This window comes from Pseudomonas sp. RL_105y_Pfl2_101 (assembly GCF_963970585.1).
In the GTDB taxonomy this organism is placed as follows: Bacteria; Pseudomonadota; Gammaproteobacteria; order Pseudomonadales; family Pseudomonadaceae; genus Aquipseudomonas.
The window spans coordinates 1-115,343 of record NZ_CAXAPG010000013.1 but is presented as its reverse complement, the minus strand read 5'-3'; the positions used below and the strand labels follow the sequence as shown (position 1 = coordinate 115,343).

96 protein-coding genes and 3 pseudogenes (1 of these 99 running past the window's edge) are annotated in these 115,343 nt (G+C 61.1%); 44 read left to right on the top strand and 55 right to left on the bottom strand.

The window, feature by feature from the left end:
- The 4 genes in view from AACY31_RS16270 to AACY31_RS16255 are tightly spaced (at most 13 nt apart) and all read right to left on the bottom strand, a layout consistent with a single transcriptional unit that may run on beyond the window.
- A protein-coding gene (locus AACY31_RS16270; protein WP_339491983.1) for an acetyl/propionyl/methylcrotonyl-CoA carboxylase subunit alpha crosses the window boundary here: on the bottom strand, positions 1 to 1,418 show its 5' portion. The gene continues 532 nt to the left of window position 1, outside the view; the window shows 1,418 of its 1,950 coding nt (coding positions 1-1,418); it begins with the start codon at positions 1,416 to 1,418; the stop codon falls past the left edge of the window.
- Entirely contained in the window at positions 1,415 to 2,233 is an 819-nt protein-coding gene (locus AACY31_RS16265; RefSeq protein ID WP_339480018.1) for a gamma-carboxygeranoyl-CoA hydratase, read from the bottom strand. Before AACY31_RS16265 ends, AACY31_RS16270 begins: the two co-directional genes overlap by 4 nt.
- A 13-nt stretch (positions 2,234 to 2,246) precedes the next feature.
- Positions 2,247 to 3,854 carry a carboxyl transferase domain-containing protein gene (locus tag AACY31_RS16260; RefSeq protein WP_339480020.1) on the bottom strand — a complete coding sequence of 536 codons (1,608 nt, stop codon included), beginning with the start codon at positions 3,852 to 3,854 and terminating at the stop codon, positions 2,247 to 2,249.
- A gap of 11 nt (positions 3,855 to 3,865) precedes the next feature.
- Complete coding sequence (locus tag AACY31_RS16255; RefSeq protein ID WP_339480021.1) at positions 3,866 to 5,029, bottom strand: isovaleryl-CoA dehydrogenase; 1,164 nt, start codon at positions 5,027 to 5,029, stop codon at positions 3,866 to 3,868.
- A gap of 209 nt (positions 5,030 to 5,238) precedes the next feature.
- On the opposite strand from AACY31_RS16255, the gene AACY31_RS16250 reads away from it, so the two are divergent.
- Positions 5,239 to 6,942 (top strand): AMP-binding protein, encoded by a 1,704-nt coding sequence (locus tag AACY31_RS16250; protein ID WP_339491986.1) that lies wholly within the window; start codon positions 5,239 to 5,241, stop codon positions 6,940 to 6,942.
- A gap of 723 nt (positions 6,943 to 7,665) precedes the next feature.
- On the opposite strand, the gene AACY31_RS16245 is transcribed toward AACY31_RS16250, so the two are convergent.
- The 3 genes from AACY31_RS16245 to AACY31_RS16235 all read right to left on the bottom strand — a co-directional run bounded on the left by AACY31_RS16245 (position 7,666) and on the right by AACY31_RS16235 (position 10,263).
- Entirely contained in the window at positions 7,666 to 8,565 is a 900-nt protein-coding gene (locus AACY31_RS16245) for a hydroxymethylglutaryl-CoA lyase (RefSeq protein ID WP_339480026.1), read from the bottom strand.
- A 155-nt stretch (positions 8,566 to 8,720) separates the two neighbouring features.
- The gene (locus tag AACY31_RS16240; RefSeq protein WP_003200000.1) at positions 8,721 to 9,122 is read right to left on the bottom strand and encodes a MerR family transcriptional regulator; all 402 of its coding nucleotides are present in this window, start codon (positions 9,120 to 9,122) and stop codon (positions 8,721 to 8,723) included.
- A 208-nt stretch (positions 9,123 to 9,330) separates the two neighbouring features.
- Positions 9,331 to 10,263, bottom strand: coding sequence for a LysR family transcriptional regulator (locus AACY31_RS16235; protein WP_339480030.1), 933 nt, complete (start codon positions 10,261 to 10,263; stop codon positions 9,331 to 9,333).
- Positions 10,264 to 10,440: 177 nt separating this feature from the next.
- Between AACY31_RS16235 and AACY31_RS16230 the strand changes: the two genes are divergently transcribed.
- A complete protein-coding gene (locus AACY31_RS16230) occupies positions 10,441 to 11,670 on the top strand; it encodes an acyl-CoA dehydrogenase (protein ID WP_339480031.1) in 1,230 nt (409 codons plus the stop codon).
- Between the two features lie 78 nt (positions 11,671 to 11,748).
- On the opposite strand, the gene AACY31_RS16225 is transcribed toward AACY31_RS16230, so the two are convergent.
- The 11 genes from AACY31_RS16225 to AACY31_RS16175 form a co-directional block, all read right to left on the bottom strand.
- Positions 11,749 to 12,618 (bottom strand): isocitrate lyase/PEP mutase family protein, encoded by an 870-nt coding sequence (locus tag AACY31_RS16225; RefSeq protein WP_339480033.1) that lies wholly within the window; start codon positions 12,616 to 12,618, stop codon positions 11,749 to 11,751.
- A 184-nt stretch (positions 12,619 to 12,802) separates the two neighbouring features.
- Positions 12,803 to 12,985 carry a hypothetical protein gene (locus tag AACY31_RS16220; RefSeq protein ID WP_339480035.1) on the bottom strand — a complete coding sequence of 61 codons (183 nt, stop codon included), beginning with the start codon at positions 12,983 to 12,985 and terminating at the stop codon, positions 12,803 to 12,805.
- Positions 12,986 to 12,999: 14 nt separating this feature from the next.
- Complete coding sequence (locus tag AACY31_RS16215; protein WP_339480037.1) at positions 13,000 to 13,662, bottom strand: transposase; 663 nt, start codon at positions 13,660 to 13,662, stop codon at positions 13,000 to 13,002.
- Entirely contained in the window at positions 13,659 to 14,432 is a 774-nt protein-coding gene (locus AACY31_RS16210; protein ID WP_339480039.1) for a hypothetical protein, read from the bottom strand. The genes AACY31_RS16215 and AACY31_RS16210 overlap by 4 nt, the downstream gene beginning before the upstream one ends.
- Positions 14,433 to 14,573: 141 nt before the next feature.
- A complete protein-coding gene (gene astA / locus AACY31_RS16205) occupies positions 14,574 to 15,608 on the bottom strand; it encodes an arginine N-succinyltransferase (protein ID WP_339480041.1) in 1,035 nt (344 codons plus the stop codon).
- Between the two features lie 61 nt (positions 15,609 to 15,669).
- A complete protein-coding gene (locus tag AACY31_RS16200) occupies positions 15,670 to 16,686 on the bottom strand; it encodes an arginine N-succinyltransferase (protein WP_339480043.1) in 1,017 nt (338 codons plus the stop codon).
- A 110-nt stretch (positions 16,687 to 16,796) separates the two neighbouring features.
- Positions 16,797 to 18,146, bottom strand: coding sequence for an APC family permease (locus AACY31_RS16195; protein ID WP_339480045.1), 1,350 nt, complete (start codon positions 18,144 to 18,146; stop codon positions 16,797 to 16,799).
- A 73-nt stretch (positions 18,147 to 18,219) separates the two neighbouring features.
- Entirely contained in the window at positions 18,220 to 18,972 is a 753-nt protein-coding gene (locus AACY31_RS16190) for an N-formylglutamate amidohydrolase (protein ID WP_339480047.1), read from the bottom strand.
- Positions 18,956 to 20,308: a glutamine synthetase family protein gene (locus AACY31_RS16185; RefSeq protein WP_339480048.1), complete on the bottom strand. Its 1,353-nt coding sequence runs from the start codon at positions 20,306 to 20,308 to the stop codon at positions 18,956 to 18,958. Before AACY31_RS16185 ends, AACY31_RS16190 begins: the two co-directional genes overlap by 17 nt.
- The gene (locus AACY31_RS16180; RefSeq protein WP_339480050.1) at positions 20,305 to 20,949 is read right to left on the bottom strand and encodes an isochorismatase family cysteine hydrolase; all 645 of its coding nucleotides are present in this window, start codon (positions 20,947 to 20,949) and stop codon (positions 20,305 to 20,307) included. Before AACY31_RS16180 ends, AACY31_RS16185 begins: the two co-directional genes overlap by 4 nt.
- Positions 20,950 to 20,951: 2 nt before the next feature.
- Positions 20,952 to 21,806, bottom strand: a complete 855-nt coding sequence (locus AACY31_RS16175; protein WP_339480052.1) for a MurR/RpiR family transcriptional regulator — start codon at positions 21,804 to 21,806, stop codon at positions 20,952 to 20,954.
- 299 nt (positions 21,807 to 22,105) lie between these two features.
- On the opposite strand from AACY31_RS16175, the gene AACY31_RS16170 reads away from it, so the two are divergent.
- Together AACY31_RS16170 and cobF are read left to right on the top strand one after the other, a co-directional pair.
- Positions 22,106 to 22,684: a histidine phosphatase family protein gene (locus AACY31_RS16170; protein WP_339480054.1), complete on the top strand. Its 579-nt coding sequence runs from the start codon at positions 22,106 to 22,108 to the stop codon at positions 22,682 to 22,684.
- Positions 22,681 to 23,436: a precorrin-6A synthase (deacetylating) gene (gene cobF / locus AACY31_RS16165; protein ID WP_339480055.1), complete on the top strand. Its 756-nt coding sequence runs from the start codon at positions 22,681 to 22,683 to the stop codon at positions 23,434 to 23,436. Before AACY31_RS16170 ends, cobF begins: the two co-directional genes overlap by 4 nt.
- Positions 23,437 to 23,617: 181 nt before the next feature.
- Here cobF and ftrA read toward each other — a convergent pair whose 3' ends face one another.
- Positions 23,618 to 24,577 carry a transcriptional regulator FtrA gene (ftrA, locus tag AACY31_RS16160; RefSeq protein ID WP_339480057.1) on the bottom strand — a complete coding sequence of 320 codons (960 nt, stop codon included), beginning with the start codon at positions 24,575 to 24,577 and terminating at the stop codon, positions 23,618 to 23,620.
- A 101-nt stretch (positions 24,578 to 24,678) separates the two neighbouring features.
- On the opposite strand from ftrA, the gene AACY31_RS16155 reads away from it, so the two are divergent.
- From AACY31_RS16155 to AACY31_RS16145, 3 genes are all read left to right on the top strand, one after another.
- Complete coding sequence (locus tag AACY31_RS16155; protein WP_339480058.1) at positions 24,679 to 25,113, top strand: rhodanese-like domain-containing protein; 435 nt, start codon at positions 24,679 to 24,681, stop codon at positions 25,111 to 25,113.
- A gap of 175 nt (positions 25,114 to 25,288) precedes the next feature.
- Complete coding sequence (locus AACY31_RS16150) at positions 25,289 to 26,401, top strand: M14 family metallopeptidase (RefSeq protein ID WP_339480060.1); 1,113 nt, start codon at positions 25,289 to 25,291, stop codon at positions 26,399 to 26,401.
- A 64-nt stretch (positions 26,402 to 26,465) separates the two neighbouring features.
- Positions 26,466 to 27,182, top strand: coding sequence for an alpha/beta hydrolase (locus tag AACY31_RS16145; RefSeq protein ID WP_339480063.1), 717 nt, complete (start codon positions 26,466 to 26,468; stop codon positions 27,180 to 27,182).
- 72 nt (positions 27,183 to 27,254) lie between these two features.
- On the opposite strand, the gene AACY31_RS16140 is transcribed toward AACY31_RS16145, so the two are convergent.
- The 4 genes from AACY31_RS16140 to AACY31_RS16125 all read right to left on the bottom strand — a co-directional run bounded on the left by AACY31_RS16140 (position 27,255) and on the right by AACY31_RS16125 (position 30,574).
- Positions 27,255 to 27,842: a hypothetical protein gene (locus AACY31_RS16140; RefSeq protein ID WP_339480064.1), complete on the bottom strand. Its 588-nt coding sequence runs from the start codon at positions 27,840 to 27,842 to the stop codon at positions 27,255 to 27,257.
- 266 nt (positions 27,843 to 28,108) lie between these two features.
- Positions 28,109 to 28,390, bottom strand: a complete 282-nt coding sequence (locus tag AACY31_RS16135) for a hypothetical protein (RefSeq protein ID WP_339480066.1) — start codon at positions 28,388 to 28,390, stop codon at positions 28,109 to 28,111.
- A gap of 161 nt (positions 28,391 to 28,551) precedes the next feature.
- Entirely contained in the window at positions 28,552 to 29,577 is a 1,026-nt protein-coding gene (locus AACY31_RS16130) for a purine-nucleoside phosphorylase (protein WP_339480067.1), read from the bottom strand.
- 46 nt (positions 29,578 to 29,623) lie between these two features.
- Positions 29,624 to 30,574, bottom strand: coding sequence for a nucleoside-specific channel-forming protein Tsx (locus tag AACY31_RS16125; protein ID WP_339504769.1), 951 nt, complete (start codon positions 30,572 to 30,574; stop codon positions 29,624 to 29,626).
- A gap of 297 nt (positions 30,575 to 30,871) precedes the next feature.
- Between AACY31_RS16125 and selD the strand changes: the two genes are divergently transcribed.
- Together selD and mnmH are read left to right on the top strand one after the other, a co-directional pair.
- The gene (selD, locus tag AACY31_RS16120; RefSeq protein ID WP_339480070.1) at positions 30,872 to 31,906 is read left to right on the top strand and encodes a selenide, water dikinase SelD; all 1,035 of its coding nucleotides are present in this window, start codon (positions 30,872 to 30,874) and stop codon (positions 31,904 to 31,906) included.
- On the top strand, positions 31,906 to 33,009 hold the full coding sequence (gene mnmH, locus AACY31_RS16115; RefSeq protein WP_339480071.1) for a tRNA 2-selenouridine(34) synthase MnmH: 1,104 nt from the start codon (positions 31,906 to 31,908) through the stop codon (positions 33,007 to 33,009). The genes selD and mnmH overlap by 1 nt, the downstream gene beginning before the upstream one ends.
- A gap of 124 nt (positions 33,010 to 33,133) precedes the next feature.
- On the opposite strand, the gene AACY31_RS16110 is transcribed toward mnmH, so the two are convergent.
- Positions 33,134 to 33,808, bottom strand: coding sequence for a histidine phosphatase family protein (locus AACY31_RS16110; protein WP_339480184.1), 675 nt, complete (start codon positions 33,806 to 33,808; stop codon positions 33,134 to 33,136).
- A gap of 317 nt (positions 33,809 to 34,125) precedes the next feature.
- On the opposite strand from AACY31_RS16110, the gene AACY31_RS16105 reads away from it, so the two are divergent.
- From AACY31_RS16105 to AACY31_RS16090, 4 genes are all read left to right on the top strand, one after another.
- Entirely contained in the window at positions 34,126 to 34,824 is a 699-nt protein-coding gene (locus tag AACY31_RS16105; RefSeq protein WP_339492002.1) for a glutathione S-transferase family protein, read from the top strand.
- On the top strand, positions 34,821 to 35,678 hold the full coding sequence (locus AACY31_RS16100; protein ID WP_339504767.1) for a PhzF family phenazine biosynthesis protein: 858 nt from the start codon (positions 34,821 to 34,823) through the stop codon (positions 35,676 to 35,678). Before AACY31_RS16105 ends, AACY31_RS16100 begins: the two co-directional genes overlap by 4 nt.
- A 116-nt stretch (positions 35,679 to 35,794) precedes the next feature.
- A complete protein-coding gene (gene hemB, locus AACY31_RS16095; protein WP_339480075.1) occupies positions 35,795 to 36,769 on the top strand; it encodes a porphobilinogen synthase in 975 nt (324 codons plus the stop codon).
- A 209-nt stretch (positions 36,770 to 36,978) separates the two neighbouring features.
- Positions 36,979 to 38,073, top strand: a complete 1,095-nt coding sequence (locus AACY31_RS16090) for a DUF1615 domain-containing protein (RefSeq protein ID WP_339480077.1) — start codon at positions 36,979 to 36,981, stop codon at positions 38,071 to 38,073.
- A 118-nt stretch (positions 38,074 to 38,191) separates the two neighbouring features.
- Here the strand turns inward: AACY31_RS16090 and AACY31_RS16085 are convergent.
- Positions 38,192 to 38,539 (bottom strand): annotated as a pseudogene (locus tag AACY31_RS16085) (phage infection protein); the annotation flags it as partial.
- A 193-nt stretch (positions 38,540 to 38,732) separates the two neighbouring features.
- On the opposite strand from AACY31_RS16085, the gene AACY31_RS16080 reads away from it, so the two are divergent.
- On the top strand, positions 38,733 to 39,362 hold the full coding sequence (locus AACY31_RS16080; RefSeq protein ID WP_339480080.1) for a glutathione S-transferase family protein: 630 nt from the start codon (positions 38,733 to 38,735) through the stop codon (positions 39,360 to 39,362).
- Positions 39,363 to 39,469: 107 nt separating this feature from the next.
- On the opposite strand, the gene AACY31_RS16075 is transcribed toward AACY31_RS16080, so the two are convergent.
- The 5 genes from AACY31_RS16075 to AACY31_RS16055 form a co-directional block, all read right to left on the bottom strand.
- Positions 39,470 to 40,006 (bottom strand): PqiC family protein, encoded by a 537-nt coding sequence (locus AACY31_RS16075; protein WP_339504764.1) that lies wholly within the window; start codon positions 40,004 to 40,006, stop codon positions 39,470 to 39,472.
- Between the two features lie 20 nt (positions 40,007 to 40,026).
- Positions 40,027 to 41,682: a PqiB family protein gene (locus AACY31_RS16070; protein WP_339480083.1), complete on the bottom strand. Its 1,656-nt coding sequence runs from the start codon at positions 41,680 to 41,682 to the stop codon at positions 40,027 to 40,029.
- On the bottom strand, positions 41,663 to 42,322 hold the full coding sequence (locus AACY31_RS16065) for a paraquat-inducible protein A (RefSeq protein WP_445261548.1): 660 nt from the start codon (positions 42,320 to 42,322) through the stop codon (positions 41,663 to 41,665). The genes AACY31_RS16070 and AACY31_RS16065 overlap by 20 nt, the downstream gene beginning before the upstream one ends.
- Positions 42,319 to 42,915, bottom strand: a complete 597-nt coding sequence (locus tag AACY31_RS16060; RefSeq protein ID WP_339480086.1) for a paraquat-inducible protein A — start codon at positions 42,913 to 42,915, stop codon at positions 42,319 to 42,321. Before AACY31_RS16060 ends, AACY31_RS16065 begins: the two co-directional genes overlap by 4 nt.
- Before the next feature lie 69 nt (positions 42,916 to 42,984).
- Positions 42,985 to 43,425: a CBS domain-containing protein gene (locus AACY31_RS16055; protein WP_339480087.1), complete on the bottom strand. Its 441-nt coding sequence runs from the start codon at positions 43,423 to 43,425 to the stop codon at positions 42,985 to 42,987.
- Positions 43,426 to 43,687: 262 nt separating this feature from the next.
- On the opposite strand from AACY31_RS16055, the gene AACY31_RS16050 reads away from it, so the two are divergent.
- Complete coding sequence (locus tag AACY31_RS16050) at positions 43,688 to 46,051, top strand: DNA polymerase II (protein WP_339492006.1); 2,364 nt, start codon at positions 43,688 to 43,690, stop codon at positions 46,049 to 46,051.
- A gap of 208 nt (positions 46,052 to 46,259) precedes the next feature.
- Here AACY31_RS16050 and AACY31_RS16045 read toward each other — a convergent pair whose 3' ends face one another.
- Both AACY31_RS16045 and AACY31_RS16040 read right to left on the bottom strand, forming a co-directional pair.
- Positions 46,260 to 47,081 carry an aldo/keto reductase gene (locus AACY31_RS16045; protein WP_339504762.1) on the bottom strand — a complete coding sequence of 274 codons (822 nt, stop codon included), beginning with the start codon at positions 47,079 to 47,081 and terminating at the stop codon, positions 46,260 to 46,262.
- 175 nt (positions 47,082 to 47,256) lie between these two features.
- Complete coding sequence (locus AACY31_RS16040; protein WP_339492008.1) at positions 47,257 to 48,408, bottom strand: aldose epimerase family protein; 1,152 nt, start codon at positions 48,406 to 48,408, stop codon at positions 47,257 to 47,259.
- A 297-nt stretch (positions 48,409 to 48,705) separates the two neighbouring features.
- Between AACY31_RS16040 and AACY31_RS16035 the strand changes: the two genes are divergently transcribed.
- From AACY31_RS16035 to AACY31_RS16025, 3 genes are all read left to right on the top strand, one after another.
- Positions 48,706 to 49,455, top strand: coding sequence for a hypothetical protein (locus AACY31_RS16035; protein ID WP_339480095.1), 750 nt, complete (start codon positions 48,706 to 48,708; stop codon positions 49,453 to 49,455).
- 108 nt (positions 49,456 to 49,563) lie between these two features.
- Positions 49,564 to 50,349, top strand: a complete 786-nt coding sequence (locus AACY31_RS16030; protein WP_339480097.1) for a sulfite exporter TauE/SafE family protein — start codon at positions 49,564 to 49,566, stop codon at positions 50,347 to 50,349.
- Positions 50,350 to 50,638: 289 nt separating this feature from the next.
- The gene (locus AACY31_RS16025; protein ID WP_339480099.1) at positions 50,639 to 51,187 is read left to right on the top strand and encodes a DUF4174 domain-containing protein; all 549 of its coding nucleotides are present in this window, start codon (positions 50,639 to 50,641) and stop codon (positions 51,185 to 51,187) included.
- A 232-nt stretch (positions 51,188 to 51,419) separates the two neighbouring features.
- Here AACY31_RS16025 and ampC read toward each other — a convergent pair whose 3' ends face one another.
- Positions 51,420 to 52,568 (bottom strand): class C beta-lactamase, encoded by a 1,149-nt coding sequence (gene ampC, locus AACY31_RS16020; RefSeq protein ID WP_339480101.1) that lies wholly within the window; start codon positions 52,566 to 52,568, stop codon positions 51,420 to 51,422.
- Between the two features lie 271 nt (positions 52,569 to 52,839).
- Here ampC and AACY31_RS16015 point away from each other — a divergent pair, with 271 nt between their 5' ends.
- Positions 52,840 to 53,718 carry a Dyp-type peroxidase gene (locus AACY31_RS16015; RefSeq protein ID WP_339480104.1) on the top strand — a complete coding sequence of 293 codons (879 nt, stop codon included), beginning with the start codon at positions 52,840 to 52,842 and terminating at the stop codon, positions 53,716 to 53,718.
- A gap of 78 nt (positions 53,719 to 53,796) precedes the next feature.
- Positions 53,797 to 54,543 (top strand): SDR family oxidoreductase, encoded by a 747-nt coding sequence (locus AACY31_RS16010; protein WP_339480105.1) that lies wholly within the window; start codon positions 53,797 to 53,799, stop codon positions 54,541 to 54,543.
- Positions 54,544 to 54,693: 150 nt separating this feature from the next.
- Here AACY31_RS16010 and mapR read toward each other — a convergent pair whose 3' ends face one another.
- The 3 genes from mapR to AACY31_RS15995 form a co-directional block, all read right to left on the bottom strand.
- Positions 54,694 to 56,103 (bottom strand): GntR family transcriptional regulator MpaR, encoded by a 1,410-nt coding sequence (gene mapR / locus AACY31_RS16005; RefSeq protein WP_339480108.1) that lies wholly within the window; start codon positions 56,101 to 56,103, stop codon positions 54,694 to 54,696.
- Positions 56,104 to 56,202: 99 nt separating this feature from the next.
- Positions 56,203 to 57,615: a cytochrome c oxidase accessory protein CcoG gene (gene ccoG / locus AACY31_RS16000; RefSeq protein WP_339480110.1), complete on the bottom strand. Its 1,413-nt coding sequence runs from the start codon at positions 57,613 to 57,615 to the stop codon at positions 56,203 to 56,205.
- Positions 57,616 to 57,934: 319 nt separating this feature from the next.
- Entirely contained in the window at positions 57,935 to 58,171 is a 237-nt protein-coding gene (locus AACY31_RS15995; protein ID WP_339480112.1) for a DUF3203 family protein, read from the bottom strand.
- A 135-nt stretch (positions 58,172 to 58,306) separates the two neighbouring features.
- Here AACY31_RS15995 and AACY31_RS15990 point away from each other — a divergent pair, with 135 nt between their 5' ends.
- Complete coding sequence (locus AACY31_RS15990) at positions 58,307 to 58,807, top strand: MgtC/SapB family protein (protein ID WP_339480113.1); 501 nt, start codon at positions 58,307 to 58,309, stop codon at positions 58,805 to 58,807.
- A 152-nt stretch (positions 58,808 to 58,959) separates the two neighbouring features.
- Here AACY31_RS15990 and AACY31_RS15985 read toward each other — a convergent pair whose 3' ends face one another.
- Positions 58,960 to 59,124, bottom strand: a complete 165-nt coding sequence (locus tag AACY31_RS15985) for a hypothetical protein (RefSeq protein WP_339480114.1) — start codon at positions 59,122 to 59,124, stop codon at positions 58,960 to 58,962.
- 211 nt (positions 59,125 to 59,335) lie between these two features.
- On the opposite strand from AACY31_RS15985, the gene AACY31_RS15980 reads away from it, so the two are divergent.
- From AACY31_RS15980 to glgB, 3 genes are all read left to right on the top strand, one after another.
- Positions 59,336 to 61,333: an alpha-1,4-glucan--maltose-1-phosphate maltosyltransferase gene (locus AACY31_RS15980; protein ID WP_339492013.1), complete on the top strand. Its 1,998-nt coding sequence runs from the start codon at positions 59,336 to 59,338 to the stop codon at positions 61,331 to 61,333.
- Between the two features lie 227 nt (positions 61,334 to 61,560).
- Complete coding sequence (gene treS / locus AACY31_RS15975) at positions 61,561 to 64,905, top strand: maltose alpha-D-glucosyltransferase (RefSeq protein ID WP_339480118.1); 3,345 nt, start codon at positions 61,561 to 61,563, stop codon at positions 64,903 to 64,905.
- A gap of 11 nt (positions 64,906 to 64,916) precedes the next feature.
- Complete coding sequence (glgB, locus tag AACY31_RS15970; RefSeq protein ID WP_339480119.1) at positions 64,917 to 67,151, top strand: 1,4-alpha-glucan branching protein GlgB; 2,235 nt, start codon at positions 64,917 to 64,919, stop codon at positions 67,149 to 67,151.
- 130 nt (positions 67,152 to 67,281) lie between these two features.
- On the opposite strand, the gene gudD is transcribed toward glgB, so the two are convergent.
- Positions 67,282 to 68,625, bottom strand: a complete 1,344-nt coding sequence (gene gudD / locus AACY31_RS15965) for a glucarate dehydratase (RefSeq protein ID WP_339480121.1) — start codon at positions 68,623 to 68,625, stop codon at positions 67,282 to 67,284.
- Between the two features lie 298 nt (positions 68,626 to 68,923).
- On the opposite strand from gudD, the gene AACY31_RS15960 reads away from it, so the two are divergent.
- Complete coding sequence (locus tag AACY31_RS15960) at positions 68,924 to 69,637, top strand: FadR/GntR family transcriptional regulator (protein ID WP_339504759.1); 714 nt, start codon at positions 68,924 to 68,926, stop codon at positions 69,635 to 69,637.
- Between the two features lie 249 nt (positions 69,638 to 69,886).
- On the opposite strand, the gene AACY31_RS15955 is transcribed toward AACY31_RS15960, so the two are convergent.
- From AACY31_RS15955 to AACY31_RS15945, 3 genes are read right to left on the bottom strand one after another with little or no spacing between them, the layout of a single operon-like run.
- A complete protein-coding gene (locus AACY31_RS15955) occupies positions 69,887 to 71,068 on the bottom strand; it encodes an acetyl-CoA C-acetyltransferase (protein ID WP_339480127.1) in 1,182 nt (393 codons plus the stop codon).
- Positions 71,069 to 71,079: 11 nt separating this feature from the next.
- Complete coding sequence (locus AACY31_RS15950; protein WP_003180355.1) at positions 71,080 to 71,745, bottom strand: CoA transferase subunit B; 666 nt, start codon at positions 71,743 to 71,745, stop codon at positions 71,080 to 71,082.
- 35 nt (positions 71,746 to 71,780) lie between these two features.
- Complete coding sequence (locus AACY31_RS15945; RefSeq protein WP_339480130.1) at positions 71,781 to 72,479, bottom strand: CoA transferase subunit A; 699 nt, start codon at positions 72,477 to 72,479, stop codon at positions 71,781 to 71,783.
- A gap of 248 nt (positions 72,480 to 72,727) precedes the next feature.
- On the opposite strand from AACY31_RS15945, the gene AACY31_RS15940 reads away from it, so the two are divergent.
- Positions 72,728 to 73,618 carry a LysR family transcriptional regulator gene (locus AACY31_RS15940; RefSeq protein ID WP_339504757.1) on the top strand — a complete coding sequence of 297 codons (891 nt, stop codon included), beginning with the start codon at positions 72,728 to 72,730 and terminating at the stop codon, positions 73,616 to 73,618.
- A 120-nt stretch (positions 73,619 to 73,738) separates the two neighbouring features.
- Here the strand turns inward: AACY31_RS15940 and AACY31_RS15935 are convergent, their stop codons facing one another.
- Entirely contained in the window at positions 73,739 to 74,578 is an 840-nt protein-coding gene (locus AACY31_RS15935; RefSeq protein ID WP_339492016.1) for an NAD-dependent protein deacetylase, read from the bottom strand.
- A gap of 181 nt (positions 74,579 to 74,759) precedes the next feature.
- Here AACY31_RS15935 and AACY31_RS15930 point away from each other — a divergent pair, with 181 nt between their 5' ends.
- The 5 genes and pseudogenes from AACY31_RS15930 (at position 74,760) to AACY31_RS15905 (ending at position 78,195) form a co-directional block, all read left to right on the top strand.
- Complete coding sequence (locus AACY31_RS15930) at positions 74,760 to 75,032, top strand: hypothetical protein (RefSeq protein WP_339480136.1); 273 nt, start codon at positions 74,760 to 74,762, stop codon at positions 75,030 to 75,032.
- A gap of 275 nt (positions 75,033 to 75,307) precedes the next feature.
- Positions 75,308 to 75,538, top strand: a pseudogene (locus tag AACY31_RS28945) (general stress protein); the annotation flags it as partial.
- Positions 75,539 to 75,685 (top strand): annotated as a pseudogene (locus AACY31_RS28940) (general stress protein); the annotation flags it as partial.
- 428 nt (positions 75,686 to 76,113) lie between these two features.
- Positions 76,114 to 77,043 (top strand): ZIP family metal transporter, encoded by a 930-nt coding sequence (locus AACY31_RS15910; RefSeq protein WP_339480137.1) that lies wholly within the window; start codon positions 76,114 to 76,116, stop codon positions 77,041 to 77,043.
- Between the two features lie 132 nt (positions 77,044 to 77,175).
- Positions 77,176 to 78,195 (top strand): hypothetical protein, encoded by a 1,020-nt coding sequence (locus AACY31_RS15905; protein WP_339480138.1) that lies wholly within the window; start codon positions 77,176 to 77,178, stop codon positions 78,193 to 78,195.
- Positions 78,196 to 78,204: 9 nt separating this feature from the next.
- Here the strand turns inward: AACY31_RS15905 and AACY31_RS15900 are convergent, their stop codons facing one another.
- Positions 78,205 to 78,399, bottom strand: a complete 195-nt coding sequence (locus AACY31_RS15900; protein WP_339480140.1) for a hypothetical protein — start codon at positions 78,397 to 78,399, stop codon at positions 78,205 to 78,207.
- Between the two features lie 301 nt (positions 78,400 to 78,700).
- Between AACY31_RS15900 and glsB the strand changes: the two genes are divergently transcribed.
- Positions 78,701 to 79,609: a glutaminase B gene (gene glsB / locus AACY31_RS15895; RefSeq protein WP_339480142.1), complete on the top strand. Its 909-nt coding sequence runs from the start codon at positions 78,701 to 78,703 to the stop codon at positions 79,607 to 79,609.
- 67 nt (positions 79,610 to 79,676) lie between these two features.
- Here glsB and AACY31_RS15890 read toward each other — a convergent pair whose 3' ends face one another.
- Positions 79,677 to 80,006: a hypothetical protein gene (locus AACY31_RS15890; protein ID WP_003200138.1), complete on the bottom strand. Its 330-nt coding sequence runs from the start codon at positions 80,004 to 80,006 to the stop codon at positions 79,677 to 79,679.
- Between the two features lie 687 nt (positions 80,007 to 80,693).
- Entirely contained in the window at positions 80,694 to 82,640 is a 1,947-nt protein-coding gene (locus AACY31_RS15885; RefSeq protein WP_339480144.1) for a DNA topoisomerase III, read from the bottom strand.
- A 243-nt stretch (positions 82,641 to 82,883) separates the two neighbouring features.
- Here AACY31_RS15885 and AACY31_RS15880 point away from each other — a divergent pair, with 243 nt between their 5' ends.
- Positions 82,884 to 83,291: a response regulator gene (locus AACY31_RS15880; protein ID WP_339504756.1), complete on the top strand. Its 408-nt coding sequence runs from the start codon at positions 82,884 to 82,886 to the stop codon at positions 83,289 to 83,291.
- Positions 83,292 to 83,522: 231 nt separating this feature from the next.
- On the opposite strand, the gene AACY31_RS15875 is transcribed toward AACY31_RS15880, so the two are convergent.
- On the bottom strand, positions 83,523 to 85,145 hold the full coding sequence (locus AACY31_RS15875) for an MFS transporter (protein WP_339480147.1): 1,623 nt from the start codon (positions 85,143 to 85,145) through the stop codon (positions 83,523 to 83,525).
- Positions 85,146 to 85,289: 144 nt separating this feature from the next.
- Positions 85,290 to 86,933 (bottom strand): GMC family oxidoreductase, encoded by a 1,644-nt coding sequence (locus AACY31_RS15870; RefSeq protein ID WP_339480150.1) that lies wholly within the window; start codon positions 86,931 to 86,933, stop codon positions 85,290 to 85,292.
- 131 nt (positions 86,934 to 87,064) lie between these two features.
- Here AACY31_RS15870 and AACY31_RS15865 point away from each other — a divergent pair, with 131 nt between their 5' ends.
- The 7 genes from AACY31_RS15865 (at position 87,065) to AACY31_RS15835 (ending at position 96,772) form a co-directional block, all read left to right on the top strand.
- Positions 87,065 to 87,949, top strand: coding sequence for a LysR family transcriptional regulator (locus AACY31_RS15865; RefSeq protein ID WP_053123328.1), 885 nt, complete (start codon positions 87,065 to 87,067; stop codon positions 87,947 to 87,949).
- Between the two features lie 275 nt (positions 87,950 to 88,224).
- Positions 88,225 to 88,842: a transcriptional repressor LexA gene (gene lexA / locus AACY31_RS15860; protein WP_339480154.1), complete on the top strand. Its 618-nt coding sequence runs from the start codon at positions 88,225 to 88,227 to the stop codon at positions 88,840 to 88,842.
- Positions 88,842 to 89,474 (top strand): translesion DNA synthesis-associated protein ImuA, encoded by a 633-nt coding sequence (gene imuA, locus AACY31_RS15855; protein ID WP_339480155.1) that lies wholly within the window; start codon positions 88,842 to 88,844, stop codon positions 89,472 to 89,474. The genes lexA and imuA overlap by 1 nt, the downstream gene beginning before the upstream one ends.
- 7 nt (positions 89,475 to 89,481) lie before the next feature.
- On the top strand, positions 89,482 to 90,903 hold the full coding sequence (locus AACY31_RS15850) for a Y-family DNA polymerase (RefSeq protein ID WP_339480158.1): 1,422 nt from the start codon (positions 89,482 to 89,484) through the stop codon (positions 90,901 to 90,903).
- Complete coding sequence (locus tag AACY31_RS15845) at positions 90,879 to 93,977, top strand: error-prone DNA polymerase (RefSeq protein ID WP_445261547.1); 3,099 nt, start codon at positions 90,879 to 90,881, stop codon at positions 93,975 to 93,977. Before AACY31_RS15850 ends, AACY31_RS15845 begins: the two co-directional genes overlap by 25 nt.
- Positions 93,978 to 94,281: 304 nt before the next feature.
- Positions 94,282 to 96,393 (top strand): hybrid sensor histidine kinase/response regulator, encoded by a 2,112-nt coding sequence (locus AACY31_RS15840; protein ID WP_339504754.1) that lies wholly within the window; start codon positions 94,282 to 94,284, stop codon positions 96,391 to 96,393.
- A 97-nt stretch (positions 96,394 to 96,490) separates the two neighbouring features.
- Positions 96,491 to 96,772 carry a hypothetical protein gene (locus AACY31_RS15835; protein WP_339480163.1) on the top strand — a complete coding sequence of 94 codons (282 nt, stop codon included), beginning with the start codon at positions 96,491 to 96,493 and terminating at the stop codon, positions 96,770 to 96,772.
- 594 nt (positions 96,773 to 97,366) lie between these two features.
- On the opposite strand, the gene AACY31_RS15830 is transcribed toward AACY31_RS15835, so the two are convergent.
- Complete coding sequence (locus AACY31_RS15830) at positions 97,367 to 97,888, bottom strand: DUF4142 domain-containing protein (RefSeq protein ID WP_339480164.1); 522 nt, start codon at positions 97,886 to 97,888, stop codon at positions 97,367 to 97,369.
- Positions 97,889 to 98,105: 217 nt separating this feature from the next.
- Here AACY31_RS15830 and AACY31_RS15825 point away from each other — a divergent pair, with 217 nt between their 5' ends.
- Positions 98,106 to 98,342 carry a YdcH family protein gene (locus AACY31_RS15825; protein ID WP_339492018.1) on the top strand — a complete coding sequence of 79 codons (237 nt, stop codon included), beginning with the start codon at positions 98,106 to 98,108 and terminating at the stop codon, positions 98,340 to 98,342.
- A gap of 226 nt (positions 98,343 to 98,568) precedes the next feature.
- Here the strand turns inward: AACY31_RS15825 and AACY31_RS15820 are convergent, their stop codons facing one another.
- The 4 genes from AACY31_RS15820 to AACY31_RS15805 form a co-directional block, all read right to left on the bottom strand.
- Entirely contained in the window at positions 98,569 to 99,432 is an 864-nt protein-coding gene (locus tag AACY31_RS15820; protein WP_339504752.1) for a LysR family transcriptional regulator, read from the bottom strand.
- 63 nt (positions 99,433 to 99,495) lie between these two features.
- Positions 99,496 to 101,214 (bottom strand): enoyl-CoA hydratase-related protein, encoded by a 1,719-nt coding sequence (locus tag AACY31_RS15815; RefSeq protein ID WP_339504750.1) that lies wholly within the window; start codon positions 101,212 to 101,214, stop codon positions 99,496 to 99,498.
- 217 nt (positions 101,215 to 101,431) lie between these two features.
- Complete coding sequence (locus AACY31_RS15810; protein WP_339480170.1) at positions 101,432 to 101,746, bottom strand: SCP2 sterol-binding domain-containing protein; 315 nt, start codon at positions 101,744 to 101,746, stop codon at positions 101,432 to 101,434.
- A gap of 51 nt (positions 101,747 to 101,797) precedes the next feature.
- Entirely contained in the window at positions 101,798 to 102,508 is a 711-nt protein-coding gene (locus tag AACY31_RS15805; protein ID WP_339480172.1) for a histidine phosphatase family protein, read from the bottom strand.
- 226 nt (positions 102,509 to 102,734) lie between these two features.
- Here AACY31_RS15805 and sohB point away from each other — a divergent pair, with 226 nt between their 5' ends.
- Complete coding sequence (sohB, locus tag AACY31_RS15800) at positions 102,735 to 103,766, top strand: protease SohB (RefSeq protein WP_339480174.1); 1,032 nt, start codon at positions 102,735 to 102,737, stop codon at positions 103,764 to 103,766.
- A gap of 208 nt (positions 103,767 to 103,974) precedes the next feature.
- Here the strand turns inward: sohB and AACY31_RS15795 are convergent, their stop codons facing one another.
- Together AACY31_RS15795 and AACY31_RS15790 are read right to left on the bottom strand one after the other, a co-directional pair.
- Complete coding sequence (locus tag AACY31_RS15795; RefSeq protein ID WP_339480175.1) at positions 103,975 to 104,469, bottom strand: DUF934 domain-containing protein; 495 nt, start codon at positions 104,467 to 104,469, stop codon at positions 103,975 to 103,977.
- On the bottom strand, positions 104,453 to 106,111 hold the full coding sequence (locus AACY31_RS15790) for a nitrite/sulfite reductase (RefSeq protein WP_339480177.1): 1,659 nt from the start codon (positions 106,109 to 106,111) through the stop codon (positions 104,453 to 104,455). The genes AACY31_RS15795 and AACY31_RS15790 overlap by 17 nt, the downstream gene beginning before the upstream one ends.
- Positions 106,112 to 106,614: 503 nt before the next feature.
- On the opposite strand from AACY31_RS15790, the gene AACY31_RS15785 reads away from it, so the two are divergent.
- On the top strand, positions 106,615 to 107,751 hold the full coding sequence (locus AACY31_RS15785; RefSeq protein ID WP_339492024.1) for an ABC transporter substrate-binding protein: 1,137 nt from the start codon (positions 106,615 to 106,617) through the stop codon (positions 107,749 to 107,751).
- A gap of 75 nt (positions 107,752 to 107,826) precedes the next feature.
- On the opposite strand, the gene AACY31_RS15780 is transcribed toward AACY31_RS15785, so the two are convergent.
- Positions 107,827 to 108,045, bottom strand: coding sequence for a DUF2970 domain-containing protein (locus AACY31_RS15780; RefSeq protein WP_018604755.1), 219 nt, complete (start codon positions 108,043 to 108,045; stop codon positions 107,827 to 107,829).
- A gap of 154 nt (positions 108,046 to 108,199) precedes the next feature.
- Here AACY31_RS15780 and AACY31_RS15775 point away from each other — a divergent pair, with 154 nt between their 5' ends.
- Positions 108,200 to 115,087: an NEL-type E3 ubiquitin ligase domain-containing protein gene (locus AACY31_RS15775; protein ID WP_339504747.1), complete on the top strand. Its 6,888-nt coding sequence runs from the start codon at positions 108,200 to 108,202 to the stop codon at positions 115,085 to 115,087.
- Positions 115,088 to 115,343 lie beyond the last annotated feature (256 nt).

Sequence of the window (115,343 nt, the reverse complement as noted above, 5' to 3'; positions counted from 1 at the left end):
GCGAAGCCCTGGGCGGCTGCGAACCAGAATGCATCATCCAACTCGCCAGGCTCTGGTAGCAATTGCGCCTGGTAACGTGGGATAAATCCGGTGTCCAGTTCTGCCGCCGCAAAGGCGGGGTGGGCCACGATTCGGCGCAGGAACCCGATGTTGGTTTTCAGTCCGCCAATGGCAAATTCGTCGAGCATGCTCAACAGCCGCAAGCGCGCCTGTTCACGGTCTTCACCCCAGGCAATCAGCTTGCCGAGCATCGGGTCGTAGAATGGCGAGATTTCATCGCCTTCTTCAACCCCGCTGTCGACCCGCCGGCCCGGGCCCTCGGCAGATTCGCGATACAACGCCAGGCGGCCGGTGGCCGGCAGGAAATCGTTAACCGGGTCTTCGGCATACAGCCGCACTTCGATGGCGTGACCGAGCAGCGGCACTTGCGCTTGAGTGATCGGCAAGGGTTCGCCTTGGGCGACGCGGATCTGCCAGGCGACCAGGTCCAGTCCGGTGATCGCTTCGGTGACCGGATGCTCAACCTGCAACCGGGTGTTCATTTCCATGAAGAAGAACTCGCCCCGCGCATCCAGCAGGAACTCCACCGTGCCCGCCCCGACGTAACCAATCGCCAACGCTGCGCGCACGGCGGCTTCACCCATGGCCTGGCGCAGTGGCGGGGTCAGGCCGGGGGCGGGGGCTTCTTCCACCACTTTCTGGTGGCGGCGCTGGATTGAGCAATCGCGTTCGTTGAGGTACAGGCAGTTGCCATGTCGGTCGGCAAATACCTGGATTTCCACGTGGCGTGGCTTGAGCAGGTACTTTTCCACCAGCATCCGTGAGTCGCCAAACGAAGACTGCGCTTCACGCTGGGCCGAGGCCAAGGCTTCGGCCAGTTGGTTGACGTCCTCGACGACTTTCATGCCCTTGCCGCCACCGCCGGCCGTGGCCTTGAGCAATACCGGGTAGCCGATGCGCTGGGCGGCGTCGCGAAAGGTCTCCAGGTCTTGGGCTTCGCCGTGATAACCAGGCACCAGGGGCACTCCGGCGGTTTCCATTAAAGCCTTGGCCGCCGATTTGCAGCCCATGGCGTCGATGGCCGAGGCCGGTGGACCGAGGAAGATCAGCCCGGCGTTTTCAATCGCCCGGGCGAACCCGGCGTTCTCGGAAAGAAAACCATAGCCAGGGTGGATGGCTTGGGCGCCGCTGGCTTTCGCTGCGTCGATCAGTTTGTCGATTTGCAGGTAGCTGTCGGCGGCCTTGCTGCCGCCCAAGTCGACGCGGATGTCGGCTTCACGGCTGTGGCGGGCATCGCGGTCGGTGGCGCTGTGGACGGCAACGGTGGTCAGGCCCATGGCCTTGGCGGTGCGCATCACGCGACAGGCGATTTCGCCACGGTTGGCCACCAGCAACGTGGTGAGGGCAGGGGCGCTCATCGACGCGGCTCCTTGTTATTTGATTCGGCTTGCCAATTTGGCGCACGTTTTTGCAGGAAGGCCCGCAGACCTTCCTGGCCCTCCGGGCTGACGCGGATTCGGGCGATGGCGTTTTCGGTGTAGCGCCGCAGCGCCGGAGTAAGGGCGCCGCTGCCGACTTCACGCAGCAGTTCTTTGCTGGCGCGCATCGCCGCCGGGCTGTTGAGCAACAGGTTGTCGATCCATTGTTCGATCTGCTGGTCCAGGGCCTCGGCCGGGTAACTTTCCGACAGCAAACCGATTTCTTTCGCACGTTGCCCGTCGAAGCGTTCCGCCGTCAGGGCATAACGACGCGCGGCACGCTCGCCGATGGCTTGCACCACGAACGGGCTGATCACCGCTGGCGCCAGGCCAATGCGCACTTCCGACAGGCAGAACTGTGCTTCATCGGCGCCAATGGCCATGTCACAAGCGCTGATAAGTCCCAGTGCGCCACCGAATGCCGCACCCTGGACGACAGCCAGCGTAGGCATCTTCAGCTTGGCGAGGTTGTACATCAGCTCCGCCAGTTCCCGGGCGTCATCGAGGTTGGTGTGGTAGTCGAGCTCGGCCGATTGCTGCATCCAGGCCAGGTCGGCGCCGGCGCTGAAATGCTTGCCGCGACCGCGGATCAGCAGGAAGCGCAAGTTTGGATCGCTGCTGACGTGGTCCAGGGCCAGGATCAGTTCGCGGATCATTTCGGCGTTGAACGCGTTGTTTTTCGACTCGCGGCTGAGCCACAAGGTGGCAACGCCCCGTGGGTCAGTGTGCAGTTCGAGGGTGTTGAAGTTATCCATGGACATTCCCCGTTTACATCCGGAACACGCCGAAGCGGCTCGGTTCGATAGGCGCATTCAGTGACGCGGACAAGGCCAGGCCCAGCACATTGCGTGTCTGGGCCGGGTCGATGACGCCGTCGTCCCACAGCCTGGCGCTGGAATAATAGGGGTGACCCTGTTCTTCGTATTGATCGAGGATCGGTTGCTTGATCTCGGCTTCCTGTTCGGCGCTGAAGGGGTGGCCGCTGCGTTCAGCTTGTTCACGCTTGACTTGCACCAGCACGCCGGCCGCCTGTTCGGCGCCCATCACGCCAATTCGCGCATTCGGCCACATCCACAGGAACCGCGGGTCGTAGGCACGACCGCACATGCCGTAGTTGCCCGCACCGAAACTGCCGCCAATGATCACGGTGAATTTCGGCACTTTGGCACAGGCCACGGCCGTCACCAGTTTGGCCCCGTGCTTGGCGATGCCGCCAGCTTCGTACTTCTGCCCGACCATGAAACCGGTGATGTTCTGCAAGAACAGCAACGGGATCCCGCGCTGACAAGCCAATTCGATGAAGTGCGCACCTTTCTGTGCGGCCTCTGCGAAGAGAATGCCATTGTTGGCCAGGATCGCGATCGGGTAGCCGTGCAAATGAGCGAAGCCGCACACCAGCGTCGTTCCGAACAGCGCCTTGAACTCGTCGAACACCGAACCGTCCACCAGGCGCGCGATCACCTCCCGGACATCGAACGGCTGCTTGGCGTCGGCCGAAACCACGCCGTACAGCTCGTCGCCCGAGTAAAGCGGGGCAATCGGCAGGCGATGCTGCAACTGGCCCTGTTTGCGCCAGTTGAGGTTGGCCACGCTGCGCCGGGCCAGGGCCAGGGCATGTTCGTCGCTGTCGGCGTAATGGTCTGCCACGCCAGATATCTTGCAGTGCACATCGGCGCCGCCCAGGTCTTCGGCACTGACCACCTCACCGGTGGCGGCTTTCACCAGTGGCGGGCCGGCGAGGAAAATCGTCGCCTGTTGACGGACCATGATCGCTTCGTCCGCCATGGCCGGCACATAGGCGCCACCGGCGGTGCAGGACCCCATGACCACGGCGATCTGCGGGATGCCCTGGGCACTCATGTTGGCCTGGTTGAAGAAGATCCGCCCGAAGTGCTCGCGGTCCGGGAACACTTCGTCCTGGCGCGGCAGGTTGGCGCCGCCGGAGTCCACCAGGTAAATGCAGGGCAGGCGATTCTGCTGGGCGATGGTCTGGGCGCGCAGGTGTTTTTTCACCGTCAGCGGGTAGTAGGAGCCACCTTTGACTGTCGCGTCGTTGGCGACAATCATGCATTCGACGCCTTCCACGCGGCCGATGCCGGCAATCACGCCGGCCGCCGGCACGTCTTCGCCATAGACTTCGTGGGCTGCCAATGGGCTGATCTCCAAAAACGGCGAACCCAGGTCCAGCAGCCGGTTGATGCGTTCACGGGGCAGCAACTTGCCCCGCGACGTGTGCCGTTCCTGAGCCTTGGGACCGCCGCCTTGGCGAATTTGCGCGAGCAGGGTGCGCAGGGCTTCGACGTGTCCGAGCATCGCATCGCGGTTGGCGATGAATTCCGGCGAGCGCGGGTTGAGCTGAGTGTGCAGCGTGGCCATGGTCAGCTCCGTTAGCGGGTTTCGTTGAACAGTTCGCGGCCGATCAACATCCGACGAATCTCACTGGTGCCAGCACCGATTTCGTACAGCTTGGCGTCACGCAGCAGACGGCCGGCCGGGAATTCATTGATGTAGCCATTGCCGCCGAGGATCTGGATGGCGTCGAGGGCCATTTGTGTGGCGCGTTCGGCGCTGTAGAGGATCACCCCGGCGGCGTCCTTGCGGGTGGTTTCGCCGCGCTCGCAGGCCTGGGCCACGGCATACAGGTAGGCGCGGCTGGCGTTGAGCTGGGTGTACATGTCGGCGACCTTGCCCTGGATCAGTTGGAACTCTCCAATGCTCTGGCCGAACTGCTTGCGGTCGTGGATGTAGGGCACGATCAGGTCCATGCAGGCCTGCATGATCCCGGTCGGGCCGCCGGAGAGCACGACGCGCTCGTAGTCGAGGCCGCTCATCAGCACTCTCACGCCACCGTTGAGTGCGCCGAGGATATTTTCTTCCGGCACTTCGACGTCATCGAAAAACAGCTCGCAGGTGTTGGAGCCGCGCATGCCGAGCTTGTCGAATTTGTTGCTGCGGCTGAAGCCTTTCCAGTCGCGCTCGACGATGAAGGCAGTGATGCCATGGGGGCCTTTTTCCAGGTCGGTCTTGGCGTAGATCACGTAGGTATTGGCATCGGGGCCGTTGGTGATCCAGGTCTTGCTGCCATTGAGCACGTACTTGTCGCCACGCTTGTCGGCGCGCAGTTTCATCGAGACCACGTCGGAGCCGGCGTTTGGCTCGCTCATCGCCAGGGCACCGATGTGTTCGCCGCTGATCAGTTTGGGCAGGTACTTGGTTTTCTGTTCGTGATTGCCGTTGCGGTTGATCTGGTTCACGCAGAGGTTGGAGTGGGCACCGTAGGAGAGGGCGACCGAGGCCGAACCGCGGCTGATTTCTTCCATCGCCACCACGTGGGCCAGGTAGCCCAGGCCAGCGCCGCCGTATTCTTCCGGTACGGTGATGCCCAGCAGGCCCATGTCACCGAACTTGCGCCACATGTCGGCGGGAAACAGGTTATCGATATCGATCTGCGCTGCTCGCGGCGCGAGTTCGGCCTTGACGAAGGCCTGCACTTGGTCGCGCAACATGTCGATGGTTTCGCCGAGGGCAAAGTTCAGGGATGGGTAGCTCATGGGTCACCTTTGGCTTTTTTATCGGGTGCGGAGAGTGGGGGAATCGCTCTAACCTTTACGTTAACGTAAGCCTGCGACGAGAGGCTGTCAATCGCCCTTTACGTTAACGTCAAGTTGAGCCAGAGTAAGTGCGCTTGAATCGCTTTACCTAAGGTATCTGTGCATGAGATTCACCGCTACACCCACTAATAAAGACAAGAGGGGGCGTCATGGATCTGCCCGGTTCACATTCGCATTCGCAGCTCAGCTACACCCGTGGCTCCCAGGCCAAGGCTTTGCTGGCCCAAACCATTGGCGAGGTTTTCGACCAGACCGTGGCCCGCGATCCGGAGGGCGAGGCGCTGGTGGTTCGCCATCAATCGCTGCGTTATACCTGGCAACAGCTGGCCGAAGCCGTCGATCTGCACGCCCGAGCCTTGCTGGCACTGGGCTTGAAAACCGGTGATCGCCTCGGCGTGTGGGCACCCAATTGCGCCCAGTGGTGCATCATCCAGTTCGCCAGCGCCAAGATCGGCGTGATTCTGGTCAACATCAATCCGGCCTATCGCGTTTCTGAACTCGAATACGTGCTTAAACAATCCGGATGCCAATGGCTGGTGTGTGCCGGGGCGTTCAAGACCTCGGATTATCACGCCATGTTGCAAGCGCTGGCACCCGCGCTGGCGGAGCAATCGATCGGCCACTTGCAGAGCGAGCGCTTGCCGGATTTGCGCGGTGTGATCAGCCTCGAATCCCAACCGCCAGCAGGTTTCCTGCCCTGGTCGCAACTGGCCGCCCTGGGGGCGGCGGTGACGCCTGCACAACTGGCCGAACGCCAATCCAGCCTGCACTGCGATCAACCGGTGAATATCCAGTACACCTCCGGCACCACCGGTTTCCCCAAGGGCGCCACCCTCAGTCATCACAACATTCTCAATAACGGTTACATGGTTGGTGAAAGCCTGGGCCTGACGGCGGGCGACCGGCTGGTGATCCCGGTGCCGCTCTACCATTGCTTTGGCATGGTCATGGGTAACCTGGGTTGCATGACCCATGGCAGCACCATGATCTACCCCAACGATGCCTTCGACCCGTTGCTGACGCTAAAGGCCGTGGCCGAGGAAAAAGCCACGGCACTGTATGGCGTGCCCACCATGTTCATCGCCCTGCTGGACCAGCCGCAGCGGGGCGAGTTCGACGTGTCTAGCCTGCGCACTGGCATCATGGCCGGGGCCACATGCCCCATCGAAGTGATGCGACGGGTCATCAATGAAATGCACATGGCCGAAGTGCAGATTGCCTACGGCATGACGGAAACCAGCCCGGTGTCATTGCAGACCGGTCCCACTGACGAACTGGAACTGCGCGTGACCACCGTCGGGCGTACCCAGCCGCAACTGGAAAGCAAAATTATCGATGAGGCCGGCAACATCCTCCCACGTGCTGCTGTCGGCGAGTTGTGTACCCGCGGTTACAGCGTGATGCTCGGCTACTGGAACAACCCCAAGGGCACCACCGATGCCATCGACCCGGATGGCTGGATGCACACCGGCGATCTGGCAACCATGGACGAGCAGGGCTACGTGCGCATCGTTGGGCGCAACAAGGACATGATCATCCGTGGCGGGGAGAATATTTACCCGCGTGAGCTGGAGGAATTTTTCTTCACCCACCCGGCAGTGGCGGACGTGCAGGTGATCGGCATCCCGTGCTTGCGCTATGGTGAGAAAATTGTTGCCTGGATCAAGTTCCATCCCGGCCACAGTGCCTCCGAGCAAGAGCTGCAGGCCTGGTGCAAGGAGCGCATTGCCCACTTCAAGACACCGCGTCATTTCAAATTCGTCGAAGAATTTCCCATGACGGTCACCGGCAAGATCCAGAAATTCCGCATGCGCGAAATCAGCATCGAAGAACTGCGCGATGTAGAAGGCTGAGCAAGATCCCCTGTGGGAGCGGGCTTGCTCGCGAAGGCGGTGTGCCAGGCGACATAAATGTTGGCTATGCCGCCGTTTTCGAGCTCAAGCTGCAAGGGCAATAGCCCGACAGGGCCACACCGTAGGGGGGGATATCCGTTGCTGCGGTAACGGCCACTTAGGGTACCGCCCTGACATCCAAACGCCAGACAGCACAAAGGGGAGCCGAAGCTCCCCTTTAATTTTGTCGTCACGTGCTCTTTTTTTATTATTGAGGGGCGGCCTGTTGTTGTTTTTGGCAGCCGTTGCCCTTTACCGCTGTTTTTGGCGATCCCCATCCGGGATCAAGAGCAAACGTATTTTTTTGAGCGCTGATCTACTTTTTTCGCCTTGCGATCCAACCGATTCGGGAGCTACCTGAAGGTAGTTTTATTGTTCTCTGCCCGGTTGCGGGTTGCTCCTGAAAGCACCCTGAAAAGCACATCCTCTCCAAAAAAATCTGTTAGCTGCGTCTCTGCCGTGTTGTTTTTGTTATGTCAGAGTCGTTTCGTCTTGTTTTTATTGGGTTTGCTGCGTTTTTTTATTCTTGTTATGCAAGAGATATAGCAGGTGGCGTGCCAACTTTTAAAACTCTATATAAATCAATGTGTTGTATTTTTTTGCTGAAAAACCCGGCGCACCAAACCTGACAATTTGTTTCCGTGTTACTCGTTTCGCTGCTGTTACAAAGCCTGCGGTAACACCTCATTGTGCGCTGCGGGCCTTGGCGACACGCGAACCGCTAGGGCGGCCGAGTACGTCGCAGATCTGCCGACCCGCGGCGATCAGGGCGTCCAGGTCGACACCGGTTTCGATACCCAACCCATCGAGCAGGTACAGCACGTCTTCGGTGGCTACGTTACCGCTGGCGCCCTTGGCATAAGGACAGCCGCCCAGGCCGGCGATAGAGCTGTCGAACACCGCGATGCCTTCCAGCAGGCTGGCGTATACGTTGGCCATGGCCTGGCCGTAGGTATCGTGGAAGTGTCCGGCGAGCTTGTCCCGAGGCACCTCGGTGCCCACCACCTCGAACATCCGGCGGGTGGCACCGGCGGTGCCCGTGCCGATGGTATCGCCCAGGGAGACCTCGTAGCAGCCCATGGCATGCAACTCCCGAGCGACCCACGCCACCTGCTCAGGCTTGACCGCCCCTTCATACGGGCAGCCCAGCACGCAGGACACGTAACCGCGCACACTGACACCGTGCTGCCTGGCGGCTTCCATGATCGGCGCGAAGCGCTCCAGGCTGTCCTTGATGGAGCAGTTGATATTGCGCTGGGAGAACGCTTCGGACGCGGCGGCGAACACCGCCACCTCTTTTACACCCGCCGCCAGCGCATCTTCAAAACCCCGCAGGTTCGGCGCCAGGGCGCCGTAGGTCACACCGGGCTTGCGCTGGATCTGCGCGAACACCTCGGCGGAACCGGCCATTTGCGGCACCCACTTGGGCGAGACGAAACTGCCGACTTCGATGTAGCCCAGGCCGGCGGCGCTCAAGGCATCCACCAGGCGCACCTTGTCGGCGACGCTGATGGGCTGTGCTTCATTCTGCAGCCCGTCACGGGGGCCGACTTCGATCAGGCGTACAAAGGAGGGGAGGGACATGGGGGTTGACCTGTAGTGAGTTGCCAAAGTATCGAGAACGATGCTGCCCCCTGTGGGAGCGAGCCTGCTCGCGATAGCGGTATGTCAGTCGCCATTGATGTTGTCAGTTACATCGCTATCGCGAGCAGGCTCGCTCCCACAAGGGGCATGTTGTGTTACTGGACGATTTCTTCGCCCTTGATCGTCTGCTCCAGCGCCTGGATGCAGCGTTCTTCGGCGGTGTCGAGTTCCAGCTTCATCTGTTCGATGTCCAGCAATTGCTGTTCGAGCTGTTCGCGGCGCTCGGTGATCTTCGCCAGCATGCTGTGCAACTGCTTCTGATTGCCGCTGGAGGGGTCGTAGAGTTCGATCAGCTCGCGGCACTCGGCCAGGGAAAAACCAATGCGCTTGCCGCGTAGGATCAGCTTCAGGCTGACCTTGTCCCGCGGCGAGTAAATGCGCTCCTGGCCCCGTCGCTCCGGGCTCAACAGGCCTTGTTCTTCATAGAAGCGGATGGCCCGGGTGGTGATGTCCAGTTCGCGGGCGAGGTCGGAGATGCTGTAGGTCTGGCTGCTCATGGAAGCGCTCGAAACGAAAGGGGCTGACGCTAAGCTAAAGGCAGGTTGACGTTCGCGTCAAGCAGTCACAGGTGTGTTGTCCGTGCGGGGCCCTTCGCGAACAAGCCCGCTCCCACAGGTTCTGCGTCCTACACAAAATGTTGCGTGCACTGCAGGTCCAATGTCGGAGCGGGCTTGCTCGCGAAGAACGATGATGCGGTCTATCGCCTTACACCGCCTTATCAAGCTTCTTCTCATGGGCGGTCACCTGCTGGCACAGCTCGATCATTTGCTCGCGCATCCAGCGGTTGGCCGGGTCCTGGTCGGTGCTTTCGTGCCAGTAGAGATGGGTTTCCACCGGTGGCACATCGTTGACCGGTAACAGGAAGGCGTGCAGATCGTGACGACGGGCAAAGCGCTCGGGGACGGTCATGACCATGTCCGTTTGTTGCAGGACCTGGGAGGCCATCAGGTAATGCTGGGAACGCAGGGCGATCTTGCGCTGGATACCCATCTTGCCGAGGGCCAGGTCGACATAACCCAGCCCGTTGCGGCGGCTGGAAATATGCACGTGGGTCTGGGCCAGGTAATCATCGAGGCTGATCTTTTCCTTGCCCGCCAACGGATGGCCCTTGCGCATGGCGCACACGTAGCGATCTTCCATCAACTTGACGTGGCGCACCTGCGGGTCGGTATTGAGCGGTGCATCCACGGCGAAGTCGAGGCGGCCGGCGGCCAGTTCCTTGGTGGTTTCACGGCGCTTGGAGAGAAAACTCTCGATCGCCACGGTGGGTGCCAGGCGACGCAGACGCTGGAACAGCAGCGGCAGAATCACGCCTTCGGTGAGGTCGGTCATGCTGATGCGGTAGGTCTTGACGGCCTGCAACGGGTTGAAGATCCGGCTTTCCTGCACCGACACCCGCAGCAGCGACAAGGCGTTGCGCACCGGACCGATGATGTTCTGGGCCATGGGTGTCGGCACCATTCCTTGGGCGGTGCGCACGAAGAGCGGGTCGTTGAAGGTCTCCCGCAGACGCGCCAGGGCATTGGACACGGCCGGTTGGGTGATGCCGACGATTTGCCCGGCGCGGGTCAGGTTGGCTTCGGTGTAGATCGCATCGAAGACAATGAAAAGGTTGAGGTCGACCTTGCTCAGATTCATGGCGCTGCACTCTTATTCTTGGGCTTGTTGTGAGGTGCCGGGTGGCGATGAGAATCAGTGAAACATATATCGGTGATGAATGTTAATACACGCCGAGAATAGGTTAGGTAAATTTTCGTAGCTGAACTAGCATCGATTTCATGACCTAAAACAACCTCTGCCAAGAAGGTGCTGCTCATGGATTTTGCCTATTCCCCCAAGGTTCAGGAACTGCGTGAACGCGTCACAGCGTTCATGGATGCCTACGTCTACCCGGCCGAAGCAGTGTTCGAGCGGCAAGTGGCCGAAGGCGACCGCTGGCAACCCACGGCCATCATGGAAGAGCTCAAGGCCAAGGCCAAGGCAGAAGGCCTGTGGAACTTGTTTCTGCCTGAATCCGAACGGGGAGCCGGCCTGACCAATCTGGAATACGCGCCGCTGGCAGAGATCATGGGGCGCTCGTTGCTGGGGCCGGAGCCGTTCAATTGCTCGGCGCCGGACACCGGCAACATGGAAGTGCTGGTGCGCTACGCCAATGAAGAACAAAAGCAACGTTGGCTCGAGCCACTGCTGCGCGGCGAGATTCGCTCGGCTTTTGCCATGACCGAGCCGGACGTTGCCTCCTCGGACGCCACCAACATGGCCGCCCGTGCCGAGCGCGACGGCGACCAGTGGGTCATCAATGGCAAGAAGTGGTGGACCTCAGGGGCCTGCGACCCGCGCTGCAAAATCCTGATCTTCATGGGCCTGAGCAACCCTGATGCGCCACGCCATGCCCAGCACTCGATGATCCTGGTGCCGGTGGACACCCCGGGGGTCAAGATCGTCCGGCCGCTGCCGGTGTTCGGTTACGACGATGCGCCTCACGGGCATGCCGAAGTGCTGTTCGAGAACGTGCGGGTGCCGTATGAAAACGTCCTGTTGGGTGATGGACGCGGCTTTGAAATTGCCCAGGGTCGCCTCGGCCCGGGCCGGATTCATCACTGCATGCGTTCCATCGGCATGGCCGAGCGCGCATTGGAGTTGATGTGCAAGCGTGCCGTCAGCCGCACGGCCTTCGGCCAGCCGTTGGCGCGCCTGGGCGGTAATATCGACAAGATTGCCGACTCGCGGATGGAAATCGACATGGCGCGCCTGCTGACATTGAAGGCGGCGTACATGATGGACACGGTCGGCAATAAAGTGGCGAAGAGCGAAATCGCCCAGATCAAGGTCGTCGCACCGAACGTGGCCTTGAAGGTCATCGACCGGGCGATCCAGATCCACGGTGGCGCCGGGGTTTCCAACGATTTCCCACTGGCCTACATGTACGCCATGCAACGCACCCTGCGCCTGGCCGACGGCCCGGATGAAGTCCACCGCGCCGCCATTGGCAAGTTCGAGATCGGCAAGTACGTGCCAAAAGAAATGCTGCGTAGCAAGGGCTAGGATCTGGCCCACCCCTTCAAGTCTAAACATACAAGCAAGCTTTGCCCCCACAGGCTAATCCTGTGGGGGCGAGTCCGCTTACTCCTTGACGCTCATGTACTCCTCGGCCCAACGGATGTAGTCCTCGGGCTGGGTGTAGGTGTGTGTCAGTTCGGTGGCGCTCAGGTCCGAAGCCTGGGTGAAGAGCTGCCGTTGTTCGCGAAGGCTGTCGTAGGTCGCCTTGATCGCGGCGAAATAGGCGCCGTGGCCGTCGATGGTCACGCGTACGCCCAACTCGGCCAGGCGCTTGTCGTCGCGCAGCAGTGGGTTGCCATAAGTGACAAGCATCAGCGGCACCGTCAGGTTTTCGCTGATCTTCTCCAGATGATCGAAGTCTTGCACCCCCACCATGCAAATACCGTCTGCCCCGGCACGCTCATATTGGTGGGTACGGCTGATGATTTCCTGGACCGGCAAGATCCCCGCGTTGGTCCGGGCGATGATCGCCATTTCCGGATCGACTCGCGCCTCCAGTGCCGCACGAATCTTGCCGACGCCTTCGGCTACGCCGATCAGGTCGGTGGATTTACGCCCGAACTGGGCCGGCAGCAAGGTGTCCTCGATGGTCAGCGCCGCGATGCCGGCCCGTTCCAGTTCGACGATGGTGCGCATCACGTTCAGGGCATTGCCGTAGCCGTGGTCGGCGTCGGCAATGACCGGCAGTTGGGCCACACGACCGATGCGGGTGGCCTGTTCGGCAAATTCGCTGAGGGTGATCAGGGCGAAGTCCGGCGCGCCCAATACTTGCAACGACGCCACCGAGCCTCCCAGGATGCCTACTTCAAAGCCCAGGTCGGCGGCGATGCGCGCCGACATCGGGTCGAACACCGAGGCGGTGTGGTAGCAGGTATTGGAAGCCAGCAGTTGGCGAAAGCTACGACGCAAATCTTGATGGGAAAGCCTGGACATATGAGTTCCACCAATGGAATGGAAAGGCTTGAGCAAAAGTGTCAACGCCGAAAGAACCAAAGGCTATCACGTGGCAGGCGCAAAGATGATGACGAATGTGTGTGGGCGATGCGGTCACGGCATCGAAAAAAGGCTGCAAACCCGGAAGGTCTGCAGCCGGGCCAAAAAGCCCATTTCAAACTATTCAGTCTTCGGTCGGTAGGCTCCAGAATTGCTTGATCTCATGGATGTTTCCGACGTTGAAGCGCGTCGGGAATCCGGGGAGCGTGCAGTGGATTTCGTTCGTCAGTTGCATTGCGGTATCGACCACATGGGTGCCTGCCCGCAGCAATGGGGTTTCATCCCAGTCTTTCATCAGGTTGTTCAAGGTTCCTCCTTTCTTCAGTTACTGGACAGCGAATGACTACCGGCATGGAGCAGTGACAGTGTCTCTGTAAACAGCGTGATCTCTTGCGCAGCTACGCCGGGGTAAAGGGGTATGTAATCTTTATCAAAGCACCATGCTTCGTCGATCTTGTCCAAGCGTTCGGGATGGACAAGCAGGCTGAGTGAGGCAGACATTGAGTTAGGGGCTATTTGTTTATGGATTTCCCGCAAGGCTGGCATGTACAAGACTTCTCCTGGGGCAAGTTTAAGCCTACGCTCCTTGCCCAGTCGGAGTTTTTTATCTTTTTGCAGCGGTAGATCTTCAAGTAGTTCGCGTACAAGGGTGGTGTAGCCATCGCCACTGTAGCCGACTGCATAAATATCAAAGTCGTGGCTGTGGTTCAGGTCATAGATGAATGTTTCACTTTCATCATGGGTTTTTACCGGTGACCAGAACCCCAGGCGAAGGGTGAATGAATCATTCTTGTGCAGCACAAAACCATAGGCGTTATAGAGGCTGTTGCGTGTACTGAAACCGTCTCGCTGGAGGGTGGTATAAAGATGATCGCTCAATAGACAACGGTTTTTGGCCAGTTGGCGCAAGTCTGCAATGATCCTGGTGTTGTCTCGTTGCAGGTCATAAGTGTTCAGTCGCTCGACAAACGTTTCCAGGTTCATGCCGCCTGCTCCAATGAATGGAGCAAGTTGTCCAGGCGCGCACTCCCGAGTTTTTTCAGCAGTGGAGCGTAATTCAGCGCGTTTTGCGGGTCAGCCCGATAAAGCATCTGGAAGGCTTTCCACGCCACGGCAGGGTGATAGTGGTAGATCAGCTCCCCGGCAACTCTGACACCGTTCGGGTCCTGGATCGTTTCGAGTAATTCGAGGCTCACCAGGTACCGGGCGGCACTGTTGTCGTGAGGCAACCAGGCTGTTTTGCGCAATGAGACAGGATCAAATACGCTGATGTCCGCACTGCGATCGGGGAAGTTAATTCTGCCAATCAATGCAGGTTGTTTTTCGCCCCTTTGAGAATAGTCGAATAAGGTTCGATTGCCATCAATGATCAGCGGATTGCAGTTGTCGATGATCGAGGTGTCGGTTTTTTCAAGTTGATGCGCGTTGAGGGTGTATAGCTGGATTTCGAAAGGCTGATCAAGTGCGAATAGAATGCTTTGGCCGGGCACCGAGTACAGTTGCGAAGACGCAGTATTAGATGCAGGTGCCTTGATACTGATATTACCAACGCTCGTGCAATGCAGCGTGATGGTGCCGGTGTGCGGGTTGGTCATGTTCATGATGGCGGCGCGTCGAGACTGTGCCGTGGTAACGGTGTGTTGAACATCCAGATCGGCGATCAATTGTTTGATTTGCGCGGTCATGTCTAATGTCTTGATTTTCTCCGCTATGTGTTCGAGCGGTAATCGTGTAGCAATCAGATGCTTGATCATGAACAGTGTCGTTACAGTGGGTCGGTGTGCGAAAGTATGGGTCTCGAGTAGGTGGGTGGCAATTATGTAATTGTGGAGAGGTATTGCTGATCAACGACATGCTTGTGTATTGGATATATCCAAGAACGGGCGATACCGAGGCTACGCCGCCACTGCTTGTTGCCCCTGCCTGGGCAATGTCACGGCGCGCACCGTATCACCCGGTTGCACTTGCAGGCGTTTGGCAGTGAGGCGATCGACGAGCAGCTTGTGGCCATGCTGGTGCGCGCGAGCGCTGGTGACGCGGCAGTTTTCCAGACGCTGATTGTGAATCAGCCAGACCGGTGCCTGTTCGTCGGGGGTGCCAATGACCAGGGTCAGCGTCTGGCTGTCGCGTACGGTGCGGATCTTCGACACCGGCGCCTCGATCACCGGGCCGCCGTCAAAGATGTCGATGTAGCCCTTATGGCTGAAACCTTCAGCACTGAGAATCTTCAGAGCCGGCTCGGTGTTCGGGTGAGCCTTGCCGATCACCGCTTGGGCCTGCTCGGTGAGCAGGCAGGTGTACAGCGGCTGGCGTGGCATCAGTTCGGCGATGAACGACTTGTTACCCATGCTGGACAGCTGATCGGCGTAGCTGAAATCCTTCTTGAAAAAATGCCGTCCCAGGCTGTCCCAGAACGGCGAACAGCCTCGTTCGTCGGCATGGCCCCGCAGTTCGGCGATCAGTTTTTCGCCGAACAGGTGGGGGAATTCGGCCACGAACAGCAGGCGCGCCAGGGACAGCAGGCGTCCGTTGTGGCCGGACCGGTGCTTGGGGTGCAGGAACAACGAGCAAATTTCCGATTGCCCGGACATCTCGTTGTTGAGGAACAGGGTCGGGATCTGCCGCTGGATCCCCAGCTCCGGTGCCGAGCTGACCGTCAGCCCGACCCGATAGTTGTACCAGGGCTCGCGCAGCCCGACCGCGCCGGTCAGGGCACTGATGCCCACCACCTGCCGATCATCATCTTCGAGCACGAACAGGTAATCGGCGTCGGCACGTTCGACTTGCCCGGCAAAGGTCCGTTGGGCCCAGCGAATGCGGTGGGCCAGGCGTTCTTCGTTGGCCGGCAGGCTGGTGAGGCCGGGGCCTGCGCAACGGGCCAGGTCCAGCAGTGCTGGCAGATCGCTAATGGCGACCGGACGGACAATCATGATGCAGCTCCTTCATCGCATCGATCCAGGCGCCGATGGGGGCTAAGGGATCGAGTGAGGTTCATAGGGCAACTACCCGGATCCGCTCACCATCCATGACGTCCAGGGCGGCCAGCATGCCGGGCGACAGGGTCACGGGACCCTCGGCGTTGACGTCCAGCTCGGCGACGATGGCCCGGTAGTTTCCAAGGCAGTCGTTGCTCACAAGGTAACGGCCTCTCGCATCGATCTGCCGGCTTTGCCGGGCCGTGGCGCTCCGACTTTGCGTAATGGTGCGGATGTTGGCGATACGGGCATGCAAGGTCGGCCCACCGTCGAAGATGTCGACATAGCTGTTGGTCTCGAAACCCTCGCGCGCCAGGATGTCGAAGGCTTCCTGCCCGTCGGGATGCACCCGGCCGATACAGGCCTGGGCCGCTGGCGGCAGCATGGGGACGTAGATGGGGTATTGTGGCATCAGCTCGGCAAGAAAGGTCCGGCTCTGCAAGCCGCACAACCGTTCGGCTTCGGCGTAGGGCAGGTCGAAGAAATGCTGGCCGATGGCGTCCCAGAAGGGCGATTGACCGTCCTCGCTGCTAAACCCGACGATTTCGGTAATGACCGATTTGGCAAAGCGCTGGGGATGGGCGGCGATGAACATCAGCCGGGCCCGGGACAGTAGCTCCGACTCCGGCGTGCGCACCCGCTCGGCGTCGATGTGGAAGCCACGCAGCAGCGTCTGCCCGTTGAGGTCCTGGCACAGCGAGAGCGCAGGCACGCCGTGCTGGATGTTCAGCTCCCGGGATTCGCTGGAAAACGGCCGGTTGCGCAGGCTGTAGAACGGTTCGTTGCAACCGGTGCTGGAGAGAACTTCCGAACAACCGACCAGGCGCCCGGATTCCAGGTCCTCCAGGACAAAAAAATAATTCTCCGCGCCAGGGCCCTGCACATCGGCCTCGAACGAGGTGCACGAGTCGAGGATCTTTTCCTCCAGGCGCGCGGTATCGTCCGGCAGCGACGTGACACCCACCAGGCTGTCACGCGCCAGTTGTTGCAGTTGCGGCAGATCGGTTAGCTGAACTGGACGTAAGGCCAGCATGGATTGCACTCCTGTTCCAGAGAGCCCGGTGACAGGCACCGGGCTTGACGATCACTGTCGATGTCCACGCGCTGTCACCACGGTTGGCTGAATCCTTTGGCCGCCGGTCCTCACTGACCGGCCGGGTCGGGCACGGCGCTAGGGTTGCCGAATTTGTTGAGCACACACAGATAGACCACGCCCGCGGCGATCCAGATCAGGCCGAGCTTCTGCGCAGCCACGCCCATGTTGTACATGATGGCCGTGACGATCACGAAGCCGATCAGCGGGCAGATCAAGTGGCGAATCAGTTGACCGGACTGCTGGCGGCGCCAGTAGTGGTTGATGACGGTGATGTGCAGCAGCATGAAGCCGCTCAGGGCGCCGAAGTTGACCAGCGAGGTGAGGGTGTCCACGGCGTCGATGAACAGGTAGCAGATCAACAGCGACAGCACCGCCACCAGGTAGATGCTCAGGTACGGGGTGTTGTGTTTCGGGTGGACCTTGGCCAGCACCTTGGGCAACTGGCCGTCCCGGGCCATGCCGAACAACAGGCGCGACACCGCCGCCTGCGAAGTGATCGCCACGGCCACGCCCCAGGCCAGGGCCGTGGCAACCGCGGTCAAGGTGGCCAGCCAACTGCCGGCTGCCAGCTCGGCGATTTCATAGAATGCGGTGTCGGCGGACTTGAAACCCATGCCAGCGGCCAGGTCCGTGGCGATCCAGGTCTGCACCACGAAGATCGCCCCCATCACCAGCAGAGTCACCAGGGCTGCCTTGCCGACGCTGCGGCCCGGGTCGCCCTTGATCTCTTCGGCCAGGGTGGAAATGGCGTCGAAGCCCAGGAACGACAAAACCGCGATGGACACAGCTTGCATCAGCAAGGCGAAGTTGAAGTGTTCCGGGCTGTACAGTGGCGCGAGGGTCAGTTGGCCGTTACCGGCCCCACTGTGCAGGGCGTTCCAGGCGTAAAACAGGAAAATCCCCAGTACCATCAGTTGTGCCAGCAGGAAGATGATGTTCATCCGCGCGGTGAAGGTGATGCCCCGCAGGTTGACGAATGTCGCGCTCACCAGGAAGGCCAGGATGAAACCGACCTTGGGAATGTCCGGGTACAAATGGTTCAGCGCCATGGCGGCGTAGACATAGAGCAGCGGCGGGATCAGCAGGTAGTCCAGCAGCATCAGCCAGCCGGCGATGAACCCGACGTGTGGGTTAAGGCCCCGTTGCGCGTAGGAATAGACCGAACCTGCCACCGGAAAGGCCCGGGCCATGCTGCCGTAGCTCAAGGCAGTAAACAGCATCGCCACCATGCCGATGATGTACGCCAGCGGCACCATCCCCGGTGCTTCGGCGTTGACATAGCCATACACGCCGAACGGGGCGATGGGGATCATGAAAATCATCCCGTATACCACCAGGTCTGTCAGCGACAGGCCGCGTTTCAATTCCTGTTTGTAGCCAAATGCCTCAATGCTCATGCGCCGTATTCCTTTTCAGCTGTGTGGGTTGCTCTTGCTTGCTGTCTGTCGCTGGAAACTTGCCGCTGCCGCGCTACAACAGAGGCGCCAGGTAGGCGCTCCAGGTCCGCACCGCTTCGGGGCTACGAAGTTGATCGTTGCGCACTTCGATCAACACCGAATCCAGGCCGCGGCCATCGCCGTGCACCGGGACCGTCATGTCGGTCAGGGGATTGATCTTGTAGGGCTGGTTGCCCGCTGCTCGTAGCGAATGCCGGCCCAGCCCGTCGACGATGTGCTGGGCGTATTCCTTGGCTTCGCCGAACAGCACGCCCGCTTCAAGGGCGCGCGGCTGGCCGTAGAACACCGGGGTGAAACTGTGGATGCCCACCACGCGCACCGGCCGGTTGGCGGCTAGGCGCTGGTCGATCAACGCCCGCAACCGATCATGGAAGGGATGAAACAGACGCTGCTGGCGATATTCGCGAGTGGCTTCGTCCAGGGCATGGTTACCCGGAACCTGGTAGATCTCGCTCTGGGCCGGAATGCTGTCGGGGACGTGCAACGGGCGATTGAGGTCGATCAACAACCGTGAGTAATTGGCCGACAGCAAGGTTGCGCCGAGGGTTTCGGACAGGCGTTCGGCCAAGGCGAGTGCGCCGATGTCCCAGGCAATGTGTTCCTGGGAGGCCGTTTCATCCAGCCCCAGGCCGTTCAGCGCATCGGGAATGAAACGGCTGGCGTGTTCGCAGACCAGCACCACCGGGTGTTCGGACGCCTCCCGGGTCAGTTGATAGGGTGGCCTGGTGTAGAGGCCCGATTCAGCACATTCAATAGATTCGTGCATAGTGCTCACAACGCTCGGCAGGTGACAGCGCCTCGGTCAAGGCCAGCTCCTGGGCCTTCAAGGCGAAGTAGGTTTCGACCAACGGGCCGGGTAGGGTCTCGAGCAACGCCCCGCTGTGGCGCAGGCAATCCAGTGCCTGGGCCAGGGTTGTCGGCAGGGCGATAATGCCACGGGCGCGCCGTTGTGCTTCATCCAGCTCATCGGGTATTTCATCGGTGACAGCGTTCAATGCCAGCCGTTGCTGGATGCCCAGTCGCCCGGCAATCAACAGCGCCGCCATCGCCAGGTGCGCAGAGGCGGTGGCATCCATGGCGCGGAACTCCAGGTTGTACTGGTTCGCCAGCGGCTTGCCGCTCAGGCTCACGGTCGGGCAGATGCGCAGCGCCGCTTCGCGGTTGCGCTGTCCCAGGCACGCATAGGACGCGCTCCAGTGATGAGGTTGCAGGCGCTCGTAGGACACCGGCGTCGGCGCGGTCAGCGCGCACAGCGCCGGCAGATAATGCAGCACGCCCGCGGCCCAATGCTGGCCTAGGCTGGACAAACCGTTGCTGCTGGCGGCGTCATGCAGCACCGGGTCCGCGCTCAGGTCTTGCAGGCTCAGGTGCAAATGCACGCCGTTGCACACGGCATGTTCCGAGGCCTTGGGGGCGAAACTCACGTCCAGGCCCAATTGCCGGGCGATCTCGCGGGTGATTTCCCGTACGTTCACGGCCCGGTCGGCGGCGGCTACGCCCAAGGTCGGGCGGCAGGTGATTTCGTATTGATGCTGGCCATATTCCGGCAGGAACATTTCCGGCTCGACACCGCCGGCCCGCAGGGCGCTGAGCAACCATCCGGCGAATTCGGCCTGCTGGCGCTGGGCCTGGAGGCTGAAGGCCGGGCGATCAGGCTGCGCCGGCGTGGCAACCAGGTTGAATTCATGCTCGAACGCGGCGAAAACCTGCAAACCCAGATCGGCGCGATAACGCTCCACTTCGTCCTGCAACAGCGTGCGCGGACAGGCGCTCCAGGGCCGGCCGTCGGTCTCGCGCACGTCGCAATGGATGAAGTCCAGGACGGGCGCCTGGGCGTCAGGGCCATTGTTGACGGTCACTCGGCTGGACAGGTCCGGCACCAGCCGCAGGTCGCCATATGCGCCCCAAGGGTTGGCCGATGCGATGATGTCCTGGGGCGTCAGCGCGCTGTTGGCTGGCACCCAACCACAACCGGCGGTGACGTAGTGGGGCAATTCATCACTGGCAAACGAGCGCCCACGGGTCACGCCGATCAGGTCGGTGGTCACCAGGGTCGTGATGGGCAACGGGGCGAGGATGGCGGCAGGATCGAGACGGCTCACGGCTGCATCTCCTGCAAACGCGCGAGCACGGTGTCGGTATCGCTGATCCAGCAATAGCCCTTGATCGCGTTCAGGCACGCCAGGTGCCGTTGTTCGGTGTAGGTGGCGCAGGCATCTTCCACCAGCGTGACCAGGTAGCCGCGATCGGCGGCGTCGCGCACGGCCATGTCGACGCATTGGTCGGTGACGATGCCCGCGACGATCAAGTGGCGGGTCTGCAGGTTGCGCAGCACGTAGTCGATGTTGGTGGAATTGAAGACCCCTGAGGAGGTCTTGGGCAGCACGATTTCGTTTTCCAGCGGCGCCAGTTCGGCAATGATCTGCGCCTCGGGGCTGCCTTTGGGCAGGTGCATGTCCGACAGCTTGTGGTCCAGGGATCGGTCGCGGCCATCGGCGGTGAGGCTTTCGATGTGGGTGTGCAACACGTTGTGCTGCGCTTCGCGCATCGCGTTGAGCAAGCGCTGCTGGTTGGGGATGACCTGCTGGCGGGCCCGCTGGATGAAATACTCGGCCTCGCGGGTGTGCAGGTGGGCATCGAATTGCGGTTCCAGCCAGGCGCGTTGCATGTCCACCAGCAGCAAGGCGGTGTGCTGGCAGGTGAACGGCAAATCCCGGGGCGAGCAGTGGGGGAGCGAGAACATCCTTATTTTTCCTCCAACAGGTGCGTGTTGAATTCCGTGCGCAAGGCGTCGATACCTTCCAGGCGTTCGGCCAGCTCAGGGCATTGCGGGGTCAGACAGGCAATCAGCGCCTCGACTTGGGCCAGCGCCGGCACCAGGCTGTCGAAGGCCGAGATCGATTCCACCGGGGCGCTGATGATCAGGTCGGCCAGCTCGCGCAACGGCGAAGCGTAGACGTCGCTGAACAGGACGACGCGGGCGTGGCGCTCCTTGGCCGCGCTGGCCACGCGCAGGGCCTGGGCCTGGTAGCGACGGTAATCGAAGATCAGTACCACGTCCTGGCGCTGTACGTCGAACAGCCGGTCAGGCAGTTGGGCGTTGTCTTCCAGGGTAAAACAGCCGGCGCGCAACAGACGCAAGTGGTTGAGCAGGTAGTGGGCCAGGAAGCTGCTGAAGCGCCCGCCAAAGCAATGCACCTGATGGCGGCTGTCGAGCAACCACTGCACGAGAATGCGCACGTCTTCGGGTTGGGTCAGGGCCTGGGTGTTGATGAGGTTGCGTTGACTGGCGGCCAGGTACTGGCTCCAGGTATCGCCTTGCTGCAATTTGGCCCGCGGTTTCAACAGGGTGCGAGGGGAGCGCAGGCGATGGTCCATGTCACTGAGCAGTGCATCCTGGAATTCGGCGTAACCGCCAAACCCGAGTTTTTTCACCAGCCGCACGATGGTCGGATCGCTGACGCCGGCATGGTCTGCCAGGCGTGACATCGGGCCGAGGCCGTTGCGTGGATAGTGATCGAGCAGGGCACGTACGACCTTGCGTTCCGACGGCGTCAAAACCAGGCCGGGATCGGTGATCAGGTCTCTGAGAGTTGGCATCCGTGCTCCTTGCCAGGATGGGTGTTGAATTTCTTTCATAACTTCTGAAAACAGTATTTATGTAGCTGGTGCTACATGTCCAGTGGTTTTTACGTTCCGTTTAACATGCGCCAATATTGTGCGAAACCCTTGTAGGAGTTGGTCCCGGCTAGGTAGCGCTGGTATGTCAGTCGATGCTTCTAGCGATGTCGGACATAACGTCTTTTTGTCTCACTTATTTGATTTCGTATAAGGTGCTGTACAACTAAAAGCGTGAATATCCCGTCCATGCGACCCTTTCGATTGCCTGAGAATCCAGTGTGCAAGCCACTCGTCTGACCTTGATCTGCCACGCCCGCACCGCCGCCCAGAAGCAGGCGCGTTTTGGCCTGGACGAACCGCTGGACACCGACTGGCTGGCACGCCGCGCGCAGATCGACCACCACTACCGAAATGTCCGGCAACTGCTATGCGGGCCGGAACTGCGCACGCGCCAGACCGCTGCTCTGTTCGGCGACGAGCCCGAGCAGGATCTGGCCCTGGCCGATTGCGATCTGGGACGTTGGCGAGGGTTGTCCATCGATGAATTGCTCCAGGCTGAACCGCAAGCCCTGCAGAGTTGGCTCGATGATGCCGAGGCGGCTCCCCATGGTGGTGAATCTGTCGCCCAGTTGTGTCGCCGTGTCGGCGATTGGCTGTCCCGCCTGGAAACCCGGCCAGGACATCTGCTGGCCGTGACCCACCCCTTCGTGATCCGCGCAGCCCTGGTAAATGTCTTGGGTTGCCCGGCCGCCACATTCAACCGGATCGACATTGAACCGTTGTCCACCCTCCAGTTGTGTTTCAACGGCGTATGGCGATTGCGCACCCAAGGACCTGGCCAGGAGTCGCCGCGATGAAGACGTTGTCAGTCATTGGCATTGGGGCCGGCGATCCGGATCACTTGACGATGCAGGCAGTGAAAGCCTTGAACCGCTTGGACGTGGTCTTCCTCATGGACAAGGGCCCGGCCAAGGACAAACTGTTGGACCTGCGGCGTGAAATTTGTCGGCGCTACATCGTTGATCGCACCTACCGCTTCGTCGAAGCCTACAGCCCGGAGCGCCAACGCGGCGACCTGGACTACAAGGACAGCGTCGAGGCGTTGAACCGCGCTAAACAGGCCACCTTCGAACGCTTGATCAATGAAGAACTGTCCGACGGGCAGCAGGGTGGTTTTCTGGTGTGGGGCGATCCGGCGTTGTACGACAGCACCGTGCGCATCCTGCAGGCGATCCTCGACGCGGGCCGCTGCGCCTTCGAATTCGAGGTGATCCCTGGCATCACCAGCGTCCAGGCCCTGGCCGCCCGGCATAAAGTGCCGTTGAACAGCATTGGCGGTTCGTTGGAAATCACCACCGGACGCCGGTTGGCGGCGGGGCAGGTGGGCGACGCTGCGAGTGTGGTGGTGATGCTCGATGCCGAGGACGCCTATCGCCAGGTGAGTGATCCCGATACCTGCATCTACTGGGGAGCCTACGTGGGGACGCCGGATGAAATCCTTATTGCCGGCCGATTGGGGGACGTGGCCGATGACATCGAACGCACCCGCAAGGCTGCGCGAAAGGCGAATGGGTGGATCATGGATACGTATTTGTTGCGCAAGCCTTGATCAAGGTAGGTGCCAGCGAAGCCACGGGTGGAGAGAGGGTATGTGGGAGCAAGGCTTGCCCGCGATACAGGCGATGCGGTCTTTCAGCCATCGAGGCGCTCGTTTCGCGAGCAAGCTTTGCCCCCACAGAAATCCCCTCGCCACAGCAGCGTTCGACAGTCCTATGGCCTGAGGCCTGGTTTCACCCCCGCCCAAACCGCTCCCGATACACCGACGGCGCCAACCCCACGACGCTGCGAAACGCCACACGAAAGCTTTCCACCGAGCGGTAGCCACACAGTTGCGCGATGTTGTCGGTATTGTCCCCGGTGCTTTCCAGCAATTCGCGGGCCCGGGCCAGGCGTTCATGTTGCAGCCAAGTCTTGGGTGATACGCCGCAAGCCTGGGTGAAATGGCGCAGGAAGGTGCGTTCGCTCATGGCCGCCTGGCTGGCCAGTTCGCGCACGCCGAGGGGTTCGTGCAGGCGTTCGCGGGCCCATTGCATGACACTCGACAGGTCGCTACGTGGCGTACGGCTGACCGGCCAGGGAATGAACTGCGCCTGGCCGCCCGTACGTTGCGGCGACATCACCAACCGACGTGCCACGGAGTTGGCGACCTGCACGCCATAGTCTCGTGCCACCAGGTGCAGGCAGGCATCGATACCGGCGGCGCTGCCTGCCGAGGTGATGACCTGTCCTGAATCCACGTACAGCACATCCGGGTCTACCCGCACGGCGGGAAAGCTTGCGGCCAGTTCGTCGGTGTAGCGCCAATGAGTCGTGGCGCCGAGGCCATCGAGCAGACCGGCGGCGGCGAGTACGAAGGCACCGGAGCAGATCGACAACAGGCGCGCACCACGGGCGTGGGCCCTGCGCAGTGCTTTGAGTAACGCCGGGGACGGTGGCGCGCTGCGGTCGCGCCAGCCGGGCACGACAATGGTCTGGGCGGTTTCGAGCAGGTCCATGCCGCCATCGGTCAATACCTGGAAGCCGCCCATGGCACGCATCGGGCCGTCATCGACCGCGACGATCCGATGCGCGTACCAGGGAAAATCGAATTCCGGCCGCTCCAATCCGAAGATCTCGACGGCGACACCGAATTCGAAGGTGCACAGGCCGTCGTAGGCGAGGATCGCGACCAGACCAGGGTTAAGCTGCATTTGGCGGAAAAATCCCACAGAGTGTCTTGTGCGCCACTGTAGCGACAAGCACCCGGCGGATAAAGTCTCTTCACGCCTTATCTACCCTGGAGTACACGCCCATGACCAGCCCGGTTCGCGAAGTGCCTGCTGCCCCCTCCGATATCGCCCTGCAGCATTTCAGTCGACGCCTGACATTCGAAACCGATTGTTCCGACGTTCACGCCAGCCAACAGGCCGGCAACATCGATTTTGTGCTGGTGGATGTACGCGGACCGCTGGCCTACGCACGCGGCCATGTACCCGGGGCGATCAACCTGCCAACCCGCACACTCACCGCCCAGGCACTGGCCGCCTATGCCCAGAGCACCCTGTTCGTGGTGTATTGCGCCGGCCCGCATTGCAATGGCGCGAACAAGGCAGCAGTGCGCCTGGCAACGTTGGGGTACCCGGTCAAGGAAATGATCGGCGGTGTCATGGGCTGGCTCGATGAAGGTTTTCGCCTGAGCGGCACAGTGGAACGCATGGCGGACGAGGCGATCAGTTGCGACTGCTGAGACAGCTTTTTGTGAGGGCGAGCTTGCTCCCGCTGGGCGCTGTAGGAGCTGGCGAAGCCTGCGATCTTTTGATCTTTTGATCTTTCGCTTGGGGCTCAGTGGCTGGGGAGAGATCGCAGCCTCGTTGCACTCGACAGCTCCTACACAGCGCCTTGCCTAGTCATTCGGAGGTTCTATGCAACGCATCGACCATACCCTGCCATGGAGCCACCTGGGCACCGAGCGCCGGCTCAGTGTGTTTCGTTACGGCCATGGCCCGCGTAAGGCTTATATCCAGGCGAGCCTGCACGCCGACGAACTGCCGGGCATGCGTACGGCCTGGGAGCTGAAGCAGCGGCTCAACGACCTTGAGGCGCAAGGCCTGCTCAAAGGGGGGATCGAGCTGGTGCCGGTGGCCAATCCCATCGGCCTGGATCAACATCTGCAAAGCGCCCACATGGGGCGTTTCGAACTGGGCCGCGGCAAGAATTTCAACCGCTCTTTCGTGGAGCTCAGTGCGCCGGTGGCGCAACGCATCGGTGATCGTCTGGGTGACGACCCGGCTGCCAATATCACCTTGATCCGCCAGACCATGGCCCAGGTTCTCGACGACCTGCCGGCGCCGCCTTCGCAACTTGAAGCGCTGCATCGCCTGCTGCTGCGCCATGCCTGCGACGCCGACATCACTTTGGACCTGCATTGCGATTTCGAGGCTGCGATCCACTTGTATGCCTTGCCGCAACAGTGGCCGCAATGGCGCTCCCTGGCCGCACGCCTGAAGGCCGGGGTGGCGTTGCTCAGTGAAGATTCCGGTGGCAGTTCGTTCGACGAGTCCTGCTCTTCGCCCTGGTTGCGCCTGGCCAAAGCCTTTCCAGCGGCGGCGATCCCAGCGGCGAACCTGGCGACGACGCTGGAGCTGGGCAGCATGGGCGACACCCGCGTGGAACAGGCCCAGGCCAATTGTGAAGCCATACTCGGTTTTTTGGCCGAGCAGGGTTTTATCGCCGGGGACTGGCCATCCGCCCCCGCCGAGTGCTGCGAAGGCTTTCCGTTCGAAGGCACTCAATACCTGTTCGCGCCGCACCATGGCGTGGTGAGCTTTCTGCGTGAGGCTGGCGAATGGGTGGAGCGCGGCGATCCGCTGTTCGAGGTGGTTGATCCGTTGAATGATCGGGTCACCACCGTGCGGGCCGGCACCAGTGGCGTGCTGTTCGCCCTTGACCGCGGGCGCTACACCCAGCCGGGCATCTGGCAGGCAAAAGTCGCCGGGCGTGAGCCGATTCGTACGGGGAAATTGAGCAACGACTGATAAGTACTGTCTACCTCACCGCACGCTTCTTGTCGTGCGGCTACCGAACGATGGAGGAAGATTGATGTTTAAAGCGCTCGCCCTGTTTCTGTTGCTGGTCTCGTCCGGGTTGCAGGCTCAACCCTCGCTGCACACGGACTTGCCGCTCAACTACCTGGCCCAAGCCGATGAGCAAGCCAGGAACCGCCCGCTGGTGATCTTCCTGCACGGCGCCGGCAGCAACGAACAGGACCTGTTCGAGCTCAAGGACGAGCTGCCCCGGGATTACAACTACCTCTCGGTGCAGGCGCCAAAGAGCATGGAGCAGGACCGTTATCAGTGGTTCGCGAAAAAGGGCGAGGGTGCCTACGACGGTGATACCTCGGACTTGAAGGCCAGCGCTCAGGTGCTACTGGACTTCATCGACAAGGCACGGGCCAAGTACTCGACCGACGCGAGCAAGGTCTACCTGGTAGGGTTCAGTCAGGGCGCGATGATGAGCTACGAAGTTGCGTTGCGACACCCCGAAGCCGTCGGTGGTATTGCCGCGATGGGGGGACGGGTCCTGTCGGTGCTGCGGGCGGAACTGACCCCCGACGAGTCGCGCCGGACATTGGCGGTGTTCATCGGCCATGGCACGGCAGACCCGATCATTCCCTACCACGATGGCACCGATGCCAACAGCTTCCTGAAGACCCTGGCGCTGGAGCCGGAATTCCATGCCTACCCGGGCGTTGGCCACAGCATCAGCGCCTTGGAAGTACAGGACCTGCGGGCCTGGCTGGAGCGGCTCAATCCCTGACCACAATAAGTCCCTGTGGGAGCTTGCTCACGACAGTGGTGGGTCAGCTTTCATCAAAGTATTGCGGGGCGCTTATTTACCGCTGGCGATCTGTTTCACCAACGCTTCATGACCGGCCTTGTCGCTGGCCCGGGAGATGACCTGCACCACCGCCATGCGCGTGCCGGAGGCGCCCAGCAACGTGGTGTCGAGGGTTGGCCCGCCGCCCTGGGTCGCGCTGGTGTCGAGCTGACGCAGGCCCAGGCCGGTGCCTTTTTGGGTCAAGCTTTTTTCGCTGAGGATCTTGGCGTCCGGCAGGGCTTTGATGCGTTGGGCGGCGAAGTCGGCCATGGTGGTGTCGAGGAACGCACCATCGTTGTCCTTCACATTCGTACCGTTGACGATGGTGTTCTCAGCCGCAATCACCACGGTTTTGCTGGTGGCATTGCTGTACATCGTCCCTGTCACCCCAGCGGTGCCCTGGGCCACTTCACCGGCGGGTAACGGCGTCGCTGTGAAGCCCTTGGGCAAGGTGAAGGTGAACTTGCCGCCGAGCATCGACACCTTCTGCGCCAGTGCATCGCCGGCAGGTTTGGCCGGGGCCGCTTGGGCGGATACCACGACCAGGCTGGCGATGGCTCCCAGCAACAGGGAGGCGGCTTGTTTGCTCAGCAATGACATTGAAACGCTCCACAGATGGTCGTGCCTGGAGGCCGATCATCCCATGGACATCGCCCCGGACTCCAGCGCCAGTGCCGAAGAGGCTGTCATTTGGGTGAGCGGTGTGCGGCGTTGCAGGTGGTGCCCGCACCCGCAGGTGTCGGGTCAGCAGCAACATGACCATCGACACCGCGACGCCCGGTGCTGAACCTGATCAAGTTCGCCCGAGCAATTCGCCGCATACGTAAGGACACGCTCGATCACCGTAGGAGCCTGGCCGGAAGCACTCAGTCGGGTTCCACGTCCAATTGCAGGCTGTCATCGGCCAGGCGTTTGGCTCGCCGAACAATGCCGCTGATGCGTCGGCCTTCGGTATTGAATACCACGATCTGGGCCTTATCCAGATCCTTCGGCAGTGGCGGTCGCACGTGCAGCGTGAACCAGGGTGGTTCGCCGTCATCCAGGCGTTTGACGGCGTACTCGCAGTTGACACTTGTGGTATTGCGACCAAACATCGTGTCGAGAGCGTAATCAAGATGCGTGCTGTCGGCAGCAGGGTCGAGGAACATCGGCGGTCTCCTGGGTGGGTACGCACGGCTGATGTTCAAGTGATTCTTCCCGGAATGGAAAATTCCATTGGGTGATCTGTAGAGATTAGCCTCAACCTGTGGGAGCAAGACTTGCCCCCACAGATCGCTCCCTTCTCCACAAGTACCTGGGCGGCTGGTGATCAAAGGCCAGGCACGCCGTCTTTCCACGCTGACCAGTTTTTCACAATGTCCTGTACCAGCGGGTTGCCGGTGCGGAACAGGTTTTCCAGCGCAGGGACGAAGGCGCCCTGGTCGGCGTATTTGAGCAGGTTGTCCACTTCGTTGCCGCCGGGTTCGGGGCGGTCGAAGTCGGACCCGGCCCGCAGCACGGCCAGCCGGTTGATGTCTACCTGACCCTCGCGGCTGGCCCGTAGCAACGCCTCGTAGGTGGAATTGTCTTCCTGTTGAGTGGTGCAGTAGACACCTTTGTTGTCGGTGAGCAGGCGGGTCCAGACTTCGGCGCGCTCGCTCAGGCGCGTGCCGGAGAACCACGTGTTGCCGGCCACGGTGTCGCAGCGCGTCACCACCGGCGGCTGGTTGGCCGGCGCATACGGATACTTCAAGCGCCAGGCCGCCGATTCCTTGCTTTGTGCCAAGGTCACCTTCTGGCTGAGGGCAAAGGCCTTGGCTTGCAGGGCCGGGTTGAGCTCGAAGACTTCCGTTTTGTAGTCCAGCGGCGGCTTTTCATTCGGCCCTTTGGTGTTGATGCCCAGGTAGCCGGTGGGCCAATCCTTGGGCACATCCCGCGAATCTAGCTCCCATTGGGTGCCGAACTCCACCAGGTAATGGGCCCAGGCGGTTGTGCCAAGCGTGCCGTGGTGCGGGTTGATGCCGGCGATCCCGGCCACCAGGAAATAGCTTTTACGCAGGTCGACGGTGGGGGAGAGGGCCAGGGCCAATGTCGAGGCTGCGGCGTTGGTCTGGCCCATGCCGGTGATCAGCAGGCAGACCCGTTCGGCATTGCAGCGAATCGTCGGGTACTCGGCGGACAGCCCTGGTACACGGATTTCATTCTTGAGTTCGAGGCGTTCAATCCAGTTCTGCGCCTCGGGGGCGAACATCGTGATCAACATGACTTTGGGTTGAAACGCCGGCGCGGCCCCGGCGGTCGAGCAGAGCAGGGCCGTGCAGGCCAGGCCGATTGAAATAGACAGGCGATTGATCATGTATTCGTGACCTCCATGGATTCGAAGTGGTGCTTCTACTGTTTGCTCAGAATTGATAGCCAACCCCGGCGTAGTATCCCCAGCCGTCGGAGCGGGCGCGGAAGTTGCCGTCGCCAAAGTTAAGCTCACTGCCGTCCTGCCAGTTACCGCCGTTGTGGAAGTAGCGGCCCACCAACGTAAAGCGCAGGTGCGTGAACGAATACAGCAAGACGTTGGTGGCGACTGTGGCGTTGGCGGTGCGGGCCGGGTTGTCCTTGTGCAGGTCCGAACCGAAATCGAAATTGGTGAAGCCGATGTACGTCAGCGAGGCGCCATTGCCGAACTGGCTGATCGGCACGATGTATTTGAGCTGGGCGCGGTAGCCGTCCCAGGAATATTCATTGCGGGCGCCATAGTTTTCCCATTGATAACGGCCATAGAAGTTGGCCGACAGGTTGACCCTTGAGTGGGTGTCGATGTCAGTGCCCAGGCCGCTGTACAAGGTGTTCGCGCGATTGGCGCTGTTGCTGCCGTGGTCGTAGATCCAGTCGAACGCCACATACCATTCCTTGAACGGACCGACGGCCAGGCTGCGGCCGGCCAGGTAGTCGATGGAAATACGCGGTTCGTGCTCCATGAACACCGGGGAACCGTGGTCCCACGCACCTTTGTCATGACTGTTGCCAATACTGAAAATCTTTGGAATGTCGACGTAGCCATAGAGCTCGAAGGGCCCTTTGCGTCCGAAATATTCATATTCCAGATAGATATCGTCGACCGGTTGTGGGCCGAAGCTGATGTCCTTGCTGCCGATGAGTGTCAGGTCCTGGTTGTACCAGTCCGATAGGTAGGCGCCCTTTTTTGAGGGGGTAGCCTCGGGACTGAGGGCTTCGCCCTGGGCGGACGCCTCGGTGGTTTGGGCTTGGGCCGTGGTGCTGAGTAGTCCGGTAACGGCGGTCAGTAGCAGGGCGACTGCCAATACGCCGGGTCTAGCGCGACACTGGGAAGTGCAGTGCATGGAAAGTCCTTGTTCGTGCGGGCCGAAGCCCGGGTTCCGTGGTTGAAAAAAACAGTCGATCCTCAGGGTATGATCGATTGCGCAAACGTTTGCAGATCCCATACCAATTTTCGCAGTGGCTTGAAATCCATGAGCTTCAGGGTTTTTTCCTGGCCTTCTGGTCAAGCTTGGTGCACCGAATATTTCACAGCGGTCTGAAGCAGCACCAAAGTGTTGCAGGGACGAATGTTCGGCACGACACTGAGTGGGTAACGTTGCTGATAGAATCGGCCATCTTGATTGACCAGAGGTATGCCCATGAGCGAGCCGATTCGTCTGACCCAGTACAGCCACGGCGCCGGCTGCGGCTGCAAGATTTCGCCCCAAGTGCTGGAAGTGATCCTGGCCGGCAGCGGTGCGCAGAACCTCGATCCCAAGCTGTGGGTTGGCAATGCTTCCCGGGACGATGCGGCGGTGTACGCCATCGACGAGGAACGCGGGGTGGTCTCGACCACCGATTTTTTCATGCCGATTGTCGATGATCCTTTCGATTTCGGTCGCATCGCCGCCACCAATGCCATCAGCGATATCTACGCCATGGGCGGTGATCCACTGATGGCCATCGCGATTCTTGGTTGGCCCGTCAACGTATTGGCCCCGGAAATTGCCCGTGACGTGATTCGCGGCGGTCGTTCCGTGTGCGATGAGGCCGGTATTCCACTGGCCGGCGGGCATTCGATCGACGCGCCTGAGCCGATTTTCGGCCTGGCGGTCACAGGCCTGGTGCAAAAGCGCCACATGAAACGCAACGATACGGCCACCGCCGGTTGCCATCTATACCTGACCAAACCCCTGGGCATCGGCATCCTCACCACGGCGGAAAAGAAGGGCAAGCTGCGCGCCGCCGACGTCGGCCTGGCCCGTGACTGGATGTGCACCCTCAACAAACCTGGCAGCCGCTTTGGCAAGCTCGACGGCGTGACAGCGATGACCGACGTCACCGGTTTCGGCCTGCTCGGGCACCTGGTGGAAATGGCCGACGGCAGCCAACTGACCGCGCGTATTCGCTATGACGCAGTGCCGCGTCTGCCGGGCGTCGAGTACTACCTCGACCTGGGGTGTGTGCCGGGCGGTACGCTGCGCAACTTCGACAGCTACGCCAGCAAGGTCGGTCGGGTCCAGGAACTGCACAAGCGCGTGCTGTGCGACCCGCAGACCAGCGGCGGGCTGCTGATTGCCGTCACCCCAGAAGGCGAGGGCGAGTTCCTGCGGGTGGCCGCTGAACTCGGGCTGGCGCTGGAACCTATCGGCGAACTGCTAGAGCGACAGAGTTACGCGGTCGAGGTGTCTTGATGAGCCATGACATCAGCGATTACCGCGGCATCTTCCTCACTGATCGGCCGATGATGGACACACGTGCCCCGGTTGAATTCATCAAGGGTGCTTTCCCCGGGGTGGTCAATTTGCCGTTGATGACCGACAGCGAACGGCAACGCGTCGGTACCTGCTACAAACAGCAGGGGCAGCAGGCCGCCATTGTCCTGGGGCATCAGCTGGTGTCAGGCGAAATCAAGGCCCAGCGCATCCAGGCCTGGGCCGAGTTCGCCAAGACTCATCCCGACGGTGTGCTGTATTGCTTTCGTGGCGGCTTGCGTTCGCAGATCGTCCAGCAATGGCTCAAGGACGAAGCGGGCATTGATTACCCCAGGGTCGGCGGTGGCTACAAGGCCATGCGCACGTTCTTGCTGGACGCTGTCGAGCAGGCGGTTGCCCAGTGCGACCTGGTGCTGCTGGGCGGCATGACCGGCACGGGCAAGACCGAAGCGCTGGGTCAACTGAGCAACAGCCTGGATTTGGAAGGTCATGCCAACCATCGCGGTTCCAGCTTCGGCAAGCGCGCCACGGGCCAGCCTTCCAATATCGATTTTGAAAACCGCCTGGCCGTGGACGTACTGAAAAAACGCGCCAGCGGCATCGAACAATTCGTGCTTGAAGATGAGAGCCGTGCGGTCGGCAGTTGTGCCTTGCCGCTGCCCTTGTACCAGCGCATGCAGCAGGTTCCGATGGTCTGGCTTGAAGACAGCCTGGAGCATCGGGTCGAGCGGATCCTGCAGGATTACGTCATCGGCCTGTGTGCGGAATTTGTCGCGGTACATGGCGACGAAGGTTTTTCACTGTTTTCCGAGCGGCTGCTGGCCAGCCTGGACAACATCCACAAGCGCCTGGGCGGTGACCGTCACCGGCGCCTGATGAGCATCCTGGAAACCGCCCTGGCCGAGCAGGCCAACAGCGGCGCCGTCGACTTGCATCGCGGTTGGATCGAAGGTTTGCTGCGTGAGTATTACGACCCGATGTACGTGTTCCAGCGGGAAAAGAAGGGGTTGCGGATCGAGTTTTCGGGGGAGCAGGCGGCAGTGTTGGAGTATCTACGTGAGCGGGCGGCCCGGGGCGGGTGACCACAGGTTTCATCTCCACTGTCAATCTCTGTGGAAGTGGGCTTGCGCGCCAAAGCGGTGGATCAGTTGGCGGGGATGTCGACTGTGCCATCGCCTTCGCACTCCCACAGGGAATACCGCCTGATCAGGTCGGACAGGTCTCCTGGCCATTATCCAAGCCTTGCTTGTAGTTCTGACTAGAGAGGCTGGCCTTGCCGTTGTGCCAGGTCAGGGTCAGCACGTACAGCGAATCAAAATCGCCTGACGCCCAGTCATCGGTAATGGTCTGCTTCTTGCCCACGGCCTCCCCGGCAACCTTGTTGATCAGTTCTGGCAGGTAGCCATGGGACCAGGCGGTATAGATGGTGGCGTTGTGGTACTTGTCGTGCAGCAGTTCGTCAGCCAGGTCGCTGGTGTCGTTGGCCGAATAATTGATGTTCACCGGCAACCCGAGCTTGATGGCACTGGGGCTGATGGTCATCAGTGGGCGAATATAGCTGTAGGAGTTGTCCAGCTCACCCTCTTCGACATTGCGGGTAGGGTCGGCCGCGAACACGTAGTCGGCCTTGCCGAATTTTTCCGGCAGCAGGGTGGCCAGTTCGATGGCGCGGTTGAGGCCCTGGCAGTTGAGCTGGCCCAGGCCTGCGGCGGGTTTCTCGGCGTGGCGCAGGAACACCAACGTCTGCACACCGTCGGCTGGCTGGGCGCGGCTGACGCTGGACTCCAGCGACAGCGCCAAGCCACAGACCACAAGCAGCGTCGGCAGCATCAGCCACGAACGGTGTTTGAGGTGTCTGGCAAATTTCAGTGGGTTCATCATCGAATAAATTGTCTTCAGCATGCTTGAGTCAGGCTGACAAACCCTGGCACCACGAAGCGGTGGGCCTCGGGTGTTTTCCCTGTCATTACGCCGCGTCGAATCCTCGAGGGCATTGCTCAGAGTCTCTTAAAGCCCTTTGGTTCGATCCTGGCTGGTCCCGGCGCACTGTAGCGACCTTCGTCAGGAGGTGGGACGAACGTTAACGACAGGATGTTGCGGATTTAAGAAGGGCCGATGTGAATTGCGTGACGGGCAGTGATGTCCTCCCGTACATCTTGGATTATCCTCGGGGTTTTCTTTATTTCCGAGCCGACCCCATGCCCAACCTGACCCCATTCCCCATCACCGAGAAATGGCCTGCCCAGTACCCGGAGTGGATCCAGCTCTACTCCCTGCCCACCCCCAACGGCGTGAAGGTCTCGATCATGCTGGAAGAGATCGGCCTGCCGTACGAGCCCCACAAAGTGGACTTCGCCAGCAACGACCAGCTATCGCCCGAGTTCCTTTCCCTGAACCCCAACAACAAGATCCCGGCGATTCTCGATCCCCATGGGCCGGGCGACCAGCCGTTGGCGTTGTTCGAGTCGGGGGCGATTCTGATTTACCTGGCGGACAAGAGCGGGCAGTTGCTGGCCCAGGAGTCGGCGGCGCGCTACGAGACGATCCAGTGGCTGATGTTCCAGATGGGCGGGATCGGGCCGATGTTCGGGCAGCTGGGGTTCTTCAACAAGTTTGCTGGCAAGGACTACGAGGACAAGCGGCCGCGCGATCGCTACGTCGAGGAAAGCAGGCGCCTGCTTAAGGTACTCGATGGGCGTCTGCAAGGGCGCGACTGGATCATGGGTGAGCGCTACACCATTGCCGATATCGCCACGTTCCCCTGGGTGCGCAACTTGATCGGCTTTTACGAGGCCGGTGATTTGGTCGGTATTCAGAATTTCCCCAATGTGACGCGGGTACTGGAGCGTTTCCTGGCTCGACCGGCTGTGGTGCGTGGGTTGAAGATTCCGGAATGAATAACCCGACGACGCGCCGATTCGATTACAAACAACTGGATGTGTTCAGCGACGTGCCACTCAAGGGCAATCCGCTGGCGGTGGTACTGGGAGCCGATGGCATCAGCGATTCGCGCATGGCCGCTTTTGCCAACTGGACCAACCTCAGCGAAACCACTTTCCTGTTGGCGCCGCAGCACCCGGAAGCCGATTACCGGGTGCGTATTTTCACCACCTCGACCGAGTTGCCGTTTGCCGGGCATCCGACACTGGGCAGTTGTCACGCCTGGCTGGAAGCCGGAGGTGTGCCGAAAGGGCAGGAGATCGTGCAGGAATGTGGCGTCGGCCTGGTCAGGGTCCGCCGCAGCGGTCATGGCTTGGCGTTCCTCGCGCCACCCTTGCTCAAGTCCGGTCCGCTGGAGGTCGACTTGCTGGAGCGGGTGCGCAAGGGGCTGGGGCTCGCAGCCGAGGCGATTGTCGAGGCGCAATGGGTCGACAATGGGGCCGGCTGGCTGGCCTTGATGCTCAAGGATCGCCAACAGGTCCTGAGGCTCGAGCCCGATTACCCTCAGTTGCTGGATCTGGCCGTGGGCGTGATCGCACCTTGGGATCGGGCCGTGGATGGCGACGAGGCACACTTTGAAGTGCGGGGTTTCATTGCCGGTGATGGCATGCCGGAGGATCCTGCCACCGGCAGCCTGAACGCTGGGCTCGCGCAATGGATGCTGGACAAGGGGCTGGCGCCTTCGTCCTACGTGGTCAGCCAGGGGCTGACGATGGGCCGCGCCGGGCGAATTCATGTCGAGCAGTTAGGAGACGAGATTTGGATTGGCGGTGCAGTGGTGACGTGTATCAATGGCTCGCTGACCTTGTGAGTAGATTATTACCCGGCTGGTAACACGCTGTTTCCCAGCTGACGTTTGTGCCCTGGCCGGCCAGGGCATAAGCTTTGCTCCTTGTGATCGAGCACCCATTTCTACCCAGGAGTCCCATGTCCAGCCAGTTCCCCGAAGCACGTCCACGCCGTCTGCGTCGCAATGCAAGCCTGCGCAGCCTGTTCCAGGAAACCGAGTTCACCTTGAACGACCTGGTGCTGCCGATTTTTGTCGAAGAAGAAATCAATGATTTTGTGCCAATCAAGAGCATGCCGGGCGTGGTGCGCATTCCTGAATCGAAGCTGGCCAGTGAGATCGAGCGCTACGCCCGGGCCGGCATCAAGTCGGTGATGACCTTTGGTGTATCCCATCACCTGGACAACGACGGCAGCGATACCTGGAGTGAGCGTGGCCTGGTGTCGCGCATGGCCGGGATCTGCAAGGATGCGGTGCCGGAGATGATCGTGATGTCCGACACCTGCTTCTGTGAATACACCGATCATGGTCACTGCGGTGTGCTTCATGGCGATGAAGTGGACAACGACCGGACCCTGGTCAACCTGGGCAAGCAAGCCGTGGCGGCGGCCCGCGCCGGTGCCGATGTGATCGCGCCATCGGCGGCCATGGACGGGCAGGTCCAGGCGATTCGCCGGGCCCTGGATGAAGCCGGTTTCAGCCAGACGGCAATCATGGCCTATTCCACCAAGTTCGCCTCGGCACTCTATGGCCCGTTCCGCGAGGCCGGCGGCAGCGCGTTGAAAGGCGACCGCAAGAGCTACCAGATGAACCCGATGAACCGCCGCGAAGCACTGCGAGAGTCCTTGCTCGATGAACAGGAAGGTGCCGATGCGCTGATGGTCAAGCCGGCCGGAGCCTACCTCGATATCATCCGCGACATTCGCCAGGCTTCGAACCTGCCGCTGTCGGCTTATCAGGTCAGTGGCGAATACGCGATGATCAAGTTCGCCGCCCAGGCTGGCGCCATCGACGAAGCCCGCGTGGTACGTGAGAGCCTTGGTGCCATCAAGCGGGCGGGGGCAGACCTGATCTTCACCTACTTTGCCATGGACCTGGCGCTGAGCGGGATCTGAAGCCGCGCTGCGCCCGGGGTTGGGTGTACGATCCATGTTCACCGCCATTCCTTGCAGGAGTGGGCTTGCTCGCGAAAGCGGTGGGTCAGTTGCTATCAATGCCGCATGTGCCGCCGTCTTCGCGAGCAAGCCCGCTCCCACATTGGGCATAGCCCGCATTTACTTTTGATCGTATGGTTGCTCCGGAATAACGAACCCGATGGAGCACCATGCAACTCAACAAATTGATGATCAGCCTTGCTGCGCTGCTGGTCTTGGCCGGTTGCGGCAGCCGTCAGACGCAGGAGCCTGAGCGTTCGCCCGCTGAGGTCAAGAAGCAGATCGTGCGGTTGTTGCCAGCCAAGACTGCGGATCGCGAAGGCTGGGCGGCTGACATCTATGTGGCCTTTGCGGCCCAGCAGATTTCGTCTACGACGCAGAACATCTGTGCGGTCCTGGCAGTGACCGAACAGGAGTCGACGTTCCAGTCTGACCCGCCAGTGCCGGGGCTGGGCAAGATCGCTCGTCAGGAGATCAACCGCCGTGCGGCGAAGGTGCACATTCCGGAACTGTTGGTCAGTGGTGCACTCCAGATGCGTTCGCCCAACGGCAAAAGCTACAGCGATCGGCTCAACGCGGCGCGTAGTGAAAAAGAACTGAGCGGAATTTTCGATGATTTCATCGGCATGGTGCCGTTGGGCAAGACACTGTTCGGCGGTTTCAATCCGGTGCACACCGGTGGGCCGATGCAGGTCAGCATCGCGTTTGCCCACGCCAATGCGCGCGATTATCCCTATACGGTGGAGGGCTCGATTCGTCGCGAAGTGTTCAGCCGTCGTGGCGGGATGTATTTCGGTATCGCGCATTTGCTGGGCTATCCGGTGAGCTACACCGAGCCGTTGTATCGTTTTGCCGATTTCAATGCCGGGTGGTACGCCAGCCGCAACGCGGCTTTCCAGCATGCGGTGAGTGTGGCGTCGGGCATTTCCCTGGCGCTGGACGGCGATCTGATTGCGCATGACTCCATCATGCCAGGCAGCACGGAACTGGCGGTGCGCACGCTGGGCAAGTCGTTGGGAATGCGCAATCCGACCATTCGCGATCAACTGGAGCAGGGTGACAGCCTGGCGTTCGAGGACAGCAAACTCTACAAGCGCGTGTTCGAACTGGCTGACAAAGCCGAGGGCAAGTCGTTGCCACGGGCGGTATTGCCGGGGATCGTGCTCAAGAGCCCGAAGATTACGCGCAAGCTGACCACGGCGTGGTTTGCCAAGCGGGTGGATGAGCGTTATCAGCGATGCATGGCGCGGGCGTCGGGGCGTTAGCCAGGCGTTGGTGCGTGAAAAAGCCCGGTGGATGAGGCCGGGCTTTTAGGGGGATGGGTTTGGTGCTGGAGCCGTCTTAAGCGGTGTGTCGGGTTGGCTGCCAGGCAACTCATGCATGGTTTTCGATCAGGCGATCAGAGCCACCTTCAGCTACACGACGTTCCAGCAAGCGATCGGCACCGCCTTCAGCGACGCGGTTTTCGATCAGGCGATCAGAACCACCTTCAGCCACGCGACGTTCCAGCAAGCGATCGGCACCGCCTTCAGCGACACGGTTTTCGATCAGGCGATCGGAGCCACCTTCAGCCACACGACGTTCCAGCAAGCGATCGGCACCGCCTTCAGCGACACGGTTTTCGATCAGGCGATCAGAGCCACCTTCGGCGACGACAGGGAGGGAGGAGGCGGCAAACACATTGGCGGCCAGTACAGAGAAAGCGAGGCTGAGGATGACTTGGCGTTTCATGATGGTGTACTCCGGGGTGCAGTGGTTTGTGTGGGGCCATTGTTGTCCCGGACGATCATCAAGAGAACTTCATTGGCATGATGATGAACATCGACGCCAGTGATGGCTCGTTGGCTTGCTACCGGTCAGCTTGATGGAACACCGATGGGTCCGCAGGCTCTACCGGCATAACGCTTATGCAGGAGGTACGTTCATGTATCAGTTATTCGGCTGCGGGCAATCCGGTTCTTCGGCGGTGGAGGTTGCCCTGTGTCTCTGTGAGGTGGCTTATCGGCGGGTCGATGCCTATTCGACGCAAGACAACGATGCGACGAAAGCACTCGAGGCACTCAATCCGCTGAAGCAGGTGCCGACCCTGCAGTTGCCGGATGGCTCGGTGCTGACCGAAGCGGCGGCGATCCTGATTCATCTGGGGTTGACCTTCCCAGCGTCGAAGCTGCTCCCGCAAGACCCGGCCCAGCGCGCGCAAGCCATACGGGGCCTGGTCTATATCGCGGCCAATTGCTACGCGGCCATCGGCATTATTGATTTTCCGGAACGCTGGTTGGACGCTGGGGACGAAGCGACTCGGCAGCGATTGATATCCGGTACGCAGCAACGGCTGTATCGCAACTGGGCGCTGTTTGCCGACCAGTTCCCGGCCCGACCTTTTCTAGGCGGTGCCGAGCCGGGTGCGCTGGATATCCTGGCGGCCGTGGTCACGAAGTGGAGAAACACGCGGGAGGCGATGCTGAGCACTCGTCCAGCGTTCTACGAGTTGTTGGAACGCATCGACCACCATCCGCGCGTTGCGCCGGTGCTGTTGCTGCATTGGCCGTTGTAGGCGCTGCGTAGGTGCTGACGAGCGAAGCGAGGCTGCGATCTTGTCCCTGACGCTTGAGTCTCAAGCGGAAGATCAAAAGATCGCAGCCTTCGGCAGCTCCTGCAGGGTCAAGGACAGGCTTTGCGTGCAGCCGCCTGTTCAACAAGGGCGACAAATTGCCGGACATTTTCCTGATGCGCCGTCACCAACTCGTTGATACTGGCGCCCGCAGGCGTTTGCAAGCTGCTGCGGCACGTGAGAGGGCGGGTGTCATTGCCCAGGTTGCGCAGTCGCCATTGCACATCCATGCGGGCATAGCGGCCCGGGATCGAGTCAAAGCGTTGCACGTCTACCCGTAGCAATGATTTCGGTGCGCCAGGGTTGCTCAGTTGTTCATCCAGGCTGCTGTGCAGTTCATCGGCCAAACTGGCGCCCCACCATTCGGTTTCCAGGATCGCCAACCCGCTGTTGCCCTGGCGAATGACCATCTGGGTGCGATCCACCTGGGGTGGGACGCTCACCTGTTCTATCTGGATGTCCACGCCGGAGCGTGACTGGCCTGCCGGTTGGGCCGGGCTCAGGGTGTGGTAGTGGATCGGATCGCTGCGGCAGGCGCCGAGCAGCAATGCCACGGCAACCAGGGTGAGTTTCAGCGTCAGTGGCATGGGGCGGGCTCCTGTGATCATTATTTCACCGGCAATGTGAGGTTCTTCGCCGGTGCGTCCTTAGGACGGCCGCGAAGCAGCGATTCGGGATGGCGGCTCAGGTAGTCCGACAGCTCGCGCAGCGAGCGCGACATACGGCCCAGGTCGTCCAGGGTCTGGGTCAGTTGTTCGCGCTGGGGTGAATCTTCGGCCAGGGTCGAGTTGGCCGATTGCAGGGTTTTGCTGACGTCCTGCAAGGTGTTTTGCACACTTGGCAGCGTCTTGCTATTGAATTGGGCCAGGCCTTTGCGCAGCTCCACCAGGTTGCTATTCAGGTTGCTGGCGACGCTTTCCAGCGGCAGTTTGTTGATTCGCTCGACCATCGCCTGCAGTTGTTCCTGCAATTGTTGGAGGCTACCGGGAATGGTCGGTATGCGCACAGGCCGGGCGGTGGGGTCGAAGGCGACTTTTTCCGCCTTGGGGTAGAAATCCAGCGAGATGTACAACTGCCCGGTCAGCAGGTTGCCGCTGCGGGCCTGGGCACGCAGCCCCCGATCGACAAAGCTGCCCATCAGGCGGGCAGAGGCGGCTTCGTCGTCTGGGTTGTGATTGAGCGACTTGAGCAGTTTTTCATGGGCCTTGCCCAAGCGTTGCGGGTAGATCACCACGCCGACGTTGACCGGAAAGCTGCGCTGTTTCTCATCGAAATCCAGATTGATGGCCACCACCCTGCCAACTTCCACTCCCAGGAACTCCACCGGCGCACCGACGCGCAAGCCGCGCAGGGCCTGGTCGAACCGCAGGGCCAGGTATTGCGCCTTGCCATCGGGTGGGGCGAGGGCGTTCTGCTGGTCGGCAAACAGCTCGTAGGTCTTGTTCTCGCTGGCGGGGACGTCGTTGGGGCTGTACTCCGGTGCCCGAAACGCGATGCCGCCCAGCAGCAGGGCCGAGAGCGATTCGGTCTTGACCGCGAACCCGTTGGCACCGACGTTCACGTCCACGCCGCTGACGTTCCAGAACCGGGTGTTTTCGGTGACGTACACATCGTTAGGGGCGTTGACGAATACGTCGATGTTGACGCCTTTGCCCTCGGCGTCCAGGGCGTAGGATACGACCTGGCCCACCGGGATCTTGCGCAGGTATACCGGCGAGCCGATGTCCAGCGAGCCGAGGTCCTGGGAGTGCAGGGTGAAGCGCTTGCCCGGTTCGCCATAGGTGATGGGGGGCGGGTTCTCCAGGCCGGTGAAGGACTTGGCGCGCACTTTCGACTGGCCGGCGTCGGCCCCAATGAAATCCCCGGACAGCAAGGTGTCGATCCCCGAGATACCGCCGGCCCCGATGCGCGGCCGAACCACCCAGAACACCGAGTCTTCGTGAGTGAAGGTGTCGGCTGTCTTGGCGAGCTTGACCGTGGCGGTGACGTTCTTCTGGTCCTCGCTCAGTTGCACGTCGGTGACTTGGCCGATGACCACGTTGCGATATTTCACCTGGGTCTTGTTGGCGGTCAGACCCTGGCCGGTTTTGAAGGTGATGGTGATGGTCGGGCCTTCCTGCAGCCAGTTGTGGACCACCAGGGAAATGCCCACCAGCACCGCGATGATCGGCACGATCCACACCAGCGACACCGTCCAGCGGCGGGTGGTGACGTGGGCGCGGCCGGGTGCCGGTTGCTGCCCGTCAGTGGTTTGCGGCTTCATCCAGGACCTCCTCGGATGGTTGAGTGTCCCAGATCAGCCGGGGGTCGAAACTCATGGCCGACAGCATGGTGAACAGCACCACAAGGCCGAAGAACAGGATGCCCGGTCGTGGTTCGATGTCGCTCAATGCCTGGAACTTGACCAGTGCTGCCACCAGGGCCACCACCAGCACATCGAGCATCGACCAGTAGCCGATGACTTCCACCAGCCGGTACAGCTTCGCCCGCTGGACCTGGGCCCAGGTGCTGCGCCGCTGTGCGGTCACCAGCAACAGTATCAGCACCACGAACTTGATGCCGGGCACCGCGATGCTGGCGATGAAGATAATCAGGGCGATGTCCCAGGCGCCGCTTTGCCAGAATTCGATGACGCCGCTGATGATGGTGCTGTCGGCACCTTCGCCGAGCATCTGGGTATTCATGACCGGCAGCAGGTTGGCCGGGATGTAGAACACCAGCGCGGCCAGCAGGTAGGCCCAGGTGCGGGTGATGGCCTCGGGTTTGCGTCGATGCAGGGCGGCGTCGCAACGGGGGCAGGTCTCGGGCTCGTCAGTCATGTCGCAGGCCAGGCCGCAACTGTGGCACAGGCATAGACCCAGGTCGCGGGCCTCTGGCGGGGCGGCCAGCGGTTTGCCGTTCACAGGTTGTCCCACAGGTCGCGGACATCGCGACCGGCAATGCGGATCATCAACAGGCTCAAGGCCGCCAGGGCGAATAAGCCAATGCCCGGCAGCACGTCCAGCAGGCCGGCGAGCTTGATCACCGCCACCAGCGCGCCCAGCAGGCACACTTCCAGCATGCTCCAGGGCCGCAGGGTTTCCAGGCTGCGCATGCACAGGTTGAACCCCGGCGCCCGTCGCTGGAGGTAGGCATGGCCCAGCACCCAAAGCAGGAGCGCCAATTGAAAGGCCGGTGCAATGATGACCGCCACCGCGGTCACCAGGGCGATGAAGGTGATCGGCCCCTGGCTCAGCGCTACGATGGAGTCCCACAACGTCGCGCTGTTACTCAGGCCCTGGAGGCGGATGCTCATGACCGGGTAGATGTTGGCGAAGGCCCACAGCACCGCGGCCGTCACGCTCAAGGCCAGGCGCTGCTCGATGGTCAGGCCGTTGTAGCGCTGGATCACCGCATGGCAGCGCACGCACGAAGCTTTCTGGTGCGCAACGAGCCCCACCGGCTCGTACACCGCATCGCAATGCTCACAAATGATCAGTCGCTCGGTGTTGGCCATTAGGATGCTCGCAGGAACAACCCTTTCAATATAGAAGTGCGTTGAGAATGAGCAACCCGGCCGAGCGGATCATTCCCCGCGGATGTATTGCTCCAGTTGTTTGATCAGGTCGGCCTGTTCGGCGATGGCTTCCTTGACCAGGTCGCCGATGGACAGCAGGCCGACCAGTTTGCCGTCCTCTACCACCGGCAAATGCCGCAGATGTTTTTCGGTCATGATGCTCAGGCAGATCTCGACATTCTGGTGCGGGTCGATGGTGATCACGGGGGAGACCATGATGTCACTCACCTTCGTGCCCACCGATGAGCGCCCGCGCAAGACCATTTTGCGGGCATAGTCACGCTCGCTGATGATCCCCAGCACCTCGTCGTTCTTCACCACCAGCAAGGCACCGACGTTCTTCTCGGCCATGCGCATCAGGGCCTGCAATACCATGTCGTCCGGTGAGATGGTGTGCACTTGCTGGTTCTTCTCATCTTTTAGCCGGAGCAACTGCGCGACGGTTTTCATGGGGGAGCCTCGGGTGTTGTTTTTGCTGGTTGTTAAAGCATCGTAGACCCAACGGCGCAGAGCAAGCGGTAAAGCGGCGGCCAATCGTCCAAAAGCGTCATTGCCCGTGAATGTCCAGCCGATGTGATGTCATCCAGCATTGCGGCCAGTGGCGTCCCTCTGTGGGGGCGCCCGTGTCGCGGGCAAGCCTTGCTCCCACAGAAGGATAAATCCCCTCGCCACAGGTAGAATCGTCGCCTACGTAGAATTCGAGGTTGCAGCGGTGGATTTACAGCAGGGCTTCGTCCTGACCCGGCATTGGCGCGATACCCCGGCCGGCACCGAAGTCGAGTTCTGGCTGGCGACCGACGCCGGCCCCCGGCGCGTGCGCCTCCCCGTGCAAACGTCGGTGGCCTTTGTGCCGCAGATCCAGCGTGGCCAGCTCGAAGCCTTGCTGCAAGGCGAGAAGGAGGTAGCGCTACGCCCCCTGGATCTGCTGGATTTCGAGCATCGTCCGGTGCTGGGGCTGTATTGCCAGCAACATGCCCAACTGATGCGCCTGGACAGCACCTTGCGCCGCGCCGGTGTCGAGGTGTTCGAAGCGGACATTCGGCCACCGGAGCGCTACTTGATGGAGCGCTTCATCACCGCTCCGGTCTGGTTTGACGGTACGCCGGCCGCCGATGGTCTGCTGGTCGATGTCCAGATGAAACCGGCGCCCGAATACCGTCCACCGTTGCGCCTGGTGTCCCTGGACATCGAAACCACCGCCCAGGGCGAATTGTATTCCATCGCCCTGGAGGGCTGCGGCGAGCGCCAGGTCTACATGCTCGGGCCAGCCAATGGCGACGACACTGGCGTGGATTTCCAGTTGGAATACTGCGAATCGCGCACGGTACTGCTGAAAAAGCTCAACGACTGGTTCGCCCGTTTCGACCCTGACGCGATCATTGGTTGGAACCTGGTGCAGTTCGACCTGCGGGTGCTGCATGAACACGCCCGGCGCCTGGCCGTGCCGTTGCGCCTGGGGCGTGGTGGCGAAGAGATGCAATGGCGCGAGCACGGCGCGCGCAAGAATCACTTCTTCGCCTCGGCCGCTGGCCGGTTGATCATCGACGGTATCGAGTCCCTGCGTTCGGCCACTTGGAGTTTCCCGTCGTTCAGCCTGGAAAACGTTGCCCAGACGCTGTTGGGGGAGGGCAAGTCCATCGATAACCCGTACCAGCGCATGGACGAGATCAATCGTATGTTCGCCGAGGACAAGCCGGCCCTGGCCCGCTACAACCTCAAGGACTGTGAGCTGGTGACGCGGATTTTCGCCAAGACCGAACTGCTCACGTTTCTTTTGGAGCGGGCCAGCGTCACCGGCCTGCCGGCGGACCGCAGCGGGGGCTCGGTGGCGGCCTTCACGCACTTGTACATGCCGTTGATGCATCGCCAAGGGTTTGTTGCACCCAACCTGGGCCAGCGCCCGCCCGAGGCCAGCCCGGGTGGATTTGTCATGGATTCCCAGCCGGGGCTCTACGAGTCGGTGCTGGTGTTGGACTACAAGAGCCTATATCCGTCGATCATCCGCACCTTCCTGATTGACCCGGTGGGCTTGATCGAAGGGCTGCGCCATCCGGATGACCAGGAGTCGGTGCCAGGCTTTCGTGGGGCGCGCTTCTCCCGTACCCGCCATTGTCTGCCGGCCATCGTGGCGCGGGTCTCTGAAGGCCGGGAAACTGCCAAGCGCGAACACAATGCGCCGCTGTCCCAAGCGTTGAAAATCATCATGAACGCCTTTTATGGGGTGCTCGGCTCCAGCGGCTGTCGCTTCTTCGATCCGCGCCTGGCCTCGTCCATTACCCTGCGCGGCCACCAGATCATGCAGCGTACCCGCCAACTGATCGAAGCCCAGGGGCATGTGGTGATCTATGGCGATACCGACTCCACGTTCGTTTGGCTGCGTCGTGCCCATGGCCAGGAGGCAGCGGCCAGGATCGGTCGAGACCTGGTGGCCCACGTCAACCAATGGTGGCGTGAGCAGGTGCGTGCTGAGTTCGGGTTGGAGAGCGCGCTGGAGCTGCAGTTCGAAACGCATTTCAAGCGCTTTCTGATGCCGACTATCCGCGGCGCCGAGGAGGGCAGCAAGAAACGCTACGCCGGGTTGGTGACCCGTGCCGACGGCAGCGACGAAATGGTCTACAAAGGCCTGGAAACCGTACGCACAGACTGGTCGCCGTTGGCCCGGCAGTTCCAGCAAGAGCTGTACGGGCGGATCTTCCACCGCAAACCCTATCAGGATTATGTGCGCGATTATGTGCAGCAGACCCTGTCCGGTGCGTTCGATGAACGGTTGGTCTACCGCAAGCGTCTGCGTCGGCCGCTGGAAGACTACGAACGCAACGTCCCGCCCCATGTGCGGGCCGCGCGGCTGGCCGATGAGTTCAACCAGCGCCAGGGCCGCCCGCGGCAATACCAGAATGGTGGCTGGATTAGCTACGTCATCACCGTCGCCGGCCCCGAACCGCTGGAAATCCGCAGCGCCTCAATCGATTACGACCACTACGTGACCAAACAGCTACAGCCGGTGGCGGATGCGATCCTGCCGTTTGTGGACGATGATTTCTCGACGTTGGTGGGCGGGCAGATGGGGTTGTTTTAGTCACCTCTGCATTGTGGGCAGGGGGATGCTCTTTTGGCCCTGTAGGAGCTGGCGAAGCCTGCGATCTTTTGATTTTGATTTTGATTTTGATTTTGATCTTTCGCTTGAGATTCAAGTGTCTGGGGAAAGATCGCAGCCTCGTTGCACTCGACAGCTCCTACACAGCTCCTGCACAGCTCCTGCACAGCTCACAGCTCCTACACAGTTCCTAGACCATCGCCAAGCGTTGCTTGGCCTGGGGCTGGGGAAATATCAGGTCGAGGGCTGTCAGGTCCTGCGGTTCAAGCTTGAGGTTGGCCGCTTCGGCATTCAAGCGCACATGCTCAGGCTTCACGGCTTTGGGAATGACAATCACATTGTCCTGGCGCAACAGCCAGGCCAGTGCGATCTGCGCCGGTGTGGCGCGATGGCGTTCGGCGATTTGTCCCAGGGTGTGATCCTTGAGCAGGTGGCCGCCCTGACCGAGCGGGCAGTAAGCCATGATGAGCATGGACTGGCGTTGGCACCAGGGCAGCAGGTCGAATTCGATGCCGCGTTCCTGCAGGTTGTACAGCACCTGGTTGGTCGCGCAGGCCGGCGAGGCCAGTTCTTCAAGGTCCGCCACGTCGAAGTTCGACACGCCCCAACGGCCGATCTTGCCTTCTTCGCGCAGACGCTCGAAGGCTTCGACGGTTTCGTCCAGCGGGTACTGTCCGCGCCAGTGCAGCAGGTAAAGGTCGATGTAATCGGTGTCGAGCCGCCGCAAACTGCGTTCGCAGGCCAGGGGAATGCCTTTGTGACTGGCGTTGTGCGGGTAGACCTTGCTCACCAGGAAAACCTGGTCGCGCAGGCCGGTGATCGCTTCGCCAACGACGGTCTCGGCACCGCCTTCGGCATACATCTCCGCCGTGTCGATCAGGGTCATGCCCAATTCGATTCCCAACCGCAGGGCGGCCACTTCTTTCTTGTGATGAGACGGTTCCTCACCCATGCGCCAGGTGCCCTGGCCAATGACCGGTACGGACACACCCGCCAATTCCAGCATCCTCATGCTTTTCTCCTGTTGTGCTGATCGATAATCCAATGGACAGCAGGATAGTCGTAGGAGCTGGCGAAGGCTCGGGCCGCATTCGGACGATCTTTTGATCTTTCGCTTGAAATTCAAGTGTCAGGGGGAAGATCGCAGCCTCGCTTCACTCGACAGCTCCTACGGGGTGGTGCTTTTTTTATTTTGCGGAGAATTTCAACACCATGGTCTGGGTGTAGGTCTGGCCCGGATCAAGCCGCGTTGAGGGGAAGTTCGGCTGGTTGGGCGAGTCGGGGTAGTGCTGGGTTTCCAGGGTAAACGCGCCCCAATGCGGATAGACCTTGCCTTGCTTGCCCTTGACGGTGCCGTCGAGGAAGTTACTGGTGTAGAACTGCACGCCAGGCTCGGTCGTGTAGAGCTGCAGGAGTCGTCCGGACTCCGTGTCATACACCTCGGCGGCCAGTTTGTTCACGTCGCCCTTGGCGTCCAGCGCCCAGTTGAAATCGAAGCCGCCTTGTTTCGGTTCGGCGAACTTGAGTTGCGGGTGATCAACCTTGATATGGGTGCCGATGGCGGTGGGTTGGGTGAAATCCATCGGTGTGTCAGCCACGGGGGCCAGTTCGCCGGTGGGAATGAGCTTGCCGGTGACCGGCGTGTAATGGGCCGCATGCAGGGTCGCGATCTGCTCGAGTATGTCGCCGTTGCCCGCCCCGGCCAGGTTGAAATAGCTGTGGTTGGTCAGGTTCAGCACCGTGGGCTTGTCGGTGGTGGCCTTGTACTCGATGCGCAACTCGTTCTGTTCGTTGAGGCTGTAGGTGACGTCGGTCTTCAGTGCACCGGGAAAGCCCATCTCGCCATCGGGTGACAGGTAGGTCAGGGTGACACCCACCGAGTCCTGGGCATTGTGGGGCTGAGCCTTCCAGACGCGCTTGTCGAACCCTTGCGGCCCGCCGTGCAAGGCGTTGCCATGGTCGTTCTGCGGCACTTGGTAACGCTTGCCGTCCAGCTCGAAGGCGCCGTCGGCCAGGCGATTGCCGAAGCGGCCGATGGTCGCGCCGAAATACACACTGCCGTTCTTCTGGTAACCCTGCACGTCGTCGAAGCCAAGCACGATGTCGGCGGGTTTGCCATTTTTGTCCGGCACGCTCAATGACTGGAGGATACCGCCGTAGGTGATGACCGTGGCCTCCATGCCGTGACTGTTGCGCAGCACGAATTTTTCCACCGCCGTGCCGTCGTCGGTCTTGCCAAACGCAACGCGTTCGTTGGTCAGGCCGGCAGCCTGGGAAGCCGAGGTGGCGATCATCAGAGAGACTCCGAGGGCCGTGAGCAGTTGTCTGGATTCAAGCATGGTATGACCTTCCTTCCTGTTGTCTTGTTGTTGTTTTGAACGCGGGGCGAGTCCGTTACTGGTCGGACAGCGCTGAAGGTTTTTCTGTTCAGTAGTCTTTCTATTTGATGGGATAGAAGGGATTTATAGCTATCAACTGAGATTAATCAACTAAAAAGTAAGACTAATTGAGCGGTTGAGGCGTTGCTGGAGATTGAGGGTGTTCTCCAGGTATTGCACTTTTGTGATTTTTTCCGCTCTATCCATGGCCAGGAAGCGACGACCCCCATCGCTTCCCCATGCCCAGACCGAGACTCGATGGCCGGTGTTTTTTATTCTGTGACGAGATTGCGCCGCTGCTGCCTGGCATTGTTGGTCGGTGTGTCGATGCTGTTCAGCGGCGGCTGCAGTCATCAGCAGGGGCAGGACATGGTCACGCAGTTCAGCAACGCCAAGCCCCAGGAGTTCTTGCAGACCAGCGTCGATCGCATGGCCACGTTGTCGATGCATGACAACCTGCAAAGCCTCTATCTGCTGATGAGCAAGCTGTACCTGCGCAACCCCGAGGAACTGCGCAAGTCCGGCTTTCTTGACGCCCGCACCGCGGAAAAACAGGTGCGCATGGCCATTGAGCAGCAACAGCCCTTGCCGACCCTGGGCGGTAAGAAGGACTTGGCGGCCCTGAGCTATGCCATGAGCCCGGAATTTCTCGGTGATCGGGTTGGGGCGTTCATCTACGCCATCGGCAGCATGCTGGTCACCGCTCACGGCAATCGCCTGGAGTTCTACATGACCGACACCATCGACCCGCGTTTTGTCAGCAACGCGGCGCGCAATATCGAAAAAGCCACTTGGCTGCTGAGCCAGCGGCAGGACAAGGACGGCAAGCTGTTGCTGTTTTCCAATGAGATTTCGGAGGAGGGCAGCAATCTGAGTTTCGCCGTGGAGTTCGGAAAAATCGTCGCACGATTGGACCTGCTGACCCAGATGCTCGACGAGCGCTACCGGCGGATTGGCTTGAATTACGCCCAGAGCCTGCTGTTCCTCAACTTCCTGCCGGTCCAATGAAATGGCGAGGAAGGCATAAAGATAGATCATATTGATATAGGGAGGTTATAAGAAAAATCGCTATGCTCGCGGCCAGATTTTTCACGCGGTCGTACTGAGACGGGTTTAATGGATTTCGGTAATGTCGGTTTAGTCGTTGCAGGCTTGGTGGTCGGCTTCATCGTTGGGATGACCGGCGTGGGCGGTGGTTCGCTGATGACCCCGATCCTGCTGTGGTTTGGTATCAATCCTGCGACGGCGGTAGGTACGGACCTGCTGTACGCGGCCATTACCAAGTCTGGCGGTGTCTTGGTGCATGCCAAAAACCGCAACATCGACTGGGCGATCACCGGCTGGTTGACGTTGGGCAGCGTGCCGGCGGTCGGCTTGACGCTGTGGTTCCTCAGCAGCCTGCACAGCTCCCCCGACGCCATGAACGCGGTGATCAAGCAAGCCTTGGGCTTTGTGTTGTTCGTCACCGCCCTGGCGATCCTGTTCAAGAAGCGTCTGCTGCAATTCGCTCATGACCGCGCAGGCGGCCATTACAATCCCACCGGTGTGCGACTCAATGTGCTGACAGTCATCACGGGCCTCGTGCTGGGTACGATGGTCGCCTTGACCTCGATAGGCGCTGGCGCTTTGGGCACCGTCGCACTGTTCATCCTTTATCCGTTCCTGGTCACCAAGCGCCTGGTGGGCACCGAGATCGCCCACGCCGTGCCGCTGACCCTGGTGGCTGGCCTGGGTCATGCGAGCATGGGCAACATGGACTGGCACATCCTGGGCTTGCTGTTGATCGGTTCGTTGCCGGGGATCTACCTGGGCAGTCATTTGTCGGGACGCATCTCCGACGAACTGCTGCGCCCGTGCCTGGCGGTGATGCTGGCGATGATCGGGTTCAAGCTGGCGTTCTAGCACTGACACCCAGATCCATTGTGGGGCTTGCTCGCCAAAGCGCTGTGGCAGTCGATGAACATGTTGCTGTCACGCCGCCTTCGCGAGCAAGCCCGCTCCCACACTCGTTTGCGGTGATTGTACTTTTAGCGCTCAGACCCCTTCCTCCTGCATGTGTTGGCTACCATGGTTGCGCAATGACCCCCCTGGCCTAAGCTTCAAGTCAGGCTGGCGCAGTATTGAGCGACTCTCGCGGAACAATCGCCGCCCTGTGCAATCAGTACAGCGTAAATATCAAAAGGAGAGGCGCATGATCATTCGGTCGTTGACCTTCGCTACCTTGCTGGCCATCGCCGGTCCCCTGTTCGCTGCCGATGGCGACTCGCCCCTGTTGGCGGACACAGGCAAGTCACGTCCCCTTGTTGTCATCGCGCCCAGCACGGTCGACCCTGCCTGGGTGAGCCTGAAAAAGGCCTTGGATGAGCCGGCAGGCAAGCAGGGCTTTTCCGAGCGCAACATGGTGCTCTATACCGTGCTCAATACCATTGGGCAGCGCGATGGCAAAGATCTGGACCCACAAAGCACCATGGCGTTGATACGCTCGCTCAAGCTGGGAGCCGGGGCACAGACCAAGATTATCCTGGTGGGTAAGGATGGGGAGAAAAAGCTTGAGCATTCCGGGGCGATCGGCTTGAAAGACATCTTCGATACTGTCGATAAATTGCCTTCGGCAGAAAAAGAGGCGGCAGCCCCGACACCTCCTCCTGCGCCGGAGCCCGCACCGGCCAAGGATGCGAAAGGCACCAAGCCTGGCAAGGCAGTCAAGCCGGCGGCTGCGCCGAAGCCGTTGGATGATTGATTTCCAGTCACGACAAAGCCCCTGCGGCGAGGGCGCTTGCGTCCGTAGAAGCGCTGTAGAAGCGCTGTAGGAACTCTGTAGGAGCGCTGTAGGAGCTGACGAGTGCAACGAGGCTGCGATCTTGCCCCAGGCAATTGAGTCTGAAGCGAAAGATCAAAAGATCAAAAGATCGTCCGAACACGGCCCCAAGCCTTCGGCAGCTCCTACAGGCCCAGCGGGCTCGACGCCCTCGCTATTGACCATCCAACGCCATCAGGATCCGATGCGCCGCTTTCACCCGTTCCTCGATCGGGTAGTTCCTGTTGGCAAGCATGACGATCCCCATGTCCTTTCCGGGCACGAACGCCGCGTACGCGCCGAAACCGTTGGTAGATCCTGTCTTGTTGACCCAGGCACCGTCCGGCGCTGGGCGGGTAGGGTTCAGAGGTTCGACTTTTTGTGGGATCAGGGCCATTTGCGGTGTGTTGCCAGCGAGCAGGTCATCCAGCGTGAACGGGGCAGGGTAGAACTCCCAACCCAGGCCCTGATTCATCCCGCCAACCCTGTAAAAACCTGTATGTGTCGTGGCAATCGCTTGCTTCAGATCCGCGTCCAGTTTTTCAGGTCGCAGGTTGGCCTCGAGGAAACGCATCAGGTCCGATGAGCTGGTTTTCACCCCATAAGCCTCGGAATCCAAGGCACCCGGCCCGACCCGGACGGGCTTGCCGTCTTTTGCATAGCCTTGGGCGTATCGGCCCAACTGATCCTGTGGCACCCGGACATAGCTGTGCTTGAGGCCCAGCCCTGGCATCAGCGTGCGCTCCATCACTTCGTCAAATGGCCGCCCCATGCTGCGGGCTGCCAGATAGCCGAACAGGCCGATGCTTGGGTTTGAATAGAGCCGCTGGGTGCCGGCCGGGTAGAGCGGCTTCCAGGTCGTGTAGTAACTGAACATCCGGTCCGGATGATCCGTCTCGGCGGGGAATTGCAACGGCAGGCCTCCGGCGGTATAGGTGGCGAGGTTGAGCAGGCTCAAGCCCTCGAAGGCGCTACCGCGCAGCTCGGGGGCGAGGCGACTGGCCGGCTCCGCCAGGGACAGCTTGCCCTGGGCCTGGGCATAGGCACCGAGGGTGGCGGTGAAAGTCTTGCTGATCGAGCCGATTTCGAAGAGAGTCTGGTCGGTGACCGGTGTTTTCGTGTCCTTGGAGGCCACGCCGTAGTTGAAGTAGTGGCGTTGACCGTTGTAGGTGATCGCCACGGCCATGCCGGCGATCTCCTGTTGCTGCATCAAGGGCAGGATCGTGCCATTGACGGCGTCTTTAATACGATCCTGGGCAAAGCCCGGAGCCGCCCCGCAGACCAGGAAAAAAGTGCCTGCAAGTATCGATTTAGCCATGTGCATGTTGGACCGTCTCCTTGGGTGGCGGTGGTTCAAGCCGCTCTGCATCCAGCAACTTTCGATGCCTGAGTGCATTTTGGGGTGGTCAATCTAGGAGATTTTCGGTTGCTCGGCAATCGGTGCGCATCCGGCTCAAGGGCGGTTCGGAGTCGTCCGACGGGGCCGCAGCAGTGTGCCGACGCAAATCTTGGGCCGCCGGCTTTCGGTGGTGTATGGCAAACCACACAAACCCGTGGCTGCCGGGTAAACTTGCGCTCTTTCTAAAGGAGTTCATATGAGTGACTACCAGCCCGGCATTCTCGCCACCCCTGTTCCACCTCAGGCCCGTCATTTGTTTTTTGCCCTGGAATCGGTCGAGGCACTGCCGGCTGCGATAGACAAACTCCTGTTGCTGGTCGATGGGCGGGCCGTGGTCGGCTTTGGTGAATCACTGGTCCAGGCGCTGGGCGCCCAGGTCGAAGGCCTGCGGGCCTTTCCTGCATTGGCCGGCGTGGGCGTGGATAACCCCTCGACCCAACACGCACTGTGGTGCTGGCTGCACGGCGAAGACCGCGGCGAGCTGATGCACCGCAGTCGCACCATCGAGGCGGCGTTGGCCCCGGCGCTGCGCCTGGTGCAGATGAACGAAGCCTTCCGCCATAGGGCCGGCCATGACCTGACCGGCTACGAAGATGGCACCGAAAACCCTCACGACGAAGCGGCCATCGCCGCCGCCCTGGTCCAGGGCGCCGACGGGGTGCGCGGTGGCAGTTTCGCCGCGATCCAGCAATGGCAGCACGATCTGGACGGCTTCGCGGCGATGCAACCCCATGAGCGCGACAACATCATGGGCCGTCGCCTGAGCGACAACGAAGAAATCGACGATGCGCCGGCGTCGGCCCACGTCAAACGCACCGCCCAGGAAAGCTTCGCCCCGGAGGCGTTCGTGGTACGTCGCTCCATGCCCTGGATCGAAGGCGACCGTGCAGGGCTGATGTTCCTGGCGTTCGGTTTCTCCCTCGATGCCTTCGAGGCACAACTGCGCCGCATGAGTGGCCTGGAAGACGGCATCACCGATGGCCTCTATCGCATGAGCCGGCCAATCACCGGCGGCTATTACTGGTGCCCGCCGCAGTTGGACGGACGCCTGGATTTGCGTGCCCTGGCCCGGTAAACGCAGCGGTTTGTGCAAAGCGTGACGTGAACGCTATTCTTGGGATGGACGTCTATCCGTGGAATGGGGGAAGCAAGCGTGGATAAAGTCATCGTCATCACCGGTGGCGGCCGCGGAATCGGGGCGGCCACCGCGCTGTTGGCTGCCGAGTTGGGCTATCGGATCTGCATCAATTTCCAGTCCGATGAGAGTGCCGCGCAGGAGGTGCTTGAACAGGTCCGGGCCAAGGGGGCGCAGGCGATTGCCGTGCGGGCCGACGTGAGCATCGAAGACGAAGTGATCGGCCTGTTCGACCGGGTGGACGCCGAGCTGGGCCGTGTCACCGCCCTGGTGAACAACGCCGGCACGGTGGCCCAGAAGTCCCGGCTCGATGAAATGTCCGAATTCCGCATTCTCAAGATCCTAAAGACCAACGTGCTGGGGCCGATTCTTTGCGCCAAGCACGCGGTGCTGCGCATGTCGCCCAGGCATGGCGGGCAGGGCGGCAGCATCGTCAACGTCTCGTCGGTGGCCGCGCGCCTGGGTGCACCGGGGGAGTACGTCGATTATGCGGCCTCCAAGGGCGCGCTGGACACCTTCACCATCGGCCTGTCCAAGGAAGTGGCCGGCGAAGGCATCCGTGTCAACGCGGTGCGCCCCGGCTACATCTACACCGATTTCCATGCCCTGAGTGGCGACCCGGGCCGGGTCAGCAAGCTGGAGTCAGCGATCCCCATGGCCCGGGGCGGTCGTCCGGATGAAGTGGCCGAAGCGATTATCTGGCTGTTGTCGGACAAGGCTTCGTATGCGACCGGGACGTTTGTGGATTTGGGGGGCGGGCGCTGAGTCCTGGAATATGGGGCGCCTGTTCTGCCGCCATTGCGAGCAGGCTCGCTCCCACATGAGATCTGCTGAGTACCTGAGATATTCGTCTCTCTGCAAACCCACTGTGGGAGCGAACCTGCTCGCGATGGGGCAATAACAGCGCACTCCCTATCAAAACGACCGAATAATCCGCCCCAACGTCTCCATGGCTTTTTCCGACACCTCGGTCCACGGGCTGCCATAGTTCAAGCGGATGCAATTCCTGAAACGCCGGGTCGGTGAAAAGATCGGTCCCGGCGCGATGCTGATGCCCTGGGCCAGAGCCATCTGGAACAGTTTCAGCGAATCCATCTGCTGCGGCAGCTCCAACCACAGGAAGTAACCGCCCGCCGGCTGGCTGACCCGGGTCTGGGCCGGAAAATAGCGGGCGATGGCGGCGAGCATCGCGCTTTGCTGTTCTTCCAGGGCATAGCGCAGTTTGCGCAGGTGACGGTCGTAGCCGCCGTGTTGCAGGTAGTCGGCGATGGCGGCTTGGGCCGGCATCGAGGCGCACAGCGAGGTCATGAGCTTGAGCCGTTCGATCTTTTGCGCGTAGCGCCCGGCGGCGACCCAGCCTATGCGATAACCCGGTGCCAGGCTCTTGGCGAACGAACCACAATGCATCACCAGACCTTCGGTGTCGAACGCCTTGGCAGGCTTGGGCGCTTGTTGGCTGTAATAGAGCTCGGCGTAGACGTCGTCCTCGATCAGTGGCACCTGATGGCGCCGCAGCAACTCTACCAGCGCCTGTTTGCGCTCCTCGGGCATGGTCGCGCCCATGGGGTTCTGGAAACTGGTCATGCACCAGCAGGCCTTGATCGGATGGCGCTCCAGTGTCTGCGCCAACACGTCCAGGTCGATGCCGTCGCGCGGGTGGACGGGAATCTCCACGGCCTTGAGCTTGAGTCGTTCCAGTACTTGCAGGCAGGCGTAGAACGCTGGTGCCTCGATCGCTACAAGATCGCCGGGCTCGGTCACGGCTTGCAGGCACAGGTTCAAGGCTTCCAGGGCGCCGTTGGTGATCAGCAGTTCCTCCATGGGCAGCATGAGCCCGCCGACCATGTAGCGCAGGGCGATCTGTCGGCGCAAGTGTGGATTGCCCGGCGACATGTCCGTGACCACCATTCGCGGGTCCATGTCCCGTGTTGCGCTGGACAGCGAACGGGACAGCCGTTGCAGTGGGAACAGCGTCGGGCTGGGGAATGCCGAGCCGAACGGTACGGTGGCTGGGTCCTTGATCGAGTCGAGGACTGAAAATACCAGCTCACTGACGTCGACTTCGGTGGACTCGTGCACCTGGCTGCTGATCGCCGGCTCGGAAAACGGGCTCGGCGCATGGCTGTTGACGAAGTAGCCGGAGCGCGGCCGGGCCCGGATCATGCCGCGTCGTTCCAGCAGGTAATAGGCTTGGAACACGGTGGACGGGCTGACACCGTAGGTCTGGCTGGCGTAGCGTACCGACGGCACGCGCTGACCTGGCCCCAGCATGCCCGAGCGGATCAGTTCAGCGATGTCGTCGGCAAATTTCTCGTAGCGTTTCATGGTGGGGCCCAGTCTTGAATGACGCGTGGTTTGCGCTTTTTTTACTGTGGGAGAGTCTGTGGGAGCAACGCTCTCCCACATGCCCGGCATCTTACGGGTTCAACGATTCATCGGTGAGACAAAACGGCTCTTGGCGACACTGTAGATGCCGGGCTCGTCACTGTCGGCGACCTTGAACGTCACTTCCTGAGAGCTTTTGCTCGGCCGTTCGCTGAGCATCGCCACTGACACCGGCACATCGACGATTTCCCCCGGGGCAAGGCTCAGTTGGGTCTTGCCTTGCAGGATGAAGCCGTTGCCGTCCACCAGCGACAGGTGATAGTCCTGGCGCTCCTGGGTCTTGTTGATGATTTTCAGGCTGTAGATGTTCTCGATCTGGCCTGCGCTGTTTTCGCGGAACAGGCCACGGTCCTTGCTGACGTCCAGCGACACCATGGGCCGTTGCATCAGTGCCACGACCAGCGTGCCGATCATCAGCAGCAGCACGGCGGTATAGCCGATCAGCCGAGGTCGTAGCAGGTGAGTTTTGCCGCCCTGCAACTGATGTTCGGAGGTGTACTTGATCAGGCCACGGGTGTAGCCCATCTTGTCCATGATCGAGTCGCAGGCATCGATGCAGGCCGCGCAGCCGATGCATTCCATTTGCAGGCCGTCGCGGATGTCGATGCCAGTGGGGCAGACCTGCACGCACATCTGGCAGTCGATGCAGTCGCCCAGGCCAATATTGGCCGGATTTGCCTCGCGTTTGCGTGGGCCGCGGATTTCACCACGGGCCGCATCGTAGGAAATAGTCAGCGTGTCCTTGTCGAACATCACGCTCTGAAAGCGTGCATAGGGGCACATATGCATGCACACCGCTTCACGCAGCCAGCCGGCGTTGAGGTAGGTGGCTGCGGTAAAGAAGAGCACCCAGAACAAGCTCACGCCGGCCATTTGCAGGGTCAGCAGCTCTTCGGCCAAGGGACGGATCGGCGTGAAGTACCCCACGAACGTCAGGCCGGTGAGCAGACTGATGGCCAACCACAAGGTGTGCTTGGCGCTGCGGCGCAAGAGTTTGTTCAGGCCCCAGGGCGCGGCCTGCAGCTTGATCCGCTGGTTGCGTTCGCCTTCGGTGATTTTCTCGCACCACATGAAGATCCAGGTCCAGGAGCTCTGCGGGCAGGTGTATCCGCACCACACGCGACCGGCAAATACGGTGATCGCGAACAGACCGAAGGCGGCGATGATCAGCAGGGCCGACAGCAGGATGAAATCCTGCGGCCAGAAGGTCGCGCCAAAGATGTGGAATTTACTTTCGGATAGGTCCCAGAGCACCGCCTGGCGGCCGCCCCAGTTCAACCACACCGTGCCGAAGAACAGCAGAAACAGAACCCCCGCACCGCTGATGCGCAGGGTACGAAACAAACCGGTGAAGCTGCGGGTGTGGATCAGGTTGTCGGTGCTCCTGGCCTTTATCTTCGTTGGCGCAGGTTCGAATGTCTGTATCAACTGGACGGGGATTCTATCGCTCATGGTCGGTCGCTCATCAGCCTCTATCTGGCCGGCGCACTATGACCATGGAACTGTTTGCATAACAGACTCAGGTGTTTCGATAAAAACCGGATCAGATGTCGCGAAGCCCAGTCGCTGCGACACTTTGATGCACCCATGGTTGAACAAACAACACTCCGTGGCGAGGGCGCTTGCTCCCGCTGGGTTGTAGGAGCTGTCGAGTGCAACGAGGCTGCGATCTGTCCACTGACAATTGAGTCGAGAGTAAAAGATCAAGATCAAAAGATCGCAGGCTTCGCCAGCTCCTACAGCGCCCTCGCCACGGGGCCGGCGGTGGGGCTCAGATCGCCGAACCGCTGTCGCTGGCCTTCAGGTGCTTGCGTCCGTCGACTGCGCCGGCCACGGTCAGTGCATCGGCCTCGGCCTCGGTGATGTAGACCCGGCCGCCATTGAGCTCCACGACTGACATGGCCTTGTTCGGGTCAGTGATGATGGTCAGCTCGTTGGCGGGGCGCTGTTCGGGGCCGTTGGGGGTTTCGAAATGGCAGGTCTGGTTGTCATCGATACGGACAGTCATGGTGTTCCTCCTTTTGGGGTCATGAACGTTAGGTCTCACGGCCAAGCCAGGGTTCGTTGCGGCTGATCAGCGGTCAGGTGCACCTCTGGCGCCGCCTGTGGTCCATCGTTTATCGACTGAAAAAGAGGACGGTCCATGGACGCCTGGTGGCATGAAGTCTGGGTAACCCTGCTGGCGGAATTCGCCGACATCACCGATGCCCAGCAGGTGACCCAGGTCACGGTGCGCCTGGTCATGGCCGCACTGCTCGGCGGTATCCTGGGTTTCGAGCGCGAACACAAGGGCAAGGCTGCCGGCGTGCGGACCCACATGCTCGTGGCCCTGGGGGCGGCGCTGTTCGTATTGGTGCCACAAATGTCCGGGTCCGAGGCTGACGCGATGAGCCGGGTGATACAAGGCGTGGTCGCTGGCATCGGTTTTCTCGGTGCCGGCACCATCCTGAAAAACAACGACGGCGACGAAGGCCACGTCAAGGGCCTGACCACGGCGGCCGGCCTCTGGATGACCGCTGCCATTGGCGTCGCCGCCGGGTTGGGGCGGGAGGCGACGGCGTTGCTCAGTACGGTGCTGGCGCTGGCGATCTTCAGTGTGATGCCGGTGATCGTCCGGGCGTTGGAGAAGGGCGACAAGCCGTGACGCAGTTATGAGCCTGCAAACACAACCTGTGGGAGCGGGCTTGCTCGCGAAGGCGGCGTGACAAGCCATATGTTCATCGAGTGACACACCGCTTTCGCGAGCAAGCCCGCACAGGTTTTTCGTCATCCAGCTTCTTTGTTACTACGCTTGAATCAAACCCGCTCCGGCGGCGCCTCGCTCGGCGGGTCACCCAGCGGCGGTTGTGGGTCGGGTGGCGGGTCTTTCTCTGGAATAGGCTCGGGATCAGGGCCGGGCGGGGGCAAGTTGGGGACGTCGATGTTCGGATCGGGTGTTTCGGCCGGGATGGGAATATTCATCGAGACAGGTCTCCGTGGCGCACATGGCTTGAGTCGTGCTTATTGTTGTTGACCGCCTCGCACCGGCTTTGATCCCCGGAATGCATCGGGGCAAATCCCTCTGAACTTTTAGCTGCTGATTCGGTTCGGAGTTTAAGTGAGTTTTTTCAGGGACCCGTTGGGCCTTTACCGCCACAAGCGCGTCCATGGGGCGTAAAAGGAGCGATGCTCGATGACTGCCGAACATTCGACTGAACTGGTCTGCAACCCGCATTTTCCGGTGTCCCAAGCCTTACTGTTGCCGCGTATTGCTATTGAAAACACCATGCCGGTGATCGACGCTGGACAATTCGCCGCCAAGGCCGTGGCTGGGCAGGACGTGGCAGTGACCAGCAAAGTCTTCGCCGATGGTCACGACAAGCTGGCCGTGCGCATTCGCTGGCGTGCGCTGCAGGACGATGTGTGGAACAGCGAGGTCATGAGTGACTTGGGTAACAACGGCTGGCGCGGCCAGTTCAATGTGCCGGAACAAGGCCGCTATGTGTTTTGTATCGAAGCCTGGATCGATCAGTTCGCCAGTTTTCGCTACGAGCTGGAGAAGAAATTCGGTGCAGGGGTGCCGATCAGCCTGGAGTTGCAAGAAGGGCGCAACCAAGTGCAAATGGCCGTCGAGCGCAGCACGGGTGAACTGAGCGAGCAACTGGCGGCCTTGCACCATGAGCTCTCCGGCCTGTTGCCGACCGAGCAGGTGGCGCTGTTCCTGGCCGCGCGCAGTGCCGATTTGATGTCCCGGGCCGATCATCGCCCATACTTGAGCGTCAGCCCCGAGTACCCGCTGGATGTGGAGCGCAAGCTGTCCGAGTTTGCCAGCTGGTATGAGCTGTTTCCCCGCTCGATCACTGACGATCCCCAGCGCCACGGTACTTTCAACGACGTGCATTCGCGCCTGGCGGTGATCCAGGACATGGGCTTCGACGTGCTGTACTTCCCGCCGATCCACCCCATCGGTCGCAGTTTCCGCAAAGGTCCGAACAATTCCCTCACTGCCGCTCCGGACGACCCGGGCAGCCCGTATGCCATTGGCAGCGAGGAGGGTGGGCACGAGGCCATTCACTCGCAATTGGGTAGCCGCGAGGACTTCCGGCGCCTGGTGGCGGCGGCCGCTGACCACGGCCTGGAGATCGCCCTGGACTTCGCGATCCAATGTTCCCAAGACCACCCCTGGCTCAAGCAGCACCCAGGCTGGTTCAACTGGCGGCCGGACGGCACGATCAAATATGCGGAAAACCCGCCGAAGAAGTACCAGGACATCGTCAATGTTGATTTCTACGCGGCCGATGCGATTCCCAGCCTGTGGACGGAGCTGCGGGACATCGTGGTGGGCTGGGTCAAGGAGGGCGTGAAGATATTCCGCGTCGACAACCCCCACACCAAGCCACTGCCGTTCTGGCAATGGCTGATCGCCGATGTCCGGGCTCAATACCCTGAAGTGATCTTCCTGGCTGAAGCGTTCACCACGCCGGCCATGATGGCGCGACTGGGCAAGGTCGGTTATTCCCAGAGTTACACTTATTTCACCTGGCGCAACACCAAGGCTGAGTTGGCGACTTACTTCAGCGAACTCAATGAGTCGCCGTGGCGTGAATGCTACCGGCCGAATTTTTTCGTCAACACGCCAGACATCAATCCGGCCTTTCTCCATGACTCGGGGCGCCCGGGCTTCTTGATCCGTGCGGCCCTGGCAACCATGGGCTCAGGTCTGTGGGGCATGTATTCGGGCTTCGAACTGTGCGAATCGGCACCGGTGCCGGGCAAGGAGGAATACCTCGATTCGGAGAAGTACGAGATCCGCCCCCGGGACTTCACCGCGCCGGGCAACATCGTTGCCGAGATCGCCCAGCTCAACCGTATTCGCCGGCAGAACCCGGCGCTGCAAACCCACCTGGGCCTGAAAATCTACAACGCCTGGAACGACAACATTCTCTATTTCGGCAAGCGCACCGCCGACGGCAGCAATTTCATTCTGGTGGCGGTGAGCCTCGATCCGCACAACCCGCAGCAAGCCAGTTTTGAGTTGCCGCTGTGGGAGATGGGCCTGCCGGACGACGCCCAGACCCAGGGCGAGGATCTGATGAATGGACATCGTTGGAGCTGGTACGGCAAGTACCAGTTCATGCGGATTGACCCGGCGTACCAGCCGTTCGGGATTTGGCGGATCAGCGTAGCGTGATGCGCACTCCCACAGGCTCTGCGTAAGAATATGTAGGAGCTGAGTAGGAGCTGTCGAGTGCAACGAGGCTGCGATCTTTCCAAAGACACTTGAGTCTCAAGCGAAAGATCAAAAGATCAAAAGATCGCAGGCTTCGCCAGCTCCTACAGGGGGATAAGGCCCCGCGCCACAAAAAGACCCCACAAGCCTGAATCCCGCGGCTTTATTGAATTCATCAGGAGTTGCAAATGGCGAAGAAACCACGGTCTGCCACCTTCATCAAAGATCCGCTCTGGTACAAGGACGCGGTGATTTACCAGGTCCACGTCAAATCCTATTTCGACTCTAATAACGACGGGATCGGTGACTTTCCGGGCCTGATCGAAAAGCTCGACTATATCGCCGACCTGGGCGTCAACACCATCTGGCTACTGCCGTTCTATCCTTCGCCCAGGCGTGACGACGGTTATGACATTGCCGAATACCGTGGCGTCAGCCCCGACTACGGCACCCTGGCCGATGCGCGGCGGTTCATTGCCGAAGCCCATAAGCGCAACCTGCGGGTGATCACCGAACTGGTCATCAACCACACCTCGGACCAGCACCCCTGGTTCCAGCGCGCGCGCAAGGCCAAGCCGGGCTCGAAGGCGCGGGACTTCTATGTCTGGTCCGATGACGACCACAAGTACGACGGCACGCGAATCATTTTCCTGGACACCGAAAAGTCCAACTGGACCTGGGATCCGGTGGCAGGCCAGTACTTCTGGCACCGCTTTTACTCCCATCAGCCCGACCTCAACTTCGATAACCCACAGGTCATCAAGGCCGTGTTGTCGGTGATGCGCTACTGGTTGGACATGGGCATCGACGGCCTGCGCCTGGACGCCATCCCGTACTTGATCGAGCGCGACGGCACCAACAACGAAAACCTGCCCGAGACCCATGACGTCCTGAAGTTGATCCGTGCCGAGATCGACGCCAACTACCCCGACCGCATGTTGCTGGCCGAAGCCAACCAGTGGCCGGAAGACACCCAGTTGTACTTCGGCGATGTCGATGCCCAAGGGATGAACGGTGACGAATGCCACATGGCCTTCCACTTCCCGTTGATGCCGCGCATGTACATGGCGCTGGCCCAGGAAGATCGCTTTCCTATCACCGACATCCTGCGCCAGACCCCGGAGATTCCCGCCAATTGCCAGTGGGCGATTTTCCTGCGCAACCACGATGAGTTGACCCTGGAGATGGTCACCGATAAGGAGCGTGACTACCTGTGGAACTACTACGCGGCCGACCGTCGGGCGCGTATCAACCTGGGCATTCGTCGGCGCCTGGCGCCGTTGGTGGAGCGCGACCGTCGTCGCGTCGAGCTGCTCAACAGCCTGCTGCTGTCGATGCCCGGCACGCCGACGCTGTACTACGGCGATGAAATCGGCATGGGCGACAATATTTACCTGGGCGACCGCGATGGCGTGCGTACACCGATGCAGTGGTCCATTGACCGCAACGGCGGTTTCTCCCGCGCCGACCCGGCCAGCCTGGTGCTACCGCCGATCATGGACCCGCAGTACGGCTACCAGTCGGTCAACGTCGAGACCCAGGCCGGCGACCCACACTCGTTGCTCAACTGGACCCGACGCATGCTGGCGGTGCGTAAGCAGTCCAAGGCCTTTGGCCGTGGCACGTTGAAGATGCTCTCGCCGAGCAACCGCCGGATCCTGGCCTATACCCGCGAATACACCGGGCCCGACGGCAAGCACGAGATCATCCTGTGTGTGGCCAACGTGTCCCGCAGCGCCCAGGCCGCCGAACTGGATTTGTCGGCCTACGCCGGCATGGTCCCGGTGGAGATGTTGGGCGGCAATGCTTTCCCACCCATCGGCCAGTTGAACTTTCTGCTGACCCTGGCGCCGTACGGCTTCTATTGGTTCGTCATGGCGGCAGAAAACCAGATGCCGAGCTGGCACGTGGAGCCGGCCCAGAGCTTGCCGGACTTCACCACGCTGGTGCTGAAGAAACGCCTGGAAGAATTGCTCGAAGCGCCATCGTGCACCACGTTGGAGCAAACCATCCTGCCGAACTGGCTGCAGAACCGGCGTTGGTTCGCCGGCAAGGACAGCGCGATCGAGAAGGTTGAGATTGTCTATGGCGTGCGCTTTGGTGATCCGCAGCACCCCGTGCTGCTCAGCGAAATCGATGTCACCAGCGGCGGTCAGACCCTGCGTTATCAGCTGCCGTTCGGTCTGCTTGCCGAAGACCAGGTCGGTGCGGCGCTGCCGCAGCAACTGGCGTTGTCGCGGGTGCGTCGGGTGCGTCAGGTGGGTTTGATCACCGATGCATTCAGCCTGGAAAACTTCGTGCGCACCGTACTGCACAGCATGCAGGCCGCTACGGTGCTGTCGTTCGCCGAAGGTGAGTTGCGCTTCGAACCCACCGAAGGCCTGGCCGCGCTGAACCTGGGCGACGAGCCAGAGGTGCGTTACCTGTCCGCCGAACAGTCCAACAGTTCGGTGGTAGTGGGCAGCAGCCTGGTGCTCAAGCTGATTCGCAAGGTCGCCTCGGGTGTGCACCCGGAACTGGAAATGAGCGCTTACCTGACCGCTGCCGGTTTCAGCAACATCTCACCGCTGCTGGGTTCGGTGGTTCGCCGTGACGCCCAGGGTGAAGATGCGCTGCTGATGATCGCCCAGGGCTATTTGAGCAATCAGGGCGATGCCTGGGAATGGACCCAGAACAACCTCGAACGCGCCTTGCGTGATGAGCTGGCGGACGCGGTGTCCGAGCAGGAGCAGCATTACAACGCCCTGGGCGAACTGAAGGATTTCGCCTGCATGTTCGGCCAGCGCCTGGGGGAAATGCACCAGGTATTGGCCCAGGTCACCGACGACCCGGACTTCGCACCTCAGGCTACCAACGCCAAGCAAGCCCAGGCCATTGGCAAGGACGTGGCCGCCCAAGTGGAAAACGCCTTGCGTCTGCTCAAGCAGAAGCAGGGTCAATTGAACCCCGCGGACCAGGCCATGGTCGCACGCTTGCTGAAGCACAAAAAAACTGTCCTGGCCCATGTCCAGGCACTGGCCGGCAAGGCTGAGGGAGGCTTGCGCATTCGTGTCCATGGTGACCTGCACCTGGGTCAGGTGCTGGTGATCAAGGGCGACGCCTACCTGATCGACTTCGAAGGTGAGCCGGCGCGACCATTGCATGAGCGACGGGGCAAGCACAGCCCCTATAAGGACGTCAGTGGCGTGCTGCGCTCCTTCGATTATGCGGCAGCCATGGCGATTCACTTGCACACCGTCGACAGCACGGCCGATGCCGATGCGGCGCGGCAACGGGTCGCCGATCGTTATTTGAAAGAGGCTCGCCAGGCATTTGTCGAGGCATATCGGCTGGCGGCAGCTAGTCTTGCCCATGAGTGGAAGGATGCTGAAGGCGAAGACGCCGCGCTGGCGTTGTTCGGCCTGGAGAAGGCGGCCTATGAAGTGGCCTATGAAGCCGAGAATCGCCCCGCCTGGCTGCCCGTGCCGTTGCACGGTCTGGTCGGGCTGTTGAGTGGGCTGCAACCCTTTTCCGACATAGCCGGACCGATTTAGTGGAGAGAATCATGAGTGTCTCGAACAAAGAACCACAGGGGCAGGCCAAGGAGTCCTTGCTGCCGGCGCCCCATGACATCGACGCGCTGGTGCGTGCCGAACACCACGACCCGTTTTCTATTCTGGGGCCGCACGGCGACGCCGCCGGCGGCCAGTTCATTCGCGCGTATCTGCCCGGTGCCCTGAGCGTGCATGTGCTGGCGCGCGAGGGGGGCGAAGAGCTGGGGGAGCTGCAAGCCACCGAAACCCCGGGGCTGTTCGTCGGCCATTTCGATCGAGCCCAGGCGTACTTGCTGCGCACCCGTTGGGCCGGCGGCGAGCAAGTTGCCGAAGACCCCTACAGCTTCGGTCCGTTGCTGGGGGAGATGGACCTTTACCTGTTTGGTGAGGGCAATCACCGCGATCTCAGTTCCTGCCTCGGTGCGCAACTGACCACCGTCGATGGTATCGACGGCGTGCGTTTCGCTGTCTGGGCGCCGAACGCCCGGCGCGTTTCGGTGGTCGGGGATTTCAACGTCTGGGACGGGCGGCGACATCCGATGCGCATCCGTTATCCGGCCGGCGTATGGGAGATATTCATTCCCAGGCTGGGTCCCGGCGAAGGTTACAAGTATGAAATCCTCGGCGCCCACGGCATCCTGCCGCTCAAGGCCGACCCGGTGGCCCTGGCCACGCAGATGCCGCCAGACACGGCGTCGAAAGTCGCCTCACCCTTGAAGATCGAGTGGCAGGACGACGAGTGGATGCAGCACCGTCGCGAGCGGCAGCTCCCAGGTGCGCCGCTGTCGATCTACGAGTTGCACGCCGGCTCCTGGCAGTGCGAAATCGACGAGGCGGGGGAGGTGGCCCGGCAATACAACTGGCATGAGATGGCCGAGCGGCTGATCCCGTATGTCAAGGACTTGGGCTTCACCCACATCGAGCTGATGCCGATCATGGAGCACCCGTTCGGGGGGTCCTGGGGCTATCAGCCGCTGTCGCAATTCGCGCCGACGGCACGCTTCGGTTCGCCGGACGATTTCGCGGCGTTCGTCAACGCCTGCCACCAAGCCAATATCGGGGTCATCCTCGACTGGGTGCCGGCGCATTTCCCCACCGACACCCACGGCCTGGCCCAGTTCGACGGCACCGCGCTGTACGAATACGGCAACCCGCTGGAAGGCTTCCACCAGGATTGGGACACGCTGATCTACAACCTGGGCCGCACTGAAGTGCATGGCTTCATGCTGGCCTCGGCGCTGCACTGGCTCAAGCATTTTCACGTCGATGGCCTGCGGGTGGATGCCGTGGCCTCGATGTTGTACCGCGACTATTCGCGCAAGGCCGATGAGTGGGTGCCCAACCGCCACGGCGGACGCGAAAATCTCGAAGCCATCGATTTCCTGCGGCACCTCAACGATGTGGTGGCGTTGGAAACCCCTGGCGCGCTGATCATCGCGGAAGAATCCACGGCATGGCCAGGTGTCAGCCAGAGCACCCAGCAGGGCGGCCTCGGTTTCGCCTACAAGTGGAACATGGGCTGGATGCACGATTCGCTGCACTACATCCAGCAAGACCCGGTGTACCGCGCCCATCACCACAACGAACTGAGCTTTGGCCTGGTGTATGCCTGGTCCGAGCGCTTCGTCCTGCCGATTTCCCACGACGAAGTGGTCCATGGCAAACGCTCGCTGATCGACAAAATGCCCGGTGACCGCTGGCAGAAATTCGCCAACCTGAGGGCCTATCTCAGCTTCATGTGGGGCCATCCCGGCAAGAAGCTGTTGTTCATGGGCTGTGAGTTCGGCCAATGGCGCGAGTGGAACCACGACCAGCAGTTGGACTGGTACCTGCTGCAATACCCTGAGCACCGTGGCGTGCAGAAGCTGGTGAGCGATTTGAACCGGCTGTATCGCGAAGAACCGGCGCTGTATGACCAGGATGATGCGCCCCAGGGCTTCCAGTGGTTGATTGGCGACGATGCCCTCAACAGCGTCTACGCCTGGCTGCGCTGGAGCAAGGAGGGCCGGCCGGTGCTGGTGGTCGCCAACTTCACACCGGTGCCGCGCGAGGCCTACCGGGTCGGCGTGCCGTTCGCCGGGCGCTGGGTCGAATTACTCAACAGCGATGCCGACACTTACGCCGGTTCCAACTATGGCAATGGCGGTGGTGCCTTCACCGAAGAAGTGCCCAGCCATGGTCAGGCCCTGTCGCTGGAACTCAACTTGCCGCCGTTGGCGGTATTGATCCTGCGGCCGGAGGGTTAGTCGCAACGCTTGCCATGCAGTCCCCGGTGGGAGCGAGCCTGCTCGCGATGACGGTAGATCAGTCACCTGGATAGAGTCTGACACTGCGCAATAGCGAGCAAGCTCCCTTCCACAAGGGATATTGCTCGCTTCAGCGAACCAGGCACGGCCGCTTGTTGTTGAACGTCCAGCCCGGAATCAGGAACTGCATCGCCACCGCATCGTCTCGCGCGCCAAGGCCCATGCCCTTGTACAACTCATGGGCCTTGGCCAGTTGGTCGGTGTCCAGCTCAATCCCCAGCCCCGGTTTCTTCGGCACCTGCACGCAGCCGCGCTGGATCTGCAACGGCGCCTTGGTCAGCCGCTGGCCGTCCTGCCAGATCCAATGGGTATCGATCGCCGTGATGTCACCCGGTGCGGCAGCCGCCACGTGGGTGAACATTGCCAGGGAAATGTCGAAATGGTTGTTGGAGTGCGAGCCCCACGTCAGGCCCCATTCATTGCACATTTGCGCCACGCGCACCGAACCCTGCAGGGTCCAGAAATGCGGGTCTGCCAGGGGAATGTCCACGGACTGCAAGGTGATGGCGTGGCCCATCTCGCGCCAGTCGGTGGCGATCATGTTGGTGGCGGTCTTCAGGCCCGTGGCGCGGCGGAACTCGGCCATGACCTCGCGGCCCGAATAGCCGTTCTCGGCACCGCAAGGGTCCTCGGCATAGGCCAGCACGTTGTGCTGGTCGCGGCACAAACGGATGGCTTCCTTGAGTGACCAGGCGCCGTTCGGGTCCAGGGTGATGCGTGCCTGAGGAAAGCGCTCGGCCAGCGCCGTAACCGCTTCGATCTCCGCGTCGCCTTGGAGCACGCCGCCCTTGAGCTTGAAATCCTGGAAACCATAGCGGGCGTGGGCGGCTTCGGCCAGGCGCACCACGGCGTCGGCGTCCAGGGCTCTCTCATGGCGCACGCGAAACCAGTCGTTGTCGGCGTCCGGTTCGCTGCGGTAGGGCAGGTCGGTCTGCTGGCGATCGCCGACGTAAAACAGATAGCCGAGCATCTTCACTTCATCGCGCTGCTGGCCCTCGCCGAGCAGGGCCGCGACCGGTACGTCCAGGTGTTGGCCGAGCAGGTCCAGCAGTGCCGCTTCCAGGCCGGTCACCGCGTGGATGGTGATGCGCAGGTCGAAAGTCTGCAGGCCACGGCCACCGACATCGCGGTCGGCAAAGGCGTGGCGCACGGTGTTGAGGATCTTCTGGTACGTGCCGATGGGGCTGCCGACCACCAGCGAACGGGCGTCTTCGAGGGTTTGGCGAATGCGTTCGCCACCGGGGACTTCGCCCACGCCGGTATGGCCGGCGTTGTCCTTAAGAATAACAATGTTGCGGGTGAAGAACGGGCCGTGGGCGCCGCTGAGGTTCAGCAACATGCCGTCATGGCCGGCCACGGGCACGACCTGCATGCTGGTGATGATCGGGGCTTTGCGGGTGTCTTGGGTATGCATAATTGTCCCACTCGTTGTTTTTATACGGGCATCGTATGGCAGTGATGTTGATAGACATCATACAACTTGATTTTTTTATCTTACAAGCGCCCTTTGATTTTTTGGCTGCGTTCTTATCTTGGATTCTTGTTATTTACCTGATTTTGCTGAGATTTGTAGTAGGTGTTAAGAGTTTTATCGATCTGCTCCAGTCTGGCGGAACTGCTGGATGGATGCCATGATTTTGGTTGTCATACAAGTTGTCGGCCGATGGGGTTTTTCCCAGCCGTACAGACTGCTCTTTCAAGGATCCGCGACCATGCAGCCGAACACCGAAATACCTGCCCGCAAGCGCACCCAGAATCTGGCCTATGACCTGGTGGAGAAGTTGAGTCAGAGCATTCTGCTGGGGCAACTGAAACCGGGGGAGAAGCTGCCCTCCGAAGGCGCTATCGTGCAGGAGCACGGGGTCAGCCGCACGGTGGTGCGCGAGGCGCTTTCCAAGTTGCAGGCTTCGGGGTTGGTGGAGACCCGCCACGGCATCGGCACCTTTGTGCTGGCGCAAACCGGCGAGCCGGGGTTGCGGCTCAATGTCGACACGGCGGCGGGGGTGCGGGCAATCCTGGAGCTGCGCCTGGGCCTGGAAACCCAGGCAGTCGCCTTGGCGGCCCAACGTCGCAGCGAACGCCAACTGCAGCAGATGCGCCAGGCGCTGGATGACTATCAGCGGTTGTCCAGCAACAACGACAGCTGTGTCGAAGCTGACCGGTGCTTCCATCTGCTCATCGCCGAAGCCACGGACAACGCCTGTTTTGTCGAAATCATGCAGCACTTGGGCAGTGCGATGATCCCCAGGACGCGAGTGAACGTGGCCGAACGCGGCCAGGCGGATCTGGGCAAGCTGGCACAGTTGGCCAACCTGGAGCACGAAGCGATCTTCAACGCCATCAAACGCCAAGACCCGGACGCCGCCCGCGCCGCCATGTGGCTGCACCTGACCAACAGCCGTGACCGGTTTGGCGCAGGTTCCTGACGGCTCATCGTCGCCTGACTCACCGCTTTCGCGAGCAGGCTCGCTCCCACAGTGGATTAGTGGTGCTCTGGGATTCTGTGCCCACCGCCAATCCTCTGTGGGAGCGAGCCTGCTCGCGATGAGGCCGGCAGGCCAAGCTCAAAACCAACAGGCAAAAAAAACCGGCGCAACCGAGGTTGCGCCGGTGGTGGTGCCAGTGGTTGTGCGGATATTCGTGGATCCGCGCAACCACCGTTGAACCTGTGTCGGTTATGCCCGTTCCAGTGCCAGGGCCACGCCTTGGCCGCCGCCGATGCACAGTGTCGCGAGGCCTTTCTTGGCGTCGCGCTTGATCATTTCATGCAGCAACGACACCAGGACTCTACACCCCGATGCGCCGATAGGGTGGCCCAGGGCGATGGCGCCGCCATTGACGTTGACCTTATCCATGTCCCATTTCAGTTCCCGGGCCACGGCCAGCGACTGGGCGGCGAAGGCTTCGTTGGCTTCGACCAGGTCCAGTTGATCCAACGACCAGCCGGCCTTGTCCAGGCAGCGGCGGGTGGCCGATACCGGGCCAATGCCCATGATGGCCGGATCGACGCCAGCGTTGGCGTAGGCGCTGATTTTCGCCAGCACGGGCAGGCCCAGGGCCTTGGCTTTTTCCGCGCTCATCAGGATCACGGCGGCGGCGCCATCGTTGAGCGAGGACGCGTTGCCCGCGGTGACGCTGCCGTCCTTCTTGAAGGCAGGCTTGAGCTTGCCCAAGGATTCGGCGGTCGTACCGGCGCGCGGTTGCTCATCGGTGGCGAACGCCACGGGATCGCCTTTGCGCTGGGGAATCAGGATCGGGGTGATCTCATCGGCGAACCGACCGCCCTCGATAGCGGCGACGGCCTTCTGCTGGGATGCGGCAGCGAAAGCGTCCTGCTCCTCGCGGCTGATGCCGTACTTGTCCACCAGGTTCTCGGCGGTGACGCCCATGTGGTAATCGTTGAAGGCATCCCACAGGCCGTCGGTGATCATGCTGTCGATCATCTTCGCGTGGCCCATGCGCAGGCCCGTGCGGGCGGCCGGCAACACGTAAGGGGCCAGGCTCATGTTCTCCATGCCGCCGGCGATGATGACGTCGGCGTCGCCACAGCGGATCGCCTGGGCGCCCAGGTGCAACGCTTTGAGCCCCGAGCCGCAGACCTTGTTCAGGGTCAGCGCTGGCACCGCATGAGGCAGGCCGGACAGAATCGCCGCCTGGCGAGCCGGGTTTTGCCCGGACCCTGCGGTCAGCACCTGGCCAAGAATCACTTCATCGACCTGTTCGCCCGACAAACCGGTCTGTTCCAGCAGGCGACGAATCACCGCGGCACCGAGTTCCGGCGCGGGAATGGAAGCCAGCGAACCCTGGAAACTGCCGATGGCGGTACGGGTAGCGGCGACAATCACGACTTCTTGCATCGAATCTCTCCTCACTGGGCAGCGAACTGCATTTCAGGCACGTGGTCCGGCACGATCAGTTTGCCGGCGGTCTTGGCAACGATTTCCTCGACGCTGACGCCCGGGGCACGTTCTTTCAGGATGAAGGCGCCGTCCTGGATTTCCAGGTAGGCCAGGTCGGTCAGCACCCGCTTGATGCAACCGGCACCGGTCAGCGGCAGGCTGCAACGCGGCAGCAGTTTCGATTCGCCGTCCTTGGACGCATGGGTCATGGTGACGATGATGTTCTCGGCACCGGCCACCAGGTCCATCGCGCCGCCCATGCCCTTGACCAGCTTGCCGGGGATCATCCACGAGGCGATGTTGCCTTCGACATCCACCTCGAATGCGCCCAGCACGGTCAGGTCGATATGGCCGCCACGGATCATGGCAAACGATTCGGCCGAAGAGAAGATCGACGCGCCAATGCGTGCGGTGACCGTCTGCTTGCCGGCGTTGATCATGTCGGCATCGACTTCGGCTTCGGTGGGGAACGCGCCCATGCCGAGCAGGCCGTTTTCCGACTGCAGCATGACTTCCATGCCTTCAGGAATGTAGTTGGCGACCAGGGTCGGAATGCCGATGCCCAGGTTCACGTAGTAGCCGTCCTGCATTTCGCGGGCGACGCGTTGAGCCATTTGTTCGCGGGAAAGTGCCATGTTGTTATTCCTTCATTCGGGCCGGGGGCAGGGGATCACTTACGCACGGTGCGCTGTTCGATGCGTTTTTCGAACGTGCCGCAAATGACCCGGTCGACGTAGATGCCAGGGGTGTGGATCTGCGTCGGGTCCAGCTCGCCGGGTTCGACGATTTCTTCGACTTCCACCACAGTGATCTTGCCCGCCGTGGCGGCCAGCGGATTGAAGTTCTGGGCGGTGTGGCGATAGATCACGTTGCCGAAATGGTCAGCCTTCCAGCCTTTGACGATGGCGAAGTCGCCAGTGATGGATTCTTCCATCAGGTATTGGCGACCATGGAACTCACGCACTTCCTTGCCTTCGGCCACCGGGGTGCCGACGCCGGTGGCGGTGAAGAACGCCGGGATGCCGGCGCCACCGGCGCGCATTTTTTCGGCGAGGGTGCCTTGGGGGGTCAGTACGACTTCGATTTCGCCGCTGAGCAGTTGCTGCTCGAACAGGGCATTTTCGCCCACATAGGAGGCGATCACCTTGCGGATTTGCCGGTCTTCCAGCAGTACGCCGAGGCCGAAGCCGTCGACGCCGCAGTTGTTGGACACCACGGTGAGGTCGCGGATGCCCTTGTGCTTGATCTCGGCGATCAGGTTTTCCGGGATACCACATAGGCCGAAGCCGCCGGCAATGACGGTCATGCCATCCTTCAAGCCTTCCAACGCTTCTTCATAGGAACTCACGCGTTTGTCGAAACCTGCCATAGACACCTCTTTTATTCTTGATGGGGTCACAATGGGATGCAGTGTTGCGCCAAGTCATATATTTGTTAAGTTGATTTTTAGATTGAATTGATTGATAAAACTCAATAGTCGCCTCCCCTGTAGGAGCTGTCGAGTGCAACAAGGCTGCGATCTTCCCAAAGACACTTGAATCTCAAGCGAAAGCAAAAGATCAGGATCAAAAGATCGCAGCCTTCGGCAGCTCCTACGCAACCGGACACAGGACGCTCATGACCCTCAAGCAAATCCGTGCCTTCCTCACCGTGGCCCAGAGCCTGAGCTTTGCCGTGGCTTGCGAGCGGCTGCACCTGTCCCAGTCGGCCCTGAGCTTGACCATCAAGGCCCTGGAAGAAGGGCTCGGTGGCCGTCTGTTCAGTCGCAACACTCGTAACGTGGCGTTGACCCCCGAAGGTGAGTCGTTGCTGCCATTGGCCCGCCGGCTGGTGGCCGACTGGGACAATGCCGAGGACGAAATGCGCCAGCGCTTCACCTTGCAGCGTGGCCGCGTGACGTTGGCGGCGATGCCGTCATTTGCCGGCAACCTGCTGCCGCCGATCCTCAAGACCTTCCGTGCCCGCTATCCGAATGTCAACGTCACGGTCAACGACGTGATCAACGAACAGGTGCTTGAGATGGTGCGTGATCGGCATGTCGAATTGGGCGTGGCGTTCGAGCCGATGCGCGGTTCGTCATTGGCGTTCACACCCTTGTATCTCGATCGCTTCGTCGCGGTAGTGCCGCTGGACTCACCGCTTGCCCAGCGCGACGAAATCCACTGGGAAAACCTGCTGGAACAGCCCTTCATCACGCTGCAACGGCCATCCACGGTACGGGTGATGCTGGAAGAGCATCTGCAGGCCCGGGGCATGAAACTGCCTGTGGAGTTCGAGAGCCACCAGTTGGCGACCGTTGGGCGAATGGTTGCCAGCGGGCTGGGGGTGAGTGCCGTGCCGGCGCTGTGTGTCGGGCAGATGCATGAACTGGGTGCCCGCTGCATCACCTTGCGCGATCCGGTGATCGAACGGGCCGTCGGCGTGCTGACCAAGCCGGGGCATGAACTGTCGGCGGCGGCGCAGGCGTTGTTCGATACGCTCAGGGATCAGGATTTGGCCGTGCGTTAACCACCGTCCCCTTGTGGGAGCGAGCCTGCTCGCGATGCGGTGGCATATTCAATATAGATGTCAGCTGAACCACCGCTATCGCGAGCAGGCTCGCTCCCACAGGGGAGAGTGGTAGTGTGGTTAGAACGGGTGTTGTGTCAGCAACGGCAGTAATTGTTCACACGGCTCTTCCAGCTTGAGGTCCAGCAGCTCATCGGCCCGGGTCTTGCCCCGGTTGATCGCCAGCAGCGGCTTGCCCTGGTCCTTGATGGCCCGGCACAGGCGAAACGCCGAATACGCCATCAGCGACGAGCCCACCACCAGCAGACCGTCTGCCCGCTCGACGGCTTGCAGGGCGCGGGTCGCGGTGGGGGGGGCGACGTTCTCGCCGAAAAACACCACATCAGGTTTCAACCGCTCGCCGTCGCAGTGACGGCAGCGGGGTACCTGGAAGCGCGCCTCGAAGGCCGGGTCGAGCAGAGTGTCGCCATCGGGCGCTTGTGCCGCATCAACACCAGCCAGGTAAGGGTTTTCGGTTTCCATCAACTGCTGAATCTGCTGTCGTTCGCTGCGCTGGCCGCAATCCAGGCACAGCACGCGATGCAGGCTGCCGTGCAGTTCGATAACGTCCTGGCTGCCGGCCTGGTCATGCAGCGTGTCGACATTCTGGGTGATCAGGCCGGTGATGCGTTGCCGTGCCTGCAACGTGGCCAAGGCCTCATGAGCCGCGTTCGGCCTGGCCTGCCGCACGCGTGGCCAGCCCAACATCGCCCGCGCCCAATAGCGCCGTCGTGCCTCGGCCTGGGCGAGGAACTCCTGGTACATCATCGGCTGTCGACCCCGGCGTACACCGTCGCTGTCGCGGTAGTCGGGGATGCCCGAAGGGGTGCTGATGCCGGCCCCCGTGAGCACCAGGAAACGGCGTCCGGCCATGTACGCCTGCAACTGATCGAGCGGCTCGCGGTGGAAGTCGTCCGGCATGGGTGTTTCTCCGTGTGGATTCGTTGAGGGTAGCACCGTCGGGAACGGGGCCTGCGTCACGCCTTTCGTCGCCCAGTGACGCTGTGCGGCAAACTTTCCTTGTAGGTGGGGCCTCCACACTTATATGCGAAAGAGCAACCGGGTTGTTTCGGTCGCTCTGAACCTGTCGCAGAGGAGGCGTATGAAGCAGACCATCGGTGAAGTACGGGCCATCAATCGACAGAGCGCAATGGTGGGTGTGTACGTGGCACAGGAGCACGGCCATACCGTGCTAGCCCTGCGTTCGGCCAATGACATCGATATTGGCGACATCCTGAAGTGGGAAAGCGGCACGGCCTTGGGCACTCAGTCCTATCACAACCAGACCAAGGGCTGGACCGCCGATGTGTATGTGGCAAACCACGGTGTGGCGACGGCCAACCTTGAGGTCCAGTTGCTGGTGGGCTCTTCCTGACGGCGCCTTCGAGACCGCTGCAATGGGCTGGCGTCGTTACCTGGCTTTTCCCGCAGGATTTTTCGCTGGATGAGGTTTCAGGGTTCAGGGCTGCTCATCAGTCACTGTCTGTTCAATAGCCGGTTGCAATAAAGGCCGAGGCGGCGGGGATATGAATAACGACATTGACCACTCGTCGCCGTTGCAGGTTTCTCTTAAAACCTTGGTGGCGTCATGTTTTCCGAATAAGGCGAGTCAGCAAGGTTCGTTGATATCAACTAAACGAGGTGAATGAAATGGCTAACACAGGAAATAACAATCCCGGCAATTTCGCTAACGATCGTGAAAAGGCATCGGCAGCCGGGAAAAAGGGTGGCCATGCATCAGGTGGTAACTTCGCCAATAATCCTGAGCGTGCATCCGAGGCCGGGCGCAAGGGAGGGCAGGCATCGGGTGGTAATTTTGCCAACGACCCTGGGCGTGCCGCAGAGGCCGGGCGCAAAGGCGGACAGGCCTCGGGCGGTAATTTTGCCAATGACCCTGGGCGGGCTTCGGAAGCCGGCCGCAAAGGTGGCCAGGCGTCGGGCGGCAACTTTGCCAACGACCGGGAGAAAGCCTCCGCAGCGGGTAGAAAAGGCGGTGAGAACAGCCGCGCCGGCGGCCGTGATACATAATGCCCGGTGACATGGCGAGCCTCCTGTCCATGGCATGGGGGCCCATTGGTTTATGTAACTGTTTTGCCGCGCTTGAACGAGTGTCAGGTTCACAGTCCTTTCGCTCTATTCATTGAGAGATGTTCGCTAGTTGTTGAGTCAATTAGCGTTCGTCTCGTTTATTGAATAGAAAATAGATCCTATTACTTCTTCTGGTGTTTGTGGGGCTGTCAGCGGCAGCGTCCTCATGACCTGTATTTTGATTGATAGGGTTAATCAGGTTCGAAAGCGCAGGCAACGTGCAATCCTCTACGGGCGCCGACTTGGGTTCGGGGATGCAAGGTGACAAACTGTAAAAAACGGCGAAGCGGCAACTCTTTACCTGATATCCGTCTGATCGTTTCCGGAACGATCAGCCATACCACGGCCAAGACCAATAAGGACATTCGATGGACCAACCCACCTCCCGGATCCGATCCCCCTGGCGCACCTGGCTCAACCCCGTGCAAGACAACCTGTTGCTGGGGGTAACCTTCTGGCTCGGGCTGGCGGTGGTGACTGCATTGCTGCTCTACAGCGGCTACAACGCCCTGGTCGGTGCCGACCGTCAGAACCTGGGCTATGCGGTGTTGGGCGGTGCCTCGGGCTTTGCCGCCACCGCCCTGGGGGCGTTGATGGCGGTGGTGCTGCGCGATATTGCCTCGCGTACCCAGGACATCATGCTCGGTTTTGCCGCCGGTATGATGCTTGCCGCCAGTTCGTTCTCATTGATCCTGCCGGGCATCGAAGCGGCACAGGTCATCTGTGGCAATCAGTTGCTCGCCGCGTTTGTCGTCGTGGTGGGCCTGGGCTTGGGCGTCGCCCTGATGATCGGCTTGGACCGTTTCGTGCCGCACGAGCACGAACTCAGTGGCCGGCGTGGGCCCCAGGCCGAGCGCATCAATCGTGTCTGGCTGTTCGTGCTTGCCATCACCTTGCACAATTTGCCGGAGGGCATGGCCATCGGCGTCAGTTTTGCCGACGGTGACTTCAAGGTCGGCCTGCCCCTGACCACCGCCATCGCCATCCAGGACATCCCTGAAGGCCTGGCCATTGCCATGGCGCTGCGAGTCACCGGTATCAGCGCCTTGCGTGCCGCGCTTATCGCGGTTGGCTCGGGGTTGATGGAACCACTGGGTGCGATGATCGGCCTGGGCATGTCGTCGGGCGTCGCCGTCGCGTACCCCATCAGCCTGGGGTTGGCGGCGGGGGCGATGATCTTCGTGGTGTCCCACGAGGTGATCCCCGAGACCCATCGCAATGGCCATGAAACCCCGGCCACCCTGGGGTTGATGATGGGGTTTGCGGTGATGATGTTTCTCGACACGGCGTTGGGTTGAAGGCTTGTCAAATACCTGTTGGATTAGATCCTGTGGGAGCTCCCACATTGGTTTGGTGTTTAGGCCAGGTCTCCCGTAACTCGCGACCTATACTCAACTCCGTGGGTGACCTGAATCCGGGGTGGCGCGATCGTGCTGCGTTCGCTGGTGTTGGCCGTTGTGCTCGTTCTGGCGGGGTGCGCCACGTCACAGCGCGCTCAACAGGCTGCCACGGTGACGATTGACCAGGCCATTTGGCGACAGGTGGACCAGCAGATCATCGCCGCATCGAAAAGCGCTATCGGACAGGCCGGACTCTACGCCCACGGGTCGATGGAACATTGGCGTGTGTTGGTCTATGAACGCACCGAGGCTGAGTTCATTCCCTGGTTCAGCAGTTATTGGACCCAGGAATGGCTGGCGGTGAAGGTCAGCTGGTATGCCGCCAGTGCCAAGGCTGAGGAGGATTCCCCAGCCCGGCGCCTGGCGGTTTACCTGCAAGAACAGTATCGCGAGCAGGTACTGGAGCCGGTGGCAGTGGAAATTGATCCCGAGGCGATCAGGGCGGCGGCGACGGACTACTACATACGCCAGCTCAATCAGCAGGTCCAGGTCATCGCCCTGCGGCATCGAATCCCGAACGATCTGATGAACCGGCGCCTGCACGGCATTGCTGCCATCAACCTGGGGCCGCCAGCGGCGCGTAACGCTTCGTTGTACGAGATGATCCACACCGAACCGCTGAACACACTGCCGGCTTATGCGGCCCTGATCGATCATGTCAACAAGGCTGCTGCCACAGGTGCCGGGCCCTCAGAGGCGGTGATCGCAACGGTGGCGCAACGCACCAGCGAAAAAATCGAGGCGCAATTTGCCACGCGTGGGGCGACCGGTGCGGCGGCGGCCTTGGCTGGGAAGGCGGCCGGAGCGTTGATTTCGGTGGGCGTGGCCGGTATTCGCGCGATCATCCACGAGGGCGAGCGGCCCGAAATGGAGGCGCAGATCCGCAAAAGCCTGAGCGCAGCGTTCGATGAGGCGTGGTTCAAGTCGCTCAAGCACCCCCTCAGCGGGGTGATGGCACCGATGTACTACCTGGACGAGGAAATAGAAGGCAACCTGGTGGAGGCGGACCTGGCCAATCGAGCGGTGGCATTGCCGGACATCAAGCCGTGACGGGCTGGCTCATTCTGATCCGAGGGTGATACGACAACCCTTGCGATGGCGGATCTGCTCGTTCGATGGGCGTTCCTTGATGAACTCGAAGCGCGGCTCGCCTTCGCTGTAGATCACCAGCCAGCCCCATTCGAGCTCGCTTTCATCCTGCCCAGGCTTGGGTGGTGAGGCCCACCAGGGTTCTTTTTGCATGATCTGGCGCATCGTCTACTCCTGCCGATTGATCCTTTGAACTATAGACCGCCCGATTTAATGACAGGCGCCAGTGAAAACGCTCGCTTCCTGTGGGAGCAAGGCTTGCCCGCGAAGCAGGCGACTCGGCTCCAGATAGACCGTGTGATCTTCATCGCGGGCAAGCCTTGCTCCCACAAAGTCTGCTCCCACAGCACCCTCGCCACAGGGTTGTGCGCCTGAAGCTTGATAATCAGTGTGCTCTGACCCCGCCCAACAGCGTCTAGCGTCTGTATCCCCGCACTCGAACGGGGAATGACTGGACCCCGCGCATATGCAAGCACTGTTGAACGAGATCCTCGATGCGGTTCGCCCCCTGATTGGTCAGGGCAAGGTGGCCGACTACATTCCGGCCCTGGGCACTGTGGCGCCCAACCAGTTGGGTATTGCCGTGTATGGCAACGACGGCGAGTTGTATTGCGCCGGCGACGCCGAAACAGCGTTTTCGGTGCAGAGTATTTCCAAGGTGTTCAGCCTGGTGCAGGCCATCGGGCATTCTGGCGAAGTGATTTGGGAGCGCCTGGGCCATGAGCCGTCCGGCCAACCGTTCAATTCCCTGGTGCAACTGGAATTCGAACGTGGTCGACCACGCAATCCGTTCATCAATGCCGGCGCGTTGGTGATCTGCGATATCAACCAATCGCGTTTCGCCGCACCGGCCTTGTCGATGCGCGATTTCGTACGCCGTCTGTCGGGTAACCCACAGGTAATGGTGGACGGCAAGGTTGCCGAATCGGAATACCAGCACCGCGCCCGCAACGCGGCGATGGCGTACCTGATGCAATCGTTCGGCAATTTCCATAACGATGTGGAAGCGGTACTGCGCAGTTATTTCAGCCACTGCGCCCTGCGGATGAGCTGTGTCGACCTGGCGCGGGCGTTCTGCTTCCTGGCCAATGACGGGTTCTGCAAGCACAGCGGCGAACAGATCCTCACCGCCCGGCAAACCCAGCAGGTTAACTCCATCATGGCCACCAGCGGCTTGTACGATGAGGCTGGCAATTTCGCTTATCGCGTCGGCCTGCCGGGCAAGAGTGGTGTCGGTGGGGGGATTGTCGCCGTGGTGCCGGGGCGCTTCACGGTGTGCGTCTGGTCGCCTGAACTCAACGTCGCCGGCAACTCACTGGCCGGCATGGCAGCGCTGGAACTGATGAGCCAGCGGATCGGCTGGTCGGTGTTCTAGGGGCTTGTCTCACAAACAAAAAGGGCCCGCTCCTGATTCAGGCGTGGACCCTTTTGTTTAGGACGTATCAGCAGAGGCGGTCGATGACCCTAACCTCAGAAGTGTTCTGCATCGACTGCCAGGCCTGGGTCAGCGTTTGCAACACGCGACCGATGAAGTCTTTGTCGGCCGCGGCCTTCTTGCCAACGTAGCCCTGGCCACGGCGGTACATCTTCAACCGGGCACCCAGCTCTTGCGTGTTCTTTTCGAACTCGTCTTCGCGGGTGTAGGGCGACAGGCAGTCCATGTGCACCTGGCCAGTCTTGCTGATCCACAGGATATGGCTGTCGAGAGTGTCCTTGTGTGCGGCGAATATGCGAGCCAGTTCATCAATAGATGGTTGATTATTCAGATTCATGTGTAAGCCCCTTGACCATTTGGTTGATCTGTCTGGTGGTTCGCAAAAACTTCGCTACTCGGTAAGTACCTGCCCAGTGCCTGCATGGCTGGCACCGAAACCAAGCCGTCAGCGCTCATCCGTCGAACTTCGACGGGGTCGTGCATCGGTTGTGTAGTGTTATCGAAGGGCTGCTACGCAAAAGCGTTACAACGACGAGAAACAGCGAAGAATCTTCAGGCAGTGTCAACTTTCGAGGGTTGAGCCACGCGCGTCATGAGGATCTTCGCCGACGTTTCTCGTCCTTGTTACCGGACGGTCAGGCCAGGTCAGCACCTTCAATCTGCCTTGTGGGCAGTCCCTTATCCAAAAAAACAGCTCGGCGGTCAGACGAGCTTGCTCAAACAGTTGCTTGTGCTCCCGATCGGGGAGACGTCTGCATCATGCAAGGGCAAATCGGAGGCGTCAACGATTTTGTAGTGATTATTTTTGGTCGCTACATGTTGTCGGACAAAACGGTTTGGGTATGAGAAATCGTCGAAGGCGCGCACAGGGCAGTCTCTGCGGCGAGGGGACTTATCTGTGGGAGCAAGGCTTGCCCGCGGCAGGCGACTCGGTTCCGGATAGACCGTGTGACCTTTATCGCGGGCAAGCCTTGCTCCCACAGATCCTCGTGCCACAGGTTCCATGTTATCGGTGAGCCGCTGTTCAGGTGGCCTTGGCCTTGCTTGCCTTGCGCGGTGCACCGCCAGTCTTGCGCTTGGCCGGCTTGCGTTTGTTTTTCCACGGCGTTGCGCCGCGCCCGGCGGGGCTGGCCGGGCCGCTGATGGTCAGGCTCATGCCCTGGCAGCGGGCGACGTGCTTGCTCATCCAGGCGGCTTGCCGGGTCACGAATTCTTCCAGGCTCATTTCCCCGCTTTGCACCATGTCCAGCGCTTGCTCCCAGATTGCGGTGGTGCCCGGGTCGGCGATGGCTCGGGGCACGGCGTCGATCAGGCTGAAGGCCGCAGGGGTAGCGGACAGGGCCTTGCCGTTTTTCACCAGGTAACCGCGGTCGAGCAGCCCCTGGATGATCGAGGCCCGGGTCGCTTCGGTGCCAATGCCGGTGGTGTCCTTGAGCTTTTGCTTGAGCAGCGGATCTTCTACCAGTTTGGCGACGTTCTTCATCGCTTTGATCAGGTCGCCTTCAGTGAACGGCTTGGGCGGTTGGGTCCACAGGTCCTTGGGGGTCACCTTGTCCACGCCGCAATCGCGGCCTTCGCTCAGTGCCGGCAGGGTCTGCGGCGTCGGTGCTTCACGACCCCTTGCCGGTGCCAGCGCTTCGGGCAGGGCGCGTTTCCAGCCGGGTTCGACGATCTGCTTGCCCACGGCACGCAGCGCCTGGCCGGCACAGTCGAAGTCGGCCTGGGTCCGGTCGTATTCGTGGTTAGGCAGGAACTGCGCCAGGTACCGCGCGCGAATCAGCGTATAGACCGCGCGCTGCTTGCTGGCGAGTTTGTCGAGGTTCCTGGCGGCGGCGGTGGGAATGATGCCGTGGTGGGCGCTGACCTTGGCGTCGTTCCAGGCCCGGGACTTGCGTTGCGGTTGCAGGTGCTCGCGCAGCGGTGCAAGGCTTGGGTCGGCCTGGGCGAGGGCGGCCAGGATGGCTGGTGCTTCGCTGTGCTGGCTCAAGGGCAGGAAACCGCAATCGCTGCGAGGGTAGGTGATGAGCTTGTAGGTTTCGTAGAGCGACTGGGCGATGTCCAGGGTTTCCTGGGCGCCGAGGCCGAGTTTCTTCGAACAGACTTCCTGCAGTGTGCCCAGGTCGAAGGGTAACGGTGCCGCGTCGCGCAGACGTTCGGTGCGCACTTTCAACGTCCGAGCGGTGGCGGCGTTGCCCATGGCTTGGGCGGCGTCCCGGGCCAGGGCCTGGTTCAGGCAGCGTTCCTGGTCGTCGCAGGCGTCCGGATCGGCGCGCCACTGGGCGGTGAACGCCGTGCCTTCGTGGCTTAGCTGCACGTCGATGGCCCAATAGGCGACCGGCACGAAGTTGGCGATGCTGCGGTCGCGGTCCACCACTAGGCGCAGCGTCGGTGTCTGCACGCGGCCCACCGGCAACACGCCCTGGTAGCCGGACTGGCGCCCCAGCAGGGTGAACAGGCGACTCATGTTCATGCCGATCAGCCAGTCGGCCCGGGAACGGCCCAGGGCCGAGTGATACAGGTTGAAGGTTTCGGCCCCCGGCTTGAGGGCGGCCAAGGCCTTGCGGATCGATGCTTCGTCCAGGGCCGAGAGCCACAGCCGCCGGATCGGCCCGCGATAACGGCAATGTTCCACCAGTTCCCGGGCAATCATTTCGCCTTCGCGGTCGGCGTCGGTGGCGATCACCAATTCCTTCGCTTCCCCCAGCAGGCGCTTGACCGCCTTGTACTGGCTGGCGGTTTTCGGCTTGACGGTCATTTTCCATTGCGCCGGCACGATGGGCAGGTCGGCCAGGACCCAGCGTTTGTAGCGCGCGTCGTAGGCGTCGGGCGGGGCGGTTTCCAGCAGATGGCCGATGCACCAGGTGACCGTGATACCAGGGCCAAGCCAGCACCCGTCACCACGGCGCGTGGCACCGAGCACGGCGGCGATGTCCTTGGCCTGGGACGGTTTTTCACACAGGTACAGCTGCATAGCGCCCTTTTCCTGAGCAGATTCTCATGGGGTTGTAGCATGGTCATGGATGCGCGCCAGGGCAAGTTTTATCTGTATGGATATACAGATAAAAGCGTTGCGCTGCGTTGCCAAGAGGGCTCTGGCATGACATTCGGCGGCCTGTTGGCACACAGAGTGAATTTCTCGCAGGGGGATTGCTCATAACTTCAAGGCGGTTGTTGCCGCAAAGAAGGTTTTATGAGGTCAAGGAGAGTCACTTTCATGAATTCGATGCCAAATGGCAACGGCCAGGCGACTACGCGTTTGATTCTCGTTGTGGAAGATGATCCAACCATCCTGGAGTTTCTCTGCGAAATCCTCGAGGACGAAGGGTTTGTCGTGGAGCCTCGGGAAAGTGCCGACGCGGCGTTGACGTTTCTTGAAGAGAGCGCCCATTACGTCGACCTGTTGCTCACCGATATCACTATGCCCGGCAAGATCGATGGCGCGGACCTGGCCAACCTGACCGGAGATCGCTGGCCGCAGATACCACTGCTGATCATGTCCGGCTTCGAGACGCCGGAAAGTGCTGGAATCAAGCACCACGCTTCGTTCATCGCCAAACCTTGGGCGCTAGGACAGATGCTGGACCTGGTGGAAAGCACGGTGAAAGGTCACCAGGCCCACTGAGGGTTTGATCTGAGCAACCTGATGCCCGCGGGGCTCTGGGCTCTGGGTTCTGTAGGCGCTCTGTAGGCGCTGGCGAAGCCTGCGATCTTTTGATCTTTCACTTGGGATTCAAGTGTCTGGGGGAAGATCGCAGCCTCGTTGCACTCGACAGCTCCTACCAGCTGCTACGTAGATGCTACGTAGATGCTACGTCGCTTTACGGGCTTGGTCCGGCGGGAGCAAGCGCCAACCTCAGTTTTTATCCAGGTCCACGTTCCGGGTTTCCCGCAGGCAGATCATGCCCACCACCAGGCTTACTCCGGTGATCAGCACCGGGTACCACAGCCCATAGAAAATATCCCCGGTGTAGACCACCAGGGCAAACGACACGGTGGGCAGGAAGCCGCCGAACCAACCGTTGCCGATGTGGTAGGGCAGGGACATGGAGGTGTAGCGGATGCGGGTCGGGAACAGTTCGACCATCAACGCCGCCAGCGGTCCGTAGCACATCGCCGAGATGATGATCAGCGCCACGATCAAGGCCACGATCATTGGTCGGTTGATCTGCTGGGTGTCGGCCTGTTGTGGGTAGCCTGCCAGGGTTACGGCGCCGCGCAGGGCGGCTTCGTCGTAGCCAGCGATTTTCACGTCACCGATGTTGACCTGCACGGAACTGCCAGCCGGAGCGGCGACGCTGCTGTAGGGCAGGCCTTGTTTGACCAGGAAGGTCTTGACCTTGTCGCAAGGGCTGTCGAAACGCGCCTTGCCCACCGGGTCGAACTGGAAGGTGCAGGTGGCTGGGTCGGCGACCACGGTGATCGGTGCCTGCCGGCTCGCCTGGTCGATGGCCGGGTTGGCGTAGTGGGCCAGGGTCTTGAAGATCGGGAAGTACAGCGCCGTCGCCAGCAGCAGGCCGATCATCAGCACCGGTTTGCGTCCGACCTTGTCCGACAGCCAGCCGAAAAAGATGAAGAACGGTGCGCCGATCACCACACTGACAATCAGCAGGCTGTTGGCCAGGGCCGGGTCCATCTTCAGGAATTGGGTGAGGAAAAACAGCACGTAGAACTGCGCGGCGTAGAAGGTCACCGCTTGCCCGGCGTTGATGCTGAACAGGGCGATCAGCACCACTTTGAGGTTCTCCCATTTGCCGAAGGATTCGCGGATCGGCGCCTTGCAGCATTTGCCTTCTTCTTTCATTTTCAGGAAGGCCGGCGACTCATGCAGGCTCAGGCGAATCCAGGTGGAGATGCCCAGCAGCAGGATCGACAGCAGGAACGGAATGCGCCAGCCCCAGACTTCGAACTGATCACCGGTGAAGTAGCGGCAGCCCAGCACCACCAGTAGCGACAGCAACAGCCCGAGGGTGGCAGTGGACTGAATCCAGCTGGTATGGAAACCGCGCTTGCCCATCGGCGCATGCTCGGCAACGTAGGTTGCTGCGCCACCGTACTCACCGCCCAGGGCCAGGCCCTGGAGCATGCGCAACGCCACCAGGATGATCGGCGCGGCGATGCCGATGCTGGCGTAGTTGGGTAGCAGGCCGACGCAGAACGTCGCCAGGCCCATGAGGATGATGGTCGCCAGGAAGGTGTATTTGCGCCCGATCATGTCCCCCAACCGACCGAACACCAGGGCCCCGAACGGCCGCACGATGAAACCGGCGGCGAACGCCATCAGGGCGAAAATGAACGCGGTGGTGTCGTTGACCCCGGCAAAGAACTGCTTGCTGATCACCGCCGCCAGGGCGCCATAGAGGAAAAAGTCGTACCACTCGAACACCGTCCCCAGGGACGAGGCGAAGATGACTTTCTGGGTTTGCTGGCTGGTGCCGACGCTGCGCGTGGCTTCCAGGGGCTGAACATGCTCGGACATAGCGGTATCCCTCACAGTGATTGTTTTTGTTGTTCCACTGCGACGCCGGGGTGGCGTCTCCTGATTTGATACGTTCCCTTTGCTTAAACACATTCCCCTTGTGGGAGCGGGCTTGCTCGCTCCCACAAGGGGAGGCCTTGTTTTTCAGACCGTGGCCGGCTCCTTTTGGGGGGTGGTGATTCTTGTGTCTGCCTCAAGCATCATCTGCGCCGCCTTCTCGGCAATCATCAGCGTCGGCGAGCAGGTGTTGCCCGAGGTGATGCGCGGCATGATCGAGGCGTCGGCGATGCGTAGGCCCTTGATGCCATGGACACGCAGTTGCGCATCCACCACCGCGTCGCGATCCTGGCCCATGCGGCAAGTGCCGACCGGATGGAAAATCGTCGTGCCAATCCGGGCGGCGGCCTGGTGCAGTTCCTCTTCGGTTTGCAGGCTGGAGCCCGGCAGGTATTCCACCGGTTTGAACGCGCTCAGGGCCGGGGCCGCGACAATGCGTCGGGTCAGGCGGATGGCGTCGGCGGCGACCCGCAAGTCTTCGGGATGGCCCAGGTAATTGGGTTGGATCAGCGGTGCTTCGTGCGGGTCGGCCGAGCGAATATCCACCCGGCCACGGCTTTGCGGACGCAGGTCGCAGACCGACGCGGTAAACGCCGGGAAGCTGTGCAACGGTTCGCCGAAGCGTTCCAGGGACAACGGCTGCACGTGGTATTCGAGGTTGGCCGAGGCCTGTTCCGGACCCGAGCGGGCGAACGCGCCGAGTTGGCTGGGGGCCATGGACAGTGGGCCGCTGCGGTCGTACAGGTAACGCAGGCCCATGCCCATCTTGCCCCACAGGGTGCCGGCGATCTGGTTCAGGGTGCGGGCGTTTTCCAACTGGTAGATCAGCCGCAGTTGCAGGTGGTCCTGCAAGTTGCCGCCGACACCGGGCAGCTCATGCGCCATACCGATGCCCAGGCGTTGCAGCAGGCTGCGCGGGCCGATCCCGGAGCGTTGCAGGATGCCCGGCGAGCCAACGGCGCCGGCACACAGGACGATTTCCTTGCGGGCCTTGAAGGTCATGCCCTTGCCTTGCCAGCGCGCGCTGACGGCGTGGGCGCGGTCGTCACGCAGCAACACGCGGTCGACCTCGACATCGGTCAACACCGTGAGGTTGCTGCGTTGGCGAACCGGTTTGAGAAATGCCTTGGCCGCGTTCCAGCGCACTCCGGCTTTCTGGTTGACCTGGAAGTAGCCGCAGCCTTCATTGTCGCCGCTGTTGAAGTCGTCGACGTTGGGGATGCCGCTCTGCTCGGCGGCGCAGCGGAACGCATCGAGAATTGGCCATGACAGGCGCTGGCGTTCAACGCGCCATTCTCCACTGGCACCGTGGAATTGGGACGCACCGGCAAAGTGATTTTCGCTCTGGCGGAACAGTGGCAGCACGTCTTCCCAGGCCCAGCCAGAATTGCCCTCGGCGGCCCAGCCGTCGTAGTCCGCCGCCTGACCGCGCATGTAGATCATGCCGTTGATGGAGGAGCAACCACCCAGGACTTTGCCGCGGGGATAGCTCAGGGCGCGGCCTTGCAGGCCGGGTTGTGCTTCGGTCTTGAAGCACCAATCGGTGCGCGGGTTGCCGATGCAGAACAGGTAGCCGACCGGGATGTGAATCCACGGATAATTGTCGCGCCCGCCGGCTTCGAGCAGCAGCACCCGGTGTTGCGGGTTGGCCGAAAGCCGATTGGCCAGCAAGCACCCGGCAGGACCGGCGCCCACGATCACGTAATCGTATTCATCGACGACAGGTTGCATTCGCGACCTCTTTTTTGTTTTTGTGGGGTCCATCCTAGTTGTTAGTTTTCGTCAAAAGAATGTTAGTTTTTGCGCAGCGGCTGTGCGTTTATAAACAGTCCATGCCTTCAGGCGCGTTCAAGGATCGCCTCATGTTCGACTGGAATGACCTGCGCTATTTCTTGGAGCTGCAACGCAGCGGGCGTCTGCTGACAGCTGCACGGCGCCTGAATACGACCCACGCCACTGTGGCCCGGCACATCGAGGCCATCGAGAAAAGCCTGGGCACTGCGCTGTTTGTCCAGCATGCCCAGGGCTATGAACTGACCCCGGCCGGCGAGACGCTGCTCAAGCACGCCGAAGCCATGGAGAACGTGGCGTTGCTGGCCCAGGAGGACATCACCCAGTCCAGTGCACCCCTGGGCAAGATCCGCCTGGGGGTGACCGAGGGGCTGGGCATCATGTTCCTCGCCAGCCGCATGGACGGGCTGTTCCAGCGCTATCCAGGGCTGGAAGTGGAATTGGTGGCGGTGCCGCGATTTGTCAGCATCCTCAACCGTGAGGCAGAAATCAGCATTCACCTCGAACGTCCGGCGGCCGACCTGCTGGTCACCCGCAAACTCACCGACTACAGCTTGGCGCTGTACGCCAGCCAGGCCTACCTGGACCGCTCGCCAGCGCTGCGCAGCCGCGAGGACCTGGCCCGCCACGCCTGGATCGGCTATGTCGATGACCTGCTGTTCAGCCAGGAACTGATGTTCCTCAACAGCTTTTGCCGCAACCCCCGTGTGGTGTTCCACAGCACCAGTGTCATCGCCCAGCAACAGGCCGCGCGCTCGGGTCTGGGGATCGCCGTGCTGCCGTGCTACATGGCCAGTGGCGATCCGACGCTGGTGCCGTTGCTGCCGGACGAAACCATCCGCCGCAGCTACTGGATCAGCACCCGCCGCGAACTGCACAAATCCGTACGACTGCGGGTGCTGTGGGATTACGTGGTGCAGCTGTGCGAACGCGAGCAAGGGTTATTACTCCCCTGAGCACGCAATGCCCCTGTGGTCAGCCGCTCTGTGGGAGCAAGGCTTGCCCGCGAAGCAGGCGACTCGGTACCAGATAGACCGTGGGTTCTTCATCGTGGGCAAGCCTTGCTCCCCATCTGAATACGTTCCTGCTGTGAATGCTGTTGGCTAAGCAAACGATGGGCCTGCGGCGAGGGGATTTAGCGAAACGTCGCACCGCCCCGCTGGGCAGCGCAGCAGCCCCGAGCTGCGAACTGACTGGCGGCGCTTGTCAGAAAAACCCAGGAAGAGTACAAATGTACTCCATGACGACTCTCTCTCCCCGCCGTACCGCCATCCTGACGTTCATCCGCGAACGCATCGCCGGTCAGGGCCAGCCTCCCAGCCTCGCTGAAATCAGCGAGGCGTTCGGTTTTGCCTCCCGCAGTGTGGCGCGCAAGCATGTGCTGGCGTTGACCGAAGCCGGCTTTATCGAAGTCAATCCGCACCAGGCCCGGGGTATCCGGTTGTTGAACCAGCCACCACGGCCCGAGCTGCTGGATGTGCCGGTGCTGGGGCGAGTGGCCGCCGGGCTGCCGATCGGCGCCGACGCCGAGGTCCACAGCCGACTGATGCTGGACCCGGCGATTTTTACCAAGGCGCCGGATTACCTGCTGCGGGTCCAGGGCGATTCGATGATCGAGGATGGCATTCTCGACGGTGACCTTGTGGGTGTGCAGCGTACGCCGCAGGCCTCCAACGGCCAGATTGTCGTGGCACGCCTGGACGGTGAAGTCACCATCAAGCGCTTCGAGCGCATTGGCGAGCGGGTGCGTTTGTTGCCGCGCAACCCGGCCTACCAGCCGATCATCGTCGAGGCCGACCAGGACCTGGCGATAGAGGGGGTGTTCTGTGGTTTGGTGAGGCAAGGCTGATGGGCGCTGTCGTTGCGCTGGACACGCTGTTCAACCGCGGCCAGGTCTGGAAGGGTCGGCCTGCGCCGCCAGCCGCCAGCCCGCAACCCACCGGCCATGGGGCACTGGACGCGGCGTTGCCCAGTGGCGGCTGGCCGGAGGCGGCGTTGACGGAACTGCTCATCGCCGAGCCGGGCGTAGGCGAGTTGCAACTGGTGTGGCCGACCCTGGCGCGGCTGTCGGCGGCAGGGGAGCGGATCGTGCTGGTGGCGCCACCGTTCGTGCCCTATCCCCAGGCCTGGCAGAACGCTGGCGTCGACCTGCAACAGTTGTCGGTGATCCGCGCCGATGAGCGCGATGCCCTGTGGGCCACCGAACAATGCCTGCGTTCGGGCAGTTGTGGCGCGGTGCTGTGCTGGCCCCGTCAAGCGGATGACCGGGCATTGCGCCGTTTGCAAGTGGCAGCGGAAACCGGCCAGACCCTGGCGTTCGCCTGGCGCTCGATCCAGGAGGCCATCAACCCGTCGCCGGCGGCGCTGCGCATCGCCATCGATACCCGGCCGGCGCAATTGCGCGTGCTCAAGTGCCGGGGCGGGTTGGCCCGTTCGGCGCCGATTGCCTTTGCCACGCTCGCCCCACAAACCGGGCATTGAGGTTGCGATGCGCTGGGTCTGTATTCTTTTCCCGCAATTGGCGCTGGACGCCGCGCTGCGTCAGCGCCCCGATCCCGACCAGCCCCTGGCATTGCTGACCGGTCCGGCCCAGCGTCGGGTGCTGCAAGCGGTGAATGCGCCGGCTCGGGCCCTGGGCTTGCGTCCCGGCCAGACCATGACCGCCGCCCAGGCCTTGAGCAAAGGCTTTGCCACCACCGAATACGACGCGGCGCAAATCGAACACTGGCAACAGTTCCTGGCGGCCTGGGCCTACCGTTTCAGCTCCCAGGTCAGCGTGCATTACCCGCGTACGCTACTGTTTGAGATCGAGTCGAGCCTGGGTCTGTTCGGCCCCTGGCCGGTGTTCGAGGCGCGCTTGCGGGCCGAGCTGACCGAGCTGGGTTTTCGTCATCGCATCGTCGCCGCTCCCAATCCGGTGGCGGCGCGGGTGTTGGCCAATGCCTATGACGCCCTGGTGGTGCCCGACGCCGAGACCTTGCAACAATGCCTGGGAGACATGCCTGTGGAGCGGATCGGCCTGGACCCCGACGTCGCCACGGCGCTATCGCGCATGGGCCTGCGTCGCTTGAGCCAGGTCCAGGCCATGCCCCGGCAGGCCCTGGCACGGCGCTTCGAGGCCCAGGTGCTCAAGCACCTCGACGCGCTGACGGGCAGTCGCACCCTGGCGCTGTCGTTCTACCTGCCACCGGACCGTTTCGATGTGCGCATCGAACTCAACTATGACGTGCAATCCCATCAGGCGCTGCTGTTCCCGTTACGCCGGCTGACCGGTGACTTGTCGGCCTTCCTGTGCGGACGCGACAGCGGCGTGCAGCGCTTCGACCTGCACCTTGAACACGCCGGTTTGCCGGACACGCAGATCAAGGTCGGCCTGCTCAGCGCCGAACGGGATCCTGCGAGGCTTTTCGAGCTGGCCCGCGGTCGCTTGGAACAGGTGCAGGTCGCGGCCCCAGTGCGGGGGTTTCGCCTGTGTGCCGAGGACCTGCCGAGTTTTGTGCCCCAGCGCCTGGAGCTGTTCGACGAGCGCCCGCAACAGTCCTTGCCCTGGGAGCAACTGCGAGAACGGCTGCGGGCGCGGCTGGGGGATGACGCGGTGCAGGGCCTGGGGTTTCGCGATGACCATCGACCTGAATGCGCCTGGCAAATGACGCCCCAACCCCGGCCCCAGGCCTGTCCAGTGCGTGATGGCGTGCAACGTCCCGGCTGGCTGTTAAATGAGGCCCAGGTGTTGCAGGACAGCCAGGCGCGAGTCCTCATGGGCCCGGAACGCATCGAGACTGGCTGGTGGGACGGCGCCGACGTACGCCGCGACTACTACCTGATCGAAACCCGCGGCGGACAACGAGGCTGGGCCTATCGAACGGTGGGCGAGGGCGGTCCGCTGTGGCTGCAGGGCTGGTTCGCATGAGCGTTGAGTATGCCGAGCTGCATTGCTTGTCGAACTTCAGCTTCCAGCGTGGCGCCTCCAGTGTCCTGGAACTGTGCCGTCGCGCCAGACAGCAGGGCTATCAGGCCCTGGCGATCACCGACGAATGCACCCTGGCCGGGATCGTCCGGGCCTGGCAGGCGGCCAGGGAGCAGGCGCTGCAACTGATCGTCGGCAGCGAAATCCAGGTCGAGAACGGTCCGAAACTGGTGCTGCTGGTGGAAAACCTGGAAGGCTATCAAGCCTTGTGCAGGCTGATCACTCGCGCCCGGCGTCGCAGCGAGAAGGGCCACTACCGCATCGTGCGAGAGGACTTCGACCAGCCCTTGCCGGGGCTGTTGGCGTTGTGGGTCGCCGAGGGCAAAGACGCCGAGGAACATGGCCGTTGGCTCCAGCCAATCTTTGCCGGGCGCCTGTGGTTGACGGTCCAGTTGCATTGCGCACAGGACGACCGCCGCCAGTTGAAAGACGCGTTGGCGCTGGCCGAGCGCTTGAATCTTCCAGCCGTGGCCAGTGGCGATGTGCACATGCACGTGCGTGGCCGTCGTGCCCTACAGGACACCATGACTGCCATTCGCCACCACCTCACCGTGGCCGAGGCCGGCCAGCGTCTGTACCCCAACGGCGAGCGCCACTTGCGCAGTTGCAAGGCGCTGGCCGATCTCTACCCGCGCCCCTTGCTCGATGAAACCCTGAACATCGCCCGGCGGTGTACCTTCGATTTGGGTCAACTGCGCTATCAATACCCTCGCGAGCTGGTGCCCGAGGGGCATGATCCGGCGTCCTGGCTGCGGGAACTGACCGAGCGCGGCATGCGCGAACGCTGGAAAAAGGGTGTGCAAGACAAGGTGCGGGTGCAGATCGACAAGGAGCTGAGCCTGATCGCCGAGCTGGGGTATGACAGCTATTTTCTCACCGTACAGGACATCGTCAGCTTCGCCCGCAGCCGCCATATTCTTTGCCAGGGGCGTGGTTCGGCGGCCAACTCGGCGGTGTGCTACGCCTTGGGTATCACCGAAATCGATCCCAGCCTCACCAGCCTGTTGTTCGAACGCTTCCTGTCCCGGGAGCGCAACGAGCCGCCGGACATCGACGTCGACTTTGAACATGAGCGTCGCGAGGAAGTGCTGCAGTACGTGTTCCAGCGCTATGGCCGTCATCGTGCGGCATTGACGGCGGTGGTCAGCAGTTACCACGGCGCCGGGGCGGTGCGCGATGTGGGCAAGGCCCTGGGCCTGCCGCCGGATCAGGTCAACGCCCTGGCCGATTGCTGTGGCCGCTGGAGCGACGAGGCGCCGCCAGTGGAGCGCTTGCGTGAAGGTGGCTTCGACCCGGACAGCCCGGTGTTGCGCCGGGTCCTGAGCCTGACCCAGCAATTGATCGGTTTTCCCCGGCATTTGTCCCAGCACCCTGGTGGCTTCGTGATTTCCGAGCAACCCCTGGACACCCTGGTGCCGGTGGAAAACGCCGCCATGGCCGAGCGCACCATCATCCAGTGGGACAAGGACGACCTGGACGCGGTCGGGTTACTCAAGGTGGACATCCTGGCCTTGGGTATGCTCAGTGCGATTCGTCGCTGTTTCGACCTGATCGAACACTACCGAGGCCAGCGCTACGCCCTGGCGTCGCTGCCCCAGAATGATCGGGCGACCTACGAAATGATCAGTCGCGCCGACACCATCGGTGTATTCCAGATCGAGTCCCGGGCGCAGATGTCGATGTTGCCTCGGCTGAGACCCAAGACGTTCTACGATTTGGTCATCGAAGTGGCGATCGTGCGGCCCGGGCCGATCCAGGGTGGGATGGTGCATCCGTACCTGCGGCGCAGAAACAAAGAAGAGGCGGTGACTTATCCCTCTGAAGCGTTGAAGGAAGTGCTCAACCGCACCCTGGGTGTTCCCTTGTTCCAAGAGCAGGTCATGCAGATCGCCATCGTCGCGGCCGATTACACCCCGGGTGAAGCAGACCAATTGCGTCGCTCCATGGCTGCCTGGAAACGTCACGGTGGGTTGGAACCCCATCGGGAACGCCTGGCGCAGGGGATGAAGAAAAACGGCTACACCGCTGAATTTGCCGCGCAAATCTTCGAACAGATCAAAGGTTTCGGCAATTACGGCTTTCCCGAATCCCATGCCGCCAGTTTCGCCTTGCTGACCTACGCCAGCAGTTGGCTCAAATGCCACGAGCCGGCGGCGTTCGCCTGTGCCCTGATCAACAGTTGGCCCATGGGGTTCTACAGCCCTGACCAGATCCTCCAGGATGCCCGCCGGCATCAACTGTCGATCCGCCCGGTGGACGTGCGCGCCAGCGATTGGGATTGCAGCCTCGAGCCCATGGACGGCCGGCAACCGGCGATCCGCATGGGGCTGTGCATGGTCAAGGGCTTTCGCGAAGAGGATGCCCGCCGTATCGAAGTGGCCCGCCGGCATCGCCCCTTTAGCGACGTGGCCGATTTGGGCGAGCGCGCGCAGCTCGATGCCCGGGCCCAGGCGCAACTGGCCGACTCAGGGGCCTTGCAGGGCTTGGCCGGTGATCGCCATCGTGCCCGCTGGGAGGTGGCCGGGGTGCAGAAGCAACTGGGGCTGTTCGCCGGTTTGCCCAGTCAGGAGGAACCACCCGTGGCCCTGCCAGAACCCACGCTGGGGGAAAACCTGTTCGCCGACTACACCACGCTCGGCACGACGCTAGGCCCTCATCCGCTGGCCCTGCTGCGTCCCGAACTGCGCGCCCGGCGTTGCCGCAGCTCACGGGAGCTGCAAGAGGTGGAGCATGGCCGCAACGTCAGCGTCGCCGGGCTGGTCACCGGTCGCCAACGCCCGGGCACGGCCAGCGGTGTGACCTTCGTCACCCTGGAAGATGAATTCGGCAACCTCAACGTGGTGGTCTGGCGCGACTTGGCCGAGCGCCAGCGCAAGACCTTGGTGGGCTCGCAATTGCTCAGGGTCGACGGGCGCTGGGAAAGCGTCGGCGAGGTCCGCCACCTGATCGCCGGGCGCCTGAGCGACCTGACCGAATTGCTGGCGGGCATCCAAGTGCATAGCCGTGATTTCCGTTGAATCCCCCTCGCGATGAGGGCGCTTGCTCCCGCCGGCTGCGCCCGTAGGAGCTGTCGAGTGCAACGAGGCTGCGATCTTTCCCCAGACACTTGAATCTCAAGCGAAAGATCAAAAGATCAAAAGATCAAAAGATCGCAGGCTTCGCCAGCTCCTACAGAGCCAAGCAGGGGCAATCTTTGAGCACAGGGATCGTGCGCAAACCGATCACCATGAAACCAAACGCCAACCCAGCGCTCGAAGCTCTGATCGCAAGGGATTTGTGTATGCCGACTCCCGGCAGGCATTTTGAGGTTCAGAATCGACCATGCAGTTTCTATCCCAAAATCACGGGTGCCCTGGATGGGGCGGTGAAATGGCCGGGCGTATCCGGGCGTTCGATTGGAGCCTGACCGAGTTGGGCGCCATCGAGCACTGGTCCGCCAGCCTGCGCAGCGCCGTCCAGTTGTTGCTGGCTTCGCCTCTGCCGATGGTGATGTTGTGGGGCCGCCAGGGCTTCATGATCTACAACGATGCCTATGCCGAGTTCGCCGGTGGCCGCCATCCTTACCTGCTGGGGTGCGCGGTGGAGTTGGGTTGGCCGGAGGTCGCTGAATTCAATCGCCACGTGCTGGACGTCTGCCTGGCCGGCGGCACCTTGTCCTACCGCAGCAAAGAGCTGGTCCTGCTGCGCGATGGCAAGCCTGAAGATGTGTGGATGGACCTCTATTACAGCCCGGTGCCCGATGACGACCAGTCCCCGGCGGGCGTGCTGGCGACTGTGGTGGAGACCACCGAGCTCGTGTTGACCGAGCGCGCCCGGCAAGAGGCCGAACGCAGTTACCGAGCCGTCAACGAACGCATCCAGTTGGCCCTCTCGGCCGGACCATTGCTGGGGTCGTTCGTCTGGGACATCCAGGCCGACACGCTGTCGAGTGATGAGCGTTTCGCCCGTACCTTCAACTACCCACCCGATTGTTCGCTGGACGCACTGCCCATCGAAATTGCCCGCCAGCGCATCCATGCGGATGACCTCGAAGAGGTCAACCAGCGGATCGAACTGACCTTGCGCACGGGCATCCCCTACAGCGCTGAATATCGGGTACGTCGCGTGGGCGGCGATTACCTGTGGGTGCTGGCCAGTGGTCGCTGTGAGTTCGATGCCACGGGTAAGCCCCTGCGTTTTCCAGGTGTGCTGATTGACATCAATGAACGCAAGACAGCCGAAGCTTCGCTGCTCAAATTCACCCGCGACCTGGAGCAGCGGGTCGCCGACGAGGTGCAGGCGCGGTTGACAGCAGAAGAGCAGTTGCGTCAGTCGCAAAAGCTTGAGGCCATTGGCGGCCTCACTGGTGGCGTGGCCCATGACTTCAATAACTTGCTGCAAGTGATTGCCGGCAACCTGCACTTGCTGGCCCGCCACGAGCGGGACAACGTCAACGTGCAACGGCGGGTCAGTGCCTCCATCGAAGCCGTGGAGCGGGGCGCCAAATTGTCATCGCAACTGCTGGCTTTTGCCCGGCGCCAGCCATTGTCCCCGGCGGTCTACAACCCGCGACGCATCTACGATGGCATGGGAGAATTGCTGCAGCGGGCCTTGGGCGAAACCATCCAGATTGAAGTGAACCTGCCCCAGCAGCCCTGGTGCATCCACGTTGATCGCAATCAATTGGAAAACGCCCTGTTGAACTTGGCGATCAATGCGCGCGATGCCATGGTCGGCGAGGGCACCATCCGCCTGATCGGCGAGAACATCGTGCTCGATGAAGCGTTCTGTGCCGGCAAGGGGATCTCAGCCGGCGACTATGTCCGGCTGTCGGTGATCGACTGCGGTGCCGGCATGCCGCCCGACATCCTGAAGCAGGTGTTCGAACCGTTTTTCACCACCAAGACCGATGGCCAGGGCACCGGGCTTGGATTGAGCATGGTGTTCGGGTTCGTCAAGCAGAGTGGCGGCCATATCGAGATCTCCAGCGACCTGGGCGAGGGCACGCGGGTACGGATGTATTTCCCTCGAAGCCTTGCGCCCGAAGCGGGCGAAACCGAGCAACACGACGTGCTTCAGTCCGGCAGGCAAGAGACGATCCTGGTGGTGGAGGACAACGATGAGGTGCGCAACGCGTCGGTGGAACTGCTGGAGCAGTCCGGCTATCGGACCCTCACGGCCGCCAACGGCGATGAGGCGATGGAGCTGCTGCTGGAAGGCATCTCGGTCGACCTGATCTTCACCGACGTGGTCATGCCCGGCCTGATCAAGAGTTCCGACCTGGCCGCCTGGGCCAAGGTGCAAAAACCGCCGGTTCCTGTGCTGTTCACCTCGGGGCACACCCGGGACATCATCTCTCGCAACCATCAGTTGAGCCCCGATACCCATTTGTTGAGCAAACCCTACAGCCCGGACGCGCTGACTCGGATGGTGAGGAGTGTGCTCGACGGCTGATCGCGCTACCCCAAACAAAATGGAACTCAAACCGTTGTGTCACCTTCGAATACTCAAGGCCGGTCATTCCTCCGTCCCAGCCATGAACGAGGTGCCTATGAGCGACGATCCCGCAAACACCCAGCAACAAGGCCAGGCGCAGACGCCGTCCCCCCGAAACGATCCGGCCATAGACCCCCAAGCCCCGGAAAAACCTTCAAGCGCCGAGCCTGTCAGCCCTGCCGGAACGGACCAGGCCCAGAGCGCCGCCACTGAGGTCGATCAGAAGCAGCATCATCAGGACAATGACAACGCCTTCAGCCCCGGCTTCAAGCCTGATCCGGATCGGCCGAAATCCGATGAGAGTACTGACGCGGATATCGACACTGATGGTGGCTAGCCTATAAAAAGCAGATGGCGAATAGGGTGACTATTGAGTTGATGAGTGTGCTGACAGGTCCATCCGATCCCCCATTCCCGGCGCGCCTTCGTGCAAAGCTGATTGGATCTTTTCGTACAACGCATTGGCTTCGGCAGTAGTGATTGACCGTGAGCAATCTGATCGCCGCTCGGCGACTTTTCGTGCAAGCCCTAGAGCAGCACGCTGCAGCGTAGCCGGGATCTGGCTGGTGGTTTGTGTACGCAGTAGTGAGTGTTCATCTATCCATTGCGTGCGTTCGCTGCCTAAGGTGATTGCTGTCGGGTCATAACCTCGTCATCCGTAGTTCTCTTCGGCGGATACGATTCGGGATCCGGTTTGTATTTGGGTCTGTGGCCAACTGGCGCTGATCAGGCGGTGACCATATTGATTGTCTTAGCCTCGCTGTCAGTGTTGCTTCATTGCTCAATGACGTTGAAAAAAGCTACGAGTTTCATAATGAGTCGCTGTTTGGACGTGAGAAAAACCCAGCAGGTATAAGCTGCCGGGTTTCTCGGTCAGGTAGGCTGTCTCATTAAACCCGCCTCAAGCGTCGGGCTTTTTGCGTACCTCGCTCTACTTGCTTGGATGCGCAGCCTGAAGTTTCTTGGCGGCTTCCAGGTGATTTTGCAGGTCTGGCAGCATCTTCTGGGCGAACGCCTTGAGTTCGGTATCGCCAGCGTGCTTGTTGTCGGTAACGGTCTCGGCTTCTTTCTTGAACAGGGCGATGGTTTCTTCGTGGGCCTTGACCTGGTTGTTGGCATAGGCCGCATCAAAGGATTCATCGCGCACGTCGAGAATCTTCGCCTTGGCTTTTTTCATCAGCGTGGTGTCGTCGGGTACTTCGATGTCATGTTTTTGCGCCAGGGCTTTCAGCTCTTCGTTGGCCTTGGTGTGGTCAGTGATCATCTTGTTGGCGAACTCCTTGATGTCCGCCGATTGGCTTTTTTCCAAGGCCAGTTTGCTGGTCTCGATTTCTGCAATCCCACCGGTCGCCGCGTTGTCGACAAAGTCGTTGGAAGTCGCCGCCCATGCCATGCCCATGCTGGTACTCAGGGTAACTGCCAGGCCGAGTTGACGCAGGGTGAATCTGTCCATAGGTAAGTCTCCACACAAGTTGAACGAGCGATTCTTGTCGTCTCTGTTCAATGGAGGGCGACGCACCGGCAAAGGTTTGATCGCCAAGCGATCCAGTGCGATGAACGGTCACCGCTGGTCGGATTGGCGGTCGACAGAACCCTGTCGAGGAGGCCATCCTGATAATCGACGGGCGCCGCAAGAGCGTCTGCCACCGACCCATCGAAGGAGGTGTTCCATGCCGGTGTCCCACGATTTGTGCCAGGATCTCAAATGCACAAAAGATCACATCCAGCAAAAACGCAGCGAGAACCCAAGGCTCGACTCGTTACTTCAAAAATACTCCCAACTTGATGCCGAGGTGGTCGAAGCCGAGAGACCGTCCTCCGGCGCGCTGTCCGACGATGCTTTGGAGATGCTCAAGAAGAAGCGATTGCTGGTCAAGGACGAGATCGTGGCTCAGATGCAGCGGTAGCCTCAGGACCGAACCTGTGAAGGCCCTTCGTGTTGCGAAGGGCTTTTGTGGCGCCGCGGGGGCTTCGCCTGAGCTGTCGAGTGCAACGAGGCTGCGATCTTTCCATTGACGATTGAGTCTCAAGAGAAAGATCAAAAGATCGCAGGCTTCGCCAGCTCCTACCAGGCGGGAGCAATCTCTGGCCACGACACGCACCTCAGGCCAGGCTGGCCGGCATCACAATCCGTCAGGTCAATGGATCCCAGCGCTGTGACCAGTCGCTGCCGGTCTTGACGATTTCTCGCAACACCTCGAACGCTTGCTGCAACGCCGCTGAATCCCGATCGCGGGAGTAGATCAGGTAGGTGGGGTAGTTGAATTCCGGTGCCTTGGGCACCCGTTCCAGAATGCCGCTGTCCAGGTAGCTCTGCACGACCCGGGTGCGGAAGTAGCCGCTGCCGCCGTTTTCCAGGATGTACTGCAGGGCCAGTGGACCGAGGTTGAAGGTCACGGCGGCCTTGGCCTTGTCCGGTAGCGCGGTGTCGTGTTGGCGCCGGAAGTCAGCACTCCAGTCGATGTACACGTAGGGCTCGGGACGGGCGGCCAGGCGTATCAGGATGAGTTTTTCTTCCAGCAATTGTTCGACCTGCAGGCGCGGCCAGTATTCGGGCTGATACACCAGCGCCGCGTCCAGCAGACCCAGCTCCAGCTGTTGCAGCAGTTTCTCGCCGTCGCGGATGTCCATGCGCAGGGCATGGCCGGGAATTCTCTGGCGCAGTTCACCGGCCCAGGCGAGCATCAAGGGATTGCACAGGCTGACCTCACCCCCCAGGTGCAAGACGTTGCGATAGCCCTCGGGCAGTGGCAGGTCCCGGCGGGCCGCTTCCCAGGTCTGCACGAGCTGGTTGGCGTAGACCACAAACGCCTCGCCGTCGCTGGTCAAGCGCGCGCCGGCACGGTTGCGTACGAACAGCGCGCAGCCGAGCTGGCTTTCGAGTTTTTGGACCCGGGCGGTGATCGCCGTCTGGGTCACGTGCAGCTTTTCGGCCGCTGCAGCGAGGCTGCCGTGGCGGACGATTTCCAGGAAGGTGCGGGCGAGCTCGATGTCCATGTTCAGGCCGATACGGGGTAAGCGGGCATTGTAAGAGCTGCCGCGCCTCGCCGATACCGGGCACTATTGGATGACTTGGGCCGGTGCTGTTCGCGCCCAAGGGGCGACCAGGCATTCTGGCGTGCGGCAGGCCCTGTGCTTGAAGACGAAACCACGGCACTTGTCGGCGAAACCGTGGCGATTGTCCACCATGTCATGTCGCATCTGCGCGAGTTCAGCATCGCGGCACGCCTGGATCGCCGATAGGCTCCGTTCGGCCTTGCGGACCCGAATGCTTTCATAGTTCGAGTCGAGCAGCGCACTGTTGGCTCGTTGCAGTAGCCACAGGCCGAACTCGTCGGGGCAGCGAGGTCCGATCTCCTGGACCATGCCGTAGCGCAACGCCTGGAGGGCGCTGATCGGCAGGCAGTCTTGGGTGAGTTTCCAGGCCATGTCCGGACCGACCGCGCGGGGCAGGCTGTAGGTCCAGTATTCAGAGCCATACAGGCCCATGGTCGCGTAGTGCGGGTTGAGCACGATGTCACGGCGCGCCAGCACGATATCGGCTGCCAAAGCCAACATCACACCGCCGGCCCCGGCGTTGCCCGTCAGGCCGCTGACCACCAGTTGCCGTGCGTTGAACAACTCAAGGCAAACGTCATTGATGGCTTGTATGTTGGCCCAGGCCTCCAGGCCGGGTTCGGCGGCAGCCTGGATAACGTTCAAGTGCACGCCGTTGGAAAAGCTGCCGCGCCCGCCGCGGATCAACAGCACCTGGGTGTCCCGGGACTTGGCCCAGCGCAGTGCCGCCACCAGGCGCTGGCATTGCTCAGTGCTCATCGCCCCGTTATAGAACTCGAACGTCAGCTCTCCCACATGGCCGCATTCCCGGTAGCGAATGGGTTGATAGGGCTCATGGCTGAACGGCTGGTGGGCCAGGGAACCGTCGAGCACCGGGACGCCATCGAGCCGGTTCGACAGGAAATGGCGCGCCGGACACTTAAAGGTCTGTTCGCCGGGCTGCGGCTTACGGCGCAAGACGCCGATCCACAGGCTTGCATCTCCTGTTGCCACCAACACCGCATCGTCACGCACGGCCAGCAGTTCGCCGGGCAGGCCGTGGCGAACGTCCGGATGGGCGTCGAACAGGTAAAACTGTTCGCCGGCCAGGCTCGCGAGCACGCCGGGTTGACCGTCGGCGGCGTCGATGCAGCGCTGGATGAAATCGGTGCTGTCGTGCCAGTTGAAGGTGCAAGGGGCCTGGGACGGTTTCGGTTGCAGGCGTGCGACCCCGTCATGACGGCCATAGTCCAGTGGCACAGGGATGAAACCGTCGAGGTATTTTTCCACGACTTCGCGGGTGCAACGAATGGCCGCGTCGCTGATCGGGCCGCTATACAGCTCGGATTTGCGCAGGCCTTGAGGCAGGTCGAATTCGCAAGTGGCCCAGACTGGGCCAGCGTTCATTTGCTCTACCGCCTGCAACGCCGTGACCCCCCAGCGCTCGGGCTGCCGAGTGATCGCCCCGTTCAGGGTGCTGGTGCCGCGGTCGCCGACAATCCCGGGATAAATGATCACCACCGGGCGCCGCGGGTTACGCCATAACTGCTCGGGGACACGGTCCTTGAGAAATGGGCAGATCACCAGATGGGCGCCACTTTCTTCGATTTGCCGGCAGACCGAGGCCGGATCGGTGAATAGCACGACGCTAGGGCGATAGCCGGCCTCGCGCAGGTCCAGCCAGACGCGTTGGGTCAGGCCGTTGAAGGCGCTCGACAGCAAAATGATCTTCAGTGCGGGCATGAGTCTCTCTTCCTTGAGATGAGCAGGTGCCGACTCCCAATGAGCCGTCCCTGGCTTTGATGGAGGCGCTACGTTAGCGGCTGGGGGAGGGGCGACAACTGACAGGGATCAAGGTTGTGCGTGCAACGCAGAATCAGGCGAGGGTAAAAACACGAATCCCGCCACGAGGGCGGGATTCGTTTGCAATCAAAGGCCCGCGAAGAACGCGAGCGCCGTCTCAGCTTGGGAACAGCTCGGACAGTTTCATGGCCAGCATCATGTCGCCTTCAGTGCGCAGCTTGCCGCTCATGAACGCTTGCATGCCGTCGGTGCTGCCGTCGACGATGCCTTGCAGGGTTTCGCCGTCCATCACCAGGGTCACCTGGGCGTCCGGGTTTTCACCTTCCTGCAGTTCGCAGGTGCCGTCCTTGATGACCAGCGAGAAATTTTTGGTGTCGTCAAGGCGGAAACCGAATACCAGGTCCAGGCCGGCAGCGGCGGCTGGGTTGAACTTGGCTTTCATGGCTTGTACGGCGTCGGCTACGGAGGTCATGGTTTCGATCCTTATCTAGGTAGTACAGCAAGGGTCTACAGTAATCCGGACTCAGCGAAAGGTGATGAGGTCCGGGGTTTTCAGAAGTTGCAGGTGGGCATGGCTGTTGAAGGATGCCAGGGCCACCTCGCGGCCCCTGAATTTCAGGTGGTTGAGCGAGGTGTTGACGATTTGCCAGTTTAGTTCGAAGGCCTGTCGGGCCGGTATCTGGGTGATCAGGTGGAGCAGGGCGGTGATGGTGCCGCCGGAGGTGAACACGGCGATTTTATGGGTGTTGTCGGCTTGCTCCAGGATGCGGTGCAGGCCCGCCTGGACCCGCTCGACGAAGCCCAGCCAGCTTTCCAGGCCCGGCGGGTCATACCGGCCGCTGAGCCAGCGCTCGACGATCAGTGCGAAGATGCGCTGGAATTCGGCGCGGTTCTGCCCAGCGTTGCGCAGGATATGCAGCGCCTCGGGCTCCTGGGGGAGCATGTCCGGCAGCAGGGCACGAATGACCGCGTCGGCATCGAACTCGTTGAACGCGGCGTCGATTTCCAGCTCGGGAACCGGCAACCCGGCGGCGGACATCTGGCCCAGCGCGCCGATGGCGGTATCCTGTTGGCGACGCAGGTCACCCGAGAGGCAGCGATCGAATACGACACCGAGCTCCGCCAGGTGGCTGCCGAGCACGTGCGCCTGGCGCACGCCATTGGGCGAAAGGACATCGTAGTCGTTCGCACCAAAGGAGGCCTGGCCATGTCGAATCAGATAGATACTGCCCACGTCCGCGTCATCCCGGTACGTTGAAGGTTTGGCGAGGTTATGGGGATGGCGGTGAGCTGTCAATGAAAAAACATACGCTTGTTTGAAATGCTCGTTGCAGCCCTGTCCTGTCTCGCTCGCGTTTAGGTAACCACCGGTTTCATGGCTGGTCGCGACGCAGGCGCATGGGTATGCTGGGGCCGTTACGCGCCTGCGTCCAGTGGCGCATTGCATTTAAGGAGTTGCTGTGGAGTTTTTCATCGAGTACGCCGGTTTCCTGGCCAAGACCGTGACGCTGGTGATCGCCATCCTGGTGGTGTTGGTCAGTTTTGCTGCGTTGCGCAGCAAGGGGCGGCGCAAGTCGACCGGTCAGTTGCAGGTGAGCAAACTCAACGATTTCTACAAGGGGCTGCGTGAGCGCCTGGAACAGACGCTGCTGGATAAGGATCAGCTCAAGGCCCTGCGCAAGGCCGAGGGCAAGGCTGAAAAGGCCGGGAAGAAAAACAAGGACAAGCCGGCGGCCAAGCCCCGGGTGTTCGTGCTGGATTTCGACGGTGACATCAAGGCCTCGGCCACCGAGAACCTGCGTCATGAAATCACTGCGCTGCTAACCCTGGCGACGCCGAAAGATGAAGTGGTGCTGCGCCTGGAAAGTGGCGGCGGCATGGTCCACAGCTATGGCCTGGCCTCGTCGCAATTGGCGCGGATCCGTCAGGCCGGCGTGCCGTTGACGGTCTGCATCGATAAGGTCGCGGCCAGCGGTGGCTACATGATGGCGTGCATCGGCGAGAAGATCATCAGCGCTCCCTTCGCGATCCTGGGCTCCATTGGCGTCGTCGCGCAATTGCCCAACGTCAACCGGCTGCTGAAGAAACACGACATCGATTTCGAAGTGTTGACGGCCGGGGAATACAAACGCACGTTGACGGTGTTCGGCGAAAATACCGAGAAGGGCCGGGAGAAATTCCAGGAAGACCTGGACATCACCCATGAGCTGTTCAAGAGCTTTGTGTCCAACTACCGCCCGCAACTGGCCATCGATGACGTGGCGACCGGTGAGGTCTGGTTGGGCGTCGCAGCGCAGGGCAAGGGCTTGGTGGACGAGCTGAAAACCAGCGATGAATACCTGGCCGAACGCGCCAAGGGTGCCGAGCTGTACCACCTGCACTACGCCGAACGCAAAAGCTTGCAGGAGCGCATCGGCATGGCTGCCAGCGGTTCGGTGGATCGGGTGCTGCTCAGTTGGTGGAGCCGCCTGACCCAGCAGCGGTTCTGGTAATTGGGGAGCGGGTGCTCACCACTGGACCTTGTGGGAGCGAGCCGCTCGCGATAGCGGCGGCATATCTAACATAGATGCAAGCTGATCCACCGCCATCGCGAGCAGGCTCGCTCCCACAGTGGTTCGGGGGTGGGCTGGGCATCGATCATTCAGCAACAAAAAAGCCCTGAGCCGGTACACCGGATCAGGGCTTTTTCATGGTTTTTTTTCAGCGGCGACGGAACAGCGGCAGCGGTTCGTCAGTGGCAGCCTGGTAGGTCACCGAGAAGTCCCCGAGGCTTTCGAGGGCTTCGTAGGGGTCTTTGTCGGCACGCAAGGCAAAGGCGTCGAAGCCGCAGCGGCGCATGTAGAACAGCTGGTCGCGCAGTACGTCGCCAATTGCCCGCAATTCACCCTTGAAACCAAAGCGGTCACGCAGCAGACGGGCGTTGGAGTAGCTGCGTCCATCGGTGAAGGCCGGGAAGTTCAAGGCGATGACCTGCAACTGGTTGGCGTCCTCGCCGATGTCCTCGGCTTCCTCGTCGGCGTCCAGCCACACGCCCAAGCCGCCGTCGCGGGCCTTGAGAGCATGGGCGTGATCGCGCCACAGGGCCAGGGGCACGATCAGGTCGTCGCAGTTGGAGATGCCATCGAGGGTCGCGTCCTTGGGCAGCAGGTGCCAGGTTTCGTCGATGACCTCGTTGTTCTTAATGATTCGCTGCATAGACGCGTTCCTTGAAGAGGTCGATGCCAATACGTTGGTAAGTGTCGATGAAGCGCTCGTCTTCGGTACGTTGTTCGATGTACACGTCGATCAGCTTCTCGATCACGTCAGGCATGTCGTCCTGGGCAAACGACGGGCCGAGGATCTTGCCCAGGCTGGCGTCGCGGCTACCGCTGCCGCCCAGGGAGACTTGGTAGAACTCTTCGCCTTTCTTGTCCACGCCCAGGATGCCGATGTGGCCGACGTGGTGGTGACCACAGGCGTTCATGCAGCCGGAAATGTTCAGGTCCAGCTCGCCGATGTCGAACAGATAGTCCAGGTCGTCGAAACGACGCTGGATCGATTCGGCGATAGGGATCGACTTGGCGTTGGCCAGCGAGCAGAAATCGCCGCCCGGGCAGCAGATGATGTCGGTCAGCAGGCCGATGTTCGGGGTGGCGAAACCTTGCTCGCGCAGCTCGCCCCACAGGGTGAACAACTGGCTCTGTTCGACGTCTGCCAGGATGATGTTCTGCTCGTGGGAGGTGCGCAGTTGGGCGAAACTGTAGCGCTCGGCCAGGTCGGCCACGGCGTCCAGTTGCTTGTCGGTGATGTCGCCTGGCGCGACGCCGGTCGGCTTCAGGGACAGGGTCACCGCGATATAACCCGGCTTCTTGTGGGCCAGGGTATTGCGGGCGCGCCAACGGGCGAAGCCTGGGTGTTCTTTGTCGAGGGCTGCCAGTTCGGCGTCCTGATTGCCCAGCGCTTTGTACTGCGGGTCGACAAAGTGCTTGGCGACGCGATGCACTTCGGCTTCGGTCAGGGTGGTCTGGCCGCCACGCAGGTGAGCCATCTCGGCTTCGACCTTCTCGGCGAACACTTCAGGCGTCAGGGCCTTGACCAGGATCTTGATCCGCGCCTTGTATTTGTTGTCGCGACGACCGTAGCGGTTGTACACCCGCAGGATGGCGTCGAGGTAGCTCAGCAGGTCCTGCCACGGCAGGAACTCGTTGATGAACGCGCCGACCACCGGCGTACGTCCCAGGCCACCGCCGACGAGCACACGGAAGCCCAGTTCGCCGGCCGCGTTGTAGACCGTCTCCAGGCCGATATCGTGGACTTCGATGGCCGCACGGTCCGAGGTCGAGCCGTTGATGGCGATCTTGAACTTGCGTGGCAGGTAGGCGAATTCCGGGTGGAAAGTCGTCCACTGGCGGACGATCTCGCACCATGGGCGCGGGTCGATCAGTTCGTCGGCTGCGACACCGGCGAACTGGTCGGTGGTGACGTTGCGCAGGCAGTTGCCGCTGGTCTGGATCGCGTGCATCTGCACGGTGGCCAGTTCGGCGAGAATCTCGGGCACATCTTCCAGGGCTGGCCAGTTGTACTGGACGTTCTGCCGGGTACTGATGTGGGCGTAGCCCTTGTCGTAGTCGCGGGCAATTTTCGCCAGCTTGCGCACCTGGCGCGAGGTCAGTTGGCCATAAGGCACAGCCACGCGCAGCATCGGGGCGAAGCGCTGGATATACAAGCCATTCTGCAAGCGCAGAGGGCGGAATTCTTCTTCGCTCAGCTCGCCTGCCAGATAGCGTCGGGTCTGATCACGGAACTGCTTGACGCGGTCCTCGATGATCCGCTGATCGTACTCGTCATATATGTACATATAAGTCTCGGTCTCAGGCTTGGGCCGATCAGAAACAGCTGCATGTTGGCTCGCTGGAATCGGGTTCTGCCTCGGCAATTCTGCGCGCACGGCCGCGCACTCCTAGAGGAGCCGGTGCAAGATACCTGTTTTGAGTTATGCGCAAAAGTGATGTTTGAGTATATGTAAAGAACCAAATCGACTAATGAGATTGATTATTGCCTAACCCACATTTGTCGTGCGGGCAATCATCGTCTTAACTGTGGTCGAGTTCCTATGCAATCACCTACAAAACCGACAAGAGGCGATGCAATGAGCAATCCGACCAAAGTAAGGAAAAGCGACAGTTCTGTTGATGCCTGGGCCATTTTGTTCCTGATTATCCTGGTGGTGGGCACCGCAGTGTTCTGGGTCAGCCATCAATAGGTTCGAGCGGTTGCCGGCCACATGAAGGTCTCGCGTTCATGTGCCGGTTCGCCACCCGGGTCGTTATACTGGGTGGCGTATTACTTGGGGCGGGCGGTGTGTCGAAGTTTATCTGCAGGCTATTGGGGCTGTTATGCCTGTCATTCTGGACGCAGGCCCAAGCCGCCCATGTGGTTTCTTCTTCCGAGGCGTTGCCCGGCAGTTCGACTGCTCCTTCGGTCGTGTTCCTGAACCCGGGCCACTCCACCGAACCCTTCTGGGTCAGCTACACCGAATTCATGCAAGCGGCGGCAAGCAAGCTGGGCTTGCGGCTGCGCGTGGAGTATGCCGGGCGCGATCCCCAACTGATGATTCGCCTGGCGCGCAAGGCCGTCACGGCGAAGAACCGTCCGGACTACCTGGTGTTGGTCAACGATCAATATGTCGCCCCGCGGATCCTGCAATTGGCGCAGAGCAGTGGGGTCAGGTTGTTCCTGGTGAATAACACGTTGACCAGCGATCAGACTCGCCTGCTGACAGAGAACGGTGCCGCACCTCCCGAGTTGCTCGGCAGCCTGGTGCCCAATGATGAGCGCAGCGGTTACCTGATGCTCAAGGAACTGTTGCGCCAATACGGACCGCTGGCACCTGGGCAGACCCTCGACTTGCTGGCTTTTTCCGGGAAGAAACTCACCCCTTCGGCGCAACTGCGCGAGAAGGGCCTGCTCCGGGCGCTGGCCGAGCACCCGCAAGTGCATCTGCGCCAGTTGGTCTATGGCGAGTGGAATCGCGAACGGGCTCATGAGCAGGCGAGCCAGTTGGTCAAGCGCTATCCGCAGACCGAGCTGGTCTGGTCGGCCAACGATGAAATGGCCCTGGGTGCCATGCAGGCGTTCGAGGCGGCGGGTCGCCAACCGGGCAAGGATGTGTTGTTCAGCGCCATGAACAGCTCCAGGGCGGCGCTCCAGGCCCGTATCGACGGGCGCTTGAGCGTGCTGTTCACCGGGCACTTCAGCTTGGGAGGGTGGGCCATGGTGCTGCTCCATGATCACGCCCGAGGCGTCGACCTCGCGCGTCATGGCGGTTACAACCAGCAGATCGACCTGATGCAATCGCTCGATCCGGCCCGCGCCCGCGCGTGGTTGAGCATGAATCCCGCCAAGGACTATCGCCTGGACTTCAAGCGCTTCAGCCTGGTGTCTCATCCGGATGGCGAGCGCTATGCCTTTTCGCTCGATGCCCTGGGGCGGCGCTAGAGCGACTAAGATCGAGACGGGCGGTATGGTTGTTTCGTTTCGCAAGAGGCCCGGTTCCATATTTGCAGATCCGTTCTATACGCCCGCAAAGTACAACACCAGATTGACGATCCCATACAACGTCAACCCGAAAATCACCGTAAACAGGATGCCCAGCAGAATAAAGTGACTTGGCTTGCCGTGGGTGAAGTCGCGGGCGCGGTTTTTTCCGCTTTGCACGCCAAGGGCCGCCGCTCCCACGCTGTGGAGCATTTGCCAGAGGGTGGGCGCCTTATTTTCGCTTGGTTCGTCCATGATGCTCTCCATACACAAGGTCGTATGTGGAGAGCATAGCCAATCTCTGCAGGCTTAAATCCCTCATTACACAGTTTCCATCGACCTATAACTATGTACCGCCCATGCGGTTCGCTAAACGGGTCTGCTGTCGCTTCATTCAAAGGAGCGATGTATGTCACCCGATTCCACACAGTCCCCGGAAAAAATACAGCCAAAGCCACGGGCCACGGAGAGTCTGCACGCGGACTTCCTGGAAGCCGCCATGCCGGCATGGCTCATCGAGGCTTCGACGCAACGCAGGCAGGCGATGAAGCAAGTCGGAACGCAGATGCCGGCCTGGTACGCGAACGCTTCGCCAGAGCAGCGCAAGGTGGTGGATGCCTGTTTTAAGGAAAGTCTTGCGGCACAGAATCAACTGGATAAGACCCTGTCGTCGTTCCTGGACATCGACACGTTTGCCAGGCCGCTCTTGATCCAGGCCTTGAAGGATCAGTTCCAGGTAGAGGTGGATGTCGACAAAACCTTGCTACGCCTTACACGGCCATGGGAAATAACCGTGATCAAGGTGGAAATTTCTTCGTTCGAATTGTTCAAGTTGCCCTTGCTGCAGGTTGCGCTGCACAACTTCGAAAGCTGGGAGTGCGAGCACGGCGCCTACCATGAAACATCAGAATTCATGGTGGAGAAGGACGCACCCGGCACTTACGCGCCCGTAGCGTTGAATGTGTCGGTCGGTCAATTCCTCGCCCTGTGCCGCACCTTGGACATCGGTGCGAAGTACCAAGCCTACCTCAAGTCATTTTTCTACCCGGCTGACGCTGCGACCGAAGCGACGCTTCGCCAGCACTTCATTGCCAGCCAGAAAGCCGCGTTGAGGGCCGCAGCCGAGCAGGCGCTATTGACAGGGGATATCAAACCCAGGGATCACGCGATGATTCTCTCGGTCATCAAGGGTGAAAATAACCCCTGGATGGGCGAAAAGCCGGTCTGGTTCGAAGACATGTCCCTGATGAAGCAAAGATTGGTGGGCTGTGTCGCGTTCTCGATCTGTGAGCTACATCGCTACAGCGACGAAATGATTCTTTATGTTCCCCATGATCCTGAATATCCAATGAAGCGCTACGACGGCGACCAACTGGAAACACGCTTCAGGCAATTGCTTACCACCCCCGAAACCACGCCGTTGGAATACACCGGTCCTACACCCTATCAGCGCTTTTTCAGTCAGTTCGTGCCCTACGATAAACGACCTTATTTCTTCAGCCAGTTTGTCCAGGAGGCAGCCGGCTTTCCAGGCATCCAATTGCCTGCGCCATGGTTGGGCATTTTTGAACCTTTCATACCCTCTTCACTGATGATGCACCTCCCGGGAGTCCCTCCCGATCCCTTAAAGGCAAAGCGCGAACCAAATCCCTACATCGCCCCTTCGACGTTGCCGCAGAAAGGCCGATCGTTGTGGGACGATAACTTGGATCCGTGGCACTACCTCTATGAGCGACACCGTGAAAAAGTGCTGGCCGATGCGCGCAGTCATGCGGTGCCCACGAGTGACGTCGACGCCAAGGCAAGGCAAGAAAAGCTGGCCAACCTGCTACAAATAGGGCTGTCTGCGGTGAACATGTTGTCGATGTTCGTTCCGGTGTTGGGCGAGGTCATGATGGTCGTCATGGCGGGACAGCTTTTATATGAAACCCTTGAAGGTGCGGTCGAGTGGGGCGAGGGCGACAAACGGGCAGCCAAGGCTCACTTGATCGACGTCGCAGAAAACCTGGCGTTGATGGGCGCGATGGCCGGTGTGGGGGCCGGGGTCAGCAAGCTGGCCGCCATCAAGCCTGAACCCGTGATCGAGTGCCTTGAGCCTGTGAGGTTGCCTAATGGCGAAACACGCTTGTGGAAGCCGGAACTGAGCAGCTATGAAAGCGCTGTAACACTCACCGATACGAGCACTCCGAACGCGCTGGGGCAATACGAAGTCGATGGGAAAACCCATATTCGTTTAGGGGGAAAGGTGTACGAGCAGTTTTTCGACGCATCGATCCACAAATGGCGAATCAAGCATCCAACGGACGAGGCGGCGTATCAACCAATCCTCCTGCATAACGGCAACGGAGCCTGGCGGCATTCGCTGGAGCGCCCGATGACGTGGGATCGCCTGACGCTGCTCAGGCGCATGGGCCATGAGACCTCGGCGTTTTCGGATGAGATGTTGCTCAGGCTCGCCGATGTCAGCGGCGTCAGCGATAACGCGCTACGCAAAATGCACATGGACCGAACGATGCCCCCTCCCGAGCTGAGGGATGCGATACGGCTGTTCAAGGCGGATGCCGAGGCCGCGCAGGAGATTGATCAGTTGCAAGCTGCAGCAAATCCGGGAGGGTTAACCCGGCAGCAAGTTTTTGAAAGGATCTACAAGGGCACGGAACCTGTGGACGGTCGTATCAGGATTTTGCAGCGTGAGTGCCCAGGCCTTAGCGAGGCTGCCGCCCAGGAGGTCATCGCCCACGGTAGTGCTGCGGATCTCGCCCGTCTTGACGCAAGGCGCCGCGCACCGTTGAACATGCTCGAAGAGGCTCGCTGGTATGCACGACAAGGACGTCAGGTTCGGGCGTATGCGCGATTGCACAACGACAATATCGTTTCGGCCGACAGCCGACGCTTGGCATTGCATGCCCTGGAAAGACTGCCGGGCTGGCCCGTTACGCTGCGCCTGGAAGTGCGCGAGGGAAGCGACACGGGTGCGCTGCTCGAAAGTATCGGCGACAAGAATGCGCCTGAAAAAAAATACCTGATCAAAAACGGACCTGGCTATCAGGCCTTCAATGAGCAGGGTGAAGAGCCTGGTGGCATGCCCCCGCGGGGCGGCAACTTCTACCGTTCGATCCTGCAGGTTCTGCCCGCTGATGCGCGTTCCGCACTGGGGCTGCCGGAGGGGAACGGCCCCGAGCTGCAACGCATGATCATCGATTACGCCTACCTGCATCGTGGGGACATGACCCAGCTCCTTGAAACCCCCGCCAAGCGCTTCAAACCACCGGTTCGCGTGAGCGCGACGCTCAAGGGGTATTACGCGAGCGGCCGGGGTAGGGGAATGCATCCTTCCATTGAGGCGCGGGTGGAGGCACTTTACCCCAGCGAGCCACAGGCCGAGGCGTTCATCAGGCAACAACGGGGCAAGACCGAACGGCAGATCTATTTGGAACTGCAAACGCGCCAGCGCGAGTGGGAGTCGCTCGACGGCACGCTTGAACAATGGCTGGGCGAGACGCTCGGCAGCCCGGCCGATGCGCATAAAAATAGGTTTGCGCAGGCGCTCAGGGACGGTTGGCGCAATCGCCCGTTAGCGCAAGAGTCCCCCGAAGGCGCGCGGCTGGTGCTTTCCTGTGAGGTGTCGCTGCCCCCAATAGCCACCCATTTTGCGCATGTACGGGAATTGTCGGTGATTGGCGGCGGCATGACAGACGCCAATGCGGATGCCTTCCTGGCACTTTTCCCTGGGGTCACGAAATTGGAGATTGGCCTCAGGGAATCCGGATTCCTCGATCTGTCCTTCGGGCACCCGCCGTTGACCACCTTGCCGCACGCGGTGAGCCAGATGCCAGGACTCACCAACTTGCGGTTTTCCACCGCTGCTGTCTCGCTGGCCGAGAGTTTTCCACAAAGGCTCTCTTCGCTGACTTCACTGGAGGTGCTGCACATCGATTACTCAGGTTTCGATCAGACCGCCATGCACAACCTTGACCTGACACCATTGAGCCGTTTGCGTACGTTGAAAATCGAGGCGCCTCAAACGTTATCGCAATGGCCTGAATACGTGCAGCGTCTTCCCCGGCTCGAACGCCTGGAGCTGTCGCGCACATCGATACGTACGCTGCCGGATGCAATATTCGAAGGGCACGAAAAGTTGTGGGCCGGGCTATCGCTGAATTGGTCAGCGCTGACTCCGCAAGCGTTCGCGCGCGCCTACCGGTACGTCAGCGAATACTCGGGAGCGTTCGGCCATTTGGTGGACGTGGATCAAATGGTGGACGGCTACTGTCGCGGGCAATTGCGCTTGCTGGTCGGGGAGGCCGAGTCTGTCGGGCGCCTGCCCGTGAAATTTGACAGTGCCTCCAATACTCCTCAGGAACGATTTGCTGCGGTAGAAGCACTCAGGGCTGAACACGATGGAATCTTTGCGCAGTTTTTTTTCGAGCCGACGGGGGCGGAAGATTTGTCATACGCCTTGCTTTCGCCAGTGTGGTGGGAGGGCGGAGGTCTGTTGTTTCGAGCGTTGCGAGACAGCTGGCGCGGCGCTGTACGCCGACGCCTGGGGTTGCCGACCGCAGGGGGCTCCTTGTTTGAGCTGCCGGTTTCCGGGTCTGCTCTTCCCGGTAAGCTGTTTGCAGCGCTCCCAGCGTTGCCGCCCGCAAGCTTCTCCCACGTAGAAACGCTGCGCTTGGGATCGTTGGATGTTTCCCCCCGGCAGGCGCGCAACTTTTTCAGGGCATTCAGCGGTACGCGAACATTGGAAATAAGCGGCAACGGCTTCACCGAGTTGCCTTTCGACGCCGAAGACTTGCCGGCCTTGACGCAACTCGATATGCGCAACAACAACCTGCTCGTCACGCCCACTGTTCAAGCGCAGTTCAATGGGTTGACGCTGCTTGAGCAACTGAATCTGGAAAACAACCCGCTCGAAATGCTTGATGTCAGTGCCTTGACCCGGCTCAAGGCACTGGGCCTCAAAGCCACCCAGTTGCGGGCTTGGCCAACCGGTGCCGAGAACCTGACGCAGCTTTCCTGGCTTGACTTGCGGGATAACCAACTGCAGTCGCTCCCACCAACAGTGCTGTCCAATGATGAAGTCCTGTTAAAGACCCATTTGGCCGGTAACCTCTTCAGCCCTGAAGGCGAGGCAGCCTTGAGTGCGGCACATCAGCGAGTCGAAGATGCAAGAGGGCTTCCCCATGGGGCATTGGCCCGATTTGCCAAGGAGTCTGTACCGGATCAATTCCCGCCGACGGAAACAAGCTGGTCGATCGCTCAACTTCTATTACCGCCGCCCGAGGCGTGGGCCGTGGTCGAGGGGGATGCGGGACGCAAACTGCGCCTGCAGCGGCTGGATCCGATCCTGACCCAGGAACAGGCAGCCCTGAAGCTCGGGCAATGGCGTGAAAACGGGATGACCGAGACGCAGATCGACGAGCAGGTCAGCCAGTGGCATCAATCGTGTGTCTCGCTGACTCGTCGGTTGAATGACTGGCTCTTTATCAGAGAAGTCCGAGTCGCAGGGGGCACCGTTTCCGTGCAAAGCCGCGCGCTGGCGGCCAAGAGCATTCGTGAGGTTTGGCAAGAGGGACTGATACGCCACGGTGGGGCAGGACAAACACTCAGCCTGCATGGTCTGCAATTGGGCGACTTGCCTGAGTTGGGTGTGCAATTTCCTGGCGTGACAACGCTGGAGCTTTCGGGTGTCTTGCTGACCGAACGGGGCTCAAATGGTTTCTTCGGTTCCTTTGCTCATTTGAATCGATTGGACCTGGGCGGCAATGAACTGACCGCCGTTCCGGATGCTGTCCTGCAAATGGAGCAGTTGGAGCATCTGGGATTCGGTGATAACTATTTGCCGCCTGCGGCGGCTTACCCGTTATTGACAAACGGTCGCCTGCGTTCGCTTAACTTGACCATTAATAGACTGGTCACGTTCGATCCTCCGGATTTTGGCCAGATCGAAGCACTGGACCTCAGCTATAACGACATAGAAAACTGGCCCAGCCAGCTATTGAACGCGCAAGAGCTGGGTGTGCTGAACTTGAGCGGCAACGAGTTTACTGATCTTCCGGCGGGGTTGCTGGATGGCAGCCATCAGAGGCTCGTGGACGGAATGGATTTGAGTGATAACGAAGACCTGTCGCTCAACACATTTTATGAACTCAGGGATTACCTTGAGTCAGGCAATCGCGAAGAGGTTCTAGGATTTTCCCGAGACGAAATCGATAGCCTGATCGCTATGTCAGAGGCGCCACAAGACGATATCTCGGACTCCAATGACGACTCCGATGGTGGCGCAGGCGCTAATGGCCGTCATGATCCGCATGCCTCTGTCGCTGCGGTCGAACCTCTTCTTGATCCGACGGGCGATGCATCGGCCGAGGCGCTGAGTCCATGGCTGGTGGGCTCAAACAGTGAACAAATCACGGTCCGGAGCCGGATCTGGGCGCAGTTGGCCGAAGAAAGCGATCACGAGCGGTTCTTCCAATTGCTTGCGCTGTTGCCTGATACGTTCGATTTCAGGTTTGACCGGGCAGAACTGACGCGACGGGTCTGGAACATCATGGACGCTGCCAGCGAAAATAGTGAGTTGCGTCAGTTGCTGTTTCAAAACGCCGAAACCCACGGTACTTGCATCGATGGCCGCATCTTGACCTTTAGCGAGTTGGAAGTGCGTGTGTTTGTCTTTCAGGCCTTGCGTGACATTCCGCTGGACCGTCCCCTGCTCAGGGGCCAGGCGTTGCTGCGCTTGTCGCGGCAGTTGTTCCGGCTGGAGAGGGTCGAAACGTTGGCTGAAGCGGCTGGCCAGGGCAGGGATCGGGCGGAAGTGCGCTTGCGTTATCGCATTGGCCTGACGAGCGGATGGGGCGACGGCATCGATTTGCCGGGGCAGCCTACGCACATGGCGTTCGGCGCACCGATCACTGGAGAACTGGCGGCGCGCACCCGCACCTCGATTCTTGAGGCAGAGCGCAGCGATGCGCTATTGGTAAGCATGGCGTCGCGTGACTACTGGACGACCTACCTGCAGGAGCGGCATCCAGAACAAATGCGCAACATCGCGGATGCTGTCGCCAATAGGCGTCATGAGCTCCTGGACGCACTGGAGGATCGCCGGGCTGATGGCGGAATCGATACGCAGCGGTACAACCTGGAACTCAATGCGTTGGGCAGAACAGTCGATGCCCTGCGCACGGAGAAGCTGGTTGAGTTGACGCGAAGCGAGTTGAACGATTTGCGAAGCACCGTTGGTGAAGCGGGGCAATCCGGTACCCGGTCACCCCAACCTGGACCGTCACGCCGCAACTGATCCGCAGTTGCGGACCTGAAGGCCGATCTGTCGATACCGGTGCCGTCGATGGGTCGGTTTGCTGATGTTAATAGGCTTGTTTGCTGCTCTAGGGAAACGCTGAAAAAGACTTCCTGATTTGGCAAAATTACCGGACACCAGTCGCCGAGCTTTTCAATGATGAAACAGATGACCTTCGCCGATGCCGAGTACGCCGGCAAGCGCAAGCAGACCCGCAAGGAGTTGTTCCTGATCGAGATGGATCAGGTAGTGCCTT

Bases quoted from the DNA above. Each gene is read 5' to 3' on its own strand.
- AACY31_RS15850 (WP_339480158.1), top strand. From the start codon at position 89,482: ATGCGCTGGGTCTGTATTCTTTTCCCGCAATTGGCGCTGGACGCCGCG.
- hemB (WP_339480075.1), top strand. From the start codon at position 35,795: ATGTCCAGCCAGTTCCCCGAAGCACGTCCACGCCGTCTGCGTCGCAAT.
- AACY31_RS15815 (WP_339504750.1), bottom strand. From the start codon at position 101,214: ATGCCCGCACTGAAGATCATTTTGCTGTCGAGCGCCTTCAACGGCCTG.
- AACY31_RS15930 (WP_339480136.1), top strand. From the start codon at position 74,760: ATGAAGCAGACCATCGGTGAAGTACGGGCCATCAATCGACAGAGCGCA.
- mapR (WP_339480108.1), bottom strand. From the start codon at position 56,103: ATGAAACGCTACGAGAAATTTGCCGACGACATCGCTGAACTGATCCGC.
- glgB (WP_339480119.1), top strand. From the start codon at position 64,917: ATGAGTGTCTCGAACAAAGAACCACAGGGGCAGGCCAAGGAGTCCTTG.
- AACY31_RS15945 (WP_339480130.1), bottom strand. From the start codon at position 72,479: ATGGCAGGTTTCGACAAACGCGTGAGTTCCTATGAAGAAGCGTTGGAA.
- AACY31_RS16055 (WP_339480087.1), bottom strand. From the start codon at position 43,425: ATGAAAACCGTCGCGCAGTTGCTCCGGCTAAAAGATGAGAAGAACCAG.
- ampC (WP_339480101.1), bottom strand. From the start codon at position 52,568: ATGCACATGGCTAAATCGATACTTGCAGGCACTTTTTTCCTGGTCTGC.
- AACY31_RS16260 (WP_339480020.1), bottom strand. From the start codon at position 3,854: ATGGCCACGCTGCACACTCAGCTCAACCCGCGCTCGCCGGAATTCATC.
- AACY31_RS16265 (WP_339480018.1), bottom strand. From the start codon at position 2,233: ATGGATAACTTCAACACCCTCGAACTGCACACTGACCCACGGGGCGTT.
- AACY31_RS16245 (WP_339480026.1), bottom strand. From the start codon at position 8,565: ATGTCCCTCCCCTCCTTTGTACGCCTGATCGAAGTCGGCCCCCGTGAC.
- lexA (WP_339480154.1), top strand. From the start codon at position 88,225: ATGTACTCCATGACGACTCTCTCTCCCCGCCGTACCGCCATCCTGACG.
- AACY31_RS15900 (WP_339480140.1), bottom strand. From the start codon at position 78,399: ATGCGCCAGATCATGCAAAAAGAACCCTGGTGGGCCTCACCACCCAAG.
- AACY31_RS16080 (WP_339480080.1), top strand. From the start codon at position 38,733: ATGTATCAGTTATTCGGCTGCGGGCAATCCGGTTCTTCGGCGGTGGAG.
- AACY31_RS16125 (WP_339504769.1), bottom strand. From the start codon at position 30,574: ATGCACTGCACTTCCCAGTGTCGCGCTAGACCCGGCGTATTGGCAGTC.
- AACY31_RS16135 (WP_339480066.1), bottom strand. From the start codon at position 28,390: ATGTTCCTCGACCCTGCTGCCGACAGCACGCATCTTGATTACGCTCTC.
- AACY31_RS16180 (WP_339480050.1), bottom strand. From the start codon at position 20,949: ATGTTCTCGCTCCCCCACTGCTCGCCCCGGGATTTGCCGTTCACCTGC.
- ccoG (WP_339480110.1), bottom strand. From the start codon at position 57,615: ATGAGCGATAGAATCCCCGTCCAGTTGATACAGACATTCGAACCTGCG.
- AACY31_RS15940 (WP_339504757.1), top strand. From the start codon at position 72,728: ATGACCCTCAAGCAAATCCGTGCCTTCCTCACCGTGGCCCAGAGCCTG.
- AACY31_RS15950 (WP_003180355.1), bottom strand. From the start codon at position 71,745: ATGGCACTTTCCCGCGAACAAATGGCTCAACGCGTCGCCCGCGAAATG.
- AACY31_RS16025 (WP_339480099.1), top strand. From the start codon at position 50,639: ATGATCATTCGGTCGTTGACCTTCGCTACCTTGCTGGCCATCGCCGGT.
- AACY31_RS16225 (WP_339480033.1), bottom strand. From the start codon at position 12,618: ATGTCCAGGCTTTCCCATCAAGATTTGCGTCGTAGCTTTCGCCAACTG.
- AACY31_RS16230 (WP_339480031.1), top strand. From the start codon at position 10,441: ATGGATTTTGCCTATTCCCCCAAGGTTCAGGAACTGCGTGAACGCGTC.
- AACY31_RS15840 (WP_339504754.1), top strand. From the start codon at position 94,282: ATGCAGTTTCTATCCCAAAATCACGGGTGCCCTGGATGGGGCGGTGAA.
- gudD (WP_339480121.1), bottom strand. From the start codon at position 68,625: ATGCATACCCAAGACACCCGCAAAGCCCCGATCATCACCAGCATGCAG.
- AACY31_RS16105 (WP_339492002.1), top strand. From the start codon at position 34,126: ATGCCCAACCTGACCCCATTCCCCATCACCGAGAAATGGCCTGCCCAG.
- AACY31_RS16070 (WP_339480083.1), bottom strand. From the start codon at position 41,682: ATGAAGCCGCAAACCACTGACGGGCAGCAACCGGCACCCGGCCGCGCC.
- AACY31_RS15880 (WP_339504756.1), top strand. From the start codon at position 82,884: ATGAATTCGATGCCAAATGGCAACGGCCAGGCGACTACGCGTTTGATT.
- selD (WP_339480070.1), top strand. From the start codon at position 30,872: ATGAGCGAGCCGATTCGTCTGACCCAGTACAGCCACGGCGCCGGCTGC.
- AACY31_RS16145 (WP_339480063.1), top strand. From the start codon at position 26,466: ATGTTTAAAGCGCTCGCCCTGTTTCTGTTGCTGGTCTCGTCCGGGTTG.
- AACY31_RS16035 (WP_339480095.1), top strand. From the start codon at position 48,706: ATGGCCGGTGTTTTTTATTCTGTGACGAGATTGCGCCGCTGCTGCCTG.
- AACY31_RS16235 (WP_339480030.1), bottom strand. From the start codon at position 10,263: ATGAATCTGAGCAAGGTCGACCTCAACCTTTTCATTGTCTTCGATGCG.
- AACY31_RS16190 (WP_339480047.1), bottom strand. From the start codon at position 18,972: ATGCACGAATCTATTGAATGTGCTGAATCGGGCCTCTACACCAGGCCA.
- AACY31_RS16045 (WP_339504762.1), bottom strand. From the start codon at position 47,081: ATGAGGATGCTGGAATTGGCGGGTGTGTCCGTACCGGTCATTGGCCAG.
- AACY31_RS15835 (WP_339480163.1), top strand. From the start codon at position 96,491: ATGAGCGACGATCCCGCAAACACCCAGCAACAAGGCCAGGCGCAGACG.
- AACY31_RS16195 (WP_339480045.1), bottom strand. From the start codon at position 18,146: ATGAGCATTGAGGCATTTGGCTACAAACAGGAATTGAAACGCGGCCTG.
- AACY31_RS15875 (WP_339480147.1), bottom strand. From the start codon at position 85,145: ATGTCCGAGCATGTTCAGCCCCTGGAAGCCACGCGCAGCGTCGGCACC.
- AACY31_RS16090 (WP_339480077.1), top strand. From the start codon at position 36,979: ATGCAACTCAACAAATTGATGATCAGCCTTGCTGCGCTGCTGGTCTTG.
- AACY31_RS16175 (WP_339480052.1), bottom strand. From the start codon at position 21,806: ATGCCAACTCTCAGAGACCTGATCACCGATCCCGGCCTGGTTTTGACG.
- AACY31_RS15985 (WP_339480114.1), bottom strand. From the start codon at position 59,124: ATGAATATTCCCATCCCGGCCGAAACACCCGATCCGAACATCGACGTC.
- AACY31_RS15810 (WP_339480170.1), bottom strand. From the start codon at position 101,746: ATGACCTCCGTAGCCGACGCCGTACAAGCCATGAAAGCCAAGTTCAAC.
- AACY31_RS16215 (WP_339480037.1), bottom strand. From the start codon at position 13,662: ATGAACCTGGAAACGTTTGTCGAGCGACTGAACACTTATGACCTGCAA.
- AACY31_RS15820 (WP_339504752.1), bottom strand. From the start codon at position 99,432: ATGGACATCGAGCTCGCCCGCACCTTCCTGGAAATCGTCCGCCACGGC.
- ftrA (WP_339480057.1), bottom strand. From the start codon at position 24,577: ATGCAGCTTAACCCTGGTCTGGTCGCGATCCTCGCCTACGACGGCCTG.
- astA (WP_339480041.1), bottom strand. From the start codon at position 15,608: ATGATTGTCCGTCCGGTCGCCATTAGCGATCTGCCAGCACTGCTGGAC.
- AACY31_RS16075 (WP_339504764.1), bottom strand. From the start codon at position 40,006: ATGCCACTGACGCTGAAACTCACCCTGGTTGCCGTGGCATTGCTGCTC.
- AACY31_RS16210 (WP_339480039.1), bottom strand. From the start codon at position 14,432: ATGATCAAGCATCTGATTGCTACACGATTACCGCTCGAACACATAGCG.
- mnmH (WP_339480071.1), top strand. From the start codon at position 31,906: ATGAGCCATGACATCAGCGATTACCGCGGCATCTTCCTCACTGATCGG.
- AACY31_RS15980 (WP_339492013.1), top strand. From the start codon at position 59,336: ATGACTGCCGAACATTCGACTGAACTGGTCTGCAACCCGCATTTTCCG.
- AACY31_RS16250 (WP_339491986.1), top strand. From the start codon at position 5,239: ATGGATCTGCCCGGTTCACATTCGCATTCGCAGCTCAGCTACACCCGT.
- AACY31_RS16100 (WP_339504767.1), top strand. From the start codon at position 34,821: ATGAATAACCCGACGACGCGCCGATTCGATTACAAACAACTGGATGTG.
- AACY31_RS15780 (WP_018604755.1), bottom strand. From the start codon at position 108,045: ATGGACGAACCAAGCGAAAATAAGGCGCCCACCCTCTGGCAAATGCTC.
- AACY31_RS16200 (WP_339480043.1), bottom strand. From the start codon at position 16,686: ATGCTGGCCTTACGTCCAGTTCAGCTAACCGATCTGCCGCAACTGCAA.
- AACY31_RS15775 (WP_339504747.1), top strand. From the start codon at position 108,200: ATGTCACCCGATTCCACACAGTCCCCGGAAAAAATACAGCCAAAGCCA.
- AACY31_RS15790 (WP_339480177.1), bottom strand. From the start codon at position 106,111: ATGTACATATATGACGAGTACGATCAGCGGATCATCGAGGACCGCGTC.
- AACY31_RS15955 (WP_339480127.1), bottom strand. From the start codon at position 71,068: ATGCAAGAAGTCGTGATTGTCGCCGCTACCCGTACCGCCATCGGCAGT.
- glsB (WP_339480142.1), top strand. From the start codon at position 78,701: ATGCAAGCACTGTTGAACGAGATCCTCGATGCGGTTCGCCCCCTGATT.
- AACY31_RS15910 (WP_339480137.1), top strand. From the start codon at position 76,114: ATGGACCAACCCACCTCCCGGATCCGATCCCCCTGGCGCACCTGGCTC.
- AACY31_RS15885 (WP_339480144.1), bottom strand. From the start codon at position 82,640: ATGCAGCTGTACCTGTGTGAAAAACCGTCCCAGGCCAAGGACATCGCC.
- AACY31_RS16140 (WP_339480064.1), bottom strand. From the start codon at position 27,842: ATGTCATTGCTGAGCAAACAAGCCGCCTCCCTGTTGCTGGGAGCCATC.
- AACY31_RS15995 (WP_339480112.1), bottom strand. From the start codon at position 58,171: ATGACTGTCCGTATCGATGACAACCAGACCTGCCATTTCGAAACCCCC.
- AACY31_RS16030 (WP_339480097.1), top strand. From the start codon at position 49,564: ATGGATTTCGGTAATGTCGGTTTAGTCGTTGCAGGCTTGGTGGTCGGC.
- AACY31_RS16130 (WP_339480067.1), bottom strand. From the start codon at position 29,577: ATGATCAATCGCCTGTCTATTTCAATCGGCCTGGCCTGCACGGCCCTG.
- AACY31_RS16150 (WP_339480060.1), top strand. From the start codon at position 25,289: ATGCAACGCATCGACCATACCCTGCCATGGAGCCACCTGGGCACCGAG.
- AACY31_RS15865 (WP_053123328.1), top strand. From the start codon at position 87,065: ATGTTCGACTGGAATGACCTGCGCTATTTCTTGGAGCTGCAACGCAGC.
- cobF (WP_339480055.1), top strand. From the start codon at position 22,681: ATGAAGACGTTGTCAGTCATTGGCATTGGGGCCGGCGATCCGGATCAC.
- treS (WP_339480118.1), top strand. From the start codon at position 61,561: ATGGCGAAGAAACCACGGTCTGCCACCTTCATCAAAGATCCGCTCTGG.
- AACY31_RS15795 (WP_339480175.1), bottom strand. From the start codon at position 104,469: ATGCAGCGAATCATTAAGAACAACGAGGTCATCGACGAAACCTGGCAC.
- AACY31_RS15890 (WP_003200138.1), bottom strand. From the start codon at position 80,006: ATGAATCTGAATAATCAACCATCTATTGATGAACTGGCTCGCATATTC.
- AACY31_RS16015 (WP_339480104.1), top strand. From the start codon at position 52,840: ATGAGTGACTACCAGCCCGGCATTCTCGCCACCCCTGTTCCACCTCAG.
- AACY31_RS15825 (WP_339492018.1), top strand. From the start codon at position 98,106: ATGCCGGTGTCCCACGATTTGTGCCAGGATCTCAAATGCACAAAAGAT.
- AACY31_RS15935 (WP_339492016.1), bottom strand. From the start codon at position 74,578: ATGCCGGACGACTTCCACCGCGAGCCGCTCGATCAGTTGCAGGCGTAC.
- AACY31_RS16155 (WP_339480058.1), top strand. From the start codon at position 24,679: ATGACCAGCCCGGTTCGCGAAGTGCCTGCTGCCCCCTCCGATATCGCC.
- AACY31_RS16040 (WP_339492008.1), bottom strand. From the start codon at position 48,408: ATGCTTGAATCCAGACAACTGCTCACGGCCCTCGGAGTCTCTCTGATG.
- AACY31_RS15990 (WP_339480113.1), top strand. From the start codon at position 58,307: ATGGACGCCTGGTGGCATGAAGTCTGGGTAACCCTGCTGGCGGAATTC.
- AACY31_RS15830 (WP_339480164.1), bottom strand. From the start codon at position 97,888: ATGGACAGATTCACCCTGCGTCAACTCGGCCTGGCAGTTACCCTGAGT.
- AACY31_RS16255 (WP_339480021.1), bottom strand. From the start codon at position 5,029: ATGAGCTACCCATCCCTGAACTTTGCCCTCGGCGAAACCATCGACATG.
- AACY31_RS16060 (WP_339480086.1), bottom strand. From the start codon at position 42,915: ATGGCCAACACCGAGCGACTGATCATTTGTGAGCATTGCGATGCGGTG.
- AACY31_RS15870 (WP_339480150.1), bottom strand. From the start codon at position 86,933: ATGCAACCTGTCGTCGATGAATACGATTACGTGATCGTGGGCGCCGGT.
- imuA (WP_339480155.1), top strand. From the start codon at position 88,842: ATGGGCGCTGTCGTTGCGCTGGACACGCTGTTCAACCGCGGCCAGGTC.
- AACY31_RS15960 (WP_339504759.1), top strand. From the start codon at position 68,924: ATGCAGCCGAACACCGAAATACCTGCCCGCAAGCGCACCCAGAATCTG.
- AACY31_RS16240 (WP_003200000.1), bottom strand. From the start codon at position 9,122: ATGAGCAGCCAGACCTACAGCATCTCCGACCTCGCCCGCGAACTGGAC.
- AACY31_RS16110 (WP_339480184.1), bottom strand. From the start codon at position 33,808: ATGATGAACCCACTGAAATTTGCCAGACACCTCAAACACCGTTCGTGG.